The organism is Halomicrococcus gelatinilyticus, assembly GCA_024227995.1.
Taxonomy (GTDB): Archaea; Halobacteriota; Halobacteria; order Halobacteriales; family Haladaptataceae; genus Halomicrococcus; species Halomicrococcus gelatinilyticus.
The window spans coordinates 1,648,758-1,758,753 of the sequence record CP100465.1; the positions used below are offsets into that span (position 1 = coordinate 1,648,758).

Genomic DNA, 109,996 nt, shown 5'->3' on the forward strand with positions numbered 1-109,996 from the left:
GAGAGCATCTCCTTCGATCCGTCGGCGAACGTGCGCCCGCAGTTCGTACACTCGTGGGGCATTATTTCCGGGAGATGAGCGCGCTGATGAGGTTCTCGTCCTTGTGGAGCGTCTCGATCTGGTTCGCCGGGCCGATGACCGTGAGCGCCGACGTCGACTCGCGGCCCATCAGGCGACCGAGGAACCCACTGTCGGAGGTCTCGGAGCGCGGGTACGTTTCGATCTCGATGCCGTTGAACTCGTCCGGGCTGATCTCGGTCATCGTCACCTCGATGAGCTTGCTCTCCTCGTCGGGCGAGAGTCCCTCCTCCAGGATGACGATCTTGCCCTCGCGGACCCCGTCGAGGATCATCCGGATCTTCTCCATGCTCGTCTTGCCGGACATCCGCTCGCCGCCGATGAGGTCGATCTGAACGCCGTCGTCCCCGTTTTTCACTTCAGCCATGGTATCACCCGAAGTACTCCGCTATCTTCTCGTACACTTCGTCCATGTTGTCGCCCTCGAGCGCCGAGAGCGGAATCGTCTCGTGCTGGGGGTAGGCGTTGCGGATGCGCTGGACGCTGGAGTCCTCGAGGTCGGTCTTGTTCGCCAGGATGAGCACCGGGAGGTCCTGGCTCTCGATGATGCCGATGAGCATCGTGTTCACCTGCGTGAACGGGTCGGTCGTGCTGTCGAGCACGTAGATGACGCCGTCGACGTCCTCGCGGAGCCAGTGCATGGCCTCGGCGACGCCCTCGGTGGCCTCGCGGGAGCGACGCACGGCGTCCTCCTTCTCCATGTCGTGTTCGAGGAACTCCTCGTAGTCGACCTTCGTCGTGACACCGGGCGTGTCGACGATGTCGATGCTGACCGTCTTCCCGTTCCGCTCGATCTCGACGTTCTCCTTGCGGCGAGCGCGCCGCGTCTCGTGCGGAATGTGACTCTCCGGGCCGACGGCGTCGCCGGTCCAATCGCGTGCGATGCGGTTGGCCAACGTCGTCTTCCCCGCGTTGGGCGGCCCGTAGATGCCGATGCGCTTCGGCTCTTCTGCCGAGAAGAGCTTGTCCGTCACCCTTGCAATACTTTTCCTGAAACCTGTGAACAATCCCATCCTGTTTCCTCCTGGACCCTGGCTGTCGGTGGATAACGCCGACGGGCGGGCTGTGTGCGCGTAGAACTTCACGCCACTCACTTAAACCTACGTCAGACAACTATTGATGCAATCACACGGTTCGAGACGCAAGAATAGTCGATTCGACGACCCGCCGACCGGGCAATATTTGTGGTTCGTCGGCTGAAAGCAACGACGTCGGCGATTCGCCGGCCAACGTCGAATCGAGGACAACTGAACGACGGTTCGAGGGGAAGCGAGCCAACTGGCGAGTCGTGAAAAGGTCAGGCGGTGAGCGTGGGTGGCGTCGAGTTCGGTCGAACGACGACGGACGGTCGCGAAGAGCGTCGTTCCGACGCTCGACCCGTCGTTCCACACGAAACGTAGGGGTCGAGGCGACCCCAGCGGAGGTCGGCAAGCAGCCGCCTCTCGGGAGAACCCCACCGTTTCGACTGGAGTGAGTCGGGCCGTGGGACGGGTTGGAGCTCGTCGTCCATTCCGTCGGCGTTGATATGGCGTCGACTATCGTCGTATGGCTCGTTGTCGGGCACCGGTTCACATCTCGAAGTAGCAACAGATACGGTTCGCTGACCGGTCATGTCGGCGGATTGATTGCACGGCGCGATTGCCGCCACACACCAACCCCTTCGTTTCAGGTGGAACTGGTCGGTCGGGTGGTGAGCAACGAACCAGCTAGCACGTCGGTACTACCTTACAACACCACCAACCCTCTAGAAAACGTATTGCTCTAGTTTGCGGTTATTGTTTCTGTATGATGGATATAAAGGTTGCTGTTCTAGAGGTAGCCGTGGCACCCCTCTTCCCATCTCGTCGTTCCACTCGAAACGAAGGGGTGGGTGGGGCCCGAGTTGTGGTAGGCGAACCAACATGTGTGATCTTCCTCATTTCTATCAACCGTTCGTTCGGGATGAATCGCGCCATATTAGTTAGAAAATTTATAAACGTGGCCGGTCGTCGTCGTCGTCGAGCGAGACCGCGACCGCGTCGACGTCGAGCGCGTCGCCGTCATCGTCGAGCGGGTAACCACCTGGACAGACCCCGGCGCGTGGTAGAATCGCACGCGGTGCCGGTTCCACTCGAACTGAAGGCGTCGCTCCTACGACTCTCGGACGAACCGGCTATAATCGTGGTGTACAGGCTCGAACGCAGCCGAACTGGCAGGTACGAGGGTTCGAACGAGAACGGGTCGACGCGTCGATGGAGTCCGACCCGTCACGCCGCGACGGCCGGGTTCGAGCGGCGAGTGGGCCGAACTGTAGCGACGCGCTCAGGGCCGAATCCGTCGTTTCCCGGCTTCTACCGCTGGTTTATACAGGTGTCGCTCGATGAGAAAGATTTTAATACTCTGGTTCACCTTTAGTTCATCTGCATCAACTGGACGCGCTGGTAGGTTTTCGCTACCGCGAAACCGGACGATATCCCCCGGCTTCGTGCTCTCTCGCCGTTCCGGCGCGCGCATTCCAATCGAAACGAAGGGGTTGACAATGGCAGACGAGAACCCGACACCACCGAACGACGGCACGACCCACGGCGGCTCCGAGGGGAGCTTCGAGGGGCTGGACCTCGACGACGTGGTCCTGGACGACGCTGACGAGGAGGGTAACCAGGGTCTGTTCGACGACCTGCTGTCCGGGGAGCCGATCTTCGAGAACAAGGAGGTACTGCGACCCTCGTACACGCCGCACGAGCTACCGCACCGCAAAGAGCAGATCAACAAGATGGCGACCATCCTCGTCGCGGCGCTTCGCGGGGAGACGCCGTCGAACATCCTCATCTACGGCAAGACGGGGACCGGGAAGACGGCGAGCGCGAAGTTCGTCAGCCAGGAGCTGGAGAGCACCTCCCAGAAGTACGAGGTGCCCTGCGAGGTCGAGTACATCAACTGCGAGGTGACCGACACCCAGTACCGCGTGCTCGCGCAGCTCGCGAACAAGTTCATCGAGAACAACCGCGAGCGCATCGAGGCCCGCATCGACCAGCTCGAGGACGTCCGGGACGGCGCGGTCGCCGAACCCGACCAGATGGAAAACACCGAGTTCGACTCCGTCGAGGAGATCGACGAGCGCATCGCGGAACTCGAGGACGACGCCGAGGAGATGGAGACGGTGCCCATGACCGGGTGGCCGACCGACCGCGTGTACAACACGTTCTTCGAGGCCGTCGACTACGAGGAGCGCGTCGTCGTCATCATGCTCGACGAGATCGACAAGCTGGTCGAGAAGAGCGGCGACGACACGCTGTACAACCTCTCGCGCATGAACTCCGAGCTGGAGAACTCGCGCGTCTCCATCATGGGCATCAGCAACGACCTGAAGTTCACCGACTTCCTCGACCCGCGCGTCAAGTCGAGCCTCGGCGAGGAGGAGATCGTCTTCCCGCCGTACGACGCCAACCAGCTGCGCGACATCCTCCAGCACCGCTCGGACGTGGCGTTCAAGGACAACGCCCTCTCGGAGGACGTCATCCCCCTCTGTGCGGCGTTCGCCGCCCAGGAGCACGGCGACGCCCGGCGCGCGCTCGACCTCCTGCGGACCGCGGGCGAACTCGCAGAGCGCGACCAGGCCGAACTCGTCGCGGAGGCTCACGTCCGGAAGGCCCAGGACAAGATCGAACTCGACCGCGTCGTCGAGGTCGTTCGCACGCTCCCGACCCAGTCGAAGCTCGTCCTCTTCTCGACCATCATGCTGGAGAAGAACGGCGTCCACAACATCAACACGGGCGAGGTGTACAACGTCTACAAGCACCTCTGTGAGGAGATCGACGCCGACATCCTCACCCAGCGCCGCGTCACCGACCTCATCAGCGAACTCGACATGCTCGGCATCGTCAACGCCGTCGTCGTCTCGAAGGGTCGCTACGGCCGGACGAAGGAGATCAGCATCTCCGTCCCCATCGAGGAGACCGAGGCCGTCCTCCTCTCGGACTCTCGCCTCGGCGACATCGACGACGTTCAGCCGTTCATGCAGCAGGCCCGCTTCGACAGCTAGTCCGGTCGACAGTTAGTCCGGCTCTCGTCTGGCGGCTTCGTCGTACTTCTCGCCGTCGCACTTCTCGCCGTACTCGTCAGCTCGACTCGAAACGGAGGGGTTCGAAACCCGGGTAGGGACGTCTGTCGCCGTCGAGTTCGTCTCCGAGCGCCGTCAGGACGGCCGATGCTCTCTCCAGACCGGTCAGTCACCCGACGTCGAACGGTGGGTTCCTTTCGCGGCGGTTTGCGTCGATACCGCAACAAATAACAGGTTCGTCCGAGCGGTTCCGCGTGGTGAACGCGACGCTACCCGACCTGCTGCGACTGCTCGCGATCCCCGTCTTCGGATGGGCAGCGTGGCACGACGTGGAGTCCCGTCGAGTGGCAAACAGGACGTGGTATCCGCTCGCCGCGCTCGCGGTCGTCCTCCTGGTCTGGGAGGGCTGGGTAGCGTTGCACGCGCCGCCGCTCGAACGGCGATGGTTCCTCCTCGGCGTCGTCGTGAGTCTCGGGTTCGTCGCGCCGCTGGTGCTCGTGTTCTGGTGGTTCCGGGCGTTCGGCGGCGCGGACATGAAGGCGTTCCTCGTCGTCGCCGCGCTGTTCCCAACCTACCCGACCTACGAGGTGGCGGGCTGGACGCTCCCCGTCCAGCAGACGCTGCTGGGCGCGTTCTCGCTCACCATCCTCACGAACACCGTCATCGTCGGTGCGCTGTACCCGGTGTCGCTGTTCGTCCGGAACCTGCTCGCCGGCCGCTTCTCGAAGGTCATGTTCGTCGGACGGGTGACGCCGTGGGAGGAGATCCCGACGGCGCACGGGCGACTGCTGGAGACGCCCGACGGCGTCGGCCGGAGCGGCGTGGACCTCGACGCCGTCCGGATGTACCTCCGGTGGCGCGGCGTCACGCTCGCGGAACTGCGCGAGCGCGCCCACGAACTCCGCGACCCCGCGACGCTCCCCGACGACCCCAATCCGCCGACCGACGGCGCCGTCGGCCTCGACCCGAACGGGCCCGAGGAGGTCGCGGACGGCGGGACGGCGGTCCAGCGGTCGACGGAGGACGAGGCGTCGTCGGGCTACGAGGACCCCTGGGGCGCAGCGGCGTTCCTGGACGACATCGACCACGGCGCCTACGGGACGACCTCGACCCAGCTGCGCGAGGGCCTGACGGTGCTCGCGACCGAGGACGAGGTCTGGGTGTCGCCCGGCATCCCGTTCATCGTGCCGATGTTCGTCGGCCTGCTCGTGGCGTTCGGCTACGGCGACCTGCTGGCCGGCATCCTGGGCGTGCTCGGCGTCGCCATCTGAACGCCGCCGCTCGTCGTCGGTTCCTCTCGCATCCTACCTGATCCCGGTCACCGTCGTCAGCAGCGCGTAGAGGCCGTACCCCGACGCGAACGCGCTGACGAGCGACGTCACCCACGCCCCGAGCGTGAACGCGATCTTCCGTTTGGAGACGCCGCCGGACCCGACCACGAGGCCGCTGCCGATGACGCTGGAGATGACGATGTTGTTGAACGAGATGGGGATGCCGAGCGCGATGGCTGCCTGTGCGACGAGGAATCCGGGGACGAGCGCGGCGATGGACCGCCGGACGCCGAGCTGGGAGTACTCGCGCGACACCGCCTGCAGCAGCCGCGGCGACCCCATCCACGCGCCGAGCAGGATGCCGGACGCGCCGAGCACGAGCAGCGTGACGTCCGGGACGCCGAAGTCGGCGAACAGCGGCTCCAGCGGGCCGGTCGCGAGGCCGACCTGGCTGCCGCCGCTGGAGAACGCGACGATGGCGCCCAGGCCGACGAGGAAGCGCTTGACGCCCGCGTCGAGGGACCGGGCCATGGTACGCTGGAGCGAGACGAAGACGGCGACGCCCATCGCGGCGCTCGTCGCGACCATGACGAGGTCGTAGCCCTCGAACAGCGTCGGGGTCTGCCCGACCAGTGCGGAGACGGCGCCCGCGACGGTCGTCGCCGGCCCCGGAATCACCGTGAGGTCGACGTTCGCCAGCACGAAGCCGACGAAGCCGCCGAGCAGCGGGACGCTGACCGTCTCGGGGACGGCGTCGTGGCGCAGTAGCGTCGCGGTGGCGTAGGCGACCGACCCGGAGACGAACGGGACCGACACCCAGAACGTGACGATGCGCCGGTAGGTGGCGGTCGCCGGGTCGCCGCCGAGCGCGAACCCGACGCCGACCATCGCGCCCGTGACGGCAAACGCGGCGGGGAGTGGGTATCCCGTGCGGACGCCGAGCGCGATGAAGACGGCCGAGACGAACAGGCCCGCGGCGGCCGCGAGCGGCGTGAACGAGACGCCGTCGATGAGGCCGGTGCCGACGGTCTCGGAGATGCTGCCGCCCTGCGTGATGGCCCCGAGCGCGGCGAACACGCCGATGAGGAAGGCCGCGCGCATCGTCGGGATGGCGTTCGCGCCCACTGCGGGGGCGAACGGGGGCGAGTTGCTCGACGCCCCGAGCGACCACGCCATGAACAGGCTAGCGAGCACGGCGACCGCGACGACGGCGAACGTCCCGACCGCCATCTACAGAACCTCGTGGATGACGCGGGACAGCCGCGGCCTGACGCCGACCGGTTTCCGCGTCAGGATGACGGTGCTGTCGGAGCGCCGTCCGACCGACTGGGAGACCGTGCCGACGAGTCGTCGCCGGAGGACGCTCTGGCGGGTGGTGCCGAGGACGGTGACGTCGTGCTCGTTGCTCGCCTCGACGACCTCGTCCGTGACGTCGCCCTGCACCACGCGCGTCTCGACGGGCGCGGGGCGGGCGAGCGCGGCGATCTCCGTGAGCAACCGCTCCGCGGCCGCCCGGTCGTCGTTCCGCCCGACGACCCGGAGCAGGTCGACGCGGGCGTCGTTCGCGACCGCGATGGACCGGGCCACCTCGGCCGCGAGTTCGGCGTGCGGTCCGCGCGCGACCGGGACGAGCACGGCGTCGACGCCGTCGGCCTCGACGCCCAGTTTCTCGACCAGGACGTCGCAGGGGGCGTTCCGGACGATGCGGTCGACGTTCGACCCGAGGACGATCTCGCTGGGGCGCTCGCGTTCGTGCCAGCCGACCACCAGGGCGTCGCAGTCGAACTCGACGACGGCGTCGACGAGTGCCCGGCCGGCGTCGTAGGCGACCAGCAACTGTCCGTCGACCGGTACCTCGCCGCCCGCCGTCTCCACGACGCGGTCGAGAATCTCCCGTCTTTCGTCGCCGAACCGCCGCTTGATGACCTCGTCGGTGAACAGCGCGAACGGCGACTGGCGCTGGGTGACGAGGACGCTCAACACCAGAACTTCGCCGCCCGCATCGCGCGCCACGTCCACCGCCGTTCGTGTCAACTGTGCGGCTCGTTCGGGGTGGGCGACCGCGACCGCGACGCGATAGTCGCTCGCACTCTCCATCCCGACCTAGTACAGCACGGACGAGCAAAAACGTTCGTCCCGCTGGAACTTCTCCGTAGGTCGACCTGTTCCCGCCCGAAATCCAACGCGGCGACCCGACAGTTTAAACCGGAAGACGGGCCAAATCGGGGTAATGACCCGAACCGCGTCGCGCCCGCGAGGTGAGCGCGGGTGAAGCCCGCCGACCTCTCCGGACTGCCGGAGGGCGTCCCCGAACACCTCCAGTCGCAGGGCATCGAGGAGCTGTACCCCCCGCAGGCCGAGGCGGTCGAGGCCGGCATCACCGACGGCGAGAGCGTCGTCGCCAGCGTCCCGACCGCCAGCGGGAAGACGCTCATCGCCGAACTCGCCATGCTCTCCAGCGTCGCCCGCGGCGGCACGGCCCTGTACATCGTCCCGCTGCGCGCGCTCGCCAGCGAGAAGAAGGCGGAATTCGAGGAGTTCGAGCAGTTCGGCGTGAGCGTCGGCGTCTCGACGGGCAACTACGACAGCGACGGCGACTGGCTCGCCAGCAAGGACGTCATCGTCGCCACCAGCGAGAAGGTCGACTCGCTCGTCCGCAACGGTGCCCAGTGGGTCGACGACCTCTCCTGCGTCGTCGCCGACGAGGTCCACCTCGTCGACGACCCGAACCGCGGCCCGACGTTGGAGGTGACGCTCGCCAAGCTCCGGCGCATCAACCCCGACCTCCAGACGGTCGCGCTGTCGGCGACGGTCGGCAACGCCGGGGAGATGGCCGACTGGCTCGACGCCACGCTCGTCGACACCGACTGGCGCCCCATCGACCTCCGGAAGGGCGTCCTCTACGGCCAGGCGCTCCACTTCGACGACGGCACCGAGCGCGAACTCCAGCGCGGCAACGAGAAAGAGACCGCCGCGCTCGTCCGCGACACGCTCGACGACGACGGCTCCTCGCTGGTGTTCGTCAACTCCCGGCGCAACGCCGAGGCGGCAGCGAAGCGGCTGGCCGACGTGACCAGCGAGTTCCTCACCCCGGAGGAGCGCGACGAACTCGCCGACGTCGCCGCCGAGATACGCGACGTGAGCGACACCGAGACCAGCGACGACCTCGCGGACGCCGTCGCGGACGGCGCGGCGTTCCACCACGCCGGCCTCGCCAGCGAGCACCGCTCGCTCGTCGAGGAGGCGTTCCGCGACCGCCTCGTGAAGGTCATCAGCGCGACGCCCACCCTCGCCGCGGGCGTCAACACGCCCAGCCGCCGCGTCATCGTCCGCGACTGGCGGCGCTACGACGGCGACGTCGGCGGAATGACCCCGCTCGACGTGCTCGAGGTCCACCAGATGTTCGGCCGCGCCGGCCGCCCCGGCCTCGACCCCTACGGCGAGGCGGTACTCATCGCCAAGAACCACGAGGAACTGCAGGAGCTGTTCGACCAGTACGTCTGGGCGGACCCCGAACCGGTGCGCTCGAAGCTCGCCGCGGAACCGGCGCTGCGGACCCACATCCTCGCCACGGTCGCGTCCGGCTTCGCCAGCACCGAGGCCGAACTGCTTCAGTTCCTCGAACGCACCCTCTACGCCACCCAGACCGACGAGACGGGCCGACTGGAGGAGGTGACGGGCCGCGTCCTGGAGTACCTCGAACGCAACGAGTTCCTCGAACGCGACGACCGCCTGCAGGCGACGGGGCTGGGCCACCGCGTCTCCCAGCTCTACCTCGACCCGATGAGCGCCGCGGAGATCGTCGACGGCCTCCGCGCGGCGGACGGCGAACCGACCGCGATGGGGCTGTACCACCTCGTCGCGCGCACCCCGGACATGTACGAGCTCTACCTGCGGTCCGGCGACCGCGAGGAGTACACCGAACTCGCCTACGAGCGCGAGACGGAGTTCCTCGGGTCGATGCCGTCGGAGTTCGAGGACGGCCGATTCGAGGACTGGCTGTCGGCGCTGAAGACCGCGCGCCTGCTGGAGGACTGGACGAGCGAACTCGACGAGGACCGCATCACCGAGCGCTACGGCGTCGGCCCGGGCGACATCCGCGGCAAGGTCGAGACCGCCGAGTGGCTGCTCAACGCCGCCGAACAGCTCGCGATGGAGATCCGGCGCGACGAGCGCGAGGGCGTCCCGGACGGCGTGACGACAGCCATCCGGGAGACGCGCAAGCGCGTCGAGTACGGCGTCCAGGAAGAACTGCTCGACCTGGCGGGCGTCCGCAACGTCGGACGCAAGCGCGCCCGACGCCTCTACGAGGCCGGCATCGAATCCCGCGCGGACCTCCGGGAGGCGGACCCGTCGGTCGTCCTCGGCGCGCTCCGCGGCCGCCGCAAGACCGCCGAGAAGATTCTCGAGAACGCCGGCCACCAGAACCCGTCACTCGACGACGTGGAGGCCGACGCTGGCGCGGAAGCGGACGCGAACGCGGCCGCCACAGATACTGTGGACGACGGCGCAGGCGGCCAGCAGAGCCTCGGTGATTTCGAATGAGGCTGGTCGAGGGCGTCGCCAGCGTCGACGACGTCGACGCCTTCCTGACCAGACTCGGCGACGCCGCAGCGACCGACGACTGCGCGGTCCAGGCGTTCGACGCGCGGTACGTGACCGGTCGAGCGCACCTCGAAGCGGCGGTCGAGCACGCGAGCCGGGCGTTCGAGCGCGGCGAGAACGTGGCCCGCGACCGCGCCGTCGAGATACTGCTGTACGCCGCCGGCCGCCGTCAGATCGACCAGGCGCTCGCGATGGGCGTCGGCGAGGGCGAGCAACCCGTCGTCGTCGTGGTCGACTGCGGCGGTGGGGACGGCGACGTGGAGGGTGCGGAAGCGATGGCGAACGACGCAGCGGCGACTGCGGTCGAAGACGCGGAGGCCGCGACGGCCGACGTTGTCGCCGATCTCCTGACGCCCGCCGAGACGCTCGATTCGGACGTCACCGACCGCGAACTCGTCCGGGAGTTCTTCGGCGTGACCGAGGCGGAACTCGCGGCGACCGACGCCGACCTGGCCGACCTCGTCCGGGAGCGAGTGGCGCTGCTCGACGTGGAGAAGTAGCCGGCCGCTACGACTTTCCGCCCGCCGCGACTACTGCCGGACATGGGGGAGGAGCCAGACGTCGACAGGGTACAGGACCGCGCGACGGAACGCCAGCACGAGCGCACCGAGAGCGTCGAGGACATGCTCGGCGACGCGGGGAAGATGCTCGGCGAGCACAAGTACCCGGCGACCAGCGAGGAACTCGCGACGGAGTACGGCGACCAGCAACTCGACCTGGCGAACGAGACGGAGACGCTGGGCAGCGTCTTCGACCGACTCGTCGACGAGCGCTTCGAGTCGGCGGAGGAAGCGCGCGAAGCGGTGTACAACGAGGTGTCGGGCGAGGCCGCCGGGATGGAGGAGTACAACGACGAGCGAGCGCTCGACGAACTGGAGGACAGCGAGGTCGACGAGCGGACCGACACCAGCGGTCAGTGATCGGTCTCCAGTTGAAACGAAGGGGTCGAATCGACAGAGGGTGGCGGGGTTGACGTCGGTGTGGCCCCGTCAGTCGTCGCCGCAGCTCACGGACCGTTCTTCGTCTACAGATGCGAGTCGAGCGCTTGCAGCCCACTCTCGCAGTGCGCCTCGTCGTTGAGTGGACACTCGTCCGGGTCGTCGATACCGGGATGACGTCACAGGACTTCGTCGCGTAGACGATGTGGCCGACACCCCGGTGGAGACCGATTCGTCGAAACGAATGCGGGTGTCGCTACGACTGGACGAGGGAATCGTCCTCGAGGTAGTGGTCCATGACGTGGACGTGTTCTTCGAGTTCGAGGAGGTGCTGGCGAAGCAGTTCGCCGGTCGCGTGGTCGCCGAGGTTCTCGGCGAGTTCGATGTGTTCCCGGTAGCTCTCCATGATGCTGCCGTACATCTCGATGTCGTTCTCGAACGACGTCCGGACGTCGTAGACGTCCTCGTCCTCCGGTTCGACCGTCGCCGCCTCCGACAGCGCGGTCATGCTGGCGTGTGGTACGCCGCCGAGGGTCTGGACCCGCTCGGCGAGCTCGTCGGCCGCGTCCTCCACGTCCTCGTAGGCCTCTTCGAGGAACTCGTGGACACCGAGGTGTTCGGCACCCTCGACGTTCCAGTGGTGTTTGTGGAGTTGATGGTACAGGACGTAGGCATCAGCGAGGTCGGTGTTGAGTGCGTCGACGATCTGTTCGGCCTTCTCCTTCTCGAGCCGAAGCGGATTCTCCCCCACGGTGTCGGCTTCCTGACGGACTATCTTTTGCGCCCCCATGGAGCGGGGTACGTCGGCTTTCGTATTATACTTCTTGGCGGTTGCCGAACGCCGGTCGCGTGCCGGAAATCCCGACCGGAACCTTTAATATTTAGGTTGGCCTAAAAAGTGTGCATGGCCGTACACTCGGATGCGGACTACGACGTGACCTCCGAAGCAGCTGACGCCGAACCGGACACGCCATCCATCTCTCTCCACGAAACGCGCCCCGGACGGAAGGTACTGACCGAGGAGGACAACACCGACGGGTGGATCGCGAGCGACCTGGTCGTCGACGTGCACGAGTAACTGCTGGTCTCGACCTGCCGGTCGTCGTTCCTCTGTTGCGTGACGGTGAGAGAGTCCGAACCGCTGGACGTCGCACTCCAGACGCTTCACCTTCGGTGCGTGCGTCCCGAGAAGATGCGTGGTCGGTAGCGGCGACTACCGCGTCACCTCGATGCAGTGGTATCCCGTGCACGTCAGCGGTCCAGAATCCGAGGATTCCCATGGTTGGTACTGGCGTCGGAAGTTGAACCGAAAGGAATCGGGAGTAGTCCCAGAAGGATTCGAACCTTCGTCGAAGCCCCCAGAAGGCTTCAGGATTGGCCACTACCCCATGGGACTGCGTTCGCATCGCTACCTTTCACCCGCTTGCTTGTAAGCGTTGCGCGTTCGGGCGCTGTATGCTACTTCGACACACTCCTCGACCGTGTACAGACCGCTACGTATTTGCTCCTCGATTGCACACGTCCGTGTATGTACGTCGGACGATTCGTCGTCGTCGGGCCGGAGGTGGGCGCCTACCGCGTCTCCTCGCGGTCGTTCCCGAACCGGAAGCTGATCGAGCGCGACGGGACGGTCACCGTCGGGCCGACCGAGGACGCCCCGGAGACGGACAACCCCTACATCGCCTACAACTGCCTGCGGACCGTTGAGCGGCCTGGCGAGAACGTCGAGACCGCCGTGCTCGGCAACGGGTCGCACGTCGACCCCATCGCCGAGAAGGTCGAGCGCGGCTACCCGGCGCGGGACGCGCTGGTCGAGAGCCTGCTCGCGCTTGACTACGAGAAGGACGACTACGACACGCCGCGCGTCGCGGGAACCGTCGGCGAGGAGAGCTACGTCGGCATCGTCCGCAGCGACGCCCTGCTCGTCGAGCAGGTGACGGAGCCGACGCTCGTCGCCACCTACGAGAAGGACGAGCCGGAGGCGTTCGACTTCGCGGCGGAGAGCGCCGCCGACGCGGCCCGCGAGGCGTACGACCTCGACTTCGAGCACGCCGTCTGCGCGGCCGGCGTCGCCCGCAGCGGCGACGGTTTCGAACGCGCCATCGAGAACGGGAACTAAGTCGGCCGCGCCCGTAGCTCCGGCCATGAAGGTCGGCGTCATCTCGGACGTCCACGCGAACCGCGTCGCGCTCGACGCCGTGCTCGACGACATGCCCGCCGTCGACGCGCTGCTGTCGGCGGGCGACGTCGTCGGGTACAACCCCTGGCCGGCCGAGTGCGTCGCGGAACTGCGGCGTCGGGACGTCCCGAGCGTGATGGGCAACCACGACCGGGCGGTCGCCAGCGGGACGGCGTTCCGGTTCAACAGCATGGCCCGCGCGGGCGTCGAGCACGCCCGCGACGAACTCTCGGACGACCATCTGGCGTGGCTCGCGGACCGCCCGGACAGCCTCCGGGCGCTCGACGGGCGCGTCCGGGTCGTCCACGGCCACCCCGAGGACCCGGACCGCTACACGTACCCGAAGGACTTCTCCCCGGACCTGCTGGGCGACGAGACGGTCCTCGTCGTGGGACACACTCACGTCCAGCACCATGAGGTGTACGACGAGGGCGTCGTGATGAACCCGGGCAGCGTGGGGCAACCGCGCGACGGCGACCCGCGGGCCGCATACGCCGTCCTGGACCTGGGCGACCTGTCGGTGACCGAGCACCGCGTCGAGTACGACGTCGAGGCCGTCCAGGCCGCGGTGCAGGACGCCGGCCTGCCCGACCGGATAGGGCTGCGACTGGCAGACGGTCGGTGAGCGCGGGACGAACCGCTCTCCGGTCGCGGTCGTCGTCTTCTCTCTCTCGCGCCGAAAAAAACCGTGCGTGGCTGGGGCGACCCGTGTCGACACGGGCGTCGCACTCACGCGATCTTTTCGTACTGCTCGGAGAGCTTGTCGGCGGCCTCGCCGAGCTGTTCGCGCTCGAACTCGGTGAGGTCCCACTCGACGATCTCCTCGACGCCGTCACTGCCGAGCTTGACGGGGACGCCGAGCGCCACGTCGTCGTGGCCGTACTCGTCGTCGAGCAGGACCGACCCGGGCAGCACCTCGCCGGTGTCCCGGAGGACGGCCTCGACCATGTGGCCGACGCCGCTGGCGGGACCCCACTCGGTCGCGCCCTTCTTCTCGATGACGTTCATCGCGCTCGTCTTGAGTTCGCCGAGGATCGACTCCTTCTCGTCGTCGGAGAACTCGGGGTCGCGGCCGTTCACGCGCACCTTCGAGAACACGGGAACCTGCGCGTCGCCGTGCTCGCCGAGGATGGTCGCCTCGACGTTCTGGACCGGCGCGTCGAAGCGCTGGCTGAGGACGTAGCGGAACCGCGCGCTGTCGAGGCGGCCGCCGAAGCCGATGACCTTGCCGCGGTCGCGGTCGCCCGTCTCGTACAGGTGACGGTTCAGCAGGTCGACCGGGTTCGACGTCGTGATGGTGACGAAGTCGTCGTTGTACTCCGCGAGCGAGGAGCCGATGTCCTCCATGATGGGCGCGTTGTCGCCCGCGAGGTCGATACGCGTCTGGCCGGGCTGGCGCGGGATGCCGGCCGTGATGACGACAACGTCTGACCCGGCGGTGTCTTCGTAGGTGCCCTGCCGGACCGTCGTGTTGGAGTCGTAGGCGGCCCCGTGGTTCGCGTCGGCGGCCTGCCCGACGGTGTCCGCCTCCTTGTCCGGGATGTCGACGAACACGAGTTCGTCGGCGACGTCGCGCAGCGCGATGTTGTACCCTGCAGCAGCCCCGACGGTGCCCGCTGCACCGACTACGCTTACTTTCGCCATATCACGTACAAGAGGGCCTGCGATTTGGTTAAATCTGCCGGATGCGCCGTTGTTTGCGCGTTGACGCGTCGCTGGTCGGTTCGGGCCGCCCGCGAGGAGACGCCGTCGTTCGTCCGTGATGCGGCGGATCGCGGATGAAACTTATCCGCCAGGGGAGCGAAGGAAGGGTATGGCAACCGAAAACTCCGCGGTCGTCGACGAGCGAGCGGTCGACTCGCGGTGGTGGTACGTCGTCGCCGCAACGCCCGTCGTGTTCGTCGTCACCTGGGTGTTCGGCATCTGGTTCGTCGCGGGCCTGTTCCTCGGCGTCGGGTTCGGATTCGTCGAACCGGGCGTCGTGGCCCCGCTCGCCGTCGTTGCCATCCTGTTCGGCATGCTCGTCGGACTGCTCGTCACCGTGATGCTGTTCCTGTTCCCCATCGCCATCTACCTCGACGCCGAGGCGGTCACGCGCGCCGACGTGGACTGGAACCCCGACAGCGTCCTCTACGGGCTCGCCGCGGCCGTGAGCGCGGTGGCGACCGGGTTCTCGCTGAGCGTCCCGGTCGCGCTCTACTATCTCTGGCAGCGCCACGAGCACGTCGGCGTGCCGTAGCGGCCGCGGTCAGGCTACCGGGAGCGATACGCGTTTCATCCCGGGGTTCCAAGGCGTGGGTAGATGCAGCGCCCGAGACTCTCCGGCGACCGCGTCGACTCCCGCTGGTGGTACTGGATCGCCGCGATACCGGCCGTGTTCGGCTTCTGGCTCGTGACGGTCGCGTGGGTCGCGCTCGCCATCTGGCTGGAGCCCGGCCTCCTCGACACGGCCGGCGGTGACGGCCCGCTCGCCCAGGCGGCCCGCATCTCGCTGGTCGCGGTCGGCGTCCCGCTCGTCGTCCTCACCGCCATCTTCCCGTTCGCGGTGTTCCAGGATACGCAGGCCATCGACCGCGCCGGCGTCGAGTGGGAGCCGCCCAGCGGCACCTACGCCGCCGTCGCTCTCGTCGGCCTGCTCGTCCTGGCGGTTGCCGGCGTCTCCGACATCTCCATCGGCGTCATCAGCGGCTTCGCCGTCAGCGTTCCCTTCGCGCTCTACTACCTCCAGCAGCGCCACGAGCGCCTCGGCGTTCCGTGACCTCCCCGCCGTCTGCAGTGGGTTTCCCCGGCACCGGACCGGTGTCGAAGGGGGTTTCAACGTGGCGCGCGCAGGCTCGAACATGAGCAGACGTGGGACGGAGATCCGACTGGCGACGCGAGGCTCTGACCTCGCGATGCGACAGGCGGGCGAGGTGAAGGCGGCACTGGAGGACCGCCGGTTCGAGGCCGAACTGGTCGAGGTCGAGACCACCGGTGACCAGCTGGACGACGCGCTCATCACCGAACTGGGCAAGACCGGCGCGTTCGTCCGCAGCCTGGACCGGAAGGTGCTCGACGGCGAACTCGACGGGGCCATCCACTCGATGAAGGACATGCCGACCGAGCACCCCGACGAACTCGTCGTCGCCGCCGTGCCGGAGCGGGCGAGCGCCCGTGACGTGCTCGTGACGCCCGAGGGCATCTCGCTCGACGAACTCCCGTCGGGCGCGACCGTCGGCACGTCCAGCGTCCGGCGCAAGGCCCAGCTGCTGAACCAGCGACCCGACCTCACCGTCGAACCCCTGCGCGGGAACGTCGACACCCGCGTCGAGAAGCTCCTCGCGCCGTCGCTCCAGCGCGAGCACGAGGAGCGCACGGAGGAGGAGAAAGAGCGCAAGGGCCACACGCCCGACGACGACTACGAGTTCCCCTACGACCGGACCGTCGAGGAGTGGTTCGAGGACATCGACGAGATCGAGCGGCGCGCGCTCGAACGCGAGGTCGAGACGGAGTACGACGGCATCGTCCTCGCGGAGGCCGGCCTCCACCGCAGCGGCCTCGCCCACCACGTCGAGTACGAGCCGCTGGACCCGAGCGAGTTCGTCCCCGCGCCGGGCCAGGGCGCGCTCGCCGTGGCGACGCTCGACACCGAACTCGCCCGCGACGTCAACACGGTCCTCGACCACCCGCGGTCGCGGGTCGAGACGACCGTCGAGCGCACCATCCTGGCCGAACTCAACGGCGGCTGCGTCGCCCCCATCGGCGTCCACGCCATCATCCAGGGCGAGAACGTCCACGTCGAGGCGCAGGTGTTCAGCGAGGACGGCGAGGAGAGCGTCGCCCTCAAGCGCGACGTGGCAGTCGAGACGCACGTCGAGGGCGCAAAGCGCGTCGCAGAAGAGCTGGCGGACCGCGGCGCACGCGAACTCGTCGCGGCCGCACGCGGCGACGCCACCGGCGGCACGCGGGAGGCGTAGATGCGGGTCGCCGTCTTCCGCCCGGACGACGAACGGCTCGCCGAGGCCGTCGACCTCCTCGAATCGCTCGGCGCGGACCCAGTCGCCGACCCGATGCTCGCTGTGCGGCCGACCGGCGCGACGCCGAAGGACGCCGCGTTCGTCGTCCTGACGAGCAAGACCGGCGTGGAACTCGCCGACGACGCCGGGTGGGACCCGGGCGACGCGACGGTCTGTGCCATCGGCGACGCCACCGCCGCCGCGCTCCGCGAGCACGGCTACCGCGTCGACCTCGTCCCCGAGGAGTTCTCCTCGCGCGGCCTCGTCGACGCCCTCGCCGACCGCGTCGACGGCGAGCGCGTCGAGGTCGCCCGCAGCGACCACGGCAGCGACCTGCTCACCGACGGGCTCGCGGACGCCGGTGCCGACGTCCACGAGACGGTGCTGTACGAACTCGTGCGCCCCGAGGACGCAGGCGAGTCCGCGGCCCTCGCGGCCGAGGGGGACCTCGACGCCGCACTGTTCACCTCCTCGCTCACCGTGGAACACTTCCTCGACGCCGCCGCGGAGCGCGGCGTCCGCGCCGACGCCGTCGACGGCCTGAACGATGCGGTCGTCGGTGCCATCGGCGACCCGACCCGCGACACCGCCGCCCAGCACGGCGTCGCAGTCGACTTCGTGCCCGACGCCGCGTCGTTCGACCGCCTCGCGCGCGCCGCCGTCGACCGCCTCCGCGAGAGCGACGACGCCGCGGTCGCCGGCGGCGAGTGACCGGCCGCACGCGCCAGGCTTTTTTCACCCGGCGAGAGACTCCCGGGCATGAAGACGAACGGCGGTAGCGACGCCGCGAAGCGCAACGCGGGGGAGAGCGCCGCGGCGGCGGTGACGGACGGGATGGTCGTCGGCCTCGGGACGGGCAGCACCGCGGCCCACGCCATCCGCGCCATCGGGCGCGCGGTCGACGACGGCCTCGACGTCCGGGGCGTGCCGACCTCCTTCCAGTCGCGCGAACTGGCCCGCGAGGCAGGCGTCCCGCTGGTCGACCTCGACGCGGTCGAGGACCTGGACCTGGCCATCGACGGGGCCGACCAGTTCGCCGGTCCGCACCTCGTGAAGGGCGGTGGCGCGGCCCACGCCCGCGAGAAGGTGGTCGACGCCGCCGCGGACCGACTGCTGGTTGTCGCCGACCCGAGCAAGGAGACCGACCGCCTCGACCACCCCGTTCCGGTCGAGGTGCTGCCCGCCGCGCGGACGACCGCGGCGGCCGCCGTCCGCGACCTCGACGGCGAACCGGTCCTGCGCGACGCCGAGCGCAAGGACGGGCCGGTCGTCACGGACAACGGGAACCTCGTGCTCGACTGCGACTTCGGCCCCATCGACGCCCCGAACGAACTCGCCAGTTCGCTGTCGGCGATCCCGGGCGTGGTCGAGCACGGACTGTTCGTCGGGATGGCCGACGAGGTCCACGTCGGCACGGACGACGGCGTCGAAGTACGCGAGTTCTGACGGCTCCCGGTGAAGTTCTGACGGCTCTCCGCGGGTTGGCTCTACCGAACGTGGACCGAGCTATCGCTGGCGGTGAGGAAAAAATCGAGAAGGGTTGTCGCAGGTTTACAGGTCGCGCGGCTGGACCGTCTTCCGGTCGTTCGCCTCGGCGCGGCGAGCAGCGTCGTCGAGAAGGTCGGCGACCTCCTCGTCGAGTGCGTCGTAGAAGTCGGACGCAACGTTCTTGTCATCGAGCGCTTCCTTAACAGCCGCTTTGACGATGAGGTCTGCCATACACGCTTGGCTTCCCTATCCCTCCTAATAAAGCTTCCCAAATAATTCGGTGAACCCCGGTGAGTCGAACACTCGCCGGTCATCTGTTGGCGGTGCCGAAACATTTAAATTCGGTACTGCCGATTTGAGGGGCCGGGTCGGGGGATTCGAGTACGTCCGGCACGGAGTGGTCGACATGCGCGAGATACTGGAATCCGTCGCAGCGGGCAACATGAGCGTCGCAGAGGCCGAAGCGGCGCTGTCGGGATACGCGACCAGCGAGGCCGGTCGGTTCGACGCCGCGCGCGAGCAGCGCCGTGGCGTCCCCGAGGCCGTGCTGGGCGACGGGAAGACCCCCGGGGAGGTCGCCACGCTCGCGGCGACCGCCGTCGAGACGGCCGGGCGCGCGCTGGTCACGCGGACGAGCGAGGCCCAGGTCGCGGCGGTCCGCGAGCGACTCGCGGCCGACCACCCCGGCGCGGACGTCCGCCACCGCGAGCGCGCGAACGTGCTCGCCGCCCACGCTCCCGACTTCGAACCGCCGGACGTGGCGGCCACGGTCGGCGTCGTCAGCGCGGGGACGAGCGACGCCGTCCCCGCCGGCGAAGCCGTCGTCCTCGCCGAGGAGATGGGCGCGACCGTCGAGGAGATCCACGACGTCGGCGTCGCCGCGCTCGCGCGCGTCCTCGACCACGTCGAGCAACTGCGGGCGGTGGACGTACTCGTCGTCGCCGCCGGGCGCGAGGGCGCGCTTCCGACGCTCGTCGCCGGCCTCGTCGACACGCCCGTCATCGGTCTGCCGGTCTCGAACGGCTACGGCCACGCCGGCGAGGGCGAGGCGGCGCTCTCCGGGATGTTGCAGTCCTGCACCGTCCTCTCGACGGTGAACGTCGACGCCGGCTTCGTCGCCGGCGCGCAGGCCGGCCTCATCGCACGCGCCGTCGCGTCGGGGTCCGAAACCACGGAGTGAAGGAGCGAAGAGACGACCGAAGGATAGAACGTCGCGTCAGGCCGCCACTTTCACGCGCTCTTCCGCGCCGAGTGCGTCGACGACGAGTTCGGCGACGTCGACGATCTCGATCTCGTCCTCGTAGCCGCCGGTCTTGCGGCCGTCCTCGTACATCGTCATGCACATCGGGCAGGCGACGACGAACTTGTCGACGCCCGCGCCGGCGTCGGTGTCCTCCAGCGCCTCGCGGATGCGCTCCTCGCTCGGTTTCGAGTCCTCCTCGAAGTCCATCCAGAGGCCGCCACCGCCGCCGCCACAGCAGAAGCTGTCGTCGCGGTTGCGCGGCATCTCGTCGAGCTCGCAGCCCGTGGCGCGGACGAGCTCGCGCGGGGCCTCGTACTCGTCGTTGTACCGCCCGAGGTGGCAGGGGTCGTGGTAGGTGACGGTGTAGTCGAGTTCGGTGCCGTCGAGTCCCAGGCGGCCGGACGTGAACAACTCCTCGACGACCTGGGTGTAGTGGTAGACGGGGTCGTCGAAGTCGTCGTCCATCTCGGGGTACTCGTTGGTGAACGTGTTGTAGCTGTGCGGGTCGGTGCAGACGATCTTGTCGTAGTCGCACTCGGCGAAGGCGGCGAGGTTGTCTTCGACCAGCATCTCGTAGAGGCCCTCCTCGCCGACGCGGCGCACGTCGTTGCCGTCGTTCTGCTCGTCCTCGTAGAGGATGCCGTAGGAGACGTCGGCCTCGTGGAGGATGGTGGCGAGCGAGCGCGCTATCTTGCGGTTGCGCTCGTCGTAGGAGGGGTAGTCGCCGACGTACCAGAGGAACTCGACGTCCTCCCCGCGGGCGTCCGGCACCTCGAAGTCCAACTCGTCGGTCCAGTCCGGGCGCTTCCGTTCGGGGTCGCCGAAGGAGTTGCCGTTCTGGAAGATGTTCATCATCGCGTCCTGGACGTTCTCGTCCATCTGGCCGGACTCGGTGAGTCGACGCTGCATCTCGGTGAACGACGAGAGGTGCTCGACGTCGACCGGGCAGGCGTCCATGCAGGCCATGCAGGCCATGCAGGACTCCATCGTCTCGCTGTCGATGACGCTGGTTCCACCATCCGCGACGATAGGTCTCTCCTCGCCGCCGCGCTCGACGTTCTCGCGGTACTGTTTCAGGTCGAGGATGACGTTCCGCGGGTCGAGCGGCCGTCCGGAGGCGTTCGCGGGACAGACCGACGAACAGCGGCCGCACTTCGTGCAGGCGTCCTGGTCGAGCAGCTGTTTCCAGGAGAAGTCGTCGATGCTCGACGCGCCGATCTCGTCGGGGCTCGCGTCCTCGGGGACGCCCGGGAGGCGCTTGCCGGCCTTCTCGTCGCGTGCGACCACGTTGGCGAACGACGAGAGCATGTGGAACGGCTTGGCGTACGGGATGGCCGCGACGAACGCGAGTGCGAGGAGCGCGTGTGACCACCAGGTCACGGGGTACCACGCCGCCGCGGTCGCCTCGGTGACGCCGGCCGCCTGCAGGACCTCCGCCACGAACATGCCGACGAAGCTGACGTCCTCGAAGCCAGGCATGCCGGTGCCGAGGATGCGGACGCCCTCGGTGACGTAGCCGCCGACGCCGAGCAGGAACAGCGTCCAGACGAACAGGTCGTCCTCCAGGCTCGTGTGACGCCCCCAGAGGCGCTGGTTGCGCACCCAGTAGCGTCGGTAGAGCGCCATGCCGACGCCGACGACGAACAGCAGGCCCATCGCGTCCATCACCAGCGAGTACGCGAGGTAGAAGTCGCCGACGAAGAAGGAGTCCTTGCTCCCGAGCACGTACTCGGTGAACTTCCGGTAGACGTCCATGTCGATGGCGAGGATGGTCGTCCCGATGAGCAGCGTCAGGAAGCCCCAGAGGATGAACGCGTGCATCAGACCGCCGTAGAGGTCCCTGTCGAACTGCTTCTCGTTGGAAGCGACGACCTTCGCCGCCCGGACGATGCGTCCCGCGAGGTCGTCCAGTCGCTCGAACCAGTCCTCCTCGCCCCGGCCGTACCGCGCGACCCGCTGGTACACGCCGAAGAGGAAGATGGCGACGGCCACCGCGGCGAGGTAGTAGAAGACGGCCTCGCCGATGTGCCCGATTCTCCAGAACGTCGGGCGCGTCGTACCCGTCGTCTGCGCTAGCGCGAAGAGTGCCATGTTCAATCAGGTGGAAGGCACTCGCTTAAGTCTTGCTTCGTCGTCCCGCCGCCGTCTTGCGTGAACGGGAAACTCGTTGTGAGTTTATAGGAGTGCCCACGCCAGCAGTCCGACGGCACCGGCGAGCGCGGGAACGTCGGCTCGTCCCAGGGCGAGTGGCGGCAGCGTCGGGTTCCAGGCGAAACAGCGGGCGCGGAGCGCCAGCGCGAACCGGTCGGCGCGCTCGAACGCCCGCGCCAGCCCCGCTGTGGCAACGATGCGGACGCGCTCGTGGAGCGGTCGCTGGTCGCCGAGTCGGCTCGCGGAGGCCGACCGTATCGACTGGAGGTCGGCCTGGAGGACGGGCAGGAAGCGGAAGACGAACGCGACGCCCATCCCGAGGAACTGGCCGGAGCGGCCCGGGACGACGTGCTGGATGGCCGCCCGCGAGTCGCGGACCGGCGTCGTCCGAATGTAGGCCGCGCTGACGCCGAGCAACAGCAGGACGCGGTAGCTCGCCAGCACGGGTGCGACCGCGTCCGCGGGCACGACCCACGGCGGGCCGAGCGTCAGCGCCGCCAGCAGCGGCGACCCGACGAGGAAGGGGAGCGCGACGCGGAACTCCCGCAGGACCCACAGCGGGGAGAGCCGGGCCGCGGCGAGCGCGAGCGCCGCGACGCCGGTCAGCACCGCGAGCCCCCGCGGCGTCGTGTGCGCGAACGCGGCGAGCGCGAACGCCAACTGGAACCCCAGTTTCGCCCGCGGGTCGAGCGACTCGGCGACCGCGCCCGCGTGCCGGTAGGCGAGCGTCACGGCACCGCCACCCCGAGGCCGGGGAGGTCCTGTCGTACAGCTTCCGGCGTCCCGTCGACCGCGATGCGGCCGTCGCGGAGCGCGACGACGCGGTCGGCCAGCGCGACCACGTCGCGGAGGTCGTGCGTGACGACGGCGAGACTCGTCCCCGCCTCGTGTAGCGATTCGAGGTGGTCGAGCACTGACTCACGGGCCGGTGCGTCGAGTCCGGTGAACGGTTCGTCGAGCACGAGATGGTCCGGTTCCATCGCCAGCGCGCCCGCGATGGCGACGCGCTCGCGCTCGCCCCCGGACAGCGCGTCGATGCGCTCATCGCGCCGTCCGGTCATCCCCACGGCGTCGAGCGCCGCGGTCACCCGGCGGTCGATCTCTGCCCGTTCGAGGCCGAGGTTCTCCGGGCCGAAGGCGACGTCGGCGCCGACGGTGGCCGCGACGAACGCGTCGCGGGGGTGCTGGAACACCATCCCCACGCGCGTCCGGGCGGCCACGAGGTCGTCCGCGACTGGCGTTCCGTCGACGACCACCTCGCCCGCGTCGGGCGTCAGCAGGCCGTTGAAGTGGCGGACGAGCGTGGTCTTGCCGCTGCCGTTCGGGCCGGCGAGGACCACGAACTCGCCGTCGTCGACGGTGAGCGAGACGCCGTCGAGCGCGACCGCGTCGCCGAAGCGGTGGACGAGGTCCCGCGTCGCGATCATTCGGCGGCGACGCGGTCGCTGTGGACGATGCCGACCGCGGCGGCGATCTTGACCGCCTCGAACGGGACGAACGAGAGCGCCGAGAGGGTGAACGCCTCCACGAGGCCGACGTTCTGGACGACGGCGAAGCCGACGGTCCCGCAGGCGTAGATGACGACGGTGCCGACGAGCATGCCGACGACGAGTCGGACGACGCCCGCCGACCGGGGGTCGCGCAGGTCGAGACCGCCGTGGACGACGGCGCCGATGAGGAACGCCGCGAGCGGGTACGACAGCAGGTAGCCGCCGGTGTAGCCCAGGAGCATCCCGACGCCGGCGGCGCCGCCGGAGAATATCGGTGCGCCGACGGCGCCCGCGACGAGGTAGAGCACCATCGACGCGCCACCCCACACCGGCCCGAGGAAGATGCCGGCGAGGAACACGCCGAGCACCTGCAGCGTCACGGGGAGCGACGGTGCGAGCGGGTTGGGGAACGACACGTACGCGAACGCGCCGACGACGGCGGCCAGCAGCGCGGTCCGCGCCACGTTCTCGACCGCCTCCTCGCCGACGAGGTCGACAGACTCCGTTTGCGTTGCCATGCTTCGCGCTCGTCCGTCAACCAAGTTCAGGTCTTCGGTTGACGGAGCTCGATTCGCGTCACGGTCCCCCGGAAAATTGCATCACTACCCCAACAGGTTTTTATGATATCGGGGCATGAGCTACGCGGCATGGAAAAGAAGACGGAGGAACTCCGTGACATCTTCATGGACGTGACCGACGAGGAGACGGTCACGGAAACGCAGGAAGAGACCCACGGGTCCCTCGGTTCGGAGGCGGACGTCGAGCAGCAACTGCTCGACGCGGTCGCCGAGATGCGCGACGCCCTGACGTTCGAGACGGACCTGTCGGACGACGAGTACGTCGCGGTCGTTCGGGGCTTCTACGCGGGCGACCCGGACGCCGACATCGCCGCCGACCTCGACGACGTCGACCCCGACGGCGTCGCCCGCGCTCGCGTCGACCTCCACCTCTTCAGGGACGCCGACACGGACGCACCGTTCGACCTCGCCGAACTGCGCGACCTGGTCGAAGCCGGCGCGTCGGTCGACGACTGCGCCGCCGACCTCGACGCCGACGAGGCGACGGTCCGCCGCTTCCGGCGGGTCGTCGAGGCACAGGACGCCGCCCGCAGGGTCAACCACCGCTTCACGGACGAGTTCGAGAACGTGCTCCGCGACCGCGAGATCTCCGACCGGATGACCGAGAACGTCCAGCAGGACGGCCTCGACGACGCGACCGAGGGGATGGAGACGAACGTCTCGTTCTGAGCGCTCGGCTCCTCTCCTTCGATTCTCGCTTTCCTCCCTTCTCACTCGGTGCTCGGTTCGACGCTCTCCTCGACCGCGCCCGCGTTCTCGCCGTTCTCTGACTCACCGTCCGTCTCCAGGCGCGTGATTCGCGCCTTCATGATGCGGGTGTTCTCGACCTGCTCGACGTGGAGTCGGACGCCGTCGTAGTCGATGTTCTCGCCCTCCTCGACGAGGCGGCCGGCGCGGTTGAAGATGAAGCCGGCGATGGTCTCGAACTCCTCGCCCTCGGGGAGTTCGATGTCCATGACCTCGTTGACCTCGTCGATGTTGAGCTCGCCGCGGACGACGACCGTGTCGTCGTCGACGTACTCGATGGGCTCCTCCTCCTCGCCCTCGAGGATGTCGCCGACGATCTCCTCGATCATGTCCTCCATCGTCACGAGCCCCTCGGTCGTCCCGAACTCGTCGATGACGATGACCATCTGGAGGCGGTTGTCGCGCATCTCAGCGAGCAGTTCGTCGACGTTCTTGCTCTCGGGGACGTGGAGCGTCGGCTGGATGACGTCGTCGATGTCGAGGCCGTCCGCCTCGCCGTACTGCTGTTCGCGGACGAGGTCGCGGATGTGGATGACGCCGATGACGTTGTCGAGGCTTCCCTCGTAGACGGGGACGCGCTCGTGGCCCGACTGGACGAGCGTCTGGAGCGCCTCCTCGACGGAGGCGTCCTTCGGCACGGCGGTCATGTCGAGGCGCGGCGTCATCACCTCCTTGGCGATGGTGTTGTTGAACCGGAAGATGCGCTGGAGCATCTCGCGCTCGTCCTCCTCGATGACGCCCTCGCGTTCGCCCGTCTCGATCATGTCCTGGATCTCGTCGCGGGTGACGTAGGAGGTCTCGATGGCCGAACGGCCGCCGGTGATGCGGTTGACGGCGCGCGTCAGGTAGTCGAACGTGACGACGAGTGGCAGCAGGAGGTACTCCGAGTACTTCAGCGGCCGCGCGATGCGGAGCGCCCACGATTCGGTGTTCTCGACAGCGTAGGACTTCGGTGCGCTCTCGCCGAACAGCAGGACGATGGCCGTGACCCCGAAGGTGGCGATGGCGACGGACTGGCTCTGGGAGAAGTTGAAGTAGGCGAGCAGTCCCGTCGCGATGCTGGACATCGCGATGTTGACGATGTTGTTCCCGACCAGGATGGTGACGAGCAGGCGGTGGGGGTCCTGTTTCAGTTTCGCGACCGTTTCCGCTCCCGGAACCTCGTCCTCCACCAGCGCCTCGACCCGGTGCTGGGCGAGCGAGAACATCGCTATCTCCGATGAGGAGAAGAACCCGGACAGAACGATGAGAACGATGATAGTTGCGACGCCACCCCACAGTACCAGACCCTGGGTGACACGTATACCAAGCATCTCGGCGAGGGGGACAGTCTGCGTGAGAGTTATGAATGTCGGAGAGAGCACCATTCGATGACCTACCTTGGTTGTCGGCGGGATTAACTCTTTATTCTTTTGCCGTTCAGTCGGCCCGCTCTGCCGCGAGCGAAGCCCTTACCCGCGTTTCGTTCGAACGTTCGCTATGAGCGCCGACACCGGCGACCCGCCGATCACGCTGTACCGTCTCCAGGCGTGTCCGTTCTGCGAGCGCGTGGTCCGCAAACTGCAGGAGTACGACGTCGCCTACCGGTCGCGGTTCGTCGAACCGATGCACAGCGACCGCAACGTCGTCAAGCGAATCAGCGGCAAACGCACGGTTCCGGCCATCGTCGACGAGAACACCGGCGTCACGATGAGCGAGAGCGCGAACATCGTCGAGTATCTCGACGCCACCTACGGCGACGGAGGTGCCGAGTGATGGACTTCGACGTCGTCGACCTCGGCGAGACCGACCACCCCAGGGTGGGCGAAACCGCGCCCGACTTCACCCGGCCGCTGGTGAACGACGAGTACTGGGAGGACGTGGCGCTGTCGACGCTGACGGACGAAGGACCGACGCTGCTCGTCTTCTACACGATGGACGGCGCGTTCCCGGGGACGTACATGTGGGACGAACTCGCCGACCGTGCGTGGGACGACGAGTACGACGTCCGCGTCGTCGGCTGTTCCATCTCGACGCCGTACGAACACGCGTCGCTCATCGAGGACCGCGACATGGACTACGACCTCTTCAGCGACCCGGCCGCCACCGTCGCCGACGAGTACGGCGTCGTCCACGACCTCGACGACATGACGGGCGTCCGCGAGCACCGCCCCGCCGTCTTCCTGCTCGACTCCGACCGCACCGTCCGGTACGCCTGGGTGGCGACCGAGTGGCCCGAGTTCCCCGACTACGACGCCATCGAGGACGCGCTCGCCGACCTGTAGCCGGCTCGAACGCCGGACGCCCCCGTCGCCGAACGCTACGCTTTTTCCGTCCGACGGCGGAACGTCGGCCATGGAGGACATCGAACGCGCCGCGGACGCGCTCCGGCGCGGCGACCTCGTCGTCTACCCGACTGAGACCGTCTACGGCCTCGGCGCCGACGCCCTGGACGAGACCGCCGTCGAGCGCGTGTTCGACGCGAAGCGACGGTCGCGCGAGAACCCCGTCTCGCTCGCCGTCCCCGACGTCGCGACTGCGCTGGAGTACGTCGACCCCACCGAGCGCGAGCAGGCGTTCATGGACGAGTTCCTTCCCGGGCCGGTGACGGTGCTCTGCCGGAGGACCGACGCCGTCCCCGACGTCCTCACCGCGGGCCGGGAGTGCGTCGGCGTCCGCGTGCCCGACCACGACCTCGCGCTCGAACTCCTGGCGCGGGTCGCCCCCATCACGGCCACGAGCGCGAACGTCAGCGGCCGCGAGAGCGTGCGTCGCCCTGCCGACCTCGACCGCGAGATACGTGACGCCGCCGCGGTCGTCCTGGACGGTGGCGAAACTGGCGACACCGGCAGCACCGTCGTCGACGTCGAGCGCGGCGAGATACTCCGACGGGGCGCCAACGCCGACGCGGTCGAGACGTGGCTAGCCGAGCAGTGACCGTAGCGACCGCGTCCGCACGCCGCACTCCTCGCGGTACTCGCAGGCGTCACATTTCGCGTCGCCCCGCAGTCGCGGGGGCGGTCCGTCGATGGCTCGCGCAGTTCTGAGCGCGGACCGGTACGCCGCCTTGCGCCGGGTCGTGAGCCGTACCTCTCGGACGACGCCGTGGGTCGGGTACTCGACGAACGCGCGCTCGACGGGTCGTTCGTGCTCCCACGCGAGCGCCTTCGCGGCGGCGACGGTGCGGACGCTCTGTGGCTCCCAGACGCCCTCCGGGGGTGGGTCGCCGGTGAACACCATCGACGGCACGGGACCGTCGCGGTCGAGCACCTTGTGGACGACGCCGCGGCAGTCCTTGCCCGCGACGAGGCGCTCGCGCTCGGCAGGGTCGCACAGGTCGGGCCACGCGTCGCAGTCGGCGGCGCGGTCGAGGTTCGCCCGATACTCGTCCGGCGGGAGTGCTGTCGGTAGGGCGGCGAGGTCGGCGTCCGGGGCGTCCAGCAGGCGCTCGTACTCGAACGCGAGTTCGCGGCGCTCGGCGACGCGCTCGGGCACGGTCACCTCGTCGCGGCGGCGGTAGTAGAGCTTCCGGGGGCAGTACGCGGCGGTTTCGAGGTCGGTGAACGGGAACGGCGACACGTCGGCGTTGGTCCCGGCATGGTACTTGAAGATCCGGCCGCGCTCGCAGGTCGCGTCCGGGCGTCCAGGGGACGGAGCCGTCGAGCGTCGTGCGGCACAACGCCGCCCTCACGGGCCGAGAACGGCGCGGAGGGAAAGGCGCAAGAGGACGGCGTTCCATTCGTGACATATGAGCGACTTCGACAAGGAAGCCGAGCGGGAGAAGCTCCGACGGAAGTACGAGTCGGAGCAGGAGGACCGGAAGACGACCCAGCAGATGAGCGAGTTGCTGTTGCAGGGTGCGACGATGACCAGCAAGCACTGCGACACCTGCGGTGACCCGATTTTCCGCTACGAGGGGACGGAGTTCTGTCCGACCTGCCAGCAGGAGACGGGTGCGGCCAGCGACCCCGGCGAGCCGTCGGAGTCTGGCGGCGACGCCGCCTCGTCGGACGAGTCGGCGCAGTCAGAGCAGGACGCGGCGGCCGGGTCCACGCGGGGCGACGTCGCGGCTGACGGGGTGACGGACGACGCCGCGGCGGCCGAACCGCAGGCAGAGCCGGTGGACGGCGGAGAGCCGACGCCGGAGGCCGACGCCACCACGTCGCCGTCGCAGCACGCCCCGGAAGCGCCACAGCGCGCGCCGCCGAGCCAGAGCGGAGGCTCCCGGGGTGCGCGGTCGCCCGCCGGTGCTGGCGGCGACCGGACCGCGCCCGGCCGGGTCGAACACGGCCGGGCGGCGGCACCGCCGGAGCGGAACGAGCGGTCGGCCGGACCGCAGCGCCGCGACGCGGGCGACCTCGGCGAGGCCCGCGCGGCGCTGGTGCGGAAGCTGACCCGCCTCGCCCGGGAGGCCGAGGAGACCGACGACGTCGCGCGCGCTCGCGACCTGCTCGCCGCCACGCGCGAGGCGGCGGAGGCGGTGGCCGCGCTCGACCGGGCAAACCGTTAAACCAACTTCGCCCAACGATACGCTATGAACATCTTCGCACCTATCGACGGTTCGGAGTGCAGTACGCGAGCGCTCAGGTTCGCCGCCGAGATGACCCGCAACTTCGACGCGTCGCTCCACGTCGTCCACTTCACCGACGAGGAGACGGACGCGACCGACGCTATCCTCGACAACGCCCGCGAGATCCTGGACGAGAACGGCATCCAGACCGAACCGGAGCTGTCGACCGACGTGCGCCTGGAGTTCCGCCCCGCCGAACGCGTGGGCAAGGACATCCTCGACCTCGTCGAGCAGCGCGGCTACGACCACGTCGTCATGGGCCACCACGGCTCCGGCGCTGTCGAACGCGCCATCGTGGGCAGCGCTGCCGAGACGGTGCTTCGTTCGGAGAAGGTGTCCGTGACGGTCGTCCCGTAGCGTCTGGGCTCACCGGGCCGTCGCTGCCGTTCAGTCGTCGCCGGTGCGGAACCAGACGCTCACCGGGCGTCCGAGCCAGTCGAGCGCACGGACGACGTCGGGGTCGAACTCTTCCGGGACCTCCCCCTCGACGACGTCGTGCTGCGGTTCGCCGTACCGGTGCCACTCCTCGACCGGCCCGCCGTCGGTCTCGTGCTGGGGCTCCCCGTACAGCGCGTCGACCTCGGGTTCCGTACTGTCGTCTTCGGTGAGCATCATCCTGTACGGCGTCAATGGATACGAGCCGTTTAATGTCGATTGACCGTTCAGGCCGTTTTCGTCACCCGTGACTAACCGTTTTACTCGGCACGTACCGATTTCTTTCGACACGGAACGCATAACGATAGCTGCGGACGCGAAGGCGGTAATTTCGCGAAGTAACGAGCAGTTGTGACCGGTTCCGTCTCCTGATGGTCGCACGCACCGTCAGGTCGGCGTCGAAACGTCGCGTCGGTCCGTCGAAACCGTCCGTTTGTTCCCGAAACGAGGCCCGTCCGGTCGGCGTCTCGCCCACCGACGGGTGACCCACCGACGAACGGAGACGTGCTCCTGCACGCGACCGACCCAACGGTCCGTTACCCCTCGTAATCGCTGGCGACGACCTCGCGGATGCGGTCCGCGGTGACCTGACCGACGCCCTCCACGTCGAGCAGTTCCTCCTCCGACGCGGTCATGACGGCCTCGACGCTGCCGAGCGCGGCTAGCAGCGACCGCGCGGTCACGGGGCCGATGTCGGCGATGGACGCGACGACGTACTCCTGCTGTTCGGCGAGCGTCTTCGCCTGCTTCTCGCCGTGGACGGACACCTCGCGGTCGCTGGTCTCCTGCTCGCGCGCGGCGACGACCTCCAGCAGGTCGGCGGTGTCGTCCTCGTCCTCGGTCCGGAGGACGCTGACGCCGAAGTCGACCGCGAGCGACGCCAGCGCGCCGCGGACCGCGTTCGGGTGGACGTTGCGCTGCTCGTACAGGCCCTCGCCCTCCAGCACGAGCACGGGTCGGGAGTAGTGGCGGGTCATGTCGCCGACCTGCTCGAACACCGAGCGGTCGCCGCCGACCAGCGAGTCGAGGAAGTCGCTCACCGACTTGCGCTCGACCGCCACCCGGTCGCTGCAGATGTAGTCGCCGACGGCCAGCGTCTCCAGGCGCACGTCGACCTCGTCGCGCGCCGAGAGGTCGCGGGCGATGTTCGCGTCGAGTTCGCGCTGGTCGGCGACAATCTCGGTGGCGTCCTCGCCGCGCGCCGTGGGGACCGCGCCGTCGAGGTCGTCGGCGTCCGTCGGTTGGGACTCCTCGGCGTACTCTTCGAGGCCGTGGCCGACCTCGCTCGTCGCGTCGTCGTCGAAGTCGCCGAGCGTCTGCTGGCTGTCGTCCAGTTCCGCCTCGACCTCGTCGGCGACCCCTTTCAGTTCGCGCAGTTCCTCCTCCATCTCGTCCTCGCGGCGCTGGGCGATCCAGAAGTACGCCTCGTCGCGGGTGTCCTCTGCGAGCAGGACGACGACGCGGCCCTGGGCCTGCCGGCCGGTCCGCCCTTTGCGCTGGATGGACCGGACGGCGGTCGGTACGGGTTCGTAGAACAGCACGAGGTCGACCTCCGGCACGTCCAGCCCTTCCTCGGCGACGGAGGTGGAGACCAGCACCTCGAACTCGCCAGCGCGGAACCGGTCGAGAGTCTCCTGTTGCTCCTTCTGGGTCATGCCGTCGCTGCCGTCCTTGTCGCCCTGGCCGACGAACCGCTGGGCGGTGAAGTGCTCGCTGAAGAACTCCGTCAGCGTCTCGGCGGTGTCCCGCGACTCGGTGAAGACGATGATGCGCTCGCCGCCGTCGACGAGCGCCTGCGCGACGTTCGCGTGCGCCTTCCGGAACTTGGGGTGGCGCTCGTCGTACGCCTCGGCCTTCCGCATCGCCTCCTGCACCTTCGGTTCGGAGACGAACCGCTGGCTCGCCTTCGACGCGCCCGAACTCCGCGCGGCGTTGCGCTGGCGCTCGAAGTACCGCCGCAGCGACTCGACGCTCTGGGTTTCGACGAGTTCGACCGCGCGCCGCAGCTTCATCACCTCGGCGTGGGCGGACATCCCCTTGTACCCCTCCGACTGGTCGTTGTCGATGAGCTTCTGGAGTTCGCCCCGGACCGCGTTCAGGTCCTTCTGGGAGATGTCGGGCCGGGTCGTGTTGACGACGCCGAGTTCCTTCAGGCGTTCGAGGCGGTCGCTGATGACCTCGTTCAGCGCGTCGCGTATCTCCACCACCTCGTCGGGAAGCTCGACCCGCACCCACTCGACGTCCGTGTCGTGGGTGTACTCGGCGACGTCGCTGTCCTCCTCGGTCATCACCTCGACCTCGCGGATGCCGAGGTTCTCACAGACCTCCAGGATGGACTCCTCGTCGCCGCCCGGCGAGGCGCTCATCCCCGTCACGAGCGGGGCCTCGGCGTCGGCGTGGTAGCGCTCGGCGATGTAGTTGTACGCGTAGTCGCCGGTCGCGCGGTGGCACTCGTCGAACGTGACGTGGGTGACCGGGCCGAGGTCGACGCGCCCGCCGACGAGGTCGTTCTCGACGACCTGCGGCGTGGCGATGACGACCTGTGCGTCGCGCCAGAGCTCGCTGCGCTCCTCGGGGCGGACCTCGCCGGTGAAGACGACGACGTCCTCGTCGGGAATCGCCAGCGCCTCGCGGTAGAACTCCGCGTGCTGGTTGACGAGCGGCTTCGTCGGCGCGAGCAGCAGCGACTTGCCGCCGACCTCGTTCAGCCGCTCGGCGGTGACGAGCAGGCTGACGGTCGTCTTCCCCAGCCCCGTCGGCAGGCAGACGAGCGTGTGCTCGTTGCGCGCCGTGCCGGCGAGCTGGATCTGGTAGAGGCGTCGCTCGATGAACTCGGGGACGAGCAGCGGGTGGTCCACGTAGTCGGTCTCCGCGTCCGTGGCAGCCATTCGTCGGTCGTTAGTCGTGAAGCGATTAAAGGGTTCGCGTAGCAGGGTGGAAGTAAAGCCCGCCGGCGGTCACTGCCAGTCGAGCGCGCCGGGGAGGTCGTCGAACCCGCCGCCGTCGTACCGGCGTGCGATCCACCCGGCGTCGCGCGCCCCCGCCACGTCGGCGTCGGAATCGCCGACCATCGCGTACTCGTCGGCGGGCAGTCGCTCCTCCGCGAGGCGGAACGGTTCGGGGTCGGGCTTGTGCGCACCGGCCTCGTACGACGCGACGACGGCGTCGAAGTGCTCCGCGATGCCGCTCGCCCGCAACTTCTCCAGTTGCCACTCGCGCAGGCCGTTCGTCAGCACGCCGAGCGCGTACTCGTCGGTCAGCCGCGAGAGCACGGCGTCGGCCTCCTCCGGTGTCCGGCACGCCTCGGCCTCCCGGGCCAGCAGCGCGTCCGCGAGCGCACCAGGGTCCGGGTCGAGGTCCGTCGCCGCGAACCCGGCCCGGATGGGGTCGGGGTCGCACGCCGCGAAGGAATCGTAGAACGCCTCGCTGTAGGTCTCGATGGCGTCGTCGGTCGCCTCCGCCCCGACCGCTTCGACGGCGTCGGCCAGCAGGTCCGCGTACTCCTGCTCGAAGTCGAGGAGGGTCCCGTCGAGGTCGAAGAAGATGGCTCGCATACACGCCGGTTCCGAGCGGGGGAAGATAGTTCCAGCGCCGACGCGCCCGGTCACTCGCGGGACGGACGCTCCGCGTCCGTCGTTCGCCCGTCGTCTCCCGCGCTCGCCACCCTTTCTTCCTCGTGGCCCAGCGGGGTCACCCGCTGCCCCTCGCGGACGTACGCCCGCTCGTGCGTCGTCGTCTCGCCGTCGGCGTCGCGTATCCGGAGGTCCGCGAAGTACACCGGCAGGCTCATCGCGCGGAAGAAGGAGGGGTGGTCCTGGACCTGGAAGTGGAGGTGGGGCTCCGTCGAGTTGCCGGAGTGGCCGCAGCGCGCGACGACGTCGCCGCGCTCGACGCGGTCGCCCGCCGAGACCGCGAGGCTTCCCTCCTGCAGGTGGGCGAGAACGCTGTACTCGCCGTCGGCGTGCTCGATGGTCAGGTAGTTCCCGCGCAGGTCCCGCTGGAGCGGGTCCAGCCAGCCGCCGGCGCGGTGGTAGTCGCGGTGGCCGTCGCTGGCTGCGACGACGACGCCGTCCGCCGGCGCGACCACCGGCTCGCCGTAGCAGTGGTAGTCCTCCGGCCGCTCGCCGTCCCCTTCGAACGACCGCCCGTCGTCGGTCACGACCAGGTCGCAGGCGTATCGCTGGGCGAGCATCCCCCACGAGTGGGAGTGTTCGCGCGTCGGCCCGCCGTTGACGACGGTCCACTCCCCTTCGACCGGGAGTCGGTAGTCGACCTGCTGGTCGTACCGCTCGGCGTTCGGCAGCCGGAACCGGTAACGCAGCAGGACGGGGACGTGGCCGGCGAGCTGGGACAGCCCCTTCAGCTGGAGGAACGGGTTGAGCTGGATGTACGCCGTCGACACGAGCGGCCGCAGTCTCGACCGCGTGCCCATCCGGATCCAGTCCGTCGGGCTCTCGTCGCTGCCCGGCGACGGCAGGAACCCCCTGAGCATCGGCACGAACCCGAACAGTCCGAACAGGTAGAACGTCTCCATCCACTCCAGCGACGGGACCAGCGTGCCGGGAACCCCGAGGAAGAAGAGTAGTGCCAGGTACGTCGGGTCGGGCAGTCGCGAGCGCAGGCCGCCCGCCCGCTCGACCGTCGGCTGTTCCGGGAGCGACTCGTCCACGGACCGTTCGCCGGCGCGACCTTCGGGTGCGGTCGTCGTGTCGGTCATGGGTGAACGTGAAGACGGCCGGTTCGGCCTTCAGCGCTTGGCGAACGGATTTTCTATTCGCGCTCTTACACGTTCACTGCGCCGGGTCGGCGACGGCCATCGCCTCGGGATGTCGCCAGGCCTCGACGAGGGGTGGGACGTCCGTCGAGACCAGCAGCAGGCCGACGACGCCGACGAACGCCGCGAGCGCGCTGCCGGTCGCGAGGGCGAGCGCGGCGGGAAGCAAGCCGAGCACGACTCCGGGCGCAGCGACGCCGGCGTAGTAGGCCCGGCGGCGCAGCGGGCGCGCCGGGTGGACCGAGTGGTGCAGCGGGTCGAGGCCGTCGTCGAAGTCGAGGCCGACCTCGACCGCGATCTCGTCCCACGAGAGGCCGCCGAGGATGGCGTAGGCGACGGCGTGGACGGCCTCGTGGAGGACGACGAGACCGATCATGACGCCGAACTGGAGGACGACGCCGTACCGCCCGAGTGCGTCGGTGTAGGTCAGGTACCGGTCGAGTCCGTAGGTCGCGACGTAGGTCCCGCCGAACGCCACGGCGGCCGTCACCGCGACGGCGGTCGACCGCGCCGTTCCCCACCCCGCCTCGTCGCACTCCGGGTCGGGGTCCACGTACATGCTCGTCCCGTCGGTACGGTTCCCGGGGTCTTCAGCGTTGGCCGCTTCCGGGAAGAGTGGTGGGTCTCACGTCGTCTCGTCGGGCGCATCCACTGCCACGACGTCGCCGCGGTCGTCGACGGTGGCGCGGAGTCGCTCCTCGCCGAGCGAGACGTCGAACTCGACGCGGACGGGGTCGTCGGCGACGACGGTGCCGCCCGCGTCGTCGCCGACGAAGGGGAACTCCCAGACGTGGTCGTCGCGGAGCGTGAGCCCGTGTCGGCGGCAGAACGCCGCCACGGCCGGGTCGACGAGCAGGCAGAAGCTGACCGGGCCGGCGATTCGCGCGCCGCAGGTGTCGCAGACGGCCCGGAAGGTCGGCTGTTCCGACCCGTCCGTGACGGCGACCGCCGTCTCGATGGGGTCGTAGCACTGCGGGCAGGCGCCGGCCAGCGCCTGCTCGATGGCCTGGAAGGCCAGCAACTCCGCGAGGTCGACGACGTCGGGCAGCGAGGCGTCGGCGGCGGCGTTCGGGGGGACGCTCCACTGGAACAGCGGGTGGTCCTCACCGCAGGTCACGAAGCAGGCACCGCTCCGGAAGCTCGCGACAGCCGGCCGACCGCAGAACGGGCAGTCGCTGTCGAGTTCGACCGGCCCCTTCGAGACGTCGTCGGTGTAGGTGCCCGCGAGGATGGCGGCCACCACCTGCAGACCGGCGTGGGTGAGGCGGTAGCCGCTGTCGGTCTTCTCGACGAAGTTGGGGCGGAGTTCGTTGAGGTGGTAGCGGAACCGCCCCGAGTCGCGGACGCCGACGCCCTTGCGCAGGTCGGCGAAACCCGTCACTTCCTCGCCGGTCGTCCGGCGGTGCGCGCTCAGTTCCCGGAGGATGTCGACCCGGAGCGGGTCGCTGAGCGCCGCGAACGCGTCGGCCGGGTCGGCACGGCGGCCGTCCGTCTCGTCCTCGTCTGGCGCGGTCATCCTTGTCTCCTGCGCGAACGACGTTCGCGCCGTCGTCCGCACCTACCGGCCCAGGGGCCATAGTTCTGCGCCCTGCCGCGCGAAGCGAAATCCTGTTACCGGGCGCTGACACAACTGCCGGCTGATGGGAACGAACGGGTCGACGCCGGTCGAGCGGGCGAAGGCCACGCTCGGCGCACTGTTCACCGCGGAGTCGCCCGGGAGCTACCGCGACTGCTGGCGGCTGTTCGCGCGCAACTTCCTGCCGCTCGCGGTCTTCTACTCGCTCCCCTACGCCCTCGTCGGCGACGTGGCGAAGGCCGTCGTCTACGCGCTGGCGTTCCCGGCGCTCGGGTTCGCGCTCACCCTCGGGTTCGCCGCCCAGGCGGGCGAACGTCGGCACGCCGCGCTCTCGCTGGTCGGCGGCGCGGCCTACCTCGCGCTCGTCGTCCGCCTGTCGCCCGTCGCGAGCGCCGTCGGCGACCTGCCGTGGCTGGCGCTGTTCTTCGGCTGGCTCCTGTTCGTGCTCGTGCTGGTGGGGTACGCCGTCCCCAGGCGGCGCTGACGAGCGCGGCGACTACACCAGGGTCGGCAGGTAGCGGACGGCGAGGAACATGGCGACGCCTGCGCCGATGGGGATGGTGAGGTTGTCGTCGATGACGTAGCCGGCGATGACGGGCTTCACGCCGTCGGCGAGCGTGGCGACCAGCGCGCCCAGCACCGCCGCCACCAGCGGCAGGGTGAACAGCGACGCGATGCCGACGCAGACGGCGAACGTGACGAGCAGGGTGTGGCCGGCCTTCACGCCGAGTTCGCCCGACCCGAGGACGCCGCTGATGGGGTCGGCGACGGTGAGCATCAGTATCGCCGGGACGGCGACGTCGGGCGGGAACGCGAACGCCGTGACCGTCATCCCGAAGGCGTAGAGGGCGTACCCCGCGAGGTTCTCCTGTTCGTACTCGCGGGTGAGCTCCTCGAAGATGCGCCAGTCGAGGCCGACGAACAGCCGGATTGCTTCGAGCACGACCGCGGACACCGACCCGAGCAGCAGCAGCCACCGCAACTGCTGCCACGTGAGCAGGTTCAGCAGGTAGAGGGCGGGCAGGCCGGTCCCGCTGACGTGCACGAGACGACGCTTGATTTCGCTGTGCACGGCTACCGCAGGTCGTCGAACGACCGCTCGCCGGCGCGGAGGTCGGCGAGCAGATGGGGCAGGTCGTCGATGGCGACCCGGACCTGGTCGGTCGAGTCGCGTTCCCGCAGCGTGACGGTGCCTGCTCGCGGTTCATCACCGCTCGCGCTGTCCGAGGCGCGTCGCGCCTCGCCGTCTTCGAGGCTCTCGTAGTCGACCGTCACGCAGTACGGCGTGCCGACCTCGTCCTGGCGGCGGTAGCGCCGCCCGATGTTGCCCGAGTCGTCGTAGGTCACGTCGATGCCGCGGGCGCGCAGGTCGGCCGCGAGGTCGCGCGCCAGTTCGCCCATGCCGTCCTTGTCCATCATCGGGAACACGCCGACGGTGGTCGGGGCGACCTCCGGTGGCAGGCGCAGCACCTGCCGTTCCTCGTCGTCGACCTCGTCGGTGTGGAGCGAGTGCGCCAGCACGCTGTAGACGACGCGACCGACGCCGAACGCGGGTTCGATGACGTGCGGCGTGACGTGCTCGCCGGACTCCGTGACCTCGTCGACGCTGAAGCCGGTCTTCTCGACGGGAACGGCGTGCTCCTCGCCGTCGACCTCGACGGTGACCTCATCGTCGTCAAACGCGGCGCGGTCGCGCTCGGCGAGCGTCTCGAGGGCGTCCGCGACGTCGGCCGCGGCACCGCCGAACTCGGGGCCGAGGTAGCTCATGTCGGGGTCGACCGTGACGCGCTCGACCGTCTTCGGCTCGTCGTACTGCTTGAAGACGGTGAAGTTCTCGTCGGAGTGTTTGGCGTGCTTTTCGAGGTCGTAGTCGGTCCGGTTGGCGACCCCTTCCAGTTCCACCCAGTCGCCGTCGACCTCGGCCTCGGCGTCCCAGCAGTCGGAGGCGTAGTGGGCGAGTTCGCCGGGCAGGTGCTGGCGGAAGCGGAACCGGTCCATGTCGACGCCGACGCGCTCGAACCAGCGCTTCGACACTGCGAGGAAGTAGGCGACCCACTCGCCGTTGACGACGCCCTCGTCGAGCGCCGCCTGCGGGGTGAGGTACTGGTACTCCTCGCCGTCGGCCTCCTGGCGCGCGGCGGAGTACAGCGGCAGTTCGACGTCGGCGACGGCGTCGAGGTCCGGGCGGTCCTCCTCGGGGTCGACGAACAGTTCCAGTTCGGCCATCGTGAACTCCCGGGCGCGCAGCAGCGCGTTCCGGGGGCTGATCTCGTTGCGGTAGCCGTTGCCGATCTGGGCGACGCCGAAGGGAAGCTGGTTGCGGGCGTACTCCTTGAGCCGCGGGAACTCGACGAACATGCCCTGGGCGGTCTCGGGGCGCAGGTACGCCGCCTGGCCGCTGCCCGGCCCGATCCCCGTCTCGAACATGAGGTTGAACTCCTCGACGGACTCGCCAGCGAGGTCGGCACCGCAGGACGGACACTCCAGGTCGAGGTCGGCGATCAGTTCCGCGACCTCCTCCGGCGGGTAGGTCTCGGCGTCCTCGACGTCGCTCGCGTCCTCGACGAGGTGGTCGGCGCGGTGGCTCTCGCCGCACTCGGGGCACTCGACGAGCATGTCGTCGAAGCCGTCGAGGTGGCCGGACGCCTCGAAGACGGGTTCGGGCGTCACCGTCGGCGCGTCGATCTCGACGTTGCCCTCGCGGACGACGAACCGGTCGCGCCACGCCTCCTCCACGTTGCGCTTCAGCGACGCACCTTGCGGCCCGTAGGTGTAGAACCCGGCGGCGCCGCCGTACGCCTCGTTCGACTGGAAGAAGTACCCGCGGCGCTTCGCCAGTTCGATCAGTTCGCTCATGTGAGCGCCTCCAGCAGGTTCACGTCGCGGACGATGCCCACGAGCTGGTCGCCCTGGACCAGCGGCACCTGCTCGACGTCGTTGCTGAGCATCGTCCGCGCCGTCTCGCGGGCGGTCTTGCGCCCCGTGACCGTCACCACGTCACCGGTCATGAAATCGCCGACGGGCGCGGAGGGAATCTCGACGTTCCGCGTCGGGATGTAGCTGTTCCCGACGGACTTGATGCCCTCCCACATCCAGTCGTCGTCCTCGTTGGCGATGCTCCCGCCGGTGTCGTCCTCGCCCTCGACGACCTGGGCGACGTCGATGATGTCGACCTCCGTCAGGACGCCGTCCATCTCGCCCTCGTCGTCCAGCACGACGGCGTAGGGGACGTTCGCGTAGAAGAGCTCGCGCTCGGCGACCGTCAGCGGCGTCTCGACGTACGTGGTGTTCACGTCGCGGGTCGCCAGGTCGCCGACCTCGGTTCCGCCGTCGGCTTCGCTCTCGGCGATGGCCCGCACCACGTCGGTGACGGTGATTATCCCCTCGAGCTGGCCGTCGACGACCGGGACGCGCCGGATACCCTCGTCGAGCATCAGCGCTGCCGCCTCCTCGACGGTCGTGTCGCGGGTGGTCGTCGCGACGTCCCGCATCAGCATCGCGAGCTGGTCCTCGTCGGGGTTCTCTATCAGGTCGTCGCGGGAGATGAGACCGCGGTACGTCTCGCCGTCGTCGGTCTGCTTGACGACGGGAACGGAGGAGAACGACCGCTCCTGCAGGTACTCGAGCACGTCGTCACGGGTGCCCGGGAGTTCGACCGTGACGACGTCGGAGCGAGGCGTCATCGCTTCGGCAACGTTCATACGCCCGGGGTACGGTTTCACCCTTCTTGTACCCTGCGAAGCGAGCAGTCGTGGCGCTCTGGCGCGCTCACCGCCGGAATCCCCCGCGTTCTGCAACGGCTCCCGGTCGGCCCGCAGAGCTATGCGCCGCGAGCGTCTACGTTCGTGGGATGCCGTACGAACGGTGCAACGGGGTCGACCTCTACTACGAGGACGAGGGCGACGGACGGCCTGTCGTCTACCTGCACGGGGTGATGGCGGGGCTGCGATTCTTCCACCACCAACTGTCGCCGTCGACAGACCATCGCGCCGTCGCGCTCGACTACCGCGGCCACGGACGCTCGGCGACGCCGGAGACCGGTCACACGGTCCCCCGGTACGCCCGCGACGTCGAGGCGTTCCTCGACCAACGCGGCCTCGACGACGTCGTCCTCGTCGGCTGGTCGATGGGGGCGCTCGTCGCCTGGGAGTACGCCGACCAGTTCGGCACCGACCGACTGGCCGGCATGGTCGTCGTCGACATGTCGGCGTCGCCGTTCCGGTGGGACGACTACGACCACGGCAGCGTCGACCTCGACGGACTGCAGGAGCGACTCGAACTCGTCCAGACGGACCCCGCCGACTTCACGGAACGACTCATCGACGCGGCGTTCGCGGGGTCGGTGTCGCCGCAGACACGACGGCTCGCGCGCGACGAACTGTCCCGTCCGTCGCCGCCGGTCAAGAGCGCGATACTCGCCGACTACACGCTGCGCGACTACCGCGACGTCCTCCCCGCGCTGGACGTCCCGGCGCTCGTGGTCGCCACGACCGACGAGACCTGGCGGACCGTCGCGGCGGTCGAACACGTCGCGTCGCTGCTCCCGGACGCCGACGTCGAGACGTTCGAGAACAGCGGCCACTGCCCGTTCCTCGAGGAGCCGGTGGCGTTCAACCGGCTCCTCGAGGAGTTCGTCGCGTCGCTGTAGGGGTCCGTGACGTCGGCAGCAACGAGTTCGTTCGCTAGCGCAGGACACCGGCGCGCCGAGGGGCCGTCGGGTGGCGCGTCGAGGGGCCGTTCGGTTGCACCAGGGGGCCGTCCGGCGGCGCTACGCGTCGCGCTCGGTGTAGTTCTTGTACCGCTGGGGGTTGGGGAAGAACTTCTCGTAGTCGTCGTGGCGGAACGAGCCGAGAACGGTCCCGTCGAGCGTCTGGACGTGGCTGTACATCTCCTCCTCCTCCATCGCGGTCGTCACGAGCGGCGGCGCGTACATCAGCTCGTACGTCCCGGCGACGAGGATGGCCGTCTCGGACCCGGGGTCGAGGAACTGGGTCAGCTGGAACACCCGCGACCCCATCTCGTTGCGGAACACGCGGTACTTCGGGAACGAACCCTCCTCGAACGCCTCGTCGAACTCGTCGGCGTAGTTGTCCGGGACGACGTATGCGAACCCGAACCGGTCGGTCTCGCCGGCGTCCGGGCTCTCCGGCGCGGTGTGACTCGCCGGTATCGCGACGACGTCCCACCCTTCGGCTTCGAGTTCCTCGGCCATGGCCTCCATGTCGTCGAGCGTCTGCTGCCAGGCGTTCTGTTCGACGTCGGCGTTGGCAGCGATGCGCTCGGCGTAGTCGGGGTCCTCGTCGCCAGCTTCTGGCATGTCGACACGTTCGCCGTCGACGAGGTAAAGCCTGTTGCTACGCGGCGACGCCGAAGACGGCCTCCATCACGAACGACGTCCCGAGCACCGCGAGACTCGACAGGAACAGCTTCAGCCCGACCGGCAGTCGCTCCTCGGGCGGGATGGAGTAGCGCGACAGCGGCGGAAGCCGCTGGACGGCGGCCTGGAACCTGGTCTGTTCGCGCGAGCCGATGGCGTCCATCCCGTCGTCCTTCCGGACGACCTCGACGCCGCCGTCGTCGGTCTTCTCGGTGTCCCACGGCCGCTGGGGCCGCAACTGGAACGTCGAGTAGCCGAACAGCAGGAGTCCGACCAGGAAGAGGACGTACTTCACGCCGACCAGGCCAGCGCCGACGAGCAGGCTCAGCACGAGCCCGACGAGGAAGACCAGACCGGTCACTGCGGCGGCGTAGACGAGCGCGTCGAGCGCCTGTCGCAGACGTCGCGGTGACCGGTCGACTCGTTCCATCAGCGCTGTGCGTACGGGGTGAACTCGTCCGGCGCCTCGTACTCGTCCTGGTGCCGGTGGCAGAGGCTGGTTCGCCCGCTGCTGCTGACGGCGTAATCGTCGGGGGAGTCGGTGTCGCAGGTACTCCCGAACACGTCGCGGAGGTACTCGCGGGCCTGCTGGTCGTCGTTGTGCTCGATGTAGTCTGCGGCCTCGTCGACGTGCTGCTGGACCGACGGCGGAACGTCGACGTCACCGAACAGCTCCGCGCGGATCTCGTCGATGTCGGAGTAGCGCGTCTCCATCCCCAGCAGCTCCTTCGCGCGATCGGTCAGGCTCCGGTCGGCGCGGGTCCGCTCGCGGACGACCTCCCGGAACACCTCGACGGCGACCCAGACGTCGTCGTCGACGTCCTGGAACTCCTCCGGGCGGATCTTCATGGGACAACGGGTGCTGAACGGACAGCCGGTCGGCGGGTCGCGCGGGCTCGGCGGGGTCCCACGGAGCGTGATGCGGTCCTTGTCGCTCGTCGGGTCCGGGTCCGGGATGGCCGACAGCAGCGACTGCGTGTAGGGGTTCTTCGGGCTCTGGAACAGCTCCTCGCTGTCGCCCAGCTCCATGATGTGGCCGAGGTACATCACGGCGACGCGGTCGCAGATGTGGCGCACGACGGAGAGGTCGTGGGCGATGAACAGGTACGTCAGTCCGAACTCCTCCTGGAGGTCCTCCAGGAGGTTGAGGATCTGGGCCTGCACGGAGACGTCGAGCGCGGAGACCGGCTCGTCGAGCACGACGAACTCCGGTTCGAGCGCGAGCGCGCGGGCGATGCCGATGCGCTGGCGCTGGCCGCCGGAGAACTGGTGCGGGTACCGGTAGTAGTGTTCGGGCTGGAGCCCGACGACGTCGAGCAGCTCGCGCACGCGAGCCCGGCGTTCCTGCGACGTCTTCCAGTCGTGGACGTCCAGCGGCTCGCGGACGATCTCGCCGACGGTCATCCGGTCGTTGAGGCTGGACTCGGGGTCCTGGAACACCATCTGGCTGTTGCGTCGCCACTCTTTCAGCTCGGTGCCGGAGAGCTGGGTGATGTCGGTGCCGTCGAACAGCACCTCGCCGGCCGTTGCCTCCTCGAGCTGGATCAGGGTGCGACCCAGCGTCGTCTTGCCGCAGCCGGACTCGCCGACGAGTCCGAGCGTCTCGCCGCGTTCGATGTTGAACGATACCCCGTCGACCGCTTTGACGGGGTTGTCGTCGACGAGGCCGCCCTCGCCGTAGTAGGTCTTCAGGTCGTTGACCTCGATGAGCGGTTCGCCGGTGGTGGCGCCGACCGCTTCCTCGGTCTGTCGTACGCTCTGTTCGCTCATAGTTCCTCCTCGCTCTCTTTGGCTTCGGCGCGATGCAGCTCCACGGCCTGGTCCTGCGTCACGTCCTCCGGGTACAGCAGGCACGCGGCCGCGTGGTCCCCGGCGTCGTCGTCGACCGCGACCGGGACCGGGTGGACCTTCTCGCACTCGTCGAACGCCTCGGGACACCGGGGCGCGAACCGGCAGTACGTCGCCGGTTCGTTCGGCGTCGGCACGTCGCCCTCGATGGTCGCCAGGCGGTCGGCCTCCGGGTTGTTCCCGGGGATGCTCTTCAGCAGCCCGCGCGTGTAGGGGTGGCGCGGGTTCTCGAACAGTTCGACGACGGGTGCGGTCTCGACGATCTCGCCCGCGTACATCACGTTCACGCGGTCCGCGATTTCGGCGATGACGCCCATGTCGTGCGTGATGAACATGATGGCCAGGTCGCGCTCCTCCTGGAGCTCCTGGAGGAGTTCGAGGATCTGGGCCTGGATGGTCACGTCGAGCGCGGTCGTCGGCTCGTCGCAGATGAGCAGCTCCGGGTCGCAGGCCAGCGCCATGGCGATGACCGCCCGCTGGCGCATCCCCCCGGAGAACTCGTGGGGGTACTCCTTGACGCGGCGTCCGGCGTCCGGGATGCCGACCGCCTCGAGCAGGTTGATGGCCTCCTCGGTCGCCTCGGTGCCGGTCAGGCCCTGGTGGAGGCGCAGCGCCTCCTTGATCTGGTTCCCGACGGTGTAGACGGGGTTGAGGCTCGTCAGCGGGTCCTGGAACACCATGGCGATGTCCCCGCCGCGCAGCTTGCGGTACTCCTCCTCGCTCTTGCCGGTCAGCTCCTCCCCGTCGAACCGGATGCTACTGTCGTCGAGGACGCGGCCCGGCGAGTCGACGAGGCCCATGATGGAGCGCGCGGTGACGCTCTTGCCGGACCCCGACTCGCCGACGATGCCGACCGTCTCGCCGCGCTCGATGTCGAAGGAGATGCCGTCGACGGCGCGGATGACCTCCTTGTCGGTGAAGAAGGCCGTCTGCAGGTTCTCTACCTCTAGCAGTGCGTCGCCGCGGGTCGTCGTCGTAGCGTACTCGTTCGTCGCCATGTTATGCACCAGTCCCTCCTGCAGCACTGACTTCGGCACCTTCGCCCTCGCCGGAGTCGCTCTGCGGGTCGATGGCGTCGCGGATGCCGTCGCCGAGCGCGTTGAACGCGGTCACGACGAGCACGATCATGATGCCCGGCAGCAGCGAGATGTGCCACGACGGGCTCGCGACGTAGCCCTGGCCGACGTCGACCGCGCGGCCCCACTCCGGCGTCGGCGGGGAGATGCCGAGGCCGAGGAAGGAGAGGCCAGCGACGGCGATGATGATGCCGCCCAGGCTCATCGACGCGTACACCAGCAGGTAGCCCAGGATGTACGGGGCCATGTGCTTGCGCATCGTGACGCGGGGTTTCTGTCCGAAGCTCTTCGCGGCGTCTATCCACTCCTCCTCCGAGACCTGGAACGCCGGCCCACGCACCGAGCGCCACAGGAACGGCCACCCGGTTCCGGCGAAGATGAGCGCGAGCACGAACGCGCCGTTGTAGATGCCCGCTATCCAGGTGCCCTGGAGGACGAAGGATAGCAGTATCAACAGTAGCAGTCGCGGGAGTGACATGATGGAGTCGCCGATGACGACGGTCACGAGGTCGACGAGTCCCTTGTAGTAGGCCGTCAGCAGCGCGACGGCGACCGCGATCAGGCCGCTCAGTCCGATGGCGGTGATGCCGATGAACAGCGACACGCGCGCCCCGTGTACCATGAACGTCCACATGTCCTTGCCCGACGGCAGCGTTCCCATCGGGTGGAACCGGTCGTAGTCGTCGTAGGTCATCGGCCCCACGTTGTGCGACCCGGTGGACTCCGACCGGAGGTTCGCCTGGCCGACGAGGACGGTCTCGACCTCGCCGGTCTCCTGGTCGAGGTACTTCGTCTCGTGGGCGTAGGGGTTCTGGATGTTCTCCTCGATGGTCGTCGTCCCGAGCGCCGGGGCGAAGATCGCCATCACGACGAACAGGAACACGACGATGACGCCGAAGATGCCCCACTGGTGGTTGCGGAACCGGTTGATCATGTCGTCGCGCGGGGTCCAGTCGGCGTGGCGGTAGTGCTCGCGGTAGGTGAGGTAGCCCTTCCAGAGCCAGGCCAGCCAGACGAGCGCGTAGGCGTAGATGAGTACGGTCCGCAGCGCCCAGACGACGGCCGGGGACAGTCCGAGGAACGTGCCGCCCCATCCGCCGCCGGGCAACCGCCAGCCCTGGTTGTCGAAGATGTCGCGCGTGAGCAGCGTCGGGAGGCCGGCGAGCAGGTCGCCGAGCGCGGCGAACGGCGCGACGACGGCCGCGATGAATCCCGGCAGTTTGTCGGCGACCAGGTCCCACGGCAGCGACATCACGAGGTTCATCAGCGCGCCGAACTCCACCGCGACGAGCAGCGCCACGCCCGCGATCCACAGCAGCGCGGGACGCGGCTCGTCCGCGACCATCTCGCGGAACGACCGCTCGCGGTCGGCGTCTGCGATGCTCATCTCAGGCACCTCCCTCGTACCCCACGCGGGGGTCGATTATCGTGTACAGGAAGTCCTGCACGATGTTGATGACCACGACCATGGTGATGTAGACGAACATGAGCGATCCGACGAGCGGCAGGTCGGCCTGCATGACCGACTGGTAGAACAGGTAGCCGAGACCCGAGATGGAGAAGACCGTCTCGACGAGGACGGACCCGCCGATGAGCAGGAACGCCTCGCCCGTGATGATGGGCACCAGCGGGATGAGCGCGTTCCGGAAGATGTGCTTCCAGACGAGCGCCCGCGGCGGGACGCCCTTCGCGCGCGCCGTCTCGATGTAGTTCGAGTTCACGGTCTCCAGCACCGCCGTCCGCCCGATGCGCATCTCGTTCCCCATGGACGCGGACCCGAGGACGAGCGCCGCGGGTGCGACCATCTTGAACGCGACCAGCATCTGGTGCGGGTCGAAGGGGTCGCTGAGCGGCGGCGCGCCGACGACGTTCGTCGAGACGATCCAGTTCTGCCAGTCGAAGCCGAAGAGCACGCTCTTCGAGTTCGAGAGGATCTGCATCAGGATGACCGCCAGCCAGAAGTTCGGCATGGCGCGCCAGACGATGCCGCCGAACGACGCGGTGTAGTCGCTCCACGTGTTCGGGTTGAGGCCGGCGTAGAAGCCGAGTGGGATGCCGACGAATATGGCGATGAGGACCGACCAGAAGCCGAGCCAGATCGTCCGCGGCGCGTACTGCGCCAGCAGGGTGTACACGCTCGTGTCGGGCTGGATCACCCACGACTGGCCCAGGTCGAACGTGAACATGTTGATCATGTAATCGATGTACTGTTCCCACAGCGGCTGGTTGAGCCCGAGTTCCACGGCGATCCGTTTTGACGCCGACGGCGTCGCCTTCTGGCCGAGGATCGCGCTAATGGGGTCCATCGGACCCATCCTGATGATGACGAACGTCACCGATGCCCCGAACAGCAGGATCGGAATCGACAGGAGCAGACGGCGTGCGAAGTACCGCCACCGGCTCATGGCGGTACGAACACCCCCGTCACTGCTCTGTCAGCCTCGTAGGTTCTGTTGCACCCGTTGTGAACCACTTTCATGACTGATTCGTATGCGAATTTCGCGCTCTCATCATTATGTCTTGCGATAGCATCCACTGTTTCTGTACAGAATAGGGACTATGCCTGCTGTCCGCTAAAAAAAGAAGCCGAACGCGGCGGTGTTACTTGTCGAGCTTGACCTCGTTGTACATCTGCCGGCTGTAGCCGCCACCGCCGAACTTCGGCGCCTCGACGTGGTCGTACGTGTAGCGCTCTTCGAGGCCGTGGTAGACGGGCAGCTGACCGACGTCTTCCCAGTTGGCCTCCTCCATGGTGACGTAGGCGTCGTTACGCGTCTGCTGGGCCTCGTCGGTCGGCTGGGTGTTGTTCGAGACGGTCTCCCAGGCGTTCTTCGCGCTCTCGGCGGCGTCGGTGCCCTCCCAGTTCATGTAGGAGAGCGGAGCGCTGAGGTCCGTGCTGGACTCCGGCGGGTACAGCAGGTTGAGGAAGTTGTCCGGCCGCGGGTAGTCCATGATCCAGCCGAGCGAGTACGCCTCGAGCTTCCCGTTGCGGCCGCGCTGGGTCAGCGTCGAGAACGGCGTCTTCTCGACGTTGATGTTGATGTGCGCGGAGGCGAGCTTGTCACGCAGAAGCTTCGCCACCTTCGGCCACGCGGTCGAGGACTTGTAGACCGTGAACGTGAACTCGAACTTGTTGTTCGGGCCGTAGTCGGTCTCCTCCTCGATGAGCTTCTGGGCCTTCTCGAGGTTGCTCTCGTTGTAGCCGTAGGGGTACTTGTTCTTGGCGTGCTCCTCGTACTTCGGCGCGCCGCCGGGGTAGATGGCCGGGGGCGTGAAGTGGTACGCAGGGGTGCCACGCTCCTTGAAGACCTCCTTGACCAGGGAGTCCTGGTTCATCGCGTAGGCGACGGCCTGCCGGACGGGCTTCGGGATCGCGTCCATGTTGAAGCCCATGTAGTAGGTGTTGATCGGCATGACCTCGAGGTAGTCCATCGTCTCGCCCTCGGCCTCGTACTCGCCGACGGTCCGACCGAGGTCGTCCTTGGAGGTGTTCTTGACGGCCTTCGGGTCGTACTTCGAGGTCGGCATGTCCGCGCTGTAGGCGAAGTCCACGTTGTTGTTCTTGAAAGCGAACGTGTGACGCGCGTTGGCGTCGGACATGATGTTCCAGGTGATGCCGTCGACGCTCGGGGCGGTCCCGTGGTAGTCATCGAAGGCCTCGACCTTCGCCTTGTTGTTGCTGCTCCAGTTGTTGAACTCGAACGGACCGCAGCCGATGGCCTTCTTCGTCGCGAACTCCTTGTGGGACATCTCGCCGTCGTAACCCTCGATGTCGCCGACGATGCCCTTCGGCAAGACGGCGAAGGAGGTGTACGCCAGCATCTCGAGCGTGGCGTGGAACGGCTGCTCCATCGTCATCTTGACCGTGTAGTCGTCGACGGCCTCGACGGAGATGGTGTCCGGCTTCGCGACGCTGAGTTCGTGCTCCTCGCCCTCGGAGTCCTTGTAGGTCTTCGTCGTGCTCTCGTGCTTGACCTTGAGGATGCTGAGGATGAAGCGTGCACGCCGGGAGTTCTTCGACTCCGCGAGGCGCCGCCAGGAGTAGACGACGTCCTCGGCGGTGACCTCGCCGTAGTCACCGTGGAACTTGACGCCCTCCTTGAGTTCGAACGTGTACGTCGTCAGGTCGTCGGAGACCTCGTGGCCCTTCGCCACCAGGTTCTCGACGTTGACCTCCGCGTTCGGGTAGTTGAACAGCGGGTCGAAGACCTGCTGGATGACCGTCCCGGACGCGGTCCCCGTCGACTTCACAGGGTCCAGCGTGGTCATCGTCGAGTTGATGAGCTGCAGGCGGTTGTCGCCCTGCTCGTTGTCGTCGTTATCGTCGTTGCTATCTTCGTTGTTGTCGCCGGTACAGCCGGCGATCGCTGCGGCCGATGCCGCACCGCCAGTCGCCTTCAGGAACCGCCGACGGGTCAGGTTGTCAGTATCTGTCATCCAAACCGTGGTTGTGTGTCACGGCGGATAAACTTACCGCTTGAGTTTTGGTCCGTTGCCGTATTAAAGCGCCCATTTATTGCATTATCTGCTTGGTTCGTGTTTATCCCTGGCAGAAGAGTCACTTCATCGCGGACGATGTCGAACGTGACTGTCCGTCGGTCTCACACCCGTCCGCTTCGCCCCTCCGTAACGTTCAGAAACGGGGAGTAACGGCGGATTTCTCGGAGAGAACGCCAGAAATCGGCGTCTTCGTGTCATGGTCTAGTGACTGTCTCGCCGATTCGGAGGTCTTATATTCCGTGGTATGCATTCTCAAAGTATGACGCCGGATACGACTGCAGTGTCGGCACCGGTCGCAGAGGACGCCGAGGTCATGTCCTCGGTGGACGACGACGGTCGCGTGGAGCGACTCGTCATCGCCGACATCACCCGGGACAACGAGTGGCTCTCCATGCCGGTAGCCGACGCTGCATCGCTTCCGGAGTGGCGATAGGTCCCCGATTACGCACAGCCCTTCGCAGGTACGACGTCCTCCTTCTTCCGCGTCGCCCCGCGGCCGGCGCGTCGCAGTCACACTCTAGCGCCTTCTCCGCGCGCCCGCCGACCAGGCGTGGCGCGAACCGGTCACCTTACGTGATGATAAGGGGCCGATACTCAACCTTTTTTGCCTCGGCCGGGACTGAAACAGGTATGGACTATCGGGAGGTATCCGGGGACCGGGAGTTCGTCGCCCGACTCGGACACGGCGCTGACTGGCGCGCGGAGATCGAGTCGCTCGCGGACGACGAGGGCATCGACGCGGCCTGGTTCGTCGGCATGGGTGCGGTGCAGGACGCCGACGTCTGGTTCTACGACCAGGACGACCAGGAGTACCACGAGGTGAGTTTCGACGAACCGATGGAGGTCGCCGCCTGCGTCGGCAACGTCTCGCTGCTCGACGGCGAGCGCTTCGCCCACACCCACGTCGTGCTCTCGCGCGAGTCCGGGCAGGCGCTTGCGGGCCACCTCGACGCGGCGACCGTCTTCGCCGGCGAACTGTACGTGCGGACGTTCGACGAGCCGCTGGTTCGCGAACACGACGAACCGACCGACCTCGACCTCTGGCTGTAGCATGCGGGAGGAAGACCGGCAGTACTTCGAGCGACTGGAGGCCGACCTCGACGACGCGTTCGACGTCGCCGAGCGCGCGAAAGAGCGCGGCGGCGACCCGAAGCCTGAGGTCGAGATACCGGTGGCGAAGGACATGGCCGCCCGCGTCGAGAACATTCTCGGCATCGACGGCGTCGCCGAGCGCGTCCGCGAACTGGAGGGCGAGATGAGCCGCGAGGAGGCCGCGCTCGCGCTCGCGGAGGACTTCGCCGAGGGCAACGTCGGCGACTACGAGACGCGGGCCGGCAAGGTCGAGGGCGCGGTCCGGACCGCGGTCGCGCTCCTCACCGAGGGCGTCGTCGCCGCGCCCATCGAGGGCATCGACCGCGTCGAACTGCTGCAGAACGACGACGGCACGGAGTTCGTCAACGTCTACTACGCCGGCCCCATCCGCTCTGCGGGCGGGACCGCACAGGCGCTGTCGGTGCTCGTCGCCGACTACACCCGGACGCTGGTCGGCGTCGAGGAGTACGACGCCCGTTCCGACGAGATCGAGCGCTACGCCGAGGAGATCACCCTCTACGACAACGAGACGGGCCTGCAGTACTCGCCGAAGGACAAGGAGACGAAGTTCATCGCCGAGCACATGCCGGTCATGCTCGACGGGGAGTCGACGGGCGACGAGGAGGTCTCGGGCTTCCGCGACCTCGAGCGCGTCGACACCAACAACCCCCGCGGCGGCATGTGTCTCGTCCTCGCCGAGGGGATCGCGCTGAAAGCGCCGAAGATACAGCGCTACACCCGCAACCTCGACGAGGTCGACTGGCCCTGGCTCCAGGACCTCATCGACGGCACCATCGGGAAGGACGACGGCGGCGACGGCGACGAGGAGGAGAGCGAGGCGGCGACCGACGACGAGGGCGGCGAGGAGACCGACGACGCAGACGAGGAGCCCGACCCCGCCGCGCCCGACGGCCCGCCGCGCGTCGACCCCTCCGAGAAGTTCCTCCGCGACCTCATCGCCGGCCGTCCCGTCTTCACCCATCCCTGCGCGACCGGCGGATTCCGGCTGCGGTACGGCCGCGCCCGCAACCACGGGTTCGCGACGGCGGGCGTCCACCCGGCGACGATGCACCTCGTGGACGACTTCCTCGCCGCTGGCACCCAGATCAAGACCGAGCGGCCCGGCAAGGCCGCCGGCGTCGTGCCGGTCGACACCATCGAGGGGCCGACGGTCCGCCTCGCCAACGGCGACGTGCGCCGCATCGACGACGCCGCGGAGGCGCTGGAGGTGCGCAACGGCGTCGAGAAGATCCTCGACCTCGGCGAGTATCTCGTCAACTACGGCGAGTTCGTCGAGAACAACCACCCGCTCGCGCCCGCCTCCTACACGGTCGAGTGGTGGGTGCAGGAACTCGAAGGGACGGACGCCGACGTCCAGGCGATGCGCGACGACCCCTCCATCTCCCTCGACGACCCCGACGCGGCCGAGGCGCTCGAATGGGCGACCGAGTACGACTGCCCGCTCCACCCGAAGTACACCTATCTCTGGCACGACGTCTCCGTCGACCGCTTCCTGGCGCTCGCCGACGCGGTGGACGACGCCACGGTCGACGACGGCGACCTCGTGCTCGCTCCCGACGACGGGGTCCGGGAGACGCTGGAGGCCCTGCTCGTCGAGCACTACCAGGGCGAGCGGTTGCGGGTCCCCGACTGGGAGCCGCTCGTTCGCTCGCTCGGCTTCGACGCCGACCTGGAGCGCGCCTGGACGCCCGAGGACCTCTCCGCGACGGCCCGTTCGTGGGGCGACGACGAGGACGGCGACAACGCCGTGAGGGCCGTCGCGGAGGTCGCGCCGTTCGCGGTCCGCGAGCGCGCGCCGACCCGCGTCGGCAACCGGATGGGCCGCCCGGAGAAGTCCGAGAGCCGCGAACTCAGCCCGGCGGTCCACACGCTGTTCCCCATCGGTGAGGCCGGCGGCGACCAGCGCGACGTCGCCAAGGCCGCCGGCCACACCGAGGGGATGTCCGGCACGCGCGGCGCGGTCGAGGTGCAGGTCGGCCGCCGCGAGTGCGAGAACTGCGGCACCCACACCTTCCGGGCGCGCTGTCCGGACTGCGACGGCCACACCGTCCCCCACTACGAGTGCCCCGAGTGCGGCACCGAGGTCGAACCCGACGAGTCGGGGCGCGCGGAGTGCCCCCGCTGCGAGGTCGAGGCTACTAGCGTCGAGACGCGCACCATCAACGTCAACGACGAGTTCCGCGACGCGCTGGAGGCGGTCGGCGAGCGCGAGAACGCCTTCGACGTGCTGAAGGGCGTCAAGGGGCTGTCGTCGTCGAACAAGACGCCCGAACCCATCGAGAAGGGCGTCCTCCGGGCGAAACACGGCGTCTCGGCGTTCAAGGACGGCACGGTCCGCTACGACATGACCGACCTCCCCGTCACCGCCGTCCGGGCGTCGGAACTCGACGTCTCCGCGGACCAGTTGCGCGGACTGGGCTACGACGAGGACGTCCACGGCGAACCGCTCCGCCACGACGACCAGCTCGTCGAGCTGAAGGTCCAGGACGTCGTCCTCTCGGACGGCGCGGCCGAACACCTCCTGAAGACCGCCGACTTCGTCGACGAACTGCTCGACGACTACTACGGCCTCGAACCGTTCTACGAGTTCGACGACCGCCAGGACCTCGTCGGCGAACTCGTCTTCGGCATGGCGCCCCACACCTCCGCCGCCGTCGTCGGCCGCATCGTCGGTTTCACCAGCGCCGCCGTCGGCTACGCGCACCCGTACTTCCACGCAGCGAAACGTCGGAATTGCTTCCACCCGGAGGCGAAGGTCTGGTACGAGGACGAGGCCGGGAGGTGGCACCACGCCGAGATTCGGCAGCTGGTCGAAGACCGCCTCGACGACCCGCGGACGGACGACTTCGGTGCGCTCGTGGCGGAACTTGATGGCAACGTGCACGTCCCGTCGATAGACGAGGACGGCGACCGCGTCCTGAAGCCGGTCGACGCCGTCTCGAAGCATCCTGCTCCGGACCACATGCTGGAAATCGAGACGCGGAGCGGCCGCGAACTGACGGTGACCCCGGACCACTCGATGCGCCGGTGGACGCCCGCCGGCGTGGAGGAGGTCGACGCGCGCGAACTCGAACCCGGCGACGAGATTCCGTCTCCCAGGTTCACTGAGGTCGACGGCGGACAGACTGCCGACGGTACCGTTGCGGTTGACTCTGACAGGAAGTCCGAGACGCTCGCGGACGCCCGCGACTCGACGCCGGTTCGCTCACAGCGCCTCTTCGGCGACGGCGGCGACCTCTGGCTGGACGAGGTGGCGTCCGTCGAGGTGGTCGAGAGCGACCTGGAGTACACCTACAGCCTCACCGTCGCGGACACCCACACGCTCGTCGCGAACGACCTCTTCGTCGGCCAGTGCGACGGGGACGAGGACTGCGTGATGCTGTTGATGGACGGCCTGCTGAACTTCAGCAAGGAGTTCCTGCCGGACAAGCGCGGGGGCCAGATGGACGCGCCGCTGGTGATGTCCTCGCGCATCGACCCGAGCGAGATCGACGACGAGGCGCACAACATGGACATCGTCGACCAGTATCCCCGGGAGTTCTACGAGGCGACGCGGGAGCTGGCCGACCCCGGCGAGGTCGAGGACGTGATGACCATCGCGGAGGAGAACCTCGGCACGGACCGCGAGTACACCGACTTCCGGCACACCCACGACACGAGCGACATCGCGCTCGGCCCGGACCTCTCGGCGTACAAGACGCTCGGCTCGATGATGGACAAGATGGACGCCCAGCTCGAACTCTCCCGGAAGCTGCGCGCGGTCGACGAGACGGACGTCGCCGAGCGGGTCATCGAGTACCACTTCCTGCCGGACCTCATCGGCAACCTGCGGGCGTTCTCGCGCCAGGAGACGCGGTGTCTCGACTGCGGCGAGAAGTACCGCCGGATGCCGCTCACCGGCGAGTGCCGGGAGTGCGGCGGCGACGTGAACCTCACGGTCCACCAGGGGTCGGTGAACAAGTACATGGACACCGCCATCCAGGTGGCCGAGGAGTACGGTGCCCGCGAGTACACGAAACAGCGCCTGGAGATCCTCGACCGCTCGCTGGAGAGCGTGTTCGAGAACGACAAGAACAAACAGAGCGGCATCGCCGACTTCATGTGATCCGGTGAGCGCGTGTTTCGTCGGCGCACGTCGCTAACTCGGACCATTCTACTGGGAAGCAGCGACGGCAAGTTCAGCGAATGTGGGGAGTACAGCTTCGGTGTCGACCACCTCGAAAGCCCAACCCGTGTCGGCTGGCCGGGCAAGCTACGAGGAAGGGACTGAAAGGGGCTGGCGGCTCCGGGAAGACGGGCGACGTAAGCACCGCAGCCGCCGGAGGCGGCGAGGAGCGCAGCGAGCGCATCGACCGGAGCCGCCAGGGGCTTTCGAGGTGGTCACGGCTGTTCGAGGGGCCAGATTGCATCTGCCGAACACTCCACGCAGCGACAATCGTCCCGCTTATACCGCTCCGCGAACCCTTTCCGGGTATGACGAACGAGGAACTCATCGCGGCGCTCAGGGACGCCGACGCCGTCCGGTTCGGCGAGTTCGAACTCTCCCACGGCGGGACGAGCGACTACTACGTCGACAAGTACCTCTTCGAGACGGACCCCCACTGCCTGGAACTCGTCGCCGAGGCGTTCGCCGACCGCCTCGACGAACTCGGCGCGAGCGAGACGAAGCTCGCCGGCGTGGCGCTGGGCGCGGTCCCGCTGGTCGCGGTGACGAGCGTCGAGACCGGCAACCCCTACGTCGTCGCGCGCAAACAGCAGAAGGAGTACGGCACGGCGAACCTCATCGAGGGTCGCCTAGCGGAGGGCGAGGAGGTCGTCGTCCTCGAAGACATCGCGACCACCGGCCAGAGCGCGGTCGACGCCGTCGAGGCGCTCCGCGACGCCGGTGCCGAGGTGAACCGCGTGCTGGTCGTCGTCGACCGCGAGGAGGGCGGCCGGGAGAACCTCGCCGAGGTCGACGTGGAACTGGAGTCGCTGCTGACCGCGACGGAACTGCTCGACGCCGAGGCCGACGACTGAACGGATGGTCTCGCGTCCCGCCGACTACTGTCCGCACTGCGGCGGCCGACTGGCGACGACCGACGTCGACGGTCGCCAGCACTTCCGCTGCGACGACTGCGACCAGACGGTCTGGCACAACCCGGTCCCGTGTGCGAACGTCGCCGTGGTCGACGACGACGCGGTGCTGCTCGTGCGGCGCGCCGCCGAACCCGGCGTCGGTGACTGGACGATCCCCGGCGGCCACCTCGAACGCGACGAGTCACCCGCCGAGGGCGCGGCCCGCGAACTCCGGGAGGAGACAGGGCTGGGGGTCGGGTCCAGCGAACTCTCGCTGTTCGACGCGCGGACGTTCCACTCCTACGAGGGGAAACACGTGACCTCGCTCGGGTTCGTCGTGGCCGCCGAGCAAACGTCGGGCGCGGTCGCCGCGGGGTCGGACGCGACCGCCGCCCGGTTCTGGACGCCCGCGGCGCTCGACGCCGAGGACGAACCGTTCCGCGAGAACCACCGCGAGCGGTTCGAGGCCGCGCCGTCGGTCGTCCGGTAACGCGTTCGACCGGCGTGCTCCGGTCGAGCGTCGCCGCTCGCGCTCCGCTATCGCTCCGGATGGGTCGGCGCGTCGAACCCGCCTCTGACGAGCGGTTTCGCGACGTGCCGGCGCGCCGCCGGCGGCACCTCGTACCAGCCGCGTTCGAGGTCGCGTTCGACCACCCGTTCGACCTTCCCCGGCGCGCTCGTGTTGCAGTCCCGGCAGCGGTAGCCCTGGTCAGCGCCGGCACTCTCCATCGAGCGGCCGCAGTCGGGGCAGTCCGGCGTGACGAGTTCGGTGGCGTCGAGTCGCCGGACCGCGAACTTCTCCAGCTTGAGCGTTCCCTGCGAGACCTCGCCGCAGACCGTCACGCGGTCGCCCGGCCGCAACGCCCGGACGCGGTCGCGGAAGCGCTTCGTCGGTTCGAACGCGGCACACTTGAGCGTGGCAGCACTGTCGTCGTCGCGGAGTTCGAGGAAGACGTGACCGCCCCGGCGCGTCTCGGGAGCGGTCGCGACCGACCCGGTGACGCGGTAGGCGTGGCCGTCCTCGACCGTCGCGAGGTGGCCGTCCTGCAGGTGGGCGTCGGTGCCCTGGTTCGTCACGAACAGCGCGGTGCGCTCGACCGATTCGCTCTCGATGCCGTCGGCGACCGCCCGGACGGCCTCGGGGTCGTCGCCCCGGATGCCGTGGAGGATTGGCCCCGGCGTGTGTGGGACGCAGACCGCCTCGCCCGTCCCCCGGTCGACGGTGTCCCAGGCGCGAGGGTAGGCGTCGTCAGCAGCGGCGAACAGCGACTCGTGGTCGACCTCGCGCGGCGTCCCTCTGCGTTCGGGTTCGCGGTAGGAGATGAACTCGTAGGTCCACTCGTCGAACGCGGTCCAGGCGCCTACCGCCGCGAGCGCGCCGATCTTCCCGCGGCCGTTCTTCCAGCCGGCAGCGCGGTAGTCGGCGGCCGCGACCTCCCGCTCCGCCGCTTCCCGGCCGAGGAGGTCGCGGACCGCCCGGCGGGCGAAGTCGGCCACCGCGTCAGGTGCGTCGTCCGGCGCGTGCGGCGCGACGACGAGGCCCGGGTTCGTCCGCGGGTCGTCGGTCTCGGCGATTCCGGCGAGTTCCTCGCGCGCGAGGGCGAACGCGCGGTCGGCGTCGAGGTCGGTGTGGACCGCGAGCGCGGCGTTCCCGCGGGTCTTGTGTTCGACGGCGGGGTTGAGGCGGACGAGGAGGAGTCGCGCCACGTCGCCGCCGGCCTCGCGCACCCGCTCGGCGACCCGGGTGGCGAGGTACGTCGTGCACATCCCGCGCTCGCGGGAGTCGGTGTCGTCGACGCCGATGACTGTCACGCCCGCCGGTAGTCGCGTGGCGAACTAACGGCTTTCGGAGCCCGGTCGAAGTATATGAAGCTGCCGCCGACCGAAACGATAACCGCAAGCAGCCGTCGACCCGCAGCGACGCAACGTATATATATGGGAAACACTTACCTTCGGCCATGTCCCGCTCTGCGCTGGTCGGCAACGTGACCGCGATGCTGGAGGACGCGGGATTCGTGGTCAGCGACCGGTGTGCGATCCGGCCCAAGAGCTTCGACGTGGCGGCACGTCGTGGTCCGGATCTCCTGCTGTTGAAGATCCTCGGTAACATCGACGCGTTCGACGCTGCGACAGGCACCGAGATGCGACGACTGGGGACGTACCTCGACGGCACCCCCATCGTCGTCGGCCTGCGGACGCGCGACCAGGACCTCGAACCCGGCGTGGTGTACTTCCGCCACGGCGTGCCGGTCCTGTCGCCCGACACCGCGATGGACCTCTTCGTCGAGGGCGTGCCGCCGCTGGTGTACGCCGCACCGGGCGGTCTCTACGTCAACATCGACGGCGAGGTACTGAAGGACGAACGCGAGGAGCGCGGCTGGAGCCTCGGCCAGCTCGCGTCCGAACTCGGCGTCTCCCGGCGCACCGTCTCGAAGTACGAGGGCGGCATGAACGCCAGCGTCGAGGTGGCGCTCGAACTGGAGGAGATGTTCGACAGCGACCTCACCAGCCCCGTCTCCGTGCTCGACGGGGCCGACGAGATCAACGACGAGCCCGAACCCGACGAACCGGACGCCGGGAAGGGCGACGAGCACATGGTGACGGTGCTCACCCGCGTCGGCTTCACCGTCCACCCGACGACGCGCGCGCCGTTCAAGACCGTCAGCGAGGACGACCGCGAGGCGCGCGTGCTCACCAGCCACTCCACGTTCAACGAGGCGGCGGAGAAGCGCGCCCGCATCATGAGCTCCATCAGCCAGGTCGCGAAGACGCGCTCGGTCTACTTCGTCGACGAGGCGCGCCGCGAGACCGTCGAGGACACGGCGCTGGTCGAGCGCGACGAGATAGAACAGATCGACGACGCCGAGGAACTGCAGAAGCTCATCCGCGAACGCGCCGAGACGCCCGCCTGACGCCCGTCGACTACCGTCCGCTTCGCTCGTCGCTCCGTTCGTTCCGTTTGTCGCTCCGCTCGTCCTGTCCTGCACCGCTCTCGAAGAGCGTCGCGTTCGCACCCGCAGTGCCGTGTGCCACGCTATCGTGCACCGCCGTCTCGCCTCGAAAGAAGCCGACACTTGCGCTCGCTAAATTTTCCTGTTCCGTCGCCGTATAGCGATTTTCGAGGAAAAATGACGGGGTGTTCGGTCGACTCATGTCCCCCCGGTCCCGAGGTTCGTACATGAGCCGACAACGAGACGTCGAGAGCACCAGCCGACCGATGGTCGTCGCCGGCGTCCTCATAGTCCTCGCGAGCATCGTCGGGATCGGGCTGGCCTTCTACGAGGGAGACATCGTCCTGGCGCTCGCCCTGCCCCTGCTCGCCGCAACGGGACTCCTGTACATCGACATCGGTCGCTCGCCCTCCGGACGCGCCTCCTGAGCACAGCAGTGCGCCTCCCGAGCACAGAACATCGAACGAACGCGCGACGAGGCTGTGGCGTCGTTCGCGCTCGTCGCCCGTCTTCGCCGTTCTCTTTTCCGTCCTGCACCGTCCGCGTTAGTCGTCGCCCTCGCCGTCCCCTTCTTCGCCGCCCCCTTCTTCGCCACCGTCCTCGCCGCCACCCTCTCCGCCACCGTCCTCGCCACCGTCACCGCCGGGGAAGGCGCAGCCGGCGAGTCCGGTGACCAGCGAGATGGAAGCGAGCCGGGAGAACCGTCTGCGTGTCGTTCGGGTCACGGCGGTACGACGCGCGGCGAGAACGTAAAAGAGGTGGCCAGCGACGAACCACCTCCGAGCGGTACGGTTGCGATGGCACCAAGTGGTACACGGCGCGTTCGTGGAGCGATACCCCCTGCAGGCTTCGTTTCTCGCGGAGCCGACGTATCTTCGTACCAGAAGCGACGCAGGCCGGGACGATAGCTCTGCGCGTTAATATCTGAAGCGTTTTTACTCGGACCCGTACGTCTCCTCGAGGTAGGCGACGATGTCCCTGCTCTCCGGCATCCCTTCGACGCCGTGCTCGGGGTCGACCAGGACCGGGACGCCGGTCTGGCCGCTGATCTCTTTCACCTCGGTGCGCTGGGAGCGTCTTCGCGGAACGGAGTGGGACTCGTACTCCAGGCCCAGGTCGTCGAGCTTGCGCCGGACCTTGATGCAGAACGGACACCCCTCTATCTCGTACAGTTCGAGGTCGCTCATTCGGGTAGGCGTTGACGACACCGGGGCATGAACCTGGCGACCCGGGCAACGAGCGGGGGAACCGCGACGGCAGCCGCTACTGGCTGTAGAGTGCGGGAACCGCGAAGAAGCGTCGCACGCTCGCGAGACGGACGGTCGAGTGGGACAGACCGGGGAAACGAGCGACAACGCTCGAGGAAAGCCGGGCGACGCGATGGGGAGATACCGGCGGTCGCGGTCAGCGTCCGACGATGTCGCCCGGGAGACACGGTTTCGGTCGGCCGTCGGAACCGCTCCGTGCGTCGCCGCGACGACCCGTCGCGGGGGTCAGCGTCGCGATGGGGTCGTCACGTCGTGGAGCGATTCGGGCCGAGTTCAGTCGTCGGCGACGACGCTGTCCTCGGTCGCGGCACAGCGGTTCGGACCGAGCTCGAGTTCGTTCTTCTCGTCCTCGTCCTCGGGCGTGTAGCTGCCCTCGTTCGTCGCGATGACGGTCTCGTAGTTCGGCGGCTTGGACGGGAGGTTGTCGAACATGTGCTCGACGAACTCGTCCTCGTCCAGCTGGAGGATCTCGTTGGACTCCCAGATCTCGCCGACCGTGGACATCATCGGCAGGCCGGGGGTCACGTCGATGAACTGGCCGTCGTCGGTGACCGAGAAGTGGCCCGGCAGGATCTTCACGTCCTCGGGCAGGGACATGATGACCTTGTGAAGCGTCTCGTACTGGACGCGCGCGCCGTCGCGGGCGTCGGCGTCGGCGAACTGGAGCTCCGTCCGGCCGATGGACTCCACGAACAGCGTGTCGCCGGTGAGCAGCGCCTCGTCCTCGACGAGCCAGGAGGTCATACCGGTCGTGTGGCCGGGCGTGTGGACCGACTTGATCGTGACCTCGCCGACGTCGACGCTGTCGTTCGGGTCGATGCCGTCGAAGTCGTAGGTGGGGTCACGGGTCTCGGCGGGCTGGCCGAGGTGGTACGGGACGCCGAGTTCGTCGGCGAACTCCCGGCCGCCCGAGATGTGGTCGGCGTGGACGTGCGTGTCGAAGACGCGTACGATGTCGAAGCCGCGCTCGGCGGCGGCGTCCTTGAACGTCTCAGTGGCGCGGGTCACGTCGATGGCGGCGGCCTTGCCCGTCCGCCGGTCACCGACGAGGTAGCCGAGGCAGCCCTTCGAGCGCCGCTGGAGCTGGACGATCTCGACGTCGTCGTCCTTCGTCGCGATGGGGACGACGTCGTAGACCATGCTCCACGCTTCCATGCCGCCCGCTACGGTCTTGACGTTCTCGAAGCCTTCCGCTTCGAGCCACTCGGCGAACAGGCCGGCGGACCGTCCCGTCGCACAGATGGTGACGAGCTCGTCGTCCTCGTCGAGCCGGTCTCGGTAGGCGTCGAAGTCGCCGACCAGTTCGTCGTTGGCACCGGAGTACTCGACGTTCTCGGCGGCACCGATGTGCCAGTCCTCGTAGTCGTCGGCACCCCGCGTGTCGAAGAGCGTGAAGTCGTCGTCCGCGTCCAGCTTGTCTCGAAGTTCCTCAACCGTGATTTCCTGAACCATTGCATAGTATTGTACTGCCGGCGCAATAATAAGGGTTGGTCACTGTCGTCTTGTTGCCGGTTCAGGCCGGACCGGAGCAGGTGTACGACCCGAAGTAAACATTCTTGCCGCTTCTCGAACGTCGGTCTCGTCGCCAGCGTGGCGCACGCCGGGAAATAATGGCCGCGGAATTGCACGAATCGAGCCGAACCGGCTATTTGAACCGGTAACCACATAACGCCACAGTCGTTACATCAGGTAGGTACCCACGATGGCCACCCCGGGCAGCGTAAAAGAGAAACTCGACGACCTTCCGCCCAGTTCGAAGTTCATCTACAAGACCCTCGAACGGCACGGACGGATGACCCAGAAGGAGCTGACGGAGGAGACGATGCTGTCGGCGCGAACCACCCGATACGGCATCAAGCAGCTCCAGGAAGTGGGGTTGCTCGATTCCACGCCGGCGCTTCACGACGCCAGACAGACCTGTTACGGGCTGGCGCGGGAGAACGGTCGTACCGACTACGCCACCGACGCGCTCGTCGAGGCCGACTGGCTCGCCGACCGACTCGACGAGTTCGAGAGCGACGACCCCTCGATGCGACTGGTCGAGGCCGACGCCGCCGACTCCTACGACGACGGTCACATCCCGGGCGCCGTCGGCGTCGACTGGGTGACGAGCCTGACCGGCGAGAACGGTCGCGGTACGCCCGACAGGGCGACGTTCGAGGAGCTACTGGGTCGCAACGGCGTCACCGAGGACAGCACCGTCGTCCTGTACGGCGACGAGTCGAACTGGTTCGCCGCGTACGCGTACTGGTTGTTCAAGTACTACGGCCACGAGCAGGTCTACCTCCTGAACGGCGGGCGCGAGTACTGGGTCGAACGCGGCTACACGACGACGACCGACGATCCGGCGTTCACCGAACGCGAGTACAGCGCCCGCGGCCCGCTCGAACACCTGCGCGCGTACCGCGACGACGTCGAGCGCGCGCTCGCCGGCGACACGACGCTGCTCGACGTCCGGAGTTCGGAGGAGTTCGCTGGCGACCGCCGGGAGCCGCCGGGCGACACCCAGACGCCGAAGACGATGGTCGGCGGGCACATCCCCGGCTCGGTCCACGTCCCCTGGTCGAAGACCGTCGAGGACGACGGCCGGTTCGAGGACCACGACACGCTGGCTGAACTCTACGAGAACGCCGGGCTCGGCGAGGACGACGACGTCATCGTCTACTGCCACGTCGGCGAGCGGTCGGCCGTGACGTGGTTCGTGCTCTCGGAACTCCTCGGGTACGACCACGTCGCGAACTACGACGGGTCGTGGAGCGAATGGGGCAACCTGGTCGACGCCCCCATCGAGACCGAGGAGTAGGCGACCATATTTTCCGATACGTCAATCCACTTGTTCAAGTAGTCCGCCATCTCGAACGTCGAGCGGTCCGAAATCGAACGACGCCCGAGAGAATCCACCATATTTTCCGGAACCAGCCGGTATTGGGGCTGCTACACAAGAATGTTGCTTCTAGCACAGGCTTAACCGCTATCCGGTCGCAAGGACGAATGAACATGACGAAGATAGCCATCCTCGGCGCCGGTACCGGCGGCGCGATGACGGCGAACATCCTCCGACGGAAACTCGACTCCGACGTCGACATCACGGTCGTCGACAAGAGTACCAACCACCTCTACCAGCCGTCGTTCTACCTCATCCCGTTCGGCTACCTCGAGGCCGAAGAACAGTCGCGCGACGTGAGCGAACTGTTCGGCGAGGGCGTGGAGTTCGTCCAGGACGAGGTCACGGGCGTCGACCCCGACGAGAAGGTCGTCGACCTCGCGGACGGCGAGCTGGAGTACGACTACCTCGTCGTCGCGACGGGCCACCGTCTCGACCCCACGGCGATCCCCGGACTGCTGGAGGGCTGGCAGGAGACCGACTCGGTATACCCCTTCTACCACTACGACGCGGCGATGGAGATGGCCGACGCGCTGGAGGAGTTCGACGGCGGGCGGTTCGTCGTCACCCAGCCGGACACGCCGATCAAGTGTCCCGGCGCGCCGCTGAAGATGGCGATGCTCGCCGACGACTACCTCCGTCGGCAGGGCATCCGCGAGGAGTCCGAGGTCATCATGACCCGGAACGCCGAGCACCACTTCGGCGTCCAGCCCTACCGCGACAAGCTCTACCAGATCTGGGACGAGCGCGACATCCAGTTCGAGGCGAACTTCTCCGTCGAGGAGATCGACCCCGACGAACAGGTCGTCCACGCCGCCGACGGCCGGGAACTGGAGTACGACTTCCTCGCTCCGGTCACGCCGCAGTTCGGCCAGAAGGCCATCACGGAGAACTCGCCGCTGACCGAGGGCAGCGACGACGGCGAGTACGTGACCATCGACCAGCACACGCTCCAGCACACCGAGTACGACGACGTCTTCGCGCTGGGCGACTGCGAGAACGCGCCGCACTCGAAGACCGCGGCCGCCGCACGCAAGGAGGCACACGTCGTCGCCAACAACCTCGAGTCCCACCTGCAGGGGCTGCCGATGAACGACGAGTACGACGGCTACGCCGCGTGTCCGCTGCTCACGGAGAAGGGCAAGGCGATGGTGGCGGAGTTCGACTACGACGAACCCATCTCCGCGCCCGTCGAGAGCAAGATGAACTGGATCATGGACGTCAACGTGCTACCGTCGGTGTACTGGAACCTCTGGCTGCGCGGCTACGACCCGCTCCCGTAGGAGGTCATCATGACTGACAACCAGCCACAGGCGACGATAGCACAAGACGAGGGGGAGGACCTCGACGAACTCGTCGAACGCATCGAGGCCAACTCCGACGACCTCGTCGAGTTGCTCGACGCGCTCGACGCCACCCAGGGGCTCGCGGAGGAGCTCGTCCCGGAACTCGTCGAGGTGACGCGCGAGAACCGCGAACCCATCGAGGAGATCCGGATGGCGTTCGAGCGCGAGGAGACGCTCGTGCTCCTCAAGAAGCTCGGCAACAACTCCGAGCAACTGGTCGAACTGCTCGACGTGCTCGAGGTCTCGGCTGGGCTGACCGAGGACCTCGTCCCGGAACTCGTCGAGGTGACGCGCGAGAACCGCGAGGTCGTCGAGCGACTGCGGATGACCTACGAGAAGGAGGAGACCATCGTCCTGCTCGAACGTCTCGGCGAGAACGCGGACACGTTCGTCGAACTGCTCGACCTCCTCGACGCCACGCGCGGCCTCGCGGAGGACCTCGTCCCCGAGGCCGTCGACGTGACGCGGGACAACCGGGACGTCATCGCGGACCTCCGGATGGCGGTCGCCGGCTTCGCCGACGCTCGCGCGGACCGCGAGACGCCGGACATGTACGAGCTGGGACAGAACCTCGAGAACCTGATGGCGCTGACCGAGACGGCGGCCCAGCCCGAGGTGGCCGGTTCGCTCGAGGCGGCGCTGAGCGCGTTCTCGGAGGACGAGGAGCCGGAGAAGCTCGGCCTGTTCGGCCTGCTGGGTGCGCTCCGCGACGACGACGTCCAGCGGTCGCTCGGTCGTCTCGTCGCGGCGGCCCGGCGGATGTCGCAGGTCCACGACGACGAGTAACTACGACTGCAGTCCGCGACGACCGTTCTGTTTCTTTCCCGCCGGTCGACCTTCGTCGGATGAGGGCCCGGAACCGTTTCGCGCCCGGGTGAACGCATGGAAAATAATTATTCGCTAATCGTTCAGTATATATCGAATAATGGGCTACTTCGATGGCCGAACCAGATATTATTGCGGTGCTCCTGGAACTCGTCGGTGCATCTCGGCAATAACGGGTGGTGTACTAGGAATTATGTTTGGTGGGTCCATACGATAGAGTTGAGATGACTACGGCAGACCCATCCGAAGCTGGACAGTCCATGCCGCTGATCGGCGACCAGTTCCCCGAACTGGAGGTCGAGACGACCCACGGGACGCTGACGCTCCCCGACGAGTACGAGGGCGAGTGGCTGGTCCTGTTCAGCCATCCGGGCGACTTCACGCCGGTCTGTACGACGGAGTTCGTCGCGTTCGAGCAGCGACGCGAGGAGTTCGAGGACCTCGGCGCGAACCTCCTCGGCCTGTCGGTCGACCGCGTCCACTCCCACATCAAGTGGACCGACTGGATCGAGGAGGAACTCGACGTCGAGATCGGGTTCCCGATCATCGCCGACGAGACCGGTGCCGTCGGGTCCGAACTGGGGATGCTCCACCCCGGCGCGAGCACGTCGACGGTCCGCGCGGTGTTCTTCGTCGACCCCGAGGGCGTCGTCCGCCAGATCCTCTACTACCCGCTGGAGATCGGCCGCAACATGGACGAGATCCTCCGGTCGCTGGAGGCGCTCCAGACCGCCGACGAGGAGGGCGTCGCGCTGCCCGCCGACTGGCCGAACAACGACAACTTCGACGACAAGAAGCTGCTCTCCCCACCCGGCGACGTCGAGAGCGTCGAGGCACGTCTCGAGGAAGCCGAGGCCGAGGGGTACGACTGCCGCGACTGGTGGTTCTGTCTCACCGACGAGTAACCGACACAACCGTTCCCCTCGTCCGACCGCCCGCCTCGACAACGCGCAGGTAGCGACGGACCCCCGTCACCCGCCGAGGCGTCGCCCGCTGACGGTCCGAACTCGCGGAACGGCACCGCTACAAACCCATGATCGATCCGACACTCGCAAGCAGGGTACAGTTCGCCGTCACGACCATCGTCCACATCATCTTCCCCGTGATGAGCATGGGGCTCGCGCCCTTCCTCGTCTACTTCACGTGGAAGTCGGTCCGGAGCACGGACCCCGTCTACGAGCAGTTGCGCCGGTTCTGGACGAAGATATTCGCCATCAGCTTCGTCGTCGGGACGGTGACCGGCATCGTCCTGGAGTTCGAGTTCGGCACCAACTTCGCCGCGTTCTCGACGACCGCGGGCGAACTGTTCGGCGGCCCGCTCGCCGTCGAGGGCATGATGGCGTTCATGTTGGAGGCGACGTTCCTCGGTATCTTCGTGTTCGGCCGCGAGCGCGTCTCCGACCGCCTCTACGTCGTCTCCAGCGTGATGGTCGGCCTCGGAACGTGGCTGTCCGCGCTCTGGATTTTGATCGCTAACTCGTGGATGCAGACGCCCCGCGGCTTCGAGATGGTGACGAAGAACGGCCAGCCCATCGTCACGCTGGTCGACCCCATCGCGGCGTACGCGAACCCGCGGTTCCCCTGGATGTACGTCCACATGCAGAACGCGGCGGTCCTCTCGGTCGCGCTGTTCATGGCCGGCGTCGCGGCCTACTACGTCTGGACCAACCGCGACACCCGGTTCTGGCGGAAGACGATGAAGATCGCGCTGCTGGTGATGCTCATCACCGCGCCGCTGCAGGTCATCCACGGCGACGCCTACGGCCGCCACGTCGCGGAGACCCAGCCCCAGAAGTTCGCGGCGATGGAGGCGGTCTGGGAGACCGAGTCCTACGTCCCCGAGTACATCGTCGCGTTCCCGACGTCGCTCGACGACCTCACGGACCCGCGGGCGAAGGACATCTTCGGCATCGGCATCCCGGGCGGAGCGTCGTGGCTCGCCAGCGGCGGCGACCCGAACGCCGAGATAACAGGGCTGAACGAGTTCGAGGGGTCGCCGCCGGTGGCCATCGTGTTCTGGTCGTTCCGCGCGATGGTCGGCCTCGGGTTCTGGTTCGTCCTGCTGGCGTTCTGGGCCGGCTACCGCTGGCGGACGGGCGAACTGTTCGAGGACGACCTCCTCCACAAGGCCATGATGGGGTCGACGGTGCTCGGCATCCTCGCGGTCGAGGTCGGCTGGATCGTCACGGAGGTGGGCCGCCAGCCCTGGGTCATCCAGGGCGTGATGAAGTCCAGCGATGCCGTCTCCCCGGGCCTGACGGGCGCCGAGGCGCTGACCACGCTCGTCGGCTTCGTCGTGGTGTACACCGGGTTACTCGCACTGTACACCTACGTCATCGTGCGTATCATCCGGCAGGGACCGCCGGACACGGAGGACCTGGCGACCACGGAGTCCCCCGAGGCCCCGAGCGGGGTGACCGGCGATGACTGAACTGCTCGCGCTCGACGCCGGCCCGTTGCTCGGCCTGCCGCTCGCGGAGTTGTGGTTCGGCCTCGTGTTCTTCATCCTCGCGACGTTCCTCTTCCTCGACGGGTTCGACTTCGGCGTCGGCGTGCTCTTCGCGTTCCAGGACGACGAGGAGACGCGGGAGACGATGCTCGCCGCCATCGGCCCCTTCTGGGACGGCAACGAGGTGTGGCTGGTCGTGTTCGGTGGCGCGCTGTTCGCAGCGTTCCCGTCGGTGTACGCCAACCTGTTCAGCCGCCACTACCTGCTGATGTTCGCCATCCTCGGCGCGCTCATCCTCCGGGGCCTCGCTCCCGAGTTCTACGAGCAGCGCCACGACGAGCGCTGGCAGCGGTGGTGGGGCCGCGCGTTCGTCGTCGGCAGCGTCGCCGCGCCCTTTTTCCTCGGGATGTTCACGGCGAACTGGATGGTCGGCGCGACGGGGACGTTCACCGTCGCGGGCGCACTCGTCGGCCTCGCCCTCGTGGCGCTCACGGTCGTCGACGGCGCCGCCTTCCTGCGACTGAAGGTCCGCGGCGACCTGCAAGAACGGGCCCGCGGTTACGGCGTGCGGGCGCTGGTGGCGTACCTCGCGCTGGTCGTGGCGGCTGTCGGCTACCTCGCCGTCGCGCAGCCCGCGCTGCGCTCGTCGCTGGCGTCGCCGGTCGTCCTCGGCCTGCTCGCGCTGTCCGTCGCGCTCGGCGCGGCCTTCGTCGCCGCCACCCGTGCGGACCGGCACTACCTCGCCTTCGGCACCGTCGCGGGCCTCGTCGCCGCGCTCGTCGGCGTCGTCGCGGCGGTCATCTACCCGGCCATCGACCCGGCGGCGGGACTGCTCGTCGAGGACGCCATCGTCTCGACGCTGCCGCTCAACCTGATGACGATCGGGTCCGCGGTACTGCTCCCGCTGGTGTTCGTCTACTTCGCCGTGCTGTACTCTGCGTTCAGCGGTCCGATGGACGCCGACGAGGGGTACGGCGCCGGTGAGTGACGCGGTGTCGAACGTGTCGACCTCGATTACACCTGGTTTATGGTCCCCCGCTCGGTTCATACACGTAAATGTCATCGTGGAAGCGCGACGCGGCGAGCGGCCTCATCGTGCTCGCCCCCCTGCTCGTCACCGCGTACCTCGTATCGTGGCTCTATCTCCAGGTAGCGAAGGTGCCGATCCCGGGCGCGAACCTGAAAGACTACCAGCGGGTCATGATCACGCTGGTCGTGTTCACGACGCTGGTGTTCAGCGTCGGCTACCTGATGCGGACCACCGTCGGGAGCCTCGTGGAGAACGCCATCGACGGCGTGATGAACCAGCTCCCGGGGCTCCGCGTCGTCTACAACGCCTCGAAGATGGCGGCCGAGACCGCCCTCTCGGACACGAACCAGCTCCAGAAGCCCGTGAAGCTCGAGACGTGGAACGGCATGCGGATGACCGCGTTCAAGACCGGCAAGGTGACCGACGACGGCCGCGAGGTGCTCTTTCTCCCGACGGCACCGAACATCACCACCGGGTTCGTCATCGAGGTCGCCCCCGAGCGGTTCACCGACACCGATGAGAGCGTCGAGGACGCGCTGACGCGCATCCTCAGCGCCGGTTTCGGCGAGAACAACGAGAGCGGCATCCCCATCGACGTGATGGACCAGGGCGACGAGCAGCGCGAGACCCCGCCGCCGAAGTGACCGTCGACGAACCTTACATATTTTTGAGGCGTCCGGACGTTGGTCCGGTATGGAGTGTTCCCACTGCGGCGGCGACGCCCTCCCGTTCGCCGTTCCGGCCGACCTCCGCGAACACGTGCCGGACACCCCGGAGTCGGTGACGGTCTGCACCGACTGTCTCGCCCTCGAACCGGCGTCCGACGTCGAGACCGAACTCACGGACTTCTCGACGGTCAGCGACGAACTCCCCGACGACCGCGACGTCGCGGCCGCGACGGTGCTCGCCATCGCGCTCATGTCCTCGCTCGCGCGCAACCGGCAGCGCATCGAGGGGCTGTTCGACTTCGTCGAGGCCGCGGGCGTCGACCCGATGCTGGTGCTCGATCGCCTCGCCGCCGACCCCGACGTTCGCCCCCCGTTCAACCTCGAACGGCGCCGCGACCAGCTCCTGCAGCTCCGCGAGTGAGTCGACCGGGCGGAGCGCGACGGCGAGAACCGGCGACACAGCAGCGAAGCGTGACAGCGGCGGTAGCGCGAAGCGTGACAGCGGCGGTAGCGCGAAGCGTGACAGCGGCGGTAGCGCGAAGGAGAGAGGAGAGGTCCGTCCGCGAGGGGGCGGCGCTTACACGCCAGTCGAGTAGCGGAGGATGCCGGCGACGCCGCCGAAGGCGTTCATCAGCTGTTCGCCCTTCTCGAAGTCGGTGCTGATGAACTTCGTCTCGGTCCCGCGCTGGTCGGCGATGTTCATCAGGTACTCGATGGCGTCCTCGCGCTCGTCGACCTCCGGTTCCGTGCCGTCCTCGCAGGTGTGCTCGGGCGTGTCGGCGCGCTGGTCGACGAACTCGTACTCCTCCTTGTCGCCGCAGTCGTAGACGACGACGTCCTTGCGGAGGTCCTCGCTGATGAGCAGGCGGTCGACCGACCCCATCACGAGGTTCCTGCGGGTCGGCTCGAACCCGTAGGTCGCGAGGCCGCCCTCGTTGAGCTCCTTGAAGAACTCCTCCATCTGGGACTTGTCCTTCATCACCTCGGCGTCGGCCAGGACCTCCTGGGCGGCGTCGACGAGGTCGTAGAGGCCGGACTCGTCGGTGTAGGCGACGTCGAACTTCCCGAGGACCATGTCCTGAAGCTCGTGGTGGAGGTAGTCGCCGTCGAGGAACTCGTCTTTCGTCGGCGACGGACCGCCGACGAGCACGCCGTCGAGGTCGTGGCGCTTGGCGACGAACAGCTCGTTGGCCATCTCCGCGACCTCCTGGTAGAAGTTGTCGATGGCCTCCAGGCGTAGCCGGGCGAACCGCTGGGCGGACTGGCCACCTTTGCGCTGCTTGCCGGGAACGAGCGACGAGGCGGACTTCACCGGCTCGACGCGCTTGCCCTTCAGCCAGCCGACGTTGGCCTCGCGTCGGTCGAGGACGACCAGGCCGTACAGCCCCTTGTCGCCCAGCATCTCCTCCAGCGGCTCGGTGAGGAACGAGGAGTCGCAGTGGTAGCGGAACGACTGGATGGGCTCGGGCGGGTCCTCCAGCACCTTCGTCACCATGTCGGTCTGGCCGCCGCCGGTGTCGATGGCGCCCGAGAACAGGACGATGCCGTCGCCCGGCGGGTAGGTGTCGTAGTACCGGAGGCGGTCCTTGATGGACGTCAGCGCGTCCTGGACGTTCGTCCGGGTCTGCTTGGACTTGATGTTGCTCGCCTCGCTGTGCTCCTGGGTCACGTGGGCGACCACGTCGCTGATCTGCTTGTCCGGCGGGATGTAGATGGTGACGAGCTGGGTCCCTGACCCCTCGTACTCGCGGAGGTCCTCGATGACCTTCTGGAACTCGTACTTCTTCCTGTCGGACGGTTCGCCCTCCTCCTGCTGGCTCATTACCCCGTACTAGCCGCTCCAGTCGGTAAGTAACCTTTGACCTCTGCCCCCGCCCGCACTCCGGCGATCGGGCCCGAAAACTGCGCCGAAAAGATCGATGGTCCGGTCGTTCAGCGCCGGTAGAGGGCGGCGAACACCGCACCCAGCACGACGCCGTAGATGACGTGGCCGACGAGGCTCATCGGGTCGAGGTTCGGGATGGCCGGGGCGTCAATGCCGATCGCGCCCATCCAGAGCGGCATCATGATGGCGGCCGCGACCAGCCACAGGGCGACGCCGTAGCCCGCGCCGAGGCCGGTCGACGCGGTCACGCTGTCGGCGTAGCGGCGGAGACTCGTCCCGGTGACGATGCCCCCGAACACGAGCCCGAAGACGATGCTGTGGAAGATGTGGGCGACCCACGCCCAGGTGAGTCCTTCGAGGCCGTACAGCGACGCGACGCCGGGAAGCGTCCCCGTCGACTGCATGAGTACGCCGAACGCGACGCCGCCGGCGATACCGCCGACGGTGGCGCTCGTCCAGGCGCGCCGGTTGGCGTAGCGGCGTCCGGTTACTGTCTCTTCCGCTTCGACAGTCTCGCTAGTGGATTGTTGTGCCATGGTACCATGATACGTCACCACTGAGGATATAGATTTCTGCGGTCCGGTGGACAGGACAGCCCGAAGGGACGTCTTCGTCGGGCCGCAGACGCGGCGATTCCGCCGTGCGCCGAGGACAGTTCGGCGGCGCTTCCGGTCTCGCGCCGGTGAGGGAACGCGTCGCCAGAGCGACTTTCCGCCGCGCCGGCGTCGTCTCCGACATGGCGGTTCGACGGCCAGTGCGCCGGACGGTCGTCGCGACGCTGGTCACGGTCCTCGGCGTCGTCTGTAGCGTGGCGCTGTCGATTCCGGCCGTCCTCGCGCCGCTGGGGGTCGTTCCGCGCTTCGGCGTGCTCCTCGTCCTCTCGGAACTGGGGTTCGCGGTCGCCGCCGTGGCGTTCCTCCTCGCGACCGGGCGGTCGTTCGGCTACGTCCGCTGGGCGGGCGTCGACCGCGAGGCCGTCCGCTGGATCGTCGGCGGGACCGCGGGGCTGTTCGCGCTCCGGGTCGCCGCCATCGGCGTCGTGCAGGGGCTCGGTCTGCCGGTCGCCGAGAGCTCCGTCACCGACCTCGCCGGCCGGGGGTACGTCGCGACGCTGCTCCTGCTCGTCCCACTGTCGCTGCTCGTCGTCGGTCCGGCGGAGGAACTGCTGTTCCGCGGCGTCGTCCAGCGGTACCTCTCGGGCTGTTTCTCGACGACCGGCGCGGTCGTCGGTGCCAGCGTCCTCTTCGCGCTGGTCCACCTCCCGACGACGCTGCTCGCGGTCGCCGACCCGGTCGTCACCGACGCGGACCTGCTCGCCGTGGCGGTGACGCTGACCATCGTCTTCGGCCTCTCGCTGGGCCTGGGCTACCTCTACGCCCGGACCGCGAACCTCGCCGTGCCCGTGTTCGTCCACGGGTGCTACGACGCGCTGCTGTTCGCGCTGGCGTACGTCGTCGCCGTCGGCTCCGGGCCGGCGTAGCGCCACGGCTCCGCGCATCGTCGCGACGAACAACTGAACGGGCTCGGTCCGGTGTTTCGAAAACGTTTACCTCCTGAACGGGCAACGCACGTAGCATGAAGGTCCTGGTAACGGTGAAGGAAGTCGCCGAACTCGCGGACGACTTCGAAGTCGAGGGAACCGAGGTCGCGGACCGGTACCTCGAGTACGACCTGAACGAGTGGGACGACTACGCCGTCGAGGAGGGCGTCCAGTTGAGCGAGGACGGCGTCGCCGACGAGGTGGTCTCGGTCACCATCGGTCCCGAACGGGCCGACGAGACCATCCGGATGGCGCTCGCCAAGGGCGCGGACCGCGCGGTCCGCGTGTGGGACGACGCGCTCGAAGAGCCCGACCTGCTCGACGTCGAGACCAAGACGAAGATCCTCGCGGCCGTCGTCGAGGAGGAGGAGCCGGACCTCGTGCTGACGGGCGTCCAGGCCGGCGACGACGCCTTCGGCGCGACCGGCGTCGCGCTCGCCGACGCCATCGGCTACGAGTGGGCCGCGGTCGTGAACAGCCTCGACCTCGACGCCGACGAGGGCGTCGCGCACGTCCGCCGCGAACTGGAGGGCGGCGTGGAGGAACTCACCGACGTCGACGTTCCCGCCGTGCTCACCATCCAGACGGGTATCAACGAGCCGCGCTACGCCAGCCTGCGCGGCATCCGGCAGGCCCAGAGCAAGGAGATCGCGCCGAAGACGCTCGACGACCTCGGTCTCGACGCCGCCGCGGTCGAGAGCGACCTGACGCTCACCGCGATGTACGAACCCGAGAGCGAGAGCGACGCCGAGATATTCGAGGGCAGCGCCGAGGAGAGCGCCGGGAAGCTTGCTGACGTCCTCCGCGAGAAGGGGGTGGCAGAATGACGGACGTTCTCGCCGTCACCGAGCACCGCCGCGGCGACCTGCGCGACGAGAGCTTCGAGGTCATCACCGCCGGTCGCGAACTCGCCGACGACACCGGCGGCGACCTCCACCTGGCGGTCATCTCCGGCGACGTCGAGGAGTTCGCCGAGAGCGTCAACCGCGAGGGCGTCGACCACGTCCACACCGTCGACCACGGCGAGGAGTTCAACCACGACGTCTACGCCCAGGCCGTCGAGGGGCTGTACGACGAGGTCGACCCGACCGTCCTCGTGACGCCCAACAGCGTCAACGGCCTCGACTACGCGCCCGCCGTGGCGAACGCGCTCGACCTGCCGCTCGTCACCGACGCGGTCGACCTCGCGTACGACGACACGCTCGTCGTCACCCGCGAGATGTACGGCTCGAAGGTCGAGACGACCGTCGAGGTCGAGGGCGACAGCTTCGTCGTCACGACCCGCGGCGCCGAGTGGCCGCAGGCCGAGGGCGTCGGCGACGCCGAGATCTCGGCGTTCGACGCCGACATCGACGAGTCCGCGGTCGGCTCCACGGTCACCGGCTTCGAGGAGGTCGGCGGCGGCGACGTCGACATCAGCGAGGCCGACTTCCTCGTCAGCATCGGCCGCGGCATCGAGGAGGAGGACAACCTCCCGCTCATCGAGGACCTCGTCGAGGCGACGGACGCGACGCTCTCGTCGTCCCGTCCCATCGTCGACAACGGCTGGCTGCCGAAGAACCGGCAGGTCGGCCAGTCCGGCAAGGTCGTCACGCCCGACGTCTACCTCGCCATCGGCATCTCCGGTGCCGTCCAGCACGTCGCCGGCATGAAGGGCAGCGACACCATCATCGCCGTCAACACCGACCCGAACGCGCCCATCTTCGACATCGCCGACTACGGCATCGTCGGCGACCTGTTCGAGGTCGTGCCGGAACTCATCGAGGAGTTCGAGTAACGCCGCCGCGTTACGAGCGCCGCGGTCGGACCCATCCCGTTTTCCGCTTTCGACGACTGCGTAGCGTCCGCTGTCGTCGTCAGGACGGCTTCCCGACCGCGTCGTACACCAGCGTCGCCTCCGCCTTCCGGAGGTGCTCGGAGGCGGTCGCGGGCGAGCAGTCTAGCCGCTCTGCGACGTCCTCGACGGACCCCCGACGCGGCACCTCGTAGTAGCCGGCGTCGACGGCGGCGTCGAGCGCCGCCCGCTGGCGGTCGGTGAGGTCGTCGCCGGCGGCGCGGCCGTCGTACTCGCCGGCGCGGGCGAGTTCCACCCGGATGTCGTCCGGGATGGCGTCGACGGCCGCGCGCAGGTCCGCCGACTCCCCGACGAGCGTGAACCGGACGCGGCCGTCGTCGAGGTACTCAAGCGGCGACGCGAGGACGAGACTGCCCTGCGAGACGGCGTCGACGAGTTTTTGCCCGACGCCGCTGCCCGCGTCGTCGACGGACACGTAGAACGCGTCGTCGTCGACGGGCGTGACGGTGTAGTCGACGACCGAATCGAGGTCGGCCAGCGCGTCGACGTACGCCGCCCGGTCCCCCTCGACGTAGAACAGCAGCGTGTTCGGGCCGTCGCTGGCGACGTTCCAGTGGAGCATCCGGTACGCCTCGACGGCGTCGTGCTCGTTGGCGAACCGGTGCATGGGGTGGACGGTCGCGGCCGAGTGGTTCAGCGTCAGCCGGAGGTACTTCACGGTCTCGTCGACCGACTTCTCGCCGCGGGTTAAAAAGACCCTAGTGCGTGCGGCAGAATCGGCTTTCGCTCACGGTGACAACGCACTGGCAGAACCATGGACGACGACGCATTGCACCGGACGACGGGACCGCGACGCGAGGTAGCGACCGATGGCGGCACGCCGAGGGGGACGGCGACGGACGGCGGCACGACGAAGGGGGAAGTCGGGGACGGGGCGGCGTCGGACCGCGACGTGGTCTCCAAGACCCGCGAGGCCCGGACGGGCGAGGGCGTCGACGACCGGTTCAACTCGCGGCTGCGCGAGGCGTTCGGCACGTCGCCGTTCGTCCTCACCAAGCTGGACGCGTTCATGAACTGGGTGCGGGGGTCGTCGATGTTCCTCCTGCAGTTCGGCATCGCCTGCTGCGCCATGGAGATGATGCACACCTTCGGCGTGAAACACGACCTCGACCGGTTCGGGTCGGGCGTGCCGCGGGCGTCGCCCCGCCAGGCTGACGTGATGATCGTCCCCGGCACCATCGTCGCCAAGTTCGCCCCACGGATGAAGCGCGTCTACGACCAGATGCCCGAGCCGAAGTTCGTCGTCAACATGGGCTCCTGTTCCATCTCCGGGGGTCCCTTCCAGGAGGGCTACAGCGTCATCGAGGGTGCCGAGGAGGTCATCCCGGTCGACATCCACGTTCCGGGCTGTCCGCCGCGTCCCGAAGCGCTCGTCTACGGCGTCGTCAAGCTCCAGCAGCGCGTCGCCAACGGCGAGACCAGCCCCGTCACCGTGAAGCCGTACGAGCTGGAGCAGTTCGGCGACATGGAGCGCGACGAACTGGCGAAGAAGCTCGCCGACGAGGTCGACGCGGACACCCTGGCGATGCGCTACGACTGGCGCGAGTCGCCGTAGCGACGCCGACGACCGACGTGAACCCGCGCACTGCAGTCGAACCCGTCACGTATTTGCGTCCCCCGTCCTGAAGGTTCCACGAATGGAGTACCTCGAGGCCCGCCAGGAACTGATCGAGGACCGTCTGGAGGCGGTCGTCGAGCAGGTCGACCCGGCGGAACTCTCCGACAGGCTCGCCCACACCGCGCTCTCGGGGGGGAAACGCGTCCGGCCGACGGTGGCGATGCTCGTCTGCGAGGCGGCCGGCGGCGAGGCGGCCGACGCCGTCGACTTCGGCGTCGGCATCGAGCTCGTCCACGACGCCTCGCTCGTCATCGACGACATCATCGACCGATCGGACGTCCGGCGCGGCACGACGAGCGCCTGGGCCGAGTACGGGCACGGCCCCGCCATCGTGGGAAGCGACGGGATGCTCGGCGAGGCGTTCGGGCTGTTCTCGCGCGACCCGCGCGCGATGGAGGTCGTCGCGGAGGCGATGGTCGAACTCGGTCAGGGCGAAGCGTCCGAACTCGTCGACCGTCCGACGAACCAGGCGGAGTACATGGAACTCGCGCGCCGGAAGACGGGGGCGCTCTTCCGCGCGGCGGCGGAACTCGGCGCGCTGGCGGCCGACGCCGACCCCGAGACGGTGGAGGCGTTCGGGGAGTACGCAGAGAAGGTCGGCGTCGCCTTCCAGATACGCGACGACGTGCTCGACGCCACGGCCGACCCCGGCGAACTCGGCAAGCCGACCGGACAGGACGCGGAGGTCGGCCGCCCCTCCGTCGTCGAGGTGACCGACCTCGCCGCCGAGGAGGCGAACGCGCTGGCCCACGAGCAGTCCGAGGACGCGCTCGCGGCACTGGACCGCGTCGACGCCCCCGACTCGGAAGCGCTGGGCTACCTCCGCGACTTCGCGACGTTCGTCGTCACGCGGGAGTACTGATTCTCGTAGCGTTCACGCCCGCGCCGGCCCGGACTTCGAGTACCGCGACTCGGCCACGGCGAACACCAGCGTGCTGGTCAGGCCGAGCATCGTCCCCGCGGTCAGCATGCCGGCGAGGTACTGCAGCGACACCTCGTTGAGGAAGTAGGCGCTCACGGCGTGGAGCACGCCGCCGATGGCGAGCACGTAGAACGGCGCGTTCAGGTAGCGCCACTGGAACCGGTTGGCGAGGTACTCGTCGGTGATCTGGCCGAGGCTGGACGTGATGCCGGCGGCGGCGAACCACGTCACCGCGCCGTATATCAGCGCCGCCAGCACCTGCGGCGCGCTCACGTTCCCGCCGGGCGCGTCGCTGCGGACCGCCTCCAGCGTCTCGACGCCGCTGACGCCGCCGACGACCAGCAGCGCCGCCGCCACGACGTAGGTGATGAGCGTCACCCGGCCGGCGTACAGGCCCGTGCGGACCATCTTCGCGAGGTGGTCGAACGTTCGTTCGAGGCCGAGTCCCCGGAAGAGGACGTACAGTCCCAGCAGGGCGGACGTGCTGCCGAACACCGCGCCCGGCAGGCCGACCCAGTCGGCGACGATGGCGAGCGGGTAGATGAGCAGCAGGATGCCCAGCGGGACGAGTATCGTCCCGCGCGTCTCCGGGTCGTTCAGCACCTGCTTGATGGTGTAGTACATCGATTCGAGGTCCTGCGCCTGGCGGACGACGACCCGGCGGACGCCGTCGACCGGCACCCGCGAGCGGATGACGGGGACGACGCTCTCGTCCTGGGCCCCGTCGGTCACGATGACGGCCGTGACCTCCTCGCTGGTGGTGAGGCTGGCGAGGACGGTGTCGACCTCCTCGCCGACCTCGCGGTTCGCGTTGACGTCGTCGCCCTCGGTCCCGGTCACGACGGCCACCTCGACGCTCTCCTCGGCGTCGATGCGGTCGTAGAGGTGGACGCCCTCGAAGATGACGTTCACGTCGCTGTCTTCGGGGTCGGCGGTCGCCAGCGCGACGGCGGCGTCCTCGACGGCGTCGCGGCCGACGACGGGCGTGTCGAAGTCCGTCTTCCGCCCGAGGTCGTCGTCGAGGTCCACGCACAGGACCAGCAGCATCGGCGGCATCTACGTGGCCCGCGTTTAACTCTTTTCGGGAGGCGCGAACCCGCGCCTTTTCAGTGGTGGGCCGCAAATCCCCCGACGATGGCCGGAGAGACGTACAGAACGGTGGCGGAGCGGGGAGAGGCGGCCTTCGAGATCCGCGGCTCGGAGTTCGTCGGGTACGCCGCGCCCGCCGACACGGTCGAGGCAGCCGAGGCGTTCGTCGACGCCATCCGCGAGCGCCACCCGGACGCGACGCACAACGTGCCAGCCTACCGCGTCCGCGCGGACCCGCTCCGGGAGTACCAGAGCGACGCGGGCGAGCCGACGGGGAGCGCGGGCAAGCCGGCGCTGAACGTCCTCCAGCAGCGCGACGTCGAGAACGTCGCCGTCGTGGTGACGCGGTACTACGGCGGGACGAACCTCGGCGTCGGCGGCCTCGCGCGAGCCTACTCGCGAGCCGTCAAGGAGGCGGTCGACGACGCCGGCGTCGTCGAGGAGCGACCGCACGACCGCCTCAGAATCACCGTCGAGTACGACGACTCCGGCACCGTCCGCGGCATCATCGAGAGCGCGGACGCGGAGTTCGAGGCGACCTACGAGGCCGACGTCAGCTTCGCGGTCCGGGTCCCGACCGCCGAGCGCGAGGCGCTGTGTGACCGCGTCCGGAGCGCGACAAGCGGCCGCGCCGACATCAGCGTCGAGGAGTAAACGGTTCTGGAGAAGCGGGGTTACCCGAGCGACCGGATGGCGGTGAACACGCCGTAGCTCACGCCGAACGCGAGGACGAGCGAGGCGACCCACGCCAGCACGGTGAACAGCATCTTCCGGCCGCTGACCCCGCCCTCGCTGGCCGCGTAGCCGCTGCCGACGATGGCGCTGACGATGATCTCGTTGAACGAGACGGGGATGCCGAAGAAGACGGCGCTCTGGGCGATGGCGAACGAGGGGATGAGCGCCGCGATGGAGCGGCGCGGCCCGAGCGCGGAGTAGTCCTGCGCCAGCGCCTTGATCATCCGGGGCGCGCCGGTCCACGACCCGGCGAGCAGGCCGAGGCCGCCACCGACCAGCACCCCGGTGAGCGGGAGTTCGAACGGGTCGAGCAGGGGCAACAACGGTCCGATGGCGAGGCCGACCTGGCTCCCGCCGGCGGAGAACGCCACGAGCGCGCCGAGCGCGAGCAGGAAGCGTCGCTGGCCCGCCGTCGCGTCCGCGACGAGTTGCTGGCGGAGCAGTCCGGCGACGGCGACGGTGACGACGAGCGAGGTGAGGAGCGCGCCCGCGTCGAACCCGGCGACGGCCGGGAGGGCGAGTTCGCGACCGACGGCCGCCGACAGCGACGCGCTCTCGCCGGGTGGCCCGAGCAGGACGAACTCGATGTTGGCGACGATGAGGCCGACGACGCCCCCGAGCAGCGGGATGGCGACGGGCTCGGGGACCCGCTCGTTCCGGAGGAAGCGCGCGGTGCCGTACGCCGCGCCGCCGCCGAGGAACGGCGTCGCGACCCACAGCGTCGCAATCTGCTGGTACTTCGCCCACGCGGGCGCACCGCCGAGCGCGAGGCCGACGCCGACGATGGCGCCGGTGACCGTGAACGCGGTAGCGATGGGATAGCCCGTGAACACGCCGACGGCGACGAGGAAGGCGGCGGTGAGCAGTCCGGTCGTGGCGGCCATCGGCGACAGCGCCTCGCCGACGATGAGTTCGCGGCCCACGGCCTCGGAGACGTTGGCCCCCTGGAGCGTCGCTCCGAGGAAGCCGAGGATGCCGACGAGGAAGCCCGCGCGCATCACCGACAGCGCGTTCGCGCCGACGGCGGGGGCGAACGGGGTCGACCCGCTCGACCCGGCACCGATGGCCCACGCCATGAAGAAGCTCGCAACCCCGGCGACGACGAGCGTCGACAACCCGCTAACCATACCCGGACCGTATCTCCTCCGGTTTCAATAGTGTGTCGACACCGAGCTGGGTTCGTCCCGGCGCTCGATCAGGTCGTGTCGAAGTTCCCGTCGCCGCCGTTCTCCGGCGCGTCGACGCCCTCGGCGGCCTCGACGCTCTCCGTCTCCTTCTCCGTGTCGACGTGCCAGCGGTCGATCTCGTCCTCGTAGTCCGCGAGCCGGTCCGACACCTCCTCTTTGAGCTCGTCGTCGTTGACGTTCACCTCGAAGATGAACTTCTCCTCCTCGTCCGTGCGACTCGTCTGCTGGAGGTTGGCGCTCACGAGGTCGTTGTCGAAGTAGTAGGGCGCGAGCTGGGTCATCACGTTCTGGTAGACGGTGTCCTCGACCCGCCGGATCGCCTTGCGCCCCGCCGAGTCGGCGGCGCGGGCGACGTAGTTCACGGAGTCCTGCCAGCGGTCGACCGCGCCCTCCGTGTCGTCCTCCTCCAGCTTCTCGTACGACTCGGTCAGCTTCTCGCCCGCCGTCTTGAGGTCCTCGTCGGGTGCCTCGCCCGCCTGTTCTCCCTTGCCCTCGCTGACGTGGGCCTGCTCGGCGGTCTTCTCCGCGACGTCGTCGCCGAGTCGTTCGTGGGTCTTGGGTCGCCACTCTTCCCACTCCTCGAACGCGTCGCCGGTCGTTCCGGCCTCCCGGAGCGCCTGGGTGATGCGCTCGCCGTGTTCCACGACGTCGCCCCAGTCGCCCCGTTGCTTGAATCCTGAGATGCTCTCTTCCATCAGATTGGTGCTCCCGTAGGTCTTCCGTCGATATACCTTTTGTCCCCGCCGTCACGCCCACGGCGCGCGGAGGTGCACGTGGAAGTACTTCCCGCAGTCCGACTCGCCGCAGACCGGACAGCCGTCCTCCCGGACGTCGGTCGCCCCGTCCGCGACGGCCGGATCCGCTTCCACGTCGCCGGCCGCGATGACCCGCGACCCGGCGTGCCCGAGCTCGTATCCGCCGTCCGTCTCCCGAAGGAAGTACGCACAGAGCTTCGTCAGGTGGTAGTTGAACTTCCCCGTGTCGCGGACGCCGACGCGCTCGCGCAGTTCGGTGAACGTCAGCGACCCGTCCGCCTCCGCGAGCTCTCGCAGGATTGCCATCCGGATCTCGTTGCCCAGCACCTCGAGGGCGTCGGTCGGGTCCTCGCCCATGAGGTCCTGTCGCGCGGCCGTCATCATCAATCTACCGTCCGCGCCAGCGGAACTCTAATCGTTCCTACAGAACTGGCGTTCACGGAACGCTCAAGACCGTCTCCCGCGTCGGACTCCGACGTGACCGCCACCGACTCCGGGGCGTCCGCGCTCCCCGACCGGGTCGCCGCGCTCCTCCCCACGTCGCTCGCTCGCCGACTGGCCGTGCTCGCCGATCCGGGGTTCCGCCGACTGCTCGCCGCGCGCAGCGTCAGCAAGTTCGGCGACGGCCTCTACTCCGTCGCGGCGATGTGGCTGGTGTACGACCTCACGGGGTCGACCGCGTACACCGGCCTCGCGGGCGTGCTCACGCGCGCACCGGGAGTGTTAAAGATCCTCGTCGGACCGCTCGTCGACCGCGCCAGCCTGGACCGCGTGCTCACCTACTCGGAGGTCGTCCAGGGACTCGTCGTGCTGGCGGTGCCGCTCGCCGCCGCCCTCGGCCACCTCGACGTCGTCGTCGTGCTCGCGGTGATGCCCCTGCTCGCGCTGGCGAACCTGTTCGCCGGACCGGCCCAGACCGCCGCCCTGCCCCGACTGGTCGACGAGGACCGCCTCGTCCGCGCGAACTCGGTCGCCTCCGTCGTCTCGAAGACCGTCGACACGACGTCCAACACCGTCGCGGGCGCGCTCGTCGCCCTCGCCGGCGGCGTCGCGGTGTACGTCGTCGACGCCGTCACCTTCGCGGTCGCGGCGCTGGCGTTCGCCTCGCTGTCGGTCCCGACCAGACCGGCGGAGGGCGAGTTCGCCGCCGGGAACTACCTCGCCGACCTCCGGGCGGGAGTCGCCCTGCTCGCCGGGTCGGTCGCCGGACGCATGCTGGTCGCGAGCACGTTCGCCAACTTCCTCACCGGCGTCGCGCTCGCGGTCCTGCCCGCGTTCGCCGCCTCGTTCGGCGGCGCGTCGACGTACGGCCTGCTGCTCGCGGGGATGACCGCCGGCACCGTCGTCGGCTCCGTCGCCGCGTCGGGCGTCGACGGCCTGCCGATGGGTCGCGTCACCGTCGTCGGGTTCGTCGCGTCCGCCGCGCTCTGGACCGGTGCAGTGGTCGTCCCCGGCGTGCTGGCGACGGTCGCGCTGTTCGCCGCCTCGCGGGTGCCCCACGGCGTGTACAACGTCTCGGCGATGGCGACGGTCCAGACCGGCGTCCCCGACGACCTGCTCGGGCGCGTCTCCGCGACCGTCGGCAGCGCGTCCAGCCTCGTGCTGCCCGCCGGCATGCTGGTCGGCGGGCTGGCGGGCGAACGACTGGGGAGCAGGACGGTGATGCTGCTGGGCGGCGTCGGAACGGTGCTGGCGGCCGCCTACTGGCTGGCCCTGCCGTCGCTACGGCGGTTCGGGCCGCCGACGGCGGTCACGCCCGGCGAGTTCGGCGGTCAGCGGCCGTAGGTGATCCGCTGGACGAACGCATCCAGCCGTCGCTTCGCGCGCCCGACGAGCTCGACGTGCCAGCTCGCCGCCCGCAGTTGAGCCTCGTCGACCTCGATTCGGTCGCCGTCGTAGGCGTCGCCACCGCCCGTCGCGTCGACCACCGACGAGAGCCCGCAACGGCCGCAGGACTCGGTCTTCCGGTCGTCCATGTCCGCTCGTACGGCACCCTCCTTGTTACGTGTTCGGATGGCGCGAAGCGTCTCGTCTCCGGCGAACGCCGAGGCGTTCGACTTCCAACCGCGGCAGGTCGGCGGCCGCCGCGGTCGCGGTTCGCGTCCCCGGAAGCGGTTCCGCAAGTAGTTTATAGCCGCTCGCGCAACGTTCCGCTTGATTACAGTACATGCCGAGGCCAGAGGTTCTCGAACGAGTCAAGGAGGCCGAAAGCGAGGCTGACGAAATCGTTGCCGAGGCCGAGGAGGACCGCGACGAGCGGATCTCCGAGGCTCGACAGCGCGCGGAGGAGATCCGCGAGGAAGCCGAGACGGAGGCCGCCGAGCTGGAGGAGCAGCGTCTGGCAGAGGCGCGCGAAGACATCGAGGCCGAGCGCGAAGAGATCCTCGCCGAAGGCGAGGAGGAGCGCGAAGTGCTCGAGTCGCGCGCCGAAGAAAACGTCGACGACGTCATAGAGCACGTCGTCAACCGGTTCCGGGAGGCGGTGCATGCTCAGACCTGAGCGAATGAGCAAGGTCTCGGTGACGGGATCACGGCGGGTGATGGACGACGTCATCGAGGCCATCCACGAGCTGAACCTGGTCCACCTGTCCAACTACGACGACTCGTGGGAGGGGTTCGACCCCGGCAACCCCATCGAGGGAGCCGACGAGGCGTCCGACAAGCTCGTGACGGTCCGCTCCATCGAGAGCATCCTCGACGTCGACGAGGAGGACGCGGGCCCGAGCCGCATCGTCACCGACGAGGCGCTCGAGGAGGAGCTCGCGGACATCCGCGAGCAGGTCAACGACCTCGACGACCGTCGCAACGAGCTCCAGGGCGAGCTCCGGAGCGTCGAGGAACGCATCGACGCCGTGGAGCCGTTCGCCGAACTGGGCATCGACCTCGACCTCCTGTCGGGCTACGACAGCCTGCAGGTCGCGGTCGGTGAAGGCAACCCCGACGCCGTCCGCGACCTCCTCTCGGACCACGACGACGTCCGGGAGTTCGAGCTGTTCGCCGAGGACCGGACGATGGCGGTCTTCGCGCGGCCGACCGCCGACGCCGACGAGGACGCGCTGGACGAGGCGCTGGTCGGCATCGACTTCGCCGCCCACGAGATCCCGGACGCGTCCGGCAGTCCGAGCGACTACGTCGACGAACTCCGCCACGAGCGCCAGCAGCTCGAATCGGAGCTCGACGACGTCGAGAACGAACTCGAAGAGGTTCGCCTCGACGCCGCCGGCTTCCTGCTGGCGGCCGAGGAGAAGCTCTCCATCGAGGTCCAGAAGGCGGAGGCTCCGCTCCAGTTCGCCACGACGAAGAACGCCTTCGTCGCCGAGGGGTGGATTCCGACGGAGAACTACGCCGACCTCGAACGCGCGCTCGACGATGCCGTCGGGGACCACGTCGACCTCGAGGAGCTCGAACGCGCCGAGTACGAGGAGCACGACGGCCACCACGCGCCGCTCGAACAGGCCGAGGTCGCCGCCGACGGCGGCACGGTGTCGATGGGCGACGACGACCCGCCGGTCGTCCAGGACAACCCAGGCCCCGTGAAGCCGTTCGAACTCCTCGTCGAGACCATCAACCGGCCGAAGTACTTCGAGTTCGACCCGACGGTCATCCTGTTCCTGACGTTCCCCGTGTTCTTCGGGTTCATGATCGGCGACCTCGGGTACGGGCTGCTGTACATGGCCATCGGTTTCTGGCTGTACACCGGCTTCGACTCGGACGCGATCCGGAGCCTCGGCGGCATCGCCGTCTGGGCCGGCGCGTTCACCGCCATCTTCGGCGTCCTGTACGGCGAAGTGTTCGGCTTGCACCAGCTCGGCGAGATCGTCTGGGGCGGCAACCCGCCGATGCACAAGGGTCTCCAGCCCGCGTACGGCGACTACGCCACCGCGTGGCTCGTGCTGAGCCTGCTCGCCGGCATCGTCCACCTCACCATCGGGTGGGTGTTCGACTTCATCGAGAACCTGAGCCACGGCATCGTCGACGCGATGCAGGAGAGCGGCTCCTGGCTGATGATGATGTTCGGCCTGTGGGCGTGGATCTTCGCCAACACGCCGCCGTGGGGCGCGGCTCCCCCACTCCTCGCCGGTCCGGAGAGCATCTTCAACGGCAACCCGTTCGCGTTCGGGTTCACCACCCTGCCGGAGACGGCCGGGCTGGTCGGCATCGCCGTGTTCTTCGTCGGTCTCGTCCTGCTCGTGTCGGGCGACCCCGTCGAGGGCGTCGAGTTCCTCAACGTGCTCGTGAACGTCCTGTCGTACACCCGGCTGGGCGCCGTTCTGCTGGCGAAGGCCGGCATGGCGTTCGTGGTCAACCTGCTGTTCTTCGGCGTCTACGTGACCGGCGACCCCGGTCACGAGGCGTGGCACTTCGGCATCAGCCACATGCCACACGTCGGTGACATGGCCCACGGCCACGAGGTCACCAGCATCATGTTCCCCGGCCTGGTCCACTCCGGCGCCGCGGGCCTGCTGGTCGGCCTGCTGATCCTCGTGCTCGGCCACCTGCTCGTGCTCGCGCTCGGTGTCACGAGTGCCGGCCTGCAGGCGGTGCGTCTCGAGTACGTGGAGTTCTTCGGCAAGTTCTACGAGGGCGGCGGCGAGAAGTACACGCCGTTCGGCTACGAGCGGTCGCACACGACGCAGGACTAGACCGCACGTCGCCGAACGCCCACCGTCTTCGTTCTGCCTCGGCTCTTCAGCGTACGCTCTCGTCCGCGAGGGGTGTTAGCGCGACTCCCGTTCCCTGTGTATTGCTACCATGATTTTTCGGCTACAGTCCCCGAAACACCCGAATCCGTCCGGTCCGTTTGGGAAGTTTTATGACGCCTGTGGCGTGAACTTCCTCCTGTTCGGTTACGAGAGAGCCTACGGAGGACCAAGAAATCATGTTCGAATTCGTATTCGCGTTCGTCAACACACTCGCACCGCTCGCACAGGACCAGGCCGCAGCTGCGCCGGCCATCCCGCCGAAGGCCGCCGCCGCGCTCGCTGTCGGTCTCGCCGCGCTCGGTTCCGGCTACGCGGAGCGCGGTATCGGTGCCGCGGCCGTCGGCGCCGTCACGGAAGACCAGGACCTCTTCGGTACGGGCCTCATCCTGACGGTCCTGCCGGAGACGCTGGTCATCCTGGCGCTGGTCACGGTCTTCGTGGTCTAAACGCACCCCATCCCTCTTCATTATGAGCCTGGAAACGGTAGCTGAAGATATTAGGAACGAAGCCCGCGAGCGCGCGGAGGAAATCCGCGAAGACGGCGAAGCCCGAGCAGCGGATATCCTCGACGAGGCCGAAGCCGACGCGGACGACATTCTCGCGGCGAAAGAGAGCGAAATAGAGAACGAGATCGAGCAGGAGCGCGAACAGCGCCTCTCCAGCGCGAAGCTCGAAGCGAAGCAGAAGCGCCTGGAGGCCCGGCGCGACGTGCTCCAGGAGGTCCGCGCAGACGTCGAGGAGCGCGTCGGCAACCTCGGCGGCGAGGACCGGGAGGAGCTGACGCGGACGCTGCTCGACGCGGCCGCCGAGGAGTTCGACTCGGACGACACCATCACGGTGTACGGGCGTGCCGACGACGAGGAACTGCTCACCGACGTTCTCGCGGACTACGACGGCTTCGAGTACGCCGGCGAGGTCGACTGCCTCGGCGGCGTCGTCGTCGAGAGCGAGCAATCCCGCCTCCGCGTGAACAACACGTTCGACTCCGTGCTCGAGGACGTGTGGGAAGACAACCTCAAGGAAATCAGTTCACGGCTGTTCGAGCAATGAGGGCGACAGACGAATCGGGCACCTCGAACTACGAGTACGTCAACGCCCGCGTGAGGGCGCGTCGAGCCGCGCTGTTCGACGACGAGGACTACCGCAAGCTGCTCCGCATGGGACCGGGCGAGATCGCCCGGTTCATGGAGGAGTCGGAGTACGAGTCCGAGGTCAACGCGCTCGGCGCGCGGTACGACGGCGTCGACCTCATCGAGTACTCGCTGAACCGCAACCTCGCGAAGCACTTCAACGACCTGCTCGACTGGTCCGGCGGTGACCTCTACTCCTTCATCGCCCGCTACCTGCGGAAGTTCGACGCCTGGAACGTCAAGACAGTCGTGCGCGGCATCTACGCCGACGCCGACCGCGAGGACGTCCAGTCCGACCTCATCCGCGCGGGCGAGTTCGACGACGCGTTCCTCGACCGACTGACGGAGGCCGGCTCCATCGAGGACGTCGTCGACCTGCTCGACGGCACCATCTTCGGCGATCCCGTCGACGCGGCGTACGAGGACTACGAGGAGAGCGGTCTGCTCGTCCCGCTGGAGAACGCCGTCGACCGCGCGTTCTACGAGGAACTGATGGCGGGCGTCACGGAGTCCCAGAACCGTGCGCTCCAGCTGTACGTCGAGTTCCTGCAGGCCGAGATCGACTTCCGGAACGTCCGGAACGCACTGCGCATCAGCCGGAGCGGTGCGGACATCGACCCCTCGGAGTACTTCATCGAGGGCGGGCGGCTGTTCAGCGCGAGCGAGATCGCGCAGCTGGCCGGTAACACCGACGAACTCGTCGCGCGCATCCGCGACAGCACGTACGGTCGTGACCTCGACGACGCGCTGGACGAACTCGAACGCGCCGACAGCCTCATCGGGTTCGAGCACGCACTAGACGCTGCACTGCTCGAGTACTCGGACCACCTCTCGTACGCTTTCCCGCTGTCGGTGTGTCCGGTGCTCGCGTACGTTCTCGCCAAGGAGCGCGAGGTGGACAACATCCGCGCCATCGCACGCGGTCGCGAGGCCGGCCTCTCCGAGGACGAGATCGAGGAGGAACTGGTGATACTATGAGCCAGGAGATAGCCGTCATCGGCAGTCCGGAGTTCACGACCGGGTTCCGGCTCGCCGGCGTCCGGAAGTTCGAGAACGTGCCGGAGGAGCAGAAGGAGGCGGAGCTCGACGACGCCGTTTCTCGCGTCCTGGACGACGACGACGTCGGCATCATCGTGATGCACGACGAGGACATGTCGCACCTCTCGCGGAACGTCCGCAACGACGTCGAGACGAGCGTCGAACCCACCCTCGTGACGCTGGGTGGCGGCGCGGGGAGCGGCGGTCTCCGCGACAAGATCAAGCGTGCAATCGGTATCGACCTTATGGAAGAAGACGAACAAGGAGACAACGAATGAGCCAAGCAACAGAATCTGACGTCGTTCGAGAGGACGGCGTGATCGAGAGCGTGAGCGGTCCCGTGGTTACCGCAACGGACCTCGACGCCCGGATGAACGACGTCGTCTACGTCGGCGACGAAGGGCTGATGGGCGAGGTCATCGAGATCGAAGGCAACATCACGACCATCCAGGTCTACGAGGAGACGTCCAACGTCGCACCCGGCGAACCCGTCGAGAACACGGGCGAGCCGCTGTCCGTGGACCTCGGTCCGGGCATGCTGGACTCCATCTACGACGGCGTCCAGCGCCCGCTGACGGTCCTGGAGGACAAGATGGGCGCGTTCCTCGACCGCGGTGTCGACGCACCCGGTATCGACCAGGACGACACCTGGACGTTCGAGCCCACCGTCTCGGAGGGCGACGAGGTGTCCGCCGGCGACATCGTCGGGACCGTTCCCGAGACCCAGAGCATCGAGCACAAGGTCATGGTCCCGCCGGACTACGAGGGCGGCGAGGTCGTCGACGTCAAGAGCGGCGAGTACGCCGTGACGGAGACCATCGTCGAACTCGACAACGGCGAGGAGGTCCAGATGCAGCAGGAGTGGCCGGTCCGCGAGGCGCGGCCCGCCCAGGACAAGAAGACGCCGCGGACGCCGCTGGTGACGGGCCAGCGCATCCAGGACGGCCTGTTCCCGCTCGCGAAGGGTGGGACGGCGGCGATTCCGGGGCCGTTCGGCTCCGGCAAGACCGTCACCCAGCAGCAGCTCGCCAAGTGGGCCGACGCCGACATCGTCGTCTACATCGGCTGCGGCGAGCGCGGCAACGAGATGACGGAGGTCATCGACGACTTCCCGGAGCTGGAGGACCCCCAGACCGGGAAGCCGCTGATGTCCCGGACCTGCCTCATCGCGAACACGTCGAACATGCCCGTGGCCGCGCGCGAATCCTGCGTGTACACCGGCATCACCATCGCGGAGTTCTACCGCGACATGGGGTACGACGTCGCGCTGATGGCCGACTCCACCTCGCGGTGGGCGGAGGCCATGCGCGAGATCTCCTCGCGGCTGGAGGAGATGCCCGGCGAGGAGGGCTACCCCGCGTACCTGGCCGCGCGCCTCTCGGAGTTCTACGAGCGTGCCGGCTACTTCGACAACATCAACGACACCGAAGGCTCGGTCACCGTCGTGGGCGCGGTCAGCCCGCCGGGCGGTGACTTCTCCGAGCCGGTCACCCAGAACACGCTGCGCATCGTGAAGACGTTCTGGGCGCTGGACGCCGACCTCGCGGAACGGCGTCACTTCCCGGCCATCAACTGGAACGAGTCCTACTCGCTGTACAAGGACCAGCTCGACCCGTGGTTCCAGGAGAACGTCGCCGAGGACTGGCCGGAGACGCGCCAGTGGGCGGTCGACATCCTCGACGAGGAGGACGAACTCCAGGAGATCGTCCAGCTCGTCGGCAAGGACGCGCTGCCCGAGGACCAGCAGCTCACGCTCGAGGTCGCCCGCTACATCCGCGAGGCGTTCCTCCAGCAGAACGCGCTGCACGACGTGGACACCAACTGTCCGCCGGAGAAGTCCTACACCATCCTCAAGGCCATCCAGACGTACAACGACGAGGCGTTCGAGGCGCTCGACGCGGGCGTCCCGGTGGACGAGATCACCGACATCGACGCCGCACCGCGGCTGAACCGCATCGCGACGACCCCCGACGACGAGGTCGACGAGTTCGTCGCGGACCTGGAGTCCGACATGAAAGAGCAGCTCAGGGAGAAGTACTAACATGAAAGAGTACCAGACCATCACCGAGATCAGCGGTCCGCTGGTGTTCGCCGAGGTCGACGAGCCCATCGGGTACGACGAGATCGTCGAGATCGAGACGCCGGCCGGCGAGACACTGCGCGGCCAGGTGCTCGAATCGAGCGACGGTCTCGTCTCCATCCAGGTGTTCGAGGGCACCGAGGGCATCGACCGCGAGTCCTCGGTCCGTTTCCTCGGCGAGACCATGAAGATGCCCGTCACGGAGGACCTGCTCGGACGCGTCCTCGACGGGTCTGGCCAGCCCATCGACGGCGGCCCCGACATCGTCCCCGACCGGCGCGACGACATCGTCGGCGCGGCGATCAACCCGACGGCCCGCGAGTACCCCGAGGAGTTCATCCAGACCGGCGTCTCCGCCATCGACGGCATGAACACGCTGGTCCGCGGCCAGAAGCTCCCCATCTTCTCCGGGTCCGGCCTGCCGCACAACGAACTCTCGCTCCAGATCGCCCGCCAGGCGACCGTTCCGGAAGAGGAGGACGCCGGCGACGACGACGAGGGGACGGAGTTCGCAGTGGTCTTCGGCGCCATGGGCATCACCGCGGAGGAGGCCAACGAGTTCATGGAGGACTTCGAGCGCACCGGCGCGCTGGAGCGCTCCGTGGTCTTCATGAACCTCGCCGACGACCCCGCAGTCGAGCGGACGGTCACGCCCCGCCTCGCGCTCACCACGGCGGAGTACCTCGCGTTCGACAAGGGCTACCACGTGCTGGTCATCCTGACGGACATGACCAACTACTGTGAGGCCCTGCGCGAGATCGGTGCGGCCCGCGAAGAGGTGCCGGGTCGCCGTGGCTACCCCGGGTACATGTACACCGACCTGGCGCAGCTGTACGAGCGCGCCGGTCGTATCGAGGGTCGCGAGGGCTCTGTCACCCAGATCCCCATCCTCACGATGCCGGGCGACGACGACACCCACCCCATCCCGGACCTGACGGGATACATCACCGAGGGGCAGATCTACATCGACCGCGACCTCAACTCGCAGGGCGTCGTCCCGCCGATCAACGTGCTGCCGAGCCTCTCGCGGCTGATGGACGACGGTATCGGCGAGGGCCTCACCCGCGAGGACCACGGCGACGTCTCCGACCAGATGTACGCCGCGTACGCGGAGGGTGAGGACCTGCGCGACCTCGTGAACATCGTCGGTCGCGAGGCGCTCTCCGAGCGTGACAACAAGTACCTCGACTTCGCCGACCGGTTCGAGGAGGAGTTCGTCGACCAGGGCTTCGACACGAACCGCTCCATCGACGAGACCCTCGACATCGGCTGGGACCTCCTCGGCATGCTGCCCAAGGAGGAGCTCAACCGCATCGACGAGGAGCTCATCGAGGAGCACTACCCCGAAGGCGAGGAAGCCGAGGAAGTCGCCGCCGACTGACGCCACGGCTCCGTTCTCTCTCGTCTTTCTTCCACCGTCGCGAGCGGCGTAGCCGCGCTCTCCGATGGCGAGCGGCAGTCTGCGAGACTGCAGTGGCTCTTTCACCCTCCGGAGTACTTTTCATACAGTCGAACCAGTTGCGAATATGGAACGTCGCAGGTCCTTGTCGCTCGTGCTCGTCGCCTGCGTGCTGCTCGCGGGCTGTACGGCGACCAGTCCGTCGACGGCTCCGACGGAGACGACCAGTGTCACGTCTGCGACGCCCACCGAAACGACGTCGACCTGTCCGCCGGACGAGGACCTCGCCCGCAGACCGCTCCCGGACGCCCCCGAGAACGTCACCCGGGAGAGCGTCCGGTCGTTCGCCGCGGCATACGAGGAGGCGTCGGTCTGGAACCGCGAGCGAGCGGACTCGACGCTCTCGCTCGGCGTACACGTGTCCGAGGCGACCGTCGTGAACCGGACCGGGACGGGCTACGTCGTCCACCTCGAAGGCGGGTTCTCCTTCGAGGAGTGCCTCGACGGAAGTGGCGTCGCCGGCGAGGGCATCGTCCGGACGAACTACTTCGTCAACGAGACCACCGTCGTCCGACTCGAAAGCCCGGACAGTCGAGCCGCCGACCCGCGAAACGGCGGGACGGTCGTCGAGCGATTGGTGTCCTGACGACTCTTCGACGGCCGGCGTTCGGTGACTGGTCCCCCTGAGCGACGGCGACGCCACCCGTCACTCGCTCACCGCGACCGGAGACGTCCCTCGCGGGCCACGTCCAGGCCGCCGTCGCGTGCGTGCGCGAGCAGCGCCTCGTGCTGGGGACCGTGGCTCGCCACGACGCGGTCGCGGGCGAACGCCGACAGCACGTCCGCGTGAGAGAGGTAGCTCATGGCGGCGACGTCGTACTCGCGGTCCGACTCCAGTCGCTCGCCGCCGACGAAGACCGTCTCGTCCCGTACCGTCGCCCCGCCCGAGACGAGGCGGCCGTGCGTGTCGTCGACCGCGGTCCGTCCCGCGAGCAGCGCCTCGCGGAGGTCGCGACCCGGAACCCGGAGTTCGACGAGGTCGGAGCCGAACGGGGCGACGCCGATCACGTCGGCGGTGGTGACCTGTCCCTCGAGTCGCCGGCGGACCGACGCCTCGAACGCGAGCCCGACGTCTGCGCCCGCGACCTCGCGGTAGGCGTCGGTGACGAACCCGGCGACCGACGGGCGGTCGAGTGGCTCGCCGAGACGTGCCACCACCTCGTCGAGACCGAGTCGGTCCCGTCGGGCTCGATAGGCGTCGGCGACCGACTCGTCGACCGGTGCGCCCGCGACGTCGAGGTCCTCGACGGTCGGCTCTCCACCGAGTTCGACCTCCACGAGGTGCGCGCCGGCGGGCCGACGGACGAGGAGCGTCCCGTCGACTCGTTCGGTGACGCGCTCGTGGTCGTGGCCGCCGAGGATCACGTCCGCGTCCACGTTCCGGGCGACTTCGGCGTCCGTCGCGCCCGCGTGCGAGCAGATCACGACGTACTCGGCGCCTCGCTCACGGCAGGCGGCGGCCGCCTCGCGCGCGGCCGCGACCGGGTCTTCGAACGCGCAGTCGACCGCGTACGACAACGACGCCGTGTCCGGATGCGCGAGTCCGACGACGCCGACGCGGCGGCCGTCGACCTCGAACACCTCGCTCTCGGCGACGTCGCCGGGGAAGTCCTCGACGTTGGCGCAGAGCCACCGCGGGGGCGTCGACGCGGCGAAGTCCGCCAGCCAGTCCGGGCCGTGGTCGAGGTCGTGGTTGCCGAACGTGTCCGCGTCCGGCCGGACGGCCTCGAAGAACTCGCGGGCGACGCCCCGGCCGTCGTCCGAGCAGAACGAGAGCGAACAGAGGGCGGTCGTGTCCCCCGACCCCAGCACGAGGGCGTCGTCGCCGCGGCGGTCGTCGATGCAGCCGGCGAGGCGGCCGACGCGTTCGGGGTGGTCGTAGACGCTCTCGAGGTCCGCGTAGTGGAGGAGGCGGACTGGCTGACCTGATTCCTTGCGGTCCGTCGGCTGGTCGGAGTCGTCGGACATGGTTTGGCGGTGACGCGTCCCGGGGGACGCGCCGGAGTTGTCCGCGGGTTGGTGGACGGGGGTGAAAAATCTGGCCCCGGGAGGAGTCGTCTGTAAACAGTTAACCCGCTTGAGCCACAAGACCCCGCCAAGATGGCCAAGGACGTCAAGCCCACTCGGAAGAACCTGATGCAGATCGAGGACCGCATCGAGCTCTCCGAGCGCGGGCACGGGACGCTGGAGAAGAAGCGTGACGGCCTCATCATGGAGTTCATGGACATCCTCGACCAGGCCCAGGACGTCCGTTCCGGGCTCAACGAGGACTACGAGGAGGCCCAGCAGAAGATCAACATGGCGCGCGCCATGGAGGGCGACGTGGCGGTTCGCGGTGCTGCCGCCGCGCTCAAGGAGCACCCCGAGATCACCACCGAGTCGAAGAACATCATGGGCGTCGTCGTGCCCCAGATCGAGTCCTCGAAGGTGAAGAAGTCGCTCGACCAGCGCGGGTACGGCGTGCTCGGCACGAGCGCCCGCATCGACGAGGCGGCCGAGGCCTACGAGGAGCTCCTGGAGAGCATCATCCTCGCCGCCGAGGTGGAGACGGCGATGAAGAAGATGCTCACCGAGATCGAGACGACCAAGCGCCGCGTCAACGCCCTGGAGTTCAAGCTCCTCCCCGAGCTGAACGAGGCCCAGGACTACATCGAGCAGAAACTCGAGGAGCAGGAGCGCGAGGAGATCTTCCGCCTGAAGAAGATCAAGAGCAAGAAGGAAGAAGAGGAGAAGGAGGAGCGCCAGGCCGAGGAGGCCGAACCCGTCGAGGGCGAAGTCGTCGCGACGAGCTAGCGCGTCGACCGCTTCCCCTCTTCTCGCTGTTCTCGCTTCTTCCGGTACCTTCCGTCCCGTAGCCACCGCGTCGGCTCCGCGGTCGTCCCCGTGCTGGGGACCGTGGCTCGCCACGACGCGGTCCTCGTCCGGCGGGAGGAGAACCGCCGTTCTCCGAAGCTACTTGGGTCCGCGCCCGGACGGTGGGCGCATGGTGACGCCCTGACCGCTCGACGGCGGCGACGCCCCCGAACTCCGGTCGTCTACGCCGACCACCCACCGTGGGCAGACCGGACCGGGGCCGAGGTCCGCGAACTCCTCGCGAACACGGACGAGGCCGTCGGCCTCCGCGAGGCGGCCGGCGCGCTCGTCGCCGCGGCCCGCGTCCTGACCGACTACCGCGAGTACGGGATGGTGTACGACGTCGTCGTGGCCGACGACCGTCGCGGCGAGGGCCTCGGCGTGCGACTGATGGAAGCGGTCGCGTCCCACTCCGCGCTCGACGACGTCCACCTGGCGCTGCACTGCCGCGAGGACCTCGTCCCCTTCTACGAGCGCTGCGGGTTCACGCCCCACGACCGCGACGTCGAACTCCCGAACGGCGAGACGATGACCTATCGCATCGTGGCGCGCGAGGACTGACCGTTCTCAGGCGCGCAGCAGGAGCAGCGCGCCGACGCCGGCGACCAGCGACAGCAGCACGCTGTCGGTGCGCCAGGCGACGAGGACGACGAGCGCGCCGGCCGCCCAGGTCGGCGGCCCCGCGCTCGCGAGTTCGGGGAGGACGACCGCCACCACGAGCGCGCCGGGCAGGGCTTCGAGGCCGGCCTCGGTCCGTTCGGACACCTCGACGCGGCCCAGCAGCCAGAGGCCGCCCGCCTTCGTGACGTAGGTCGCGACGCTCATCCCGAGCACGACCGCGACGACGCGCGGGTCGAGGTCAACCATCGTAGCGGGCCACCTCCACGAGGCTGCCGGCCAGACCGCCGAGCAGGATGTACCACTTCCCGGGGAGCATCCCCGCGGCGAGAAGGGCGACGCCGCCGGCCGCCGTCCACGGCAGCAGGTCGGACCGGCCGTCCCAGAGGTCGACAGCGAGCGTGAGGAAGATGGCCGCGAGCACGAAGTCCAGGCCGTACCGCGCCGGGTCACCGACGACGCCGCCGGCCGTCGCCCCGACGACGGTCGCGGCGACCCAGAAGCTCCAGATGGCGACGCCGCTCCCCAGCAGGAACGCGCCCTGGCGGCTTCCCGCCTCCAGTTCGCGCATCGTCAGCGCCCAGTTCTCGTCGGCGGTGAAGAAGACGCTCCCGTACGCGCGCACGGGCGAAAGGTGCCGGAACCACGGGCGCAGGCTCGCGCCCATCAGCAGGTACCGGAGGTTGACGACGGTCGTCGTGACGAGCAGGGTCGCCGCGGGGATGGGCCACCGCCACAGCTCCACGGCGACGAGCTGGGCGGCGCCCGCGAGGACGGTCGCGCTCATCAGCGCCGCCTCGGCGACGCTCAGCCCCGCCTGTCGCGCGATGACGCCGAAGACGACGCCGTAGCCGGCGACGCCCAGCGCGACGGGCACGCACTCGCGGTAGCCGTCGCGGAACCCCGTCCACGAGAACGTCACCGCGCGGTCCGGGCTGGGCCCCCGCTCGCGCTCCGTCCCGGTACTGGACTCGCGCGCACTGCCGTCTGTCTCCGCGCTCACCGCGCTCCCTCCGTCGCGGCTCGCTTCGCTACTCGCCCGTTCCAGGGAGTCGGTCGTCGGTCGACGCGTCGCTCCGGTCGCGGTTCGACAGGCCACATCCGTCGTCGACCACTACCCCGCTCCAGCGGCCTAAGTGCTCGGAGAAGAGGCGTTCTCCTTCGGGGGCTCCGGGGTGTTACTCCTCGTGCGCGACCGCCGCGTCGACGGTCTCGACGAGCGTCGCCCCGCGGTCGCTGAGCGCGTACGCGCCGTCCTGCCGGACGAGGAGGCCGTCGTCGTCCAGTCGCCGGAGGTGGTAGTTGAGCTTGCCGTTGTCGTCGACGGGCGAGGCCGCCCTGAGGTCGGTGTACGAGAGCGGCTCTGCGCTGTCGGCGAGCGCGGTGAGGATGCCGAGCCGGTTCTCGTCGGAAAGTGCCTCGAACGTGGTCGACGCCCGGGCGAGGTCCGCCGGCTCGGGGGTCGTGGCTCCGTCCTGCTCCTCGTGGGGCCACAGCCAGTGGGGGATCGCCATCGCTCGTCGGTACGGACGGTTTCAACAAAAAGAACGGTGGTCGGTCGCTAGACGTAGGTGAACCACTCGTCGTGGTCGTCGATGCGCCGGTGGACGAGGTCGAAGAACCGCGACTGGATCTCCTCGGTGATGGGACCGCGACCGCCGTTGCCGATCTCGACGTTGTCGACCTTCCGGATGGGGGTGACCTCCGCGGCGCTGCCGGTGAAGAACAGCTCGTCGGCGGTGTTGAGCTCGCCGCGGCTGATGCTCACGTTGTCGTGGACGGTGTAGCCCATCTCCTCGGCGAGCGTGATGACGCTCTGGCGGGTGATGCCGTCGAGGATGCTCTCGGAGAGCCCGGGCGTGTAGAGTTCGCCGTCGCGGACGAGGAAGAGGTTCTCGCCGGGCCCCTCGGCGACGTTGCCCTCCTTGTTCAGGACGAGCGCCTCGGCGTAGCCGTTGCGGCGGGCCTCCTCGCCGGCGAGCATGCTGTTGACGTACAGGCCCGTCGTCTTCGCGTTGGTCGGTATCTGGCTGGAGGCGTGCTTGCGCCACGAGGAGACCATCACCTCGACGCCGTTCTCCAGCGCCTCCTCGCCCAGGTACGCGCCCCACGGCCACGCGGCGATGGTGACGTCGGTCGGACACCCCTCGGGGTTGACGCCGAGGCTGTCGTAGCCGAAGTAGGCGATGGGACGGACGTAGCAGGACGCCAGGTCCTCGCGGTCGATGAGTTCCAGCGTCGCCTCCGTCAGCTCCTCCGGCTCGTACTCGATGTCCATGTCGTACGGCTTGCAGGAGTCGTAGAAGCGCTCCAGGTGTTCCTCCCAGCGGAAGATGGCCGGGCCCTTCTCGGTGTCGTAACAGCGCACCCCTTCGAACACGCCTGTCCCGTAGTGTAGGCCGTGGGTGAGGACGTGGATCTGTGCGTCGTCCCAGTCGACGAACTCGCCGTCCATCCAGATCGTATCCACGTCCATCTCGTCGAAGCTCATACGTCAGTCCCATCGAAGGCCAGGGTTATCAGCTTTGACGATTGTCCCTGGACGATTGTGGACGAGGACGGGGGGAGACCTGCCGTTCCGCCGACGGGAGTCGCCGAACGGGCACTCGCACGAGACACGTCCTTCTGCCCCGTGGTTTCGGAGTTTCCACGCCTGGCGTTCGCGACAACGCTCTCACTCCCGCCACGGGTGGTCCGGGGGAAGGTCGGCGAACTCGTCCTCTCCGTGCTGTTCCTTCACGATGTTCACCAGCAGCCCGTCGACCAGCAGGTCGTAGACGTTGACCGCTGCGATGGCGATGCCGCCCACGACGGCGAGATAGCTCCCGAGTCGCGGGTCGTCGTAAATGATGATGACGGCCCCCATTCCTGCGAACATCGTCCCGAGGAGGAACGAGTCCGCCCGGATCGAGTCCTGGCCGAACGGGGCGAAGACCTCGTACACCGTCATACCGAGCGTGAACGGGTACGCCCAGAATGGCACCCAGCGCCCGGCGCCGAATGCGTACGTGGTGCCCGTCTTGTAGCCGGAGTCGTGGACCGCCCACGGGAAGACGAACGAGGCCAGCAGCAACCCGTAGCCGAGGTAGAGGACGGCAGCGCGGGTCGGCGCGACGGCGAACGCGTCGCGCGGGTCCAGGAATCTCGTCGAGTCGAAGACACCCATCGTTACGAACTGACGGCAACGTGTCAAAAAACTTGGGGCGTCGAAAACGGGGTCCGGACGGGGAGACGGCTATCCCAGGCGCTCGATGAGGTCCGCGCCCTCGACGTACGGCAGGTCGTGGCGGTCGGCGTACGCCCGTGCGTCGGCGGGCGAGAGTGCGCCGCCGGTCTCGTCATCGAGCATCTCGCAGACGACGACGGCGGGTTCGCGGTCGGCGGCGTCGGCGAGCGCGATGCCGAGTTCGGTGTGGCCCTCGCGCTCGTCGAGCAGGTTCGGCGCGGCGCGCAGCAGGTGGACGTGGCCGGGCGCGCGGAACTGCTCGGCGAACTCCTCGGCGGCGTCGACCGCGCCGCCGTCGCTGGCGGGCGCGTTCGCGGCGGCGTCGCCGGACGGCGTCGACTCTGCGACGCGACTCGCCGCGTCGCCCAGTTCCGTGATGGTCAGCGCGCGGTCGTCGTCGGTGATGCCGGTGTAGGTGTCGCGGTGGTTCACCGTCAGCGAGAACGACGAGCGCTCGTCGTAGCCGAGCTGCTGGTCCTCGCTCGCGGGGTGGTCGAGCACCTCGTCCATGTACGCGAGGTCGAACGCGTCGGCGACGTCGCTGTCGAGCGCGACGCAGACCAGCCCGCCGGCGTCGTTGCGCAGGCGCGCGACGGCGTCGGGGGTGACGGCGCTCGCGGGGTAGACGAGGTCCGTCTCGCCCTCGCGGTCGGCGGCGTCGTGGACGAGCACGGGCGACCCGTCGCTGAACGCCGCGACCGCGTCGTCGACGGTGCCGGTCGGCGTCTGGCTCATGGCGCTCCCTCGACGTGGACGGTGAGGTGGTCGCCGTCGTCGAGTTCCATCTCGTCGCGGAGCTTCGCCGGCGCGATGAGCTCCAGCTGGTCCTCGTCGTGGTGCGTTCGCTCGGGGGCGATGACGTGGGCCTGCTCGTACGTCTCGTCGTCGGTCGTCTGGATGGCGGCGGGGTAGCAGACGGCGGGACCGTACGTCCGGTCGCCGTCCTCCCAGCCGTCGATGGGGACGGGGTCGAGCGCCTCCATCGCCGACCGGGCGCGCACGCTCTCCTCGGTCAGGTCGACGTTCAGCGTCCCCGGGAACGGCTCGTAGCCCAGGCGGTCCTCGAACTGCTCCATGTAGCCCGACAGGGAGATGTAGTGGCGGCCCTCGCCCATGCCGCTCGTGACGGTGCCCGTGAGGTCGACGCCGGCGACGTCCTCGAAGATGCGCCGATAGTCCTCGTACTCTCGCTTGAGCTCCCACTCGCCGTCGTCGGTGATCGACACCCACTGTCCGTTGCTGACGATCTCGCGGGTGAGCAGCCCCGCGTCGTCGAGACGCTGGAGGCGGCGCGAGGCGGTCTGGTTCGAGGCGTCGAGGCGGTCGGCGAGGTCCGCACACGACACCTTCACCTCGCTGTCGAGCGCGCCGTCGAGCGCGAGTAGTTTCAGCGCGGCGAGTTCGTCGTACCCCACCACGAGCGATTGCGCTGGCATATCCGACAGTGGGGCCGCTATTCCTTTAAGCGTAACGGAAATGAGATGCGTAACAGAAGCGTGATGGCGGTCGGCCGGGGTTGTTTACTACGTAGTCGGGGCTGGCATCTAAGCCTACTGGTTCAGACGCGTCTCGCCGCAAGCTCAGCCGGTGGGAACGACCCGATGGAAACCGCCGCCGGACGCTCCCGTGCCGAGGACGTACAGCTCGCCCGCCTCGTCGCGGCCGAACGCGAGGATGCGCTGGAGCTTGTCGGCGTCCTCCTCTGCGACCGACAGAGCGCGCGTCGACCACAGTCCACCGTCGTCCGCGCCGTCTGCAGTTCCCTCGCCCGGTCGCGATGCGACGAACAGCCGCCCGTCGGCCTGGAGGTCCCCGAAGACGTACGTCTCCTGCAACGCGGACAGCGCCGCCCCGCGGTAGACGTAGCCGCCGATGACCGACACGCCGCTGACCGGGTCGCCCGAGTGGGGATACTCGACGACGGGGTCGACGAGCGGCTCCCCGTCACGGACGTCCTGCGGCGTCGCGTCCGGGCAGTCGTCCCGTTCGAAACAGTGCGTTCCCTCCTTCACGTTCCAGCCGTAGTTGCCGCCCTTCTCGACCAGGCTCACCTCCTCGAAGCTGCTCTGCCCTACGTCGCCGACGAACAGTTCCTCGCCGTCGAACGAGAACCGCCACGGGTTCCGGAACCCCCACGCGTAGTGTTCGTCCCGTCCCCGCTCGCCGACCAGCGGATTGTCGTCGGGAACGGCGTACCCGCGTCCGTCCGCTCGCCCGTCGACGTCGATACGGAGTATGGACCCGAGCAGGTTCTCGGTCACGTCCTGGCCGTTCCCCCCGTCCACTGCGTCGTACCAGTCGTCGGCGTGCCCGGCTCCCTGGTCCCCACCGCTGCCTCCGTCGCCGACGCCGACGTAGAGGTAGCCGTCCGGCCCGAACGCGACCGAGCCCGCGTTGTGGTTGCTCTGCGGTTCGGGAATCTCCAGCACGGTCCGCTCGGAGTCGCGCCTGGCACGCAGGCCGTCGGCGGTCGCCTCGAACTCCGCGAGGACGAACGTGTGACTGTAGTCAGGGGGTGTGCCGTCCCGACGCGACGCGCTGTAGCGGACGAACAGCCGTCGGTTCTCCCCGAACTCGGGGTGGAGCGCGACCCCCAGCAGCCCCATCTCGCTCCCCGTCTGCACGGTGTCCCGCAGGTCGAGGAACGGCTCGTCGCGGAGTCCGTCCGGTCCGTGGACGAACACGCGGCCGGGCTGGGTGACGACGTACCGTCGGTCGGCATCGGGTGCGAACGCCACGCCGAGCGGTGTCTGTAGTCCCGTCGCCAGCGTTTCGAGTCCGACCGAATCCGGGGCCGAGCTGTCGGCAGTCCCGGTCGGGCTGGTCGCGTTCTGTCGGCTGTCCGACTCCGAGCAGCCGGCGAGTCCGGCCGTCGCGCCGAGCGCTACCGCCCTGAGGAACCCCCGTCGTCGCATACCTCCCGTTAGAGTCCTGACGGAATAGTCGTTGGTGGCCGTCGTCGACCGGAATACGTGCCGGAATCAGTCACCCGACACGGGGTCGCGCGCCCAGAACTCGCTGTCCTTCTGTAGCTTCGGCACCCAGGTGTCCTCCGTCTTCGAGAGCAGCGCGACCCGCGAGGCCGGCACGTCCCTGAGCACGTCGTGGTCCGGCATGTGTTCCTGCACGTCCTCCGCGAACGCGACCACGTCCTCGTGGTCCAGCATCGACGACCGTTCCACCCGGTCGCGGGACTCGCCGACGTGCATGTAGGACTTCAGCTCGACGAAGTCGGGGTCCGCGCGCTCGTAGAAGCCGGCGTACCAGTCCGGATCGTGGACGTTCTCGCCGCCGACGAGCGTCGTCCGGATGACCGTCCGCGTCTCCTCCTTCTCCGCGAGCACGTCCATCGTGTCGACGAGCCGCTCCCACGCGTCGTCGTCGATGGCCCGGACCACCCGGTCGAACGTCGCCCGGTCTGCCGCATCGACGCTCACGTACAGTTGCGTCGGGTCACACTCCGCGATGACGTCCGGCTTCGTCCCGTTGCTCACCAGGAACGTCGTGATGTCGCGGTCGTGGAACGCCTCGATGAGCTCCGGCAGGTAGGGGTAGAGCGTCGGCTCGCCGTCCAGCGAGATGGCGACGTGGCGCGGCTCCATCGACTCCTCGAACACTTCCCGGGGCACCTCGTCGTTGCCCCCGAACCCCGACAGCAGCTTCTTCTGCAGGCGGATGCTCGCGTCCACCACCGCCTCCGGGTCGTCCCACTCCACGTCCCCCAGTTCGTACGCGTGGCCCTGGTGGTCGCGCCAGCAGAAGACGCACCGCTCGTTGCACTTCACGACCGGCGTCATCTGGATGCAGCGGTGGCTCTCGATGCCGTAGAAGATGTTCTTGTAACAGCGGCCCTCCCCTCTGAGAGCGTTGGCCGTCCACCCGCAGGTCTGGGCCGCGGTGTGGTTCTCGCTGTGGTAGTCCGGACTGTCTACCTGCTTGGGGCCGTCCGACTCGCTCATTGAGAAACGGATGGGGGCCGAGGCTAAAACGTTCTTTCCTCTCCGGTCACCTCCCGCTACTCGCCCGGGACGTCCAGCACCACCTTGCCGGTAAGCCCACCTTCCTCGACCATCTCGTGGGCGTCCGCGACCTCGTCCAGCGGGAGGACCGAGTCGACGACGGGTTCGAGCTGGCCGCGCTCGACGAGGCGGCGGAGTCCCACGAGCGGGCGGCGGTCGCGTTCGAGGAACAGCATGCGGACGTCGAGGCTCTTCTGGTACGCCGACCCCCACGCACCCTCGGGTTCCAGTATCGTCACCAGCCGCCCGTGGGGTCGCACGAGGCCGGTGCTCTCGGCCAGCGTCGTCCCGCCGACGGTGTCGAAGACGAGGTCGACCGGCTCGTCGAACTCCGACTCGACGACGTCGACGAAGTCCTCGGACTCGTAGTCGACCGCGCGGGTCGCGCCGAGGGCCTCGGTCTGGTCGACCGTCTCGGGGCTGGCGGTGGCGACGACCTGCGCGCCGCTCGCGGCGGCGATCTGGACGGCGTGGGCACCGACGCCGCCAGCGCCGTGGACGAGGACCGTCTCGCCGGCCTCGACGTCGCCGCGCTCGACGATGGCCTCCCAGGCGGTGGCGGCCGCGAGCGGCAGCGCCGCCGCCTCCTCGTGTGAGAGAGTCGCCGGTTTCCGGGCGACGATGGACTCGTCCGCGACGTGGTACTCCGCGTAGCTCCCCTGCTCGCCGAATATCTCCGGCGTGTAGAACACCTCGTCGCCCGCCTCGAAGTCGGTCACCTCGTCGCCGACCGCCTCGACGACGCCGGAGACGTCGTAGCCGATGACCGCCGGCGGCGAGATGCCGGCCCAGGACCCGGCCTGCCTGATCTTGTAGTCGACGGGGTTGACCGACGACGCGTGGACGCGAACGAGCACCTCGGTCGGCCCCGGCGACGGTTTCTCGACGTCGCGCCGCTCGAAGACGTCGGTGCCGCCGAAGTCAGCGATGACCATCGCTTCCATACAGGCGCCACGACCAGCAGCGGAGTATAGGTTGTGCCCGGCAGTGTGTCGTCGTCGGACCAGCACTGCCGGGCGTCGGGACGGCGTGCTCGGGACCGGGACCTGTAGAGTGCGTACACCAGCACCGCGAACAGCAGTAGCAGCGGGACCGCCGCTTCTCCGGGGACCAGCAGGAGGACCACCACTGCGGGGACGACGTACCCGAGGCGACGAGCACGCTCGGGCGCTTTCGCTGCTTGCTCAGCCGTGTTTCATGTCAACCGTGTGGGCTTGAAACTACCGGGCGGCCTGGAAGAACGTCGACACGGGCCGGATGCGACTCGCCGTCGCCGACGACGCCCGCGTCACGATGGACGACACCCGCGTCGTCCAGCTGTTCGAGAACCTCGCCCGGAACGCCAGGGAGCACGCCGGCGAGGACGTGACGGTGCGGGTCGGCCTGCTCGACGAGGGCTTCTACGTCGAGGACGACGGCCCCGGCATCGACCTCGACGAGTGCAGCGACGTCCTCGAATCCGGGTTCACGACCTCCGAGGACGGCACCGGCTTCGGCCTCGCCATCGTCACCCAGACCGCCGAGGCGCACGGCTGGACGGTGTCGGTCTGCGACGGCACCGACGGCGGCGCGCGCTTCGAGTTCCGCGACGCGGAGGTCGTCTGACCGGTCCGGACCGGCGTCGTTCCCGGTCGTCGCGCCACCACTGGCGTGGTTCACCCGGTGGTATCGTTGCAGCCCCGCCCGGAATCTGGCCTTCGGATTGGTTTCTCGACACCTTGGGGCAAATCCTGCGAGTCTCGAATGTAGGGTTTATTAACACCCCGTGCTTGAGGCTACCGTGAGAGCTTCACACATATGGGTGCAAACAACACAGTAGAACGGGGACTTCGCTTGGGAAGGGAGAGCCCGGGGGCCACCGCCGTCGTGGTGTTCGGAACCGTCCTCTTCCTGGACCTCCTGGCGAAGCTCGCCGGCGTCGCCATCGGCCCGGTCGACCTGCTGGGCGTATCGCTCGGTCCGTTCGGCGGAGACCTGCCCGTCTCGCGCGTGCTGGGGTACGTCTGGAACGGCCTCGTCATCGGCCTCGTCATCGGCCTCGCGGGCATCGGTCTCTCGCTCACGTACAGCATTCTGAACTTCGCGAACTTCGCGCACGGCGAGTACCTCACCGCGGGCGCGTTCTCGGGCTGGGCGGTCGCGTACGTCATCGCCGGCATCGGCGGCGCGTACAAGATCGTCGAGACCGGCGTCCACCTCGTGACCGGTCTCGGCCAGCACAGCCTCGAGAACGGTGACCTCGTGAACCTGGTCCTGCTGCGCACGCCGCCGACCGACGCCGGCGCGAACATCGCGCTGTCGCCGGTCGCCGTCGTCGTCGGCCTCGTCGTCGCCGTGGGCATGACGTTGCTGGTCGCGCTCGCGCTCGACCGCGTCGTCTACAAGCCGATGCGGGGTTCGGACGGCATCTCGCTGCTCATCGCCTCTATCGGCGTGGCGTTCGGCCTCCGGTACCTCATCGCGCTCGTGTTCGGCAACAGCCGGCGCATCGTCACCTCGTCGAAGGGGGTCCCTGACATGACCGTCATGGGCGTCAAGATCGGCGCCCACGAGGTGACCCTGATGGTGGTCGCAGTGCTGCTCATGCTCGGCATGCACGTCCTGCTCCAGCGCACGAAGCTGGGGAAGGCGATGCGCGCGATGGCCGACAACCGCGACCTGGCGCGCGTCACCGGCATCCCGACCGAGCGCGTCATCCGCACGACGTGGATGCTCGGCGCGGGCCTCACCGGCGCGGCCGGCTTCCTGCTCGTGCTGTCGCAGGGCGGTCTCGGCTTCACCACCGGCTGGCGGCTCCTGCTGCTCATCTTCGCGGCGGTCATCATGGGCGGCATCGGCTCCATCTACGGCGCCATCGCGGGCGGCCTCGTCATCGGCCTCGCCAGCCGCGTCTCGCTGGTGTGGCTCACCGGTGACCTGTCGTCGTTCGCCAACCCCACCGCGTTCGCGCTGATGATCCTCATCCTGCTGTTCCGCCCGTCGGGCATCTTCGGGGGGGTGAAGACCGCATGAGCGGCGTCGAGACGGACGACCCGCTGCGGTCGCTCCGCCAGCTGTTCGCCTACGACGCGGCGAAGGTCGCCGCGCTGTTCTTCGGCATCTGGGTGCTGTTCTACGCGTTCGGCACCCAGCTCGGCTACCCGACCGACGGCGTCGCCGCGTTGATCCGCCGGGTGACGTTCCTCTCGGCAGTGTACGCGCTCGCCGTGCTCGCGCTCAACCTCCAGTGGGGGTACGCCGGCCTGTTCAACATCGGCGTCGCCGGCTTCATGGCCGTCGGCGCGTACACGGTGGCGATGCTGTCGGCACCCGCTTCGGGATCGCCGGCCGGCCTCGGACTGCCGCTTCCGATCGGCATCCTCGGCGGCATCCTCGCCGCGACCGTCATCGGCCTCGTCACTGCCCTGCCGGCGCTCCGGCTGAAGGCGGACTACCTCGCCATCGTCACGGTCGCCATCTCGGAGATCATCCGAATCACGTACAATACGCCGGCGTTCTCGGACGTCACCGGCGGCGCGAGCGGGTTCGACAACCTGCCGACGAACCCCGTCCGCACGCTGCTGCTGTCGGACCCCGGGAGCATCATCTCCGAGCCGACCGCCGTCGGTCAGGTCGTCTTCTCGACCGGCGAGTCGCTCGGGCTCACCAAGCTCACCGTGCTCAGCTCCGTGTACACGGCCGCCGTCCTCGTGGTGCTGCTGGGCGTCTACCTGCTGCTCGAACGCACCGGCAAGTCGCCGTTCGGGCGCGCGCTGAAGGCCATCCGCGAGGACGAGGTGGCGGCCCGCTCGCTCGGCAAGGACACTCAGAACTTCAAGATCCGGGCGTTCGCGCTCGGCTGTGGCCTCATGGGCCTGGCAGGCATCCTCTGGTACGCGATGGGGCCGCGGGCGTCGGTCAACCCGACGAACTTCCGCCCGAACCTCACGTTCTACATCTTCATCGCCCTCATCATCGGCGGTGCCGGGTCGAACATCGGCAGCGTACTCGGCGGCGCGGTGTTCGCCAGCCTGCTGTTCGAGGCACCGCCGGTCCTCCGCGCCCTCGTCAAGCAGTCGTTCTCGGTGTCCGCGGAACCAGCGAACCTCATCGAGGCGCTCGTTCCCATCGCGAGCGGCAACCTGGCGCCGCTCGCCGGCTTCCTGCTGGCGAACATCGACACGCTCCGGTTCATCTTCATGGGCATCCTGCTCGTGTTGCTCATCCAGCGCCGGCCGGACGGTCTGCTCGGCGCGCGCAAGGAGGTCGCAGCGAGCGTCGACCTGACCAAGCGTCCGCAGACGACCGGCGGCACGCCCGCCGCGGACGGCGGGACGACCGGTTCCGACGCGGCCGCGTCCAGCGGAGGTGAGACCGATGAGTAGCCAACCGGAGGACGTCGCCGAAGCCGACTCGGCCGTCGAGGCGGAGGCCCGCGAAACTGCCGGCGGCCTGCCGCTGCGCGTCGAGGGCGTCCGTAAGACGTTCGGCGGAATCACCGCCGTCGACGGCGCGACGTTCGAGGTCGAGGAGGGCACGCTCACCGGCCTCATCGGGCCGAACGGTGCGGGCAAGTCGACGACGTTCAACTGCATCACGGGCGTCCACGAACCGGACGGCGGCGCCGTCTACTTCGAGGGCGAGGACATCACCGGCGCGCGTCCGCACGCGATCGCCCAGCAGGGGCTGGTGCGGACGTTCCAGATCGCCCGCGAGTTCGAGGAGATGACCGTGCTGGAGAACATGATGCTCGCGCCCGACCACCAGGTCGGCGAGTCGATAACGCGGTCGGTCGTGCCGGGACTGCGCGGCAACGTCGTCGAGCAGGAGCGACAGCTCCGCGAGGACGTCTGGGAGATGCTGGAGTTCTTCGAGATCGACCACCTCGCCGAGGAGTACGCCGGCAACCTCTCGGGCGGCCAGCGCAAACTGCTGGAGTTCGCGCGCGCACTGATGCTCGACCCCGAGATGATGCTGCTGGACGAACCGTTCGCCGGCGTCAACCCCTCGCTGGAGAAGAAGCTACTCGACCGCATCCACGAACTCCGCGAGGAGCAGGGGCTGACCTTCCTGCTCGTCGAACACGACATGGACCTCATCATGGAGAACTGCGAACACATCATCGTCATGCACCAGGGCCGCGTCCTCGACGAGGGGGCGCCGGAACGCATCAAGAACAACGAGGAGGTCATCGAGGCCTACCTCGGAGGTGAGGTATGAGCGCACAGGCCTCCCGGGAGGCCCGCCTCCCCGAGGGCGAGGACGGTATCCTCGCCGTCCGCGACCTCGACGCGGGCTACGGCGACCTCCAGGTGCTGGAGGGCGTCGACCTCGACGTGCGCGACGGCGAGTACGTCACCATCGTCGGCCCGAACGGCGCGGGGAAGTCGACCGTGATGAAGTCCGTCTTCGGACTCACCACCCACGTGGGCGGGACCGTCACGTTCGACGACGCCGAGATCCAGGCGCTCGCGCCAGAGGAGATAATCCACGAGGGCATCGGCTACGTCCCCCAGAACGACAACGTCTTCGCGGGGCTGACGGTCGAGGAGAACCTCGAGATGGGCGCGTACATCCTCGACGAGGTGCCCCAGGAGCGCCTCGACCACGTGTACGAGCGGTTCCCCATCCTGGAGGAACGGAGCGACCAGAAGGCCGGCACGATGTCCGGCGGGCAACAGCAGATGCTGGCGATGGGCCGGGCGCTGATGCTCGACCCCGCACTGCTGATGCTCGACGAACCGTCCGCGGGTCTCGCGCCCGACCTCGTCGACGAGATGTTCGACCGCATCGACCGAATCAACGACGACGGCACGTCCGTCCTCATGGTCGAGCAGAACGCCAAGGAGGCGCTGCGGCGCTGCGACCGCGGCTACGTGCTCGTCCAGGGCCAGAACAGCTACATGGACGCCGGCGACGCGCTCCTCGACGACGACGAGGTCCGCCAGGAGTTCCTCGGCGGGTAGTCGTCTCCGGTCGTTCTCGCCGTCGCTCGTTTCTGTGCGATTCTCCTGTCGCCTCCCGTTCCACAGAGCGGACGCTATCGAGGCGTCTCTCACGGCCGTCGCGTTCCTCGAACCCGTCGGGTCGGTGCCGCCTATCCGTAATGGCACCGTCGCACCTCCTGTGGTAGCCATCGCCTCGCCGTCGGCACCGCTCTACCGTCGACTGTCGGCTACTGCGTCGCGAAAAACGAACGAACTGAGCGTCTACGCGGAGTACTTGATCTCGTCGACCGTTTCGATGCCGCCGCCCTGCTTGAAGCCGAAGTACTCGTAGGTCGCGGCCTTCAGGTCGCCGTTCTCGTCGAAGTCGACGGCGCTGGACGCGCCCTTGTACTGGATCTCGGTCCCCTCGGCGGCCTTCTTGAGGCCGTCGGCGAGGTTGCTCGGAGTGATCTCCTCGCCACCGGGGTTGGCGACGTTCTGCATCTGCTTGGCGATGGCGGCGCCCTCGTTCTCGCCGGCCGCCGCGTTCGCGAGCAGGCAGACCGCAGTGGCGTCGAACGCCTGCGAGGTGAACACGCCGGGTTCGCTGTCGTACTCGCTCTTGAACTGCTCGGTGAAGTACTCCGTCCCGGGGCCGGCCGCGAGCGGCGCGGTGCCCGTGACGTTGTCCATCGCGTTGCCCACGTCGGACGGCAGGCTCGACGACCGCATCCCGTCCGTCACGAGGATGGGGACGTCGGTGTCGAAGTCCGAGTAGAAGTCGCGGAAGAGCTGCTTCCCGCTCTCGGGGTAGCCGATGACGACGATGGCGTCGGGGTCGTTCGAGAGCGCCTGCTGGAGGCGCGTCGTGTACGACGAGCGCGCCTTCTGGAAGGACACCTGGTTGCTGATGGTACCGTCGTTGTTCTTGAACGCCGACGTGAAGCTCTCCGAGAGCAACTGGCCGTAGGAGTTGTTCACGTACATCGTCGCGGCCGACGACGCGTCGAGACGCTCATTGGCGACCTGCGCCAGCACCTCGCCCTGGAGCGCGTCCGTCGGCGGCGTCCGCCAGATGAGGCCGTTGTCGTCGAGGTCGGTGATGGCCGGGGACGTGCTCGCCGGCGAACAGCCGACGATGCCCGACGGAATCAAGACGTTCTTCGCGACGGCGATGGTCACCTCGGAGGACGCCGCGCCCGTCACCGCGGGGTAGCCGCCGTTCCGCAGCGACTGCGCCGCGGACTGGCCCGCGTTGGCGTCCGTCTGGGTGTCTTTCACGGAGAAATCGAGTTCGAAGTCGGTCTCCCCTTCGAGCACGACCTGCGGCAGGACGGCCGCGTCCCTGATGGGGGCGCCGAGGTCCGCGAGGTCGCCGGTCGTCGGCATCAGCACGCCCTGCTTGAGCGTCCGCGACGTGCTCCCGCCGCTGCTGTCACCGTCGTCGGTGTCGTCGCCGCCGTTCCCGTCGCTCGTCGTGGAATCGTTTCCGTCGCCACCGCCGCCTCCCAGACAGCCTGCGAGGCCAGCGACACCTGCTGCGCCGACTCCGCGAATAACGTCGCGCCGGTTGATTGGTTTTGGCATACCAGGCCCTTTAGGTGAGGCATATAAAGAGATTTCGAATAAGGAGGCATTCGCCTTGTAACTGAGTCCGGTTGATGAATTCGTCAAAGGATTACTCCCCGGTATTCGATGCGGTCGTCGAGTCGGTTGGCGTCGTCGGGGGAACGCCGGGCAGGCGACCTGCTCGCGAGGAAGGTTGATAGCCACTGGAAGCGGAGTTGACGTCTTGGGGAGTTCACGTGGGGGAGACAGGCGGTCTCGGACTGGACGGGGTGCTCGGGCGGGCGCTGTCGAGCGTGCGCTCCGAACTGCGCGCGGCGTTCGTCGTCTTCGTCGTCGGGTTCCTGGCGACGTTCTACGCGATGCGCATCTGGGTGTGGCCCGCGCTGATGCGGCGCCTGCTGTCGGCGGGCGCGGACGTCGTCGCGGTCACGCCGTTCGACGTCGTGCTGCTGCAGGCGAAACTGGGGCTGTTCGGCGGTCTCCTGCTCGCCACCGGCCTCGTCGCCTACCGCTCGCGGTCGGCGGTGCGAGCGCGCGGCGTCGCCCCGCCGGGGTCGCCCGCGACGCACCTCGGCGTCGCCGTCGCCGCGGTCGTACTGTTCGTCGCCGGAGTCGCCTACGCCTACGTCATCTTCCTGCCGCTGCTCTTCGACTTCCTCGTCTCGAACGCCATCGCGGCGGGGTTCCAGCCGACCTACGCCATCACCGACTGGACGCAGTTCGTCCTCCTGCTCTCGCTGGTACTGGGCCTCGCGGCCGAACTGCCGCTGGTCATGGGCGGCCTGGTGTACGCCGAGGTGGTGTCCTACGAGACGATGCGGAATCGGTGGCGGCACGCCGTCTTCGCCATCGTCGTCGTGAGTTCGATGGTCAACGGTTCGCCGGACCCCTTCTCGATGACGCTCGTGGCCATCCCGATGACGTCGCTGTTCGCGGTCGGACTGGGCTGTGCGCGGGTCGTCTCGACGGCGACGACCCGACGGGACGCGACCGCCTCCGCAGGCGAACCCACCGTCGACCTCGCGGCGCTCGACGCCGCCGGCGTGCGCGCGGCCCCGCCGGAGGCGTTCGCCGCGCTCACGGAACACGACGCCCTCGCGCTCGCCGACGCGGCGCTCGACGACGGCGACCCGGGGCGCGCCGACGCCGTCCTCGACGGGTTCGACGCCTACGGCGACGAGGGCGTTGGGGACGATAGCAGGGACAATTCGAGGAAAGACGCGGGCCGGACGTCGTCGGCCGACCGTCCGCTGGCCGGAAGCGTCGAGCGCACGGCGGTG

115 protein-coding genes and 1 tRNA gene (2 of these 116 only partly in view) are annotated in these 109,996 nt (G+C 68.4%); 61 read left to right on the forward strand and 55 right to left on the reverse strand.

Annotated features, from left to right (window positions below; genetic code table 11):
- The 3 genes in view from NKT36_RS08720 to NKT36_RS08730 are tightly spaced (at most 4 nt apart) and all read right to left on the reverse strand, a layout consistent with a single transcriptional unit that may run on beyond the window.
- Positions 1–62, reverse strand: the 5' end (the start) of a protein-coding gene (locus tag NKT36_RS08720) for a Zn-ribbon domain-containing protein (RefSeq protein WP_327050661.1). 658 nt of this gene lie to the left of the window's left edge; the window shows 62 of its 720 coding nt (coding positions 1–62); the start codon lies at positions 60–62; the stop codon falls past the left edge of the window.
- Positions 62–445, reverse strand: coding sequence for a DUF2073 domain-containing protein (locus tag NKT36_RS08725; protein ID WP_327050662.1), 384 nt, complete (start codon positions 443–445; stop codon positions 62–64). The genes NKT36_RS08720 and NKT36_RS08725 overlap by 1 nt, the downstream gene beginning before the upstream one ends.
- A 4-nt stretch (positions 446–449) precedes the next feature.
- Complete coding sequence (locus NKT36_RS08730; RefSeq protein WP_327050663.1) at positions 450–1,091, reverse strand: Era-like GTP-binding protein; 642 nt, start codon at positions 1,089–1,091, stop codon at positions 450–452.
- 1,346 nt (positions 1,092–2,437) lie between these two features.
- Here NKT36_RS08730 and NKT36_RS08735 point away from each other — a divergent pair.
- Together NKT36_RS08735 and NKT36_RS08740 are read left to right on the forward strand one after the other, a co-directional pair.
- Entirely contained in the window at positions 2,438–4,099 is a 1,662-nt protein-coding gene (locus NKT36_RS08735) for a Cdc6/Cdc18 family protein (RefSeq protein ID WP_407652161.1), read from the forward strand.
- A 275-nt stretch (positions 4,100–4,374) separates the two neighbouring features.
- Positions 4,375–5,388 (forward strand): A24 family peptidase C-terminal domain-containing protein, encoded by a 1,014-nt coding sequence (locus NKT36_RS08740; protein ID WP_327050665.1) that lies wholly within the window; start codon positions 4,375–4,377, stop codon positions 5,386–5,388.
- Between the two features lie 33 nt (positions 5,389–5,421).
- Here the strand turns inward: NKT36_RS08740 and NKT36_RS08745 are convergent, their stop codons facing one another.
- Positions 5,422–6,618, reverse strand: coding sequence for an inorganic phosphate transporter (locus NKT36_RS08745; RefSeq protein ID WP_327050666.1), 1,197 nt, complete (start codon positions 6,616–6,618; stop codon positions 5,422–5,424).
- Entirely contained in the window at positions 6,619–7,485 is an 867-nt protein-coding gene (locus NKT36_RS08750) for a universal stress protein (RefSeq protein WP_327050667.1), read from the reverse strand.
- 171 nt (positions 7,486–7,656) lie between these two features.
- Between NKT36_RS08750 and NKT36_RS08755 the strand changes: the two genes are divergently transcribed.
- Genes NKT36_RS08755 through NKT36_RS08765 form a run of 3 tightly spaced genes read left to right on the forward strand, consistent with a single transcriptional unit; the run spans position 7,657 to position 10,913 of the window.
- Positions 7,657–9,933, forward strand: coding sequence for an ATP-dependent DNA helicase (locus NKT36_RS08755; RefSeq protein ID WP_327050668.1), 2,277 nt, complete (start codon positions 7,657–7,659; stop codon positions 9,931–9,933).
- Complete coding sequence (gene cgi121, locus NKT36_RS08760; protein ID WP_327050669.1) at positions 9,930–10,493, forward strand: KEOPS complex subunit Cgi121; 564 nt, start codon at positions 9,930–9,932, stop codon at positions 10,491–10,493. The genes NKT36_RS08755 and cgi121 overlap by 4 nt, the downstream gene beginning before the upstream one ends.
- A 42-nt stretch (positions 10,494–10,535) precedes the next feature.
- On the forward strand, positions 10,536–10,913 hold the full coding sequence (locus NKT36_RS08765; protein ID WP_327050670.1) for a DUF5789 family protein: 378 nt from the start codon (positions 10,536–10,538) through the stop codon (positions 10,911–10,913).
- A 274-nt stretch (positions 10,914–11,187) separates the two neighbouring features.
- Here the strand turns inward: NKT36_RS08765 and dpsA are convergent, their stop codons facing one another.
- Complete coding sequence (gene dpsA / locus NKT36_RS08770) at positions 11,188–11,721, reverse strand: DNA starvation/stationary phase protection protein DpsA (protein ID WP_327050671.1); 534 nt, start codon at positions 11,719–11,721, stop codon at positions 11,188–11,190.
- A 114-nt stretch (positions 11,722–11,835) separates the two neighbouring features.
- On the opposite strand from dpsA, the gene NKT36_RS08775 reads away from it, so the two are divergent.
- Complete coding sequence (locus NKT36_RS08775) at positions 11,836–12,009, forward strand: hypothetical protein (protein WP_327050672.1); 174 nt, start codon at positions 11,836–11,838, stop codon at positions 12,007–12,009.
- 245 nt (positions 12,010–12,254) lie between these two features.
- Here NKT36_RS08775 and NKT36_RS08780 read toward each other — a convergent pair.
- Positions 12,255–12,327, reverse strand: a tRNA-Gln gene (locus NKT36_RS08780).
- 132 nt (positions 12,328–12,459) lie between these two features.
- Here NKT36_RS08780 and NKT36_RS08785 point away from each other — a divergent pair.
- Together NKT36_RS08785 and NKT36_RS08790 are read left to right on the forward strand one after the other, a co-directional pair.
- Entirely contained in the window at positions 12,460–13,050 is a 591-nt protein-coding gene (locus tag NKT36_RS08785; RefSeq protein ID WP_327050673.1) for an IMP cyclohydrolase, read from the forward strand.
- 25 nt (positions 13,051–13,075) lie between these two features.
- Entirely contained in the window at positions 13,076–13,735 is a 660-nt protein-coding gene (locus tag NKT36_RS08790) for a metallophosphoesterase family protein (RefSeq protein WP_327050674.1), read from the forward strand.
- A gap of 104 nt (positions 13,736–13,839) precedes the next feature.
- On the opposite strand, the gene mdh is transcribed toward NKT36_RS08790, so the two are convergent.
- The gene (gene mdh, locus NKT36_RS08795) at positions 13,840–14,754 is read right to left on the reverse strand and encodes a malate dehydrogenase (protein ID WP_327050675.1); all 915 of its coding nucleotides are present in this window, start codon (positions 14,752–14,754) and stop codon (positions 13,840–13,842) included.
- A gap of 169 nt (positions 14,755–14,923) precedes the next feature.
- Between mdh and NKT36_RS08800 the strand changes: the two genes are divergently transcribed.
- The 5 genes from NKT36_RS08800 (at position 14,924) to rpiA (ending at position 18,551) form a co-directional block, all read left to right on the forward strand.
- Positions 14,924–15,349 carry a hypothetical protein gene (locus NKT36_RS08800; RefSeq protein WP_327050676.1) on the forward strand — a complete coding sequence of 142 codons (426 nt, stop codon included), beginning with the start codon at positions 14,924–14,926 and terminating at the stop codon, positions 15,347–15,349.
- A gap of 63 nt (positions 15,350–15,412) precedes the next feature.
- Entirely contained in the window at positions 15,413–15,868 is a 456-nt protein-coding gene (locus tag NKT36_RS08805) for a hypothetical protein (protein ID WP_327050677.1), read from the forward strand.
- A gap of 82 nt (positions 15,869–15,950) precedes the next feature.
- Entirely contained in the window at positions 15,951–17,066 is a 1,116-nt protein-coding gene (gene hemC / locus NKT36_RS08810) for a hydroxymethylbilane synthase (RefSeq protein ID WP_327050678.1), read from the forward strand.
- Entirely contained in the window at positions 17,067–17,816 is a 750-nt protein-coding gene (locus NKT36_RS08815) for a uroporphyrinogen-III synthase (protein WP_327050679.1), read from the forward strand.
- A 48-nt stretch (positions 17,817–17,864) separates the two neighbouring features.
- Positions 17,865–18,551, forward strand: a complete 687-nt coding sequence (gene rpiA, locus NKT36_RS08820; protein ID WP_327050680.1) for a ribose-5-phosphate isomerase RpiA — start codon at positions 17,865–17,867, stop codon at positions 18,549–18,551.
- A 105-nt stretch (positions 18,552–18,656) separates the two neighbouring features.
- Here rpiA and NKT36_RS08825 read toward each other — a convergent pair whose 3' ends face one another.
- Positions 18,657–18,824: a DUF1931 family protein gene (locus NKT36_RS08825; RefSeq protein WP_327050681.1), complete on the reverse strand. Its 168-nt coding sequence runs from the start codon at positions 18,822–18,824 to the stop codon at positions 18,657–18,659.
- Between the two features lie 175 nt (positions 18,825–18,999).
- Here NKT36_RS08825 and larB point away from each other — a divergent pair, with 175 nt between their 5' ends.
- Positions 19,000–19,773, forward strand: a complete 774-nt coding sequence (larB, locus tag NKT36_RS08830; RefSeq protein ID WP_327050682.1) for a nickel pincer cofactor biosynthesis protein LarB — start codon at positions 19,000–19,002, stop codon at positions 19,771–19,773.
- Positions 19,774–19,809: 36 nt separating this feature from the next.
- Here the strand turns inward: larB and NKT36_RS08835 are convergent, their stop codons facing one another.
- From NKT36_RS08835 to NKT36_RS08850, 4 genes are all read right to left on the reverse strand, one after another.
- The gene (locus tag NKT36_RS08835; RefSeq protein ID WP_327050683.1) at positions 19,810–21,927 is read right to left on the reverse strand and encodes a (Fe-S)-binding protein; all 2,118 of its coding nucleotides are present in this window, start codon (positions 21,925–21,927) and stop codon (positions 19,810–19,812) included.
- A gap of 84 nt (positions 21,928–22,011) precedes the next feature.
- Complete coding sequence (locus NKT36_RS08840) at positions 22,012–22,719, reverse strand: energy-coupling factor transporter transmembrane component T family protein (protein WP_327050684.1); 708 nt, start codon at positions 22,717–22,719, stop codon at positions 22,012–22,014.
- Positions 22,716–23,414 (reverse strand): energy-coupling factor ABC transporter ATP-binding protein, encoded by a 699-nt coding sequence (locus NKT36_RS08845; protein ID WP_327050685.1) that lies wholly within the window; start codon positions 23,412–23,414, stop codon positions 22,716–22,718. Before NKT36_RS08845 ends, NKT36_RS08840 begins: the two co-directional genes overlap by 4 nt.
- Positions 23,411–23,995 (reverse strand): biotin transporter BioY, encoded by a 585-nt coding sequence (locus NKT36_RS08850; protein ID WP_327050686.1) that lies wholly within the window; start codon positions 23,993–23,995, stop codon positions 23,411–23,413. The genes NKT36_RS08845 and NKT36_RS08850 overlap by 4 nt, the downstream gene beginning before the upstream one ends.
- 129 nt (positions 23,996–24,124) lie before the next feature.
- Between NKT36_RS08850 and NKT36_RS08855 the strand changes: the two genes are divergently transcribed.
- Positions 24,125–24,724: a conditioned medium-induced protein 4 gene (locus tag NKT36_RS08855; RefSeq protein WP_327050687.1), complete on the forward strand. Its 600-nt coding sequence runs from the start codon at positions 24,125–24,127 to the stop codon at positions 24,722–24,724.
- Positions 24,725–24,765: 41 nt separating this feature from the next.
- Here NKT36_RS08855 and NKT36_RS08860 read toward each other — a convergent pair whose 3' ends face one another.
- The gene (locus NKT36_RS08860) at positions 24,766–26,115 is read right to left on the reverse strand and encodes a hemolysin family protein (protein ID WP_407652162.1); all 1,350 of its coding nucleotides are present in this window, start codon (positions 26,113–26,115) and stop codon (positions 24,766–24,768) included.
- Between the two features lie 166 nt (positions 26,116–26,281).
- Between NKT36_RS08860 and NKT36_RS08865 the strand changes: the two genes are divergently transcribed.
- The 3 genes from NKT36_RS08865 (at position 26,282) to NKT36_RS08875 (ending at position 27,718) form a co-directional block, all read left to right on the forward strand.
- The gene (locus NKT36_RS08865; protein ID WP_327050689.1) at positions 26,282–26,557 is read left to right on the forward strand and encodes a glutathione S-transferase N-terminal domain-containing protein; all 276 of its coding nucleotides are present in this window, start codon (positions 26,282–26,284) and stop codon (positions 26,555–26,557) included.
- Positions 26,554–27,066, forward strand: a complete 513-nt coding sequence (locus NKT36_RS08870) for a redoxin domain-containing protein (RefSeq protein ID WP_407652163.1) — start codon at positions 26,554–26,556, stop codon at positions 27,064–27,066. Before NKT36_RS08865 ends, NKT36_RS08870 begins: the two co-directional genes overlap by 4 nt.
- Positions 27,067–27,136: 70 nt before the next feature.
- Positions 27,137–27,718: an L-threonylcarbamoyladenylate synthase gene (locus NKT36_RS08875; RefSeq protein WP_327050691.1), complete on the forward strand. Its 582-nt coding sequence runs from the start codon at positions 27,137–27,139 to the stop codon at positions 27,716–27,718.
- Here NKT36_RS08875 and NKT36_RS08880 read toward each other — a convergent pair.
- The gene (locus NKT36_RS08880) at positions 27,704–28,360 is read right to left on the reverse strand and encodes a CRISPR-associated protein Cas4 (protein WP_327050692.1); all 657 of its coding nucleotides are present in this window, start codon (positions 28,358–28,360) and stop codon (positions 27,704–27,706) included. The two genes, NKT36_RS08875 and NKT36_RS08880, sit on opposite strands and share 15 nt — an antisense overlap.
- A gap of 169 nt (positions 28,361–28,529) precedes the next feature.
- Between NKT36_RS08880 and NKT36_RS08885 the strand changes: the two genes are divergently transcribed.
- Both NKT36_RS08885 and NKT36_RS08890 read left to right on the forward strand, forming a co-directional pair.
- Positions 28,530–29,291, forward strand: coding sequence for an Sjogren's syndrome/scleroderma autoantigen 1 family protein (locus tag NKT36_RS08885; RefSeq protein WP_327050693.1), 762 nt, complete (start codon positions 28,530–28,532; stop codon positions 29,289–29,291).
- Positions 29,292–29,315: 24 nt separating this feature from the next.
- On the forward strand, positions 29,316–29,708 hold the full coding sequence (locus tag NKT36_RS08890) for a universal stress protein (RefSeq protein ID WP_327050694.1): 393 nt from the start codon (positions 29,316–29,318) through the stop codon (positions 29,706–29,708).
- Between the two features lie 30 nt (positions 29,709–29,738).
- Here NKT36_RS08890 and NKT36_RS08895 read toward each other — a convergent pair whose 3' ends face one another.
- The 6 genes from NKT36_RS08895 to NKT36_RS08920 form a co-directional block, all read right to left on the reverse strand.
- Positions 29,739–29,966: a hypothetical protein gene (locus NKT36_RS08895; protein WP_327050695.1), complete on the reverse strand. Its 228-nt coding sequence runs from the start codon at positions 29,964–29,966 to the stop codon at positions 29,739–29,741.
- A gap of 356 nt (positions 29,967–30,322) precedes the next feature.
- Complete coding sequence (locus NKT36_RS08900; protein WP_327050696.1) at positions 30,323–32,674, reverse strand: DEAD/DEAH box helicase; 2,352 nt, start codon at positions 32,672–32,674, stop codon at positions 30,323–30,325.
- Between the two features lie 69 nt (positions 32,675–32,743).
- A complete protein-coding gene (locus NKT36_RS08905) occupies positions 32,744–33,340 on the reverse strand; it encodes an HAD family hydrolase (RefSeq protein WP_327050697.1) in 597 nt (198 codons plus the stop codon).
- 50 nt (positions 33,341–33,390) lie between these two features.
- On the reverse strand, positions 33,391–34,503 hold the full coding sequence (locus tag NKT36_RS08910; protein ID WP_327050698.1) for a M23 family metallopeptidase: 1,113 nt from the start codon (positions 34,501–34,503) through the stop codon (positions 33,391–33,393).
- Positions 34,504–34,576: 73 nt separating this feature from the next.
- Complete coding sequence (locus NKT36_RS08915; RefSeq protein ID WP_327050699.1) at positions 34,577–35,119, reverse strand: metalloprotease family protein; 543 nt, start codon at positions 35,117–35,119, stop codon at positions 34,577–34,579.
- A 66-nt stretch (positions 35,120–35,185) separates the two neighbouring features.
- Positions 35,186–36,076 carry a winged helix-turn-helix domain-containing protein gene (locus tag NKT36_RS08920; protein ID WP_327050700.1) on the reverse strand — a complete coding sequence of 297 codons (891 nt, stop codon included), beginning with the start codon at positions 36,074–36,076 and terminating at the stop codon, positions 35,186–35,188.
- Positions 36,077–36,200: 124 nt separating this feature from the next.
- On the opposite strand from NKT36_RS08920, the gene NKT36_RS08925 reads away from it, so the two are divergent.
- Positions 36,201–36,620: a hypothetical protein gene (locus NKT36_RS08925; RefSeq protein ID WP_327050701.1), complete on the forward strand. Its 420-nt coding sequence runs from the start codon at positions 36,201–36,203 to the stop codon at positions 36,618–36,620.
- Between the two features lie 12 nt (positions 36,621–36,632).
- Here the strand turns inward: NKT36_RS08925 and NKT36_RS08930 are convergent, their stop codons facing one another.
- The 3 genes from NKT36_RS08930 to NKT36_RS08940 are packed head-to-tail and all read right to left on the reverse strand — an operon-like array spanning position 36,633 to position 39,837.
- A complete protein-coding gene (locus NKT36_RS08930) occupies positions 36,633–37,208 on the reverse strand; it encodes a dolichol kinase (protein ID WP_327050702.1) in 576 nt (191 codons plus the stop codon).
- Between the two features lie 2 nt (positions 37,209–37,210).
- A complete protein-coding gene (gene glyS / locus NKT36_RS08935) occupies positions 37,211–38,992 on the reverse strand; it encodes a glycine--tRNA ligase (protein WP_327050703.1) in 1,782 nt (593 codons plus the stop codon).
- Positions 38,989–39,837, reverse strand: coding sequence for a CBS domain-containing protein (locus NKT36_RS08940; protein WP_327050704.1), 849 nt, complete (start codon positions 39,835–39,837; stop codon positions 38,989–38,991). Before NKT36_RS08940 ends, glyS begins: the two co-directional genes overlap by 4 nt.
- 149 nt (positions 39,838–39,986) lie before the next feature.
- Between NKT36_RS08940 and NKT36_RS08945 the strand changes: the two genes are divergently transcribed.
- A complete protein-coding gene (locus tag NKT36_RS08945; protein WP_327050705.1) occupies positions 39,987–40,784 on the forward strand; it encodes an alpha/beta fold hydrolase in 798 nt (265 codons plus the stop codon).
- A 120-nt stretch (positions 40,785–40,904) separates the two neighbouring features.
- Here NKT36_RS08945 and NKT36_RS08950 read toward each other — a convergent pair whose 3' ends face one another.
- From NKT36_RS08950 to NKT36_RS08980, 7 genes are all read right to left on the reverse strand, one after another.
- On the reverse strand, positions 40,905–41,453 hold the full coding sequence (locus NKT36_RS08950; protein WP_327050706.1) for a DUF7529 family protein: 549 nt from the start codon (positions 41,451–41,453) through the stop codon (positions 40,905–40,907).
- Positions 41,454–41,490: 37 nt separating this feature from the next.
- Complete coding sequence (locus NKT36_RS08955; protein WP_327050707.1) at positions 41,491–41,943, reverse strand: DUF7555 family protein; 453 nt, start codon at positions 41,941–41,943, stop codon at positions 41,491–41,493.
- On the reverse strand, positions 41,943–43,283 hold the full coding sequence (locus tag NKT36_RS08960) for an ABC transporter ATP-binding protein (protein ID WP_327050708.1): 1,341 nt from the start codon (positions 43,281–43,283) through the stop codon (positions 41,943–41,945). Before NKT36_RS08960 ends, NKT36_RS08955 begins: the two co-directional genes overlap by 1 nt.
- On the reverse strand, positions 43,280–44,359 hold the full coding sequence (locus NKT36_RS08965; RefSeq protein WP_327050709.1) for an ABC transporter ATP-binding protein: 1,080 nt from the start codon (positions 44,357–44,359) through the stop codon (positions 43,280–43,282). Before NKT36_RS08965 ends, NKT36_RS08960 begins: the two co-directional genes overlap by 4 nt.
- Before the next feature lies 1 nt (position 44,360).
- The gene (locus tag NKT36_RS08970) at positions 44,361–45,824 is read right to left on the reverse strand and encodes an ABC transporter permease (RefSeq protein ID WP_327050710.1); all 1,464 of its coding nucleotides are present in this window, start codon (positions 45,822–45,824) and stop codon (positions 44,361–44,363) included.
- 1 nt (position 45,825) lies between these two features.
- Positions 45,826–46,842 (reverse strand): ABC transporter permease, encoded by a 1,017-nt coding sequence (locus NKT36_RS08975; protein WP_327050711.1) that lies wholly within the window; start codon positions 46,840–46,842, stop codon positions 45,826–45,828.
- Positions 46,843–47,038: 196 nt separating this feature from the next.
- Positions 47,039–48,874: an ABC transporter substrate-binding protein gene (locus tag NKT36_RS08980; RefSeq protein ID WP_327050712.1), complete on the reverse strand. Its 1,836-nt coding sequence runs from the start codon at positions 48,872–48,874 to the stop codon at positions 47,039–47,041.
- 322 nt (positions 48,875–49,196) lie between these two features.
- On the opposite strand from NKT36_RS08980, the gene NKT36_RS08985 reads away from it, so the two are divergent.
- The 5 genes from NKT36_RS08985 (at position 49,197) to NKT36_RS09005 (ending at position 55,598) form a co-directional block, all read left to right on the forward strand.
- On the forward strand, positions 49,197–49,370 hold the full coding sequence (locus tag NKT36_RS08985; RefSeq protein WP_327050713.1) for a DUF7556 family protein: 174 nt from the start codon (positions 49,197–49,199) through the stop codon (positions 49,368–49,370).
- Between the two features lie 197 nt (positions 49,371–49,567).
- A complete protein-coding gene (locus NKT36_RS08990) occupies positions 49,568–49,987 on the forward strand; it encodes a PPC domain-containing DNA-binding protein (protein ID WP_327050714.1) in 420 nt (139 codons plus the stop codon).
- 1 nt (position 49,988) lies between these two features.
- On the forward strand, positions 49,989–54,155 hold the full coding sequence (locus tag NKT36_RS08995; protein WP_327050715.1) for a DNA-directed DNA polymerase II large subunit: 4,167 nt from the start codon (positions 49,989–49,991) through the stop codon (positions 54,153–54,155).
- 368 nt (positions 54,156–54,523) lie between these two features.
- Positions 54,524–55,069 carry an orotate phosphoribosyltransferase gene (pyrE, locus tag NKT36_RS09000; RefSeq protein WP_327050716.1) on the forward strand — a complete coding sequence of 182 codons (546 nt, stop codon included), beginning with the start codon at positions 54,524–54,526 and terminating at the stop codon, positions 55,067–55,069.
- A 4-nt stretch (positions 55,070–55,073) separates the two neighbouring features.
- On the forward strand, positions 55,074–55,598 hold the full coding sequence (locus tag NKT36_RS09005) for an NUDIX hydrolase (protein ID WP_327050717.1): 525 nt from the start codon (positions 55,074–55,076) through the stop codon (positions 55,596–55,598).
- Between the two features lie 47 nt (positions 55,599–55,645).
- On the opposite strand, the gene NKT36_RS09010 is transcribed toward NKT36_RS09005, so the two are convergent.
- Positions 55,646–56,920: a tRNA(Ile)(2)-agmatinylcytidine synthase gene (locus NKT36_RS09010; RefSeq protein WP_327050718.1), complete on the reverse strand. Its 1,275-nt coding sequence runs from the start codon at positions 56,918–56,920 to the stop codon at positions 55,646–55,648.
- A 146-nt stretch (positions 56,921–57,066) separates the two neighbouring features.
- Between NKT36_RS09010 and NKT36_RS09015 the strand changes: the two genes are divergently transcribed.
- Both NKT36_RS09015 and NKT36_RS09020 read left to right on the forward strand, forming a co-directional pair.
- Positions 57,067–58,020: a transcriptional regulator gene (locus NKT36_RS09015; protein ID WP_327050719.1), complete on the forward strand. Its 954-nt coding sequence runs from the start codon at positions 57,067–57,069 to the stop codon at positions 58,018–58,020.
- Between the two features lie 266 nt (positions 58,021–58,286).
- Entirely contained in the window at positions 58,287–58,487 is a 201-nt protein-coding gene (locus NKT36_RS09020; RefSeq protein WP_327050720.1) for a hypothetical protein, read from the forward strand.
- A gap of 117 nt (positions 58,488–58,604) precedes the next feature.
- Here NKT36_RS09020 and NKT36_RS09025 read toward each other — a convergent pair whose 3' ends face one another.
- From NKT36_RS09025 to NKT36_RS09035, 3 genes are all read right to left on the reverse strand, one after another.
- Positions 58,605–58,784 carry a hypothetical protein gene (locus NKT36_RS09025; protein ID WP_327050721.1) on the reverse strand — a complete coding sequence of 60 codons (180 nt, stop codon included), beginning with the start codon at positions 58,782–58,784 and terminating at the stop codon, positions 58,605–58,607.
- A gap of 210 nt (positions 58,785–58,994) precedes the next feature.
- Positions 58,995–59,246 (reverse strand): glutathione S-transferase N-terminal domain-containing protein, encoded by a 252-nt coding sequence (locus NKT36_RS09030; RefSeq protein ID WP_327050722.1) that lies wholly within the window; start codon positions 59,244–59,246, stop codon positions 58,995–58,997.
- Between the two features lie 354 nt (positions 59,247–59,600).
- Positions 59,601–60,779 (reverse strand): MBL fold metallo-hydrolase, encoded by a 1,179-nt coding sequence (locus NKT36_RS09035; RefSeq protein WP_327050723.1) that lies wholly within the window; start codon positions 60,777–60,779, stop codon positions 59,601–59,603.
- Between the two features lie 250 nt (positions 60,780–61,029).
- Here NKT36_RS09035 and NKT36_RS09040 point away from each other — a divergent pair, with 250 nt between their 5' ends.
- From NKT36_RS09040 to NKT36_RS09075, 8 genes are all read left to right on the forward strand, one after another.
- Entirely contained in the window at positions 61,030–62,130 is a 1,101-nt protein-coding gene (locus NKT36_RS09040) for a rhodanese-like domain-containing protein (protein ID WP_327050724.1), read from the forward strand.
- A 194-nt stretch (positions 62,131–62,324) separates the two neighbouring features.
- Positions 62,325–63,494, forward strand: coding sequence for an NAD(P)/FAD-dependent oxidoreductase (locus NKT36_RS09045; RefSeq protein WP_327050725.1), 1,170 nt, complete (start codon positions 62,325–62,327; stop codon positions 63,492–63,494).
- Positions 63,495–63,503: 9 nt separating this feature from the next.
- Positions 63,504–64,343 (forward strand): DUF1641 domain-containing protein, encoded by an 840-nt coding sequence (locus NKT36_RS09050; protein ID WP_327050726.1) that lies wholly within the window; start codon positions 63,504–63,506, stop codon positions 64,341–64,343.
- A gap of 263 nt (positions 64,344–64,606) precedes the next feature.
- A complete protein-coding gene (locus NKT36_RS09055; RefSeq protein WP_327050727.1) occupies positions 64,607–65,287 on the forward strand; it encodes a peroxiredoxin in 681 nt (226 codons plus the stop codon).
- Positions 65,288–65,415: 128 nt separating this feature from the next.
- A complete protein-coding gene (locus NKT36_RS09060) occupies positions 65,416–66,813 on the forward strand; it encodes a cytochrome ubiquinol oxidase subunit I (RefSeq protein WP_327050728.1) in 1,398 nt (465 codons plus the stop codon).
- On the forward strand, positions 66,806–67,819 hold the full coding sequence (cydB, locus tag NKT36_RS09065) for a cytochrome d ubiquinol oxidase subunit II (protein ID WP_327050729.1): 1,014 nt from the start codon (positions 66,806–66,808) through the stop codon (positions 67,817–67,819). Before NKT36_RS09060 ends, cydB begins: the two co-directional genes overlap by 8 nt.
- 68 nt (positions 67,820–67,887) lie before the next feature.
- A complete protein-coding gene (locus NKT36_RS09070) occupies positions 67,888–68,505 on the forward strand; it encodes a DUF502 domain-containing protein (RefSeq protein WP_327050730.1) in 618 nt (205 codons plus the stop codon).
- A 49-nt stretch (positions 68,506–68,554) separates the two neighbouring features.
- On the forward strand, positions 68,555–68,950 hold the full coding sequence (locus tag NKT36_RS09075) for a DUF6276 family protein (protein WP_327050731.1): 396 nt from the start codon (positions 68,555–68,557) through the stop codon (positions 68,948–68,950).
- A gap of 156 nt (positions 68,951–69,106) precedes the next feature.
- Here NKT36_RS09075 and prf1 read toward each other — a convergent pair whose 3' ends face one another.
- Together prf1 and NKT36_RS09085 are read right to left on the reverse strand one after the other, a co-directional pair.
- Complete coding sequence (prf1, locus tag NKT36_RS09080; RefSeq protein WP_327050732.1) at positions 69,107–70,351, reverse strand: peptide chain release factor aRF-1; 1,245 nt, start codon at positions 70,349–70,351, stop codon at positions 69,107–69,109.
- Positions 70,352–70,461: 110 nt separating this feature from the next.
- Positions 70,462–70,950: a hypothetical protein gene (locus tag NKT36_RS09085; protein ID WP_327050733.1), complete on the reverse strand. Its 489-nt coding sequence runs from the start codon at positions 70,948–70,950 to the stop codon at positions 70,462–70,464.
- A 200-nt stretch (positions 70,951–71,150) separates the two neighbouring features.
- Here NKT36_RS09085 and NKT36_RS09090 point away from each other — a divergent pair, with 200 nt between their 5' ends.
- From NKT36_RS09090 to NKT36_RS09100, 3 genes are all read left to right on the forward strand, one after another.
- Complete coding sequence (locus NKT36_RS09090; protein WP_327050734.1) at positions 71,151–71,894, forward strand: CPBP family intramembrane glutamic endopeptidase; 744 nt, start codon at positions 71,151–71,153, stop codon at positions 71,892–71,894.
- A 95-nt stretch (positions 71,895–71,989) separates the two neighbouring features.
- Positions 71,990–72,781, forward strand: coding sequence for an electron transfer flavoprotein subunit beta/FixA family protein (locus NKT36_RS09095; RefSeq protein ID WP_327050735.1), 792 nt, complete (start codon positions 71,990–71,992; stop codon positions 72,779–72,781).
- Complete coding sequence (locus tag NKT36_RS09100; protein WP_327050736.1) at positions 72,778–73,731, forward strand: electron transfer flavoprotein subunit alpha/FixB family protein; 954 nt, start codon at positions 72,778–72,780, stop codon at positions 73,729–73,731. The genes NKT36_RS09095 and NKT36_RS09100 overlap by 4 nt, the downstream gene beginning before the upstream one ends.
- Positions 73,732–73,810: 79 nt before the next feature.
- Here the strand turns inward: NKT36_RS09100 and NKT36_RS09105 are convergent, their stop codons facing one another.
- The gene (locus NKT36_RS09105; RefSeq protein WP_327050737.1) at positions 73,811–74,467 is read right to left on the reverse strand and encodes a helix-turn-helix domain-containing protein; all 657 of its coding nucleotides are present in this window, start codon (positions 74,465–74,467) and stop codon (positions 73,811–73,813) included.
- Positions 74,468–74,701: 234 nt separating this feature from the next.
- Here NKT36_RS09105 and NKT36_RS09110 point away from each other — a divergent pair, with 234 nt between their 5' ends.
- On the forward strand, positions 74,702–75,364 hold the full coding sequence (locus NKT36_RS09110; protein WP_327053379.1) for an NADH-quinone oxidoreductase subunit B: 663 nt from the start codon (positions 74,702–74,704) through the stop codon (positions 75,362–75,364).
- 82 nt (positions 75,365–75,446) lie between these two features.
- Complete coding sequence (locus NKT36_RS09115) at positions 75,447–76,289, forward strand: polyprenyl synthetase family protein (protein ID WP_327050738.1); 843 nt, start codon at positions 75,447–75,449, stop codon at positions 76,287–76,289.
- 12 nt (positions 76,290–76,301) lie between these two features.
- Here NKT36_RS09115 and NKT36_RS09120 read toward each other — a convergent pair whose 3' ends face one another.
- Positions 76,302–77,396 carry a DUF373 family protein gene (locus tag NKT36_RS09120; RefSeq protein WP_327050739.1) on the reverse strand — a complete coding sequence of 365 codons (1,095 nt, stop codon included), beginning with the start codon at positions 77,394–77,396 and terminating at the stop codon, positions 76,302–76,304.
- A gap of 87 nt (positions 77,397–77,483) precedes the next feature.
- On the opposite strand from NKT36_RS09120, the gene NKT36_RS09125 reads away from it, so the two are divergent.
- The gene (locus tag NKT36_RS09125; protein ID WP_327050740.1) at positions 77,484–78,092 is read left to right on the forward strand and encodes an IMPACT family protein; all 609 of its coding nucleotides are present in this window, start codon (positions 77,484–77,486) and stop codon (positions 78,090–78,092) included.
- A 20-nt stretch (positions 78,093–78,112) separates the two neighbouring features.
- Here NKT36_RS09125 and NKT36_RS09130 read toward each other — a convergent pair whose 3' ends face one another.
- The 3 genes from NKT36_RS09130 to NKT36_RS09140 all read right to left on the reverse strand — a co-directional run bounded on the left by NKT36_RS09130 (position 78,113) and on the right by NKT36_RS09140 (position 80,499).
- Complete coding sequence (locus tag NKT36_RS09130; RefSeq protein WP_327050741.1) at positions 78,113–79,300, reverse strand: inorganic phosphate transporter; 1,188 nt, start codon at positions 79,298–79,300, stop codon at positions 78,113–78,115.
- Positions 79,301–79,368: 68 nt separating this feature from the next.
- Positions 79,369–80,055, reverse strand: a complete 687-nt coding sequence (locus NKT36_RS09135) for a DUF5828 family protein (RefSeq protein WP_327050742.1) — start codon at positions 80,053–80,055, stop codon at positions 79,369–79,371.
- 51 nt (positions 80,056–80,106) lie between these two features.
- Positions 80,107–80,499 (reverse strand): winged helix-turn-helix domain-containing protein, encoded by a 393-nt coding sequence (locus NKT36_RS09140; RefSeq protein WP_327050743.1) that lies wholly within the window; start codon positions 80,497–80,499, stop codon positions 80,107–80,109.
- 93 nt (positions 80,500–80,592) lie between these two features.
- On the opposite strand from NKT36_RS09140, the gene NKT36_RS09145 reads away from it, so the two are divergent.
- Positions 80,593–81,900, forward strand: coding sequence for an MFS transporter (locus NKT36_RS09145; RefSeq protein WP_327050744.1), 1,308 nt, complete (start codon positions 80,593–80,595; stop codon positions 81,898–81,900).
- Here NKT36_RS09145 and NKT36_RS09150 read toward each other — a convergent pair.
- Positions 81,888–82,091 (reverse strand): hypothetical protein, encoded by a 204-nt coding sequence (locus NKT36_RS09150; RefSeq protein ID WP_327050745.1) that lies wholly within the window; start codon positions 82,089–82,091, stop codon positions 81,888–81,890. The two genes, NKT36_RS09145 and NKT36_RS09150, sit on opposite strands and share 13 nt — an antisense overlap.
- 191 nt (positions 82,092–82,282) lie before the next feature.
- Here NKT36_RS09150 and ahaH point away from each other — a divergent pair, with 191 nt between their 5' ends.
- The 9 genes from ahaH to NKT36_RS09195 all read left to right on the forward strand — a co-directional run bounded on the left by ahaH (position 82,283) and on the right by NKT36_RS09195 (position 91,111).
- Positions 82,283–82,615 carry an ATP synthase archaeal subunit H gene (gene ahaH / locus NKT36_RS09155; RefSeq protein WP_327050746.1) on the forward strand — a complete coding sequence of 111 codons (333 nt, stop codon included), beginning with the start codon at positions 82,283–82,285 and terminating at the stop codon, positions 82,613–82,615.
- Positions 82,602–84,758, forward strand: a complete 2,157-nt coding sequence (locus NKT36_RS09160; RefSeq protein WP_327050747.1) for a V-type ATP synthase subunit I — start codon at positions 82,602–82,604, stop codon at positions 84,756–84,758. The genes ahaH and NKT36_RS09160 overlap by 14 nt, the downstream gene beginning before the upstream one ends.
- A gap of 236 nt (positions 84,759–84,994) precedes the next feature.
- Positions 84,995–85,264: a F0F1 ATP synthase subunit C gene (locus NKT36_RS09165; protein WP_327050748.1), complete on the forward strand. Its 270-nt coding sequence runs from the start codon at positions 84,995–84,997 to the stop codon at positions 85,262–85,264.
- 22 nt (positions 85,265–85,286) lie between these two features.
- On the forward strand, positions 85,287–85,868 hold the full coding sequence (locus tag NKT36_RS09170) for a V-type ATP synthase subunit E (protein WP_327050749.1): 582 nt from the start codon (positions 85,287–85,289) through the stop codon (positions 85,866–85,868).
- Positions 85,865–86,926, forward strand: a complete 1,062-nt coding sequence (locus NKT36_RS09175) for a V-type ATP synthase subunit C (protein ID WP_327050750.1) — start codon at positions 85,865–85,867, stop codon at positions 86,924–86,926. The genes NKT36_RS09170 and NKT36_RS09175 overlap by 4 nt, the downstream gene beginning before the upstream one ends.
- Positions 86,923–87,264, forward strand: coding sequence for a V-type ATP synthase subunit F (locus tag NKT36_RS09180; protein WP_327050751.1), 342 nt, complete (start codon positions 86,923–86,925; stop codon positions 87,262–87,264). The genes NKT36_RS09175 and NKT36_RS09180 overlap by 4 nt, the downstream gene beginning before the upstream one ends.
- Positions 87,261–89,027, forward strand: a complete 1,767-nt coding sequence (locus NKT36_RS09185) for an ATP synthase subunit A (protein ID WP_327050752.1) — start codon at positions 87,261–87,263, stop codon at positions 89,025–89,027. Before NKT36_RS09180 ends, NKT36_RS09185 begins: the two co-directional genes overlap by 4 nt.
- Before the next feature lies 1 nt (position 89,028).
- Positions 89,029–90,447: an ATP synthase subunit B gene (locus NKT36_RS09190; RefSeq protein ID WP_327050753.1), complete on the forward strand. Its 1,419-nt coding sequence runs from the start codon at positions 89,029–89,031 to the stop codon at positions 90,445–90,447.
- 163 nt (positions 90,448–90,610) lie between these two features.
- A complete protein-coding gene (locus NKT36_RS09195) occupies positions 90,611–91,111 on the forward strand; it encodes a hypothetical protein (RefSeq protein ID WP_327050754.1) in 501 nt (166 codons plus the stop codon).
- Positions 91,112–91,179: 68 nt separating this feature from the next.
- Here the strand turns inward: NKT36_RS09195 and NKT36_RS09200 are convergent, their stop codons facing one another.
- Positions 91,180–92,493, reverse strand: coding sequence for a bifunctional metallophosphatase/5'-nucleotidase (locus tag NKT36_RS09200; RefSeq protein WP_327050755.1), 1,314 nt, complete (start codon positions 92,491–92,493; stop codon positions 91,180–91,182).
- A gap of 132 nt (positions 92,494–92,625) precedes the next feature.
- Between NKT36_RS09200 and NKT36_RS09205 the strand changes: the two genes are divergently transcribed.
- Positions 92,626–93,318, forward strand: coding sequence for a V-type ATP synthase subunit D (locus NKT36_RS09205; protein ID WP_327050756.1), 693 nt, complete (start codon positions 92,626–92,628; stop codon positions 93,316–93,318).
- 102 nt (positions 93,319–93,420) lie between these two features.
- Entirely contained in the window at positions 93,421–93,939 is a 519-nt protein-coding gene (locus NKT36_RS09210) for a GNAT family N-acetyltransferase (RefSeq protein ID WP_327050757.1), read from the forward strand.
- Positions 93,940–93,945: 6 nt separating this feature from the next.
- Here NKT36_RS09210 and NKT36_RS09215 read toward each other — a convergent pair whose 3' ends face one another.
- The 10 genes from NKT36_RS09215 to NKT36_RS09260 form a co-directional block, all read right to left on the reverse strand.
- The gene (locus NKT36_RS09215) at positions 93,946–94,245 is read right to left on the reverse strand and encodes an AzlD family protein (protein WP_327050758.1); all 300 of its coding nucleotides are present in this window, start codon (positions 94,243–94,245) and stop codon (positions 93,946–93,948) included.
- The gene (locus NKT36_RS09220; protein ID WP_407652164.1) at positions 94,238–94,999 is read right to left on the reverse strand and encodes an AzlC family ABC transporter permease; all 762 of its coding nucleotides are present in this window, start codon (positions 94,997–94,999) and stop codon (positions 94,238–94,240) included. Before NKT36_RS09220 ends, NKT36_RS09215 begins: the two co-directional genes overlap by 8 nt.
- Positions 95,000–95,174: 175 nt before the next feature.
- Complete coding sequence (locus tag NKT36_RS09225) at positions 95,175–95,510, reverse strand: ArsR/SmtB family transcription factor (RefSeq protein WP_327050759.1); 336 nt, start codon at positions 95,508–95,510, stop codon at positions 95,175–95,177.
- A 47-nt stretch (positions 95,511–95,557) separates the two neighbouring features.
- The gene (locus NKT36_RS09230) at positions 95,558–96,487 is read right to left on the reverse strand and encodes a branched-chain amino acid transaminase (protein ID WP_327050760.1); all 930 of its coding nucleotides are present in this window, start codon (positions 96,485–96,487) and stop codon (positions 95,558–95,560) included.
- 183 nt (positions 96,488–96,670) lie between these two features.
- The gene (locus tag NKT36_RS09235) at positions 96,671–97,162 is read right to left on the reverse strand and encodes a hypothetical protein (protein ID WP_327050761.1); all 492 of its coding nucleotides are present in this window, start codon (positions 97,160–97,162) and stop codon (positions 96,671–96,673) included.
- A gap of 69 nt (positions 97,163–97,231) precedes the next feature.
- The gene (gene ribB / locus NKT36_RS09240) at positions 97,232–97,957 is read right to left on the reverse strand and encodes a 3,4-dihydroxy-2-butanone-4-phosphate synthase (protein WP_327050762.1); all 726 of its coding nucleotides are present in this window, start codon (positions 97,955–97,957) and stop codon (positions 97,232–97,234) included.
- The gene (locus NKT36_RS09245; protein ID WP_327050763.1) at positions 97,954–98,658 is read right to left on the reverse strand and encodes a DUF120 domain-containing protein; all 705 of its coding nucleotides are present in this window, start codon (positions 98,656–98,658) and stop codon (positions 97,954–97,956) included. The genes ribB and NKT36_RS09245 overlap by 4 nt, the downstream gene beginning before the upstream one ends.
- Before the next feature lie 144 nt (positions 98,659–98,802).
- Positions 98,803–100,137 carry a PQQ-dependent sugar dehydrogenase gene (locus NKT36_RS09250; protein WP_327050764.1) on the reverse strand — a complete coding sequence of 445 codons (1,335 nt, stop codon included), beginning with the start codon at positions 100,135–100,137 and terminating at the stop codon, positions 98,803–98,805.
- 66 nt (positions 100,138–100,203) lie between these two features.
- Positions 100,204–101,181: a 4-demethylwyosine synthase TYW1 gene (gene twy1 / locus NKT36_RS09255; RefSeq protein WP_327050765.1), complete on the reverse strand. Its 978-nt coding sequence runs from the start codon at positions 101,179–101,181 to the stop codon at positions 100,204–100,206.
- A 56-nt stretch (positions 101,182–101,237) separates the two neighbouring features.
- Complete coding sequence (locus NKT36_RS09260; protein ID WP_327050766.1) at positions 101,238–102,185, reverse strand: zinc-binding dehydrogenase; 948 nt, start codon at positions 102,183–102,185, stop codon at positions 101,238–101,240.
- Between the two features lie 313 nt (positions 102,186–102,498).
- Here NKT36_RS09260 and NKT36_RS09265 point away from each other — a divergent pair, with 313 nt between their 5' ends.
- The 5 genes from NKT36_RS09265 to NKT36_RS09285 all read left to right on the forward strand — a co-directional run bounded on the left by NKT36_RS09265 (position 102,499) and on the right by NKT36_RS09285 (position 107,186).
- Complete coding sequence (locus tag NKT36_RS09265; RefSeq protein WP_327050767.1) at positions 102,499–102,846, forward strand: sensor histidine kinase; 348 nt, start codon at positions 102,499–102,501, stop codon at positions 102,844–102,846.
- Between the two features lie 192 nt (positions 102,847–103,038).
- Entirely contained in the window at positions 103,039–104,253 is a 1,215-nt protein-coding gene (locus tag NKT36_RS09270; RefSeq protein ID WP_327050768.1) for a branched-chain amino acid ABC transporter permease, read from the forward strand.
- Positions 104,250–105,605, forward strand: a complete 1,356-nt coding sequence (locus tag NKT36_RS09275) for a branched-chain amino acid ABC transporter permease (protein ID WP_327050769.1) — start codon at positions 104,250–104,252, stop codon at positions 105,603–105,605. The genes NKT36_RS09270 and NKT36_RS09275 overlap by 4 nt, the downstream gene beginning before the upstream one ends.
- On the forward strand, positions 105,598–106,440 hold the full coding sequence (locus NKT36_RS09280) for an ABC transporter ATP-binding protein (protein ID WP_327050770.1): 843 nt from the start codon (positions 105,598–105,600) through the stop codon (positions 106,438–106,440). Before NKT36_RS09275 ends, NKT36_RS09280 begins: the two co-directional genes overlap by 8 nt.
- On the forward strand, positions 106,437–107,186 hold the full coding sequence (locus NKT36_RS09285; protein ID WP_327050771.1) for an ABC transporter ATP-binding protein: 750 nt from the start codon (positions 106,437–106,439) through the stop codon (positions 107,184–107,186). Before NKT36_RS09280 ends, NKT36_RS09285 begins: the two co-directional genes overlap by 4 nt.
- A 243-nt stretch (positions 107,187–107,429) precedes the next feature.
- Here the strand turns inward: NKT36_RS09285 and NKT36_RS09290 are convergent, their stop codons facing one another.
- Positions 107,430–108,734, reverse strand: a complete 1,305-nt coding sequence (locus NKT36_RS09290) for an ABC transporter substrate-binding protein (protein WP_327050772.1) — start codon at positions 108,732–108,734, stop codon at positions 107,430–107,432.
- 218 nt (positions 108,735–108,952) lie between these two features.
- Here NKT36_RS09290 and NKT36_RS09295 point away from each other — a divergent pair, with 218 nt between their 5' ends.
- Positions 108,953–109,996: the 5' portion of a twin-arginine translocase subunit TatC gene (locus NKT36_RS09295; protein WP_327050773.1), read on the forward strand. The gene runs 807 nt beyond the window's last position; only the first 1,044 of its 1,851 coding nucleotides appear in the window; the start codon lies at positions 108,953–108,955; the stop codon falls past the right edge of the window.

Bases quoted from the DNA above. Each gene is read 5' to 3' on its own strand.
- NKT36_RS09095 (WP_327050735.1), top strand. From the start codon at position 71,990: ATGAAGGTCCTGGTAACGGTGAAGGAAGTCGCCGAACTCGCGGACGAC.
- NKT36_RS08960 (WP_327050708.1), bottom strand. From the start codon at position 43,283: ATGAGCGAACAGAGCGTACGACAGACCGAGGAAGCGGTCGGCGCCACC.
- glyS (WP_327050703.1), bottom strand. From the start codon at position 38,992: ATGAGCGAACTGATCGAACTGGCGAAGCGCCGCGGGTACTTCTTCCAG.
- NKT36_RS09160 (WP_327050747.1), top strand. From the start codon at position 82,602: ATGCTCAGACCTGAGCGAATGAGCAAGGTCTCGGTGACGGGATCACGG.
- NKT36_RS08925 (WP_327050701.1), top strand. From the start codon at position 36,201: ATGGGAACGAACGGGTCGACGCCGGTCGAGCGGGCGAAGGCCACGCTC.
- pyrE (WP_327050716.1), top strand. From the start codon at position 54,524: ATGACGAACGAGGAACTCATCGCGGCGCTCAGGGACGCCGACGCCGTC.
- NKT36_RS08890 (WP_327050694.1), top strand. From the start codon at position 29,316: ATGAACATCTTCGCACCTATCGACGGTTCGGAGTGCAGTACGCGAGCG.
- NKT36_RS09275 (WP_327050769.1), top strand. From the start codon at position 104,250: ATGAGCGGCGTCGAGACGGACGACCCGCTGCGGTCGCTCCGCCAGCTG.
- NKT36_RS09040 (WP_327050724.1), top strand. From the start codon at position 61,030: ATGGCCACCCCGGGCAGCGTAAAAGAGAAACTCGACGACCTTCCGCCC.
- NKT36_RS09165 (WP_327050748.1), top strand. From the start codon at position 84,995: ATGTTCGAATTCGTATTCGCGTTCGTCAACACACTCGCACCGCTCGCA.
- NKT36_RS08865 (WP_327050689.1), top strand. From the start codon at position 26,282: ATGAGCGCCGACACCGGCGACCCGCCGATCACGCTGTACCGTCTCCAG.
- NKT36_RS09120 (WP_327050739.1), bottom strand. From the start codon at position 77,396: ATGCTGCTGGTCCTGTGCGTGGACCTCGACGACGACCTCGGGCGGAAG.
- cgi121 (WP_327050669.1), top strand. From the start codon at position 9,930: ATGAGGCTGGTCGAGGGCGTCGCCAGCGTCGACGACGTCGACGCCTTC.
- NKT36_RS08765 (WP_327050670.1), top strand. From the start codon at position 10,536: ATGGGGGAGGAGCCAGACGTCGACAGGGTACAGGACCGCGCGACGGAA.
- NKT36_RS08955 (WP_327050707.1), bottom strand. From the start codon at position 41,943: ATGGAACGAGTCGACCGGTCACCGCGACGTCTGCGACAGGCGCTCGAC.
- NKT36_RS09100 (WP_327050736.1), top strand. From the start codon at position 72,778: ATGACGGACGTTCTCGCCGTCACCGAGCACCGCCGCGGCGACCTGCGC.
- NKT36_RS09230 (WP_327050760.1), bottom strand. From the start codon at position 96,487: ATGAGCTTCGACGAGATGGACGTGGATACGATCTGGATGGACGGCGAG.
- NKT36_RS08730 (WP_327050663.1), bottom strand. From the start codon at position 1,091: ATGGGATTGTTCACAGGTTTCAGGAAAAGTATTGCAAGGGTGACGGAC.
- NKT36_RS09035 (WP_327050723.1), bottom strand. From the start codon at position 60,779: ATGGTTCAGGAAATCACGGTTGAGGAACTTCGAGACAAGCTGGACGCG.
- NKT36_RS09245 (WP_327050763.1), bottom strand. From the start codon at position 98,658: ATGCCAGCGCAATCGCTCGTGGTGGGGTACGACGAACTCGCCGCGCTG.
- NKT36_RS08990 (WP_327050714.1), top strand. From the start codon at position 49,568: ATGGACTATCGGGAGGTATCCGGGGACCGGGAGTTCGTCGCCCGACTC.
- twy1 (WP_327050765.1), bottom strand. From the start codon at position 101,181: ATGAGCGAGTCGGACGGCCCCAAGCAGGTAGACAGTCCGGACTACCAC.
- NKT36_RS08915 (WP_327050699.1), bottom strand. From the start codon at position 35,119: ATGTACGTGGACCCCGACCCGGAGTGCGACGAGGCGGGGTGGGGAACG.
- NKT36_RS09130 (WP_327050741.1), bottom strand. From the start codon at position 79,300: ATGGTTAGCGGGTTGTCGACGCTCGTCGTCGCCGGGGTTGCGAGCTTC.
- NKT36_RS09285 (WP_327050771.1), top strand. From the start codon at position 106,437: ATGAGCGCACAGGCCTCCCGGGAGGCCCGCCTCCCCGAGGGCGAGGAC.
- NKT36_RS09260 (WP_327050766.1), bottom strand. From the start codon at position 102,185: ATGGAAGCGATGGTCATCGCTGACTTCGGCGGCACCGACGTCTTCGAG.
- NKT36_RS08725 (WP_327050662.1), bottom strand. From the start codon at position 445: ATGGCTGAAGTGAAAAACGGGGACGACGGCGTTCAGATCGACCTCATC.
- NKT36_RS09140 (WP_327050743.1), bottom strand. From the start codon at position 80,499: ATGATGACGGCCGCGCGACAGGACCTCATGGGCGAGGACCCGACCGAC.
- ribB (WP_327050762.1), bottom strand. From the start codon at position 97,957: ATGAGCCAGACGCCGACCGGCACCGTCGACGACGCGGTCGCGGCGTTC.
- NKT36_RS08750 (WP_327050667.1), bottom strand. From the start codon at position 7,485: ATGGAGAGTGCGAGCGACTATCGCGTCGCGGTCGCGGTCGCCCACCCC.
- NKT36_RS08965 (WP_327050709.1), bottom strand. From the start codon at position 44,359: ATGGCGACGAACGAGTACGCTACGACGACGACCCGCGGCGACGCACTG.
- NKT36_RS08845 (WP_327050685.1), bottom strand. From the start codon at position 23,414: ATGATCGCGACGCGGGACCTCGTCCACCGCTTCGGCGACGCGGTCGCG.
- NKT36_RS09180 (WP_327050751.1), top strand. From the start codon at position 86,923: ATGAGCCAGGAGATAGCCGTCATCGGCAGTCCGGAGTTCACGACCGGG.
- NKT36_RS09235 (WP_327050761.1), bottom strand. From the start codon at position 97,162: ATGGGTGTCTTCGACTCGACGAGATTCCTGGACCCGCGCGACGCGTTC.
- NKT36_RS08910 (WP_327050698.1), bottom strand. From the start codon at position 34,503: ATGACCGACACGACGACCGCACCCGAAGGTCGCGCCGGCGAACGGTCC.
- NKT36_RS09290 (WP_327050772.1), bottom strand. From the start codon at position 108,734: ATGCCAAAACCAATCAACCGGCGCGACGTTATTCGCGGAGTCGGCGCA.
- mdh (WP_327050675.1), bottom strand. From the start codon at position 14,754: ATGGCGAAAGTAAGCGTAGTCGGTGCAGCGGGCACCGTCGGGGCTGCT.
- NKT36_RS08815 (WP_327050679.1), top strand. From the start codon at position 17,067: ATGCGGGTCGCCGTCTTCCGCCCGGACGACGAACGGCTCGCCGAGGCC.
- NKT36_RS09090 (WP_327050734.1), top strand. From the start codon at position 71,151: ATGGCGGTTCGACGGCCAGTGCGCCGGACGGTCGTCGCGACGCTGGTC.
- NKT36_RS08975 (WP_327050711.1), bottom strand. From the start codon at position 46,842: ATGAGCCGGTGGCGGTACTTCGCACGCCGTCTGCTCCTGTCGATTCCG.
- NKT36_RS08735 (WP_407652161.1), top strand. From the start codon at position 2,438: ATGAGAAAGATTTTAATACTCTGGTTCACCTTTAGTTCATCTGCATCA.
- NKT36_RS09115 (WP_327050738.1), top strand. From the start codon at position 75,447: ATGGAGTACCTCGAGGCCCGCCAGGAACTGATCGAGGACCGTCTGGAG.
- NKT36_RS09270 (WP_327050768.1), top strand. From the start codon at position 103,039: ATGGGTGCAAACAACACAGTAGAACGGGGACTTCGCTTGGGAAGGGAG.
- NKT36_RS09015 (WP_327050719.1), top strand. From the start codon at position 57,067: ATGTCCCGCTCTGCGCTGGTCGGCAACGTGACCGCGATGCTGGAGGAC.
- NKT36_RS08980 (WP_327050712.1), bottom strand. From the start codon at position 48,874: ATGACAGATACTGACAACCTGACCCGTCGGCGGTTCCTGAAGGCGACT.
- NKT36_RS08885 (WP_327050693.1), top strand. From the start codon at position 28,530: ATGAGCGACTTCGACAAGGAAGCCGAGCGGGAGAAGCTCCGACGGAAG.
- NKT36_RS08970 (WP_327050710.1), bottom strand. From the start codon at position 45,824: ATGAGCATCGCAGACGCCGACCGCGAGCGGTCGTTCCGCGAGATGGTC.
- NKT36_RS09265 (WP_327050767.1), top strand. From the start codon at position 102,499: ATGCGACTCGCCGTCGCCGACGACGCCCGCGTCACGATGGACGACACC.
- larB (WP_327050682.1), top strand. From the start codon at position 19,000: ATGCGCGAGATACTGGAATCCGTCGCAGCGGGCAACATGAGCGTCGCA.
- NKT36_RS08835 (WP_327050683.1), bottom strand. From the start codon at position 21,927: ATGGCACTCTTCGCGCTAGCGCAGACGACGGGTACGACGCGCCCGACG.
- NKT36_RS09225 (WP_327050759.1), bottom strand. From the start codon at position 95,510: ATGGCGATCCCCCACTGGCTGTGGCCCCACGAGGAGCAGGACGGAGCC.
- NKT36_RS08875 (WP_327050691.1), top strand. From the start codon at position 27,137: ATGGAGGACATCGAACGCGCCGCGGACGCGCTCCGGCGCGGCGACCTC.
- dpsA (WP_327050671.1), bottom strand. From the start codon at position 11,721: ATGGGGGCGCAAAAGATAGTCCGTCAGGAAGCCGACACCGTGGGGGAG.
- NKT36_RS09125 (WP_327050740.1), top strand. From the start codon at position 77,484: ATGGCCGGAGAGACGTACAGAACGGTGGCGGAGCGGGGAGAGGCGGCC.
- prf1 (WP_327050732.1), bottom strand. From the start codon at position 70,351: ATGAGCCAGCAGGAGGAGGGCGAACCGTCCGACAGGAAGAAGTACGAG.
- NKT36_RS09280 (WP_327050770.1), top strand. From the start codon at position 105,598: ATGAGTAGCCAACCGGAGGACGTCGCCGAAGCCGACTCGGCCGTCGAG.
- NKT36_RS09020 (WP_327050720.1), top strand. From the start codon at position 58,287: ATGAGCCGACAACGAGACGTCGAGAGCACCAGCCGACCGATGGTCGTC.
- NKT36_RS08950 (WP_327050706.1), bottom strand. From the start codon at position 41,453: ATGCCAGAAGCTGGCGACGAGGACCCCGACTACGCCGAGCGCATCGCT.
- NKT36_RS09190 (WP_327050753.1), top strand. From the start codon at position 89,029: ATGAAAGAGTACCAGACCATCACCGAGATCAGCGGTCCGCTGGTGTTC.
- cydB (WP_327050729.1), top strand. From the start codon at position 66,806: ATGACTGAACTGCTCGCGCTCGACGCCGGCCCGTTGCTCGGCCTGCCG.
- NKT36_RS08785 (WP_327050673.1), top strand. From the start codon at position 12,460: ATGTACGTCGGACGATTCGTCGTCGTCGGGCCGGAGGTGGGCGCCTAC.
- NKT36_RS08775 (WP_327050672.1), top strand. From the start codon at position 11,836: ATGGCCGTACACTCGGATGCGGACTACGACGTGACCTCCGAAGCAGCT.
- NKT36_RS09050 (WP_327050726.1), top strand. From the start codon at position 63,504: ATGACTGACAACCAGCCACAGGCGACGATAGCACAAGACGAGGGGGAG.
- NKT36_RS09215 (WP_327050758.1), bottom strand. From the start codon at position 94,245: ATGGTTGACCTCGACCCGCGCGTCGTCGCGGTCGTGCTCGGGATGAGC.
- NKT36_RS08940 (WP_327050704.1), bottom strand. From the start codon at position 39,837: ATGAACGTTGCCGAAGCGATGACGCCTCGCTCCGACGTCGTCACGGTC.
- NKT36_RS08860 (WP_407652162.1), bottom strand. From the start codon at position 26,115: ATGCTTGGTATACGTGTCACCCAGGGTCTGGTACTGTGGGGTGGCGTC.
- NKT36_RS08920 (WP_327050700.1), bottom strand. From the start codon at position 36,076: ATGACCGCGCCAGACGAGGACGAGACGGACGGCCGCCGTGCCGACCCG.
- NKT36_RS09205 (WP_327050756.1), top strand. From the start codon at position 92,626: ATGGCCAAGGACGTCAAGCCCACTCGGAAGAACCTGATGCAGATCGAG.
- NKT36_RS08905 (WP_327050697.1), bottom strand. From the start codon at position 33,340: ATGCGAGCCATCTTCTTCGACCTCGACGGGACCCTCCTCGACTTCGAG.
- NKT36_RS08825 (WP_327050681.1), bottom strand. From the start codon at position 18,824: ATGGCAGACCTCATCGTCAAAGCGGCTGTTAAGGAAGCGCTCGATGAC.
- NKT36_RS08945 (WP_327050705.1), top strand. From the start codon at position 39,987: ATGCCGTACGAACGGTGCAACGGGGTCGACCTCTACTACGAGGACGAG.
- NKT36_RS08745 (WP_327050666.1), bottom strand. From the start codon at position 6,618: ATGGCGGTCGGGACGTTCGCCGTCGTCGCGGTCGCCGTGCTCGCTAGC.
- NKT36_RS08800 (WP_327050676.1), top strand. From the start codon at position 14,924: ATGGCAACCGAAAACTCCGCGGTCGTCGACGAGCGAGCGGTCGACTCG.
- NKT36_RS09055 (WP_327050727.1), top strand. From the start codon at position 64,607: ATGACTACGGCAGACCCATCCGAAGCTGGACAGTCCATGCCGCTGATC.
- NKT36_RS09200 (WP_327050755.1), bottom strand. From the start codon at position 92,493: ATGTCCGACGACTCCGACCAGCCGACGGACCGCAAGGAATCAGGTCAG.
- NKT36_RS08895 (WP_327050695.1), bottom strand. From the start codon at position 29,966: ATGATGCTCACCGAAGACGACAGTACGGAACCCGAGGTCGACGCGCTG.
- ahaH (WP_327050746.1), top strand. From the start codon at position 82,283: ATGCCGAGGCCAGAGGTTCTCGAACGAGTCAAGGAGGCCGAAAGCGAG.
- NKT36_RS09070 (WP_327050730.1), top strand. From the start codon at position 67,888: ATGTCATCGTGGAAGCGCGACGCGGCGAGCGGCCTCATCGTGCTCGCC.
- NKT36_RS09185 (WP_327050752.1), top strand. From the start codon at position 87,261: ATGAGCCAAGCAACAGAATCTGACGTCGTTCGAGAGGACGGCGTGATC.
- NKT36_RS09005 (WP_327050717.1), top strand. From the start codon at position 55,074: ATGGTCTCGCGTCCCGCCGACTACTGTCCGCACTGCGGCGGCCGACTG.
- NKT36_RS09060 (WP_327050728.1), top strand. From the start codon at position 65,416: ATGATCGATCCGACACTCGCAAGCAGGGTACAGTTCGCCGTCACGACC.
- NKT36_RS09175 (WP_327050750.1), top strand. From the start codon at position 85,865: ATGAGGGCGACAGACGAATCGGGCACCTCGAACTACGAGTACGTCAAC.
- NKT36_RS09075 (WP_327050731.1), top strand. From the start codon at position 68,555: ATGGAGTGTTCCCACTGCGGCGGCGACGCCCTCCCGTTCGCCGTTCCG.
- NKT36_RS09135 (WP_327050742.1), bottom strand. From the start codon at position 80,055: ATGGAAGAGAGCATCTCAGGATTCAAGCAACGGGGCGACTGGGGCGAC.
- rpiA (WP_327050680.1), top strand. From the start codon at position 17,865: ATGAAGACGAACGGCGGTAGCGACGCCGCGAAGCGCAACGCGGGGGAG.
- NKT36_RS09045 (WP_327050725.1), top strand. From the start codon at position 62,325: ATGACGAAGATAGCCATCCTCGGCGCCGGTACCGGCGGCGCGATGACG.
- NKT36_RS09170 (WP_327050749.1), top strand. From the start codon at position 85,287: ATGAGCCTGGAAACGGTAGCTGAAGATATTAGGAACGAAGCCCGCGAG.
- NKT36_RS09150 (WP_327050745.1), bottom strand. From the start codon at position 82,091: ATGGACGACCGGAAGACCGAGTCCTGCGGCCGTTGCGGGCTCTCGTCG.
- NKT36_RS08850 (WP_327050686.1), bottom strand. From the start codon at position 23,995: ATGGCAACGCAAACGGAGTCTGTCGACCTCGTCGGCGAGGAGGCGGTC.
- NKT36_RS08985 (WP_327050713.1), top strand. From the start codon at position 49,197: ATGACGCCGGATACGACTGCAGTGTCGGCACCGGTCGCAGAGGACGCC.
- NKT36_RS09085 (WP_327050733.1), bottom strand. From the start codon at position 70,950: ATGGCACAACAATCCACTAGCGAGACTGTCGAAGCGGAAGAGACAGTA.
- NKT36_RS08855 (WP_327050687.1), top strand. From the start codon at position 24,125: ATGGAAAAGAAGACGGAGGAACTCCGTGACATCTTCATGGACGTGACC.
- NKT36_RS08900 (WP_327050696.1), bottom strand. From the start codon at position 32,674: ATGGCTGCCACGGACGCGGAGACCGACTACGTGGACCACCCGCTGCTC.
- NKT36_RS08995 (WP_327050715.1), top strand. From the start codon at position 49,989: ATGCGGGAGGAAGACCGGCAGTACTTCGAGCGACTGGAGGCCGACCTC.
- NKT36_RS08805 (WP_327050677.1), top strand. From the start codon at position 15,413: ATGCAGCGCCCGAGACTCTCCGGCGACCGCGTCGACTCCCGCTGGTGG.
- NKT36_RS09030 (WP_327050722.1), bottom strand. From the start codon at position 59,246: ATGAGCGACCTCGAACTGTACGAGATAGAGGGGTGTCCGTTCTGCATC.
- NKT36_RS09250 (WP_327050764.1), bottom strand. From the start codon at position 100,137: ATGCGACGACGGGGGTTCCTCAGGGCGGTAGCGCTCGGCGCGACGGCC.
- hemC (WP_327050678.1), top strand. From the start codon at position 15,951: ATGAGCAGACGTGGGACGGAGATCCGACTGGCGACGCGAGGCTCTGAC.
- NKT36_RS08790 (WP_327050674.1), top strand. From the start codon at position 13,076: ATGAAGGTCGGCGTCATCTCGGACGTCCACGCGAACCGCGTCGCGCTC.